This is a genomic window from Thermosynechococcus sp. HY213 (assembly GCF_031460975.1).
Lineage (GTDB): Bacteria > Cyanobacteriota > Cyanobacteriia > Thermosynechococcales > Thermosynechococcaceae > Thermosynechococcus.
On the sequence record NZ_JAVKVB010000015.1, the window covers coordinates 57,087 to 147,643 of the forward strand.

Here is a 90,557-nt window from a genome sequence, read left to right on the forward strand (position 1 = left end):
TAGCACCATGGTGAAAAATTACATCTGTCCCATTCTTGCCAAGCCAAACTGGCCATATTTGTTAGCCTACGAATTCGCTGCAATTATTCTAGGCAGTCGGAAATTTTGCTGATAATTAGTCTTGCATGTAGAAGCATTGTTATTCATCAAATCAATTAACACGACTGCTACATCCAAGATTCATTGATCAAAGCATTGAAAATAGTTGAAATCTAAAGAGTTGCTCACCCGATCGTAATTTTGAGGTCGTGGCGTTGTTCAACTCTGAGTGAGTACAGGATGTAGAGCTTCATCCCAACTGACTGTGTTCCCATGAAGCTACTTGAAACTAACAACCTATCCCCTAGGGTTTCTCAGCCATCGAGGCCGCCTACACCACAGGCACCTGCGCGATCGCGACGTATTAGCCCTGATCTGTGGCTTTTACTGTTGGGCAGTGGCGCATTTCTGGCCGTCCTGCTGAGTCAACTGGATTGGCAAAACTTTCTACCCAACTTAGTCGGTCTTTGGCACGAGGGGAAAGCGCTGCTGCGGGCTGACGGCACGACGCTTCAAGCACTCCTATTGCCCACACTAGTCTGGATTGCCATTACGTTCTTCCTGAAGGAGATTTCCCCCAAGCCCAATTTTTGGTCGCGTTTAATTGTGGGTTTGGGGCTGACCCTGTTGGCACTGCGGTATATCCTCTGGCGTTTTTTTAACAGCCTCAACTTGGATGATCCCCTCAATGGCACGATTTCGATTCTTTTATTTATTGCTGAACTACTGACCCTAACAAATACCATTTGCTTTTTTGCCCTGTGTATCTTTTCCAAAGACCGCAGCCCTGAGGCCGATCGCCTAAGCCAAGCCGTGATTCGGGGGGAGTATTTGCCTTGGGTGGATGTGATTCTGCCCACCTACAACGAAGGGGTGGACATTTTGCGGCGTTCAGTCATTGCCTGCCAAGCCATGGACTATCCCCACAAGCGCATCTACTTGCTGGACGATACCCGACGGCCGGCGGTGCGTGCCCTAGCAGCAGAACTGGGCTGTGAATATCGCGATCGCCCCGACAACCGCCATGCCAAAGCTGGCAACATTAACCATGCACTGCCCACGCTCACGGGGGAGTTGATTGCCGTCTTTGATGCCGACTTTGTGCCGAGTCGCAACTTTCTCACCCGCACGGTGGGTTTTTTCCAAGATGCGAAAACGGCAATGGTACAGACCCCCCAACACTTTTTCAATGAGGATCCAGTGACTGTGAATCTAGGGCTAGAGGGGATTCTCAACAACGAGCAGACGCTGTTTTTCCGCTTCATTCAGCCCAGCCGCGATTTCTTTAACGCCGTTGTGTGTTGTGGCACCTGTTTTGTGATTCGCCGCCGTGCCCTCGATGAAATTGGCGGTATCCCCACCGACAGTATCACCGAAGATTACCTCACCTCGCTCTATTTGCAGGGGCGTGGTTATCAGATCAAGTATCTGAATGAAGCCCTCTCAGCAGGAATGTCACCAGAAACCATCAGCGCCTATATTAACCAGCGATTGCGGTGGGGACAAGGTACCCTGCAAATACTGTTTCTCAAGGACAACTTTTTTACCATTCCTAACCTCAACTTCCTGCAGCGTTTTTACCATAGCCTTGGCGTGCTCTATTGGCTGCTGTCGATTCCCCGCCTGATTTTTCTCTTGTCACCTTTGGCCTTTTTGCTCTTTGGGCTGGCGCCGCTGCGCGCCACAATTAACGAGGTAGTGTACTTTTACTGTCCCTACTATTTGGGCAATATCATGGCCTTTTCTTGGCTCACCGAAGGCCGCCGCTCTGCCTTTTGGTCCGATGTTTATGAAACCATCATTGTCTTTCCCATGGCTATCACAGTGATCCGCACCCTGATCAGTCCTAGGGGCAAAACCTTCAAAGTCACGCCTAAGGGGATTGTGGATCCCCATCGCATCAATGTTAATTGGCCAGTCATTCGTCCCTTGTTAATCATTGCCGCTCTAATGATGTTTGGTCTCATTCGGCGGAGTTCGCCTTTGCAAGAGACGCTGGTCAATCCCGATAGTTTGGCCATTAACATGGTCTGGTCTAGCTACAACTTTCTCTTGATTTTGGTCTGTGCTCTGGTGGCCATTGATGTGCCGCAGCGACGACATCCGCGGTTCCTGCGTTCTGAACCCTGTGAACTCATCGTTGGGGACAACTGCTATGGCGGACAAACGGTTGACCTGTCTGAGGAGGGGGCACGAATACGTCTCAATAGGTTGCCGGCGGAGTTGTTAGATGACCCCCGAGGGGAACTGCACTTTCTAGCGCCGAGCCCTTTGGTCTACTTGCGCTTACCGATCCAACTGCGGTGGTCAAGAATGGTGGCGTTAGGAAAAAACGCCACGGCTCTAGAGATTGGTGTGCAGTTTCTTCCCTTTTCTTTGCCAAAGCAACGTCGCTTTATTCGTTATCTTTACTGTCAACCCGGCCAATGGGATGAAGTTCGTGTGCCTGAGATTAAAACCGCTTGGGCAATGATTCAAAGTGTCCTTCGCCTGCATCCCCTCGCCGAGAGCCGCTAACCATTGAGAAGGGTGAGGAGATTTTGAATCGCCATACTGGTAGCGCGAATAGCTGCATGGATATTGGCGTTTTTTGGCTCCACTTGTAGCAGATAGGCCAAGCTGGATTGGAGATACGTCAGCGCCATCTGAATGTTGGGATCAATGTGCTGGTAGGTTTGGGGCGGGTAGGGCTGACCATAACTGGGATGGGCATAGCCAACGGAGTGCTCGTAGTTGGCCGCTGGATACCCTTGGGAATAGTCATAGTTGGGGTGGGGATAGCCCACAGAATGCTCGTAGTTGGCCGCTGGATACCCTTGGGAATAGTCGTAGTTGGGGTGGGGATAACCCACGGAATGCTCGTAGCTGGCCGCTGGATACCCTTGGAAGTAGTCATAGTTGGGGTGAGAATAGCCGACGGCGTGCTCGTAGTTGGCCGCTGGATGGTCTTGGGTGGCTTCAACCGGTTGTGCAGGCTCAGAGGGGGTTGAAACTGTTGCTGCAACTGCAGGTACTGGTGGCGCTGACGGCAAAATGACGGCGTGATCTTCTTCCTTCTCCGGTTCGCCAGCAGGGGAGGCAATTGGCGTTGATGGGGTGCCACTGGCCTTGGCAGCCATAATTTCCGTAGCCTCAAGGATTTGGGTGGGGGCGCTGTCAATGTCTCCCATGCGTTCTCCCCGTTTGTAGGCACTGATCTGACTGGGACTCTCGGCGGTGTCTTTTTCCTCTTTTTTTAGCCATACCAGAAAGTCAGAGGCACTGTAGGTGGCTTCCCCGCCCAAGGTACGAATGGCAACAAAGCCATTGGCCGCATTGACGCTTTGAATGGGATACCAAGTGCCCCGATAGAGAATCATCGCATCCATCCCAAGGGAGTTACCCCCTGTCAGAGCGCCGCGTCGCTTACCCCGTGCCCAGCGGTCTTTCCACAGCACTCCCGCTTCGGTGTATTGGATCACATAGCCTTCGGGAACGGTGCGATGTTCGTAACGTAAAAATCCGGGGGTTTGAGCCACGCCGACTTGGAAGATCTTATAATCTACCATTACCTCTTGAATCAGAGGCCGATAGGGGGAAGTGTCCCGTACTTCAATGGCAAGGGTGGGGGCATCTGTTTTCACCCGAGCAACAATGCCATCTTTGTAGGAAATCAACTGAACTTCATCAAAGGTGGTTTCTACGCGCAGGTGCCGATTCGAGAGCATTCGCGAATTTTTCTGAATCAAGTCTTTAATAAATTGGTCTATTAATTCGCGATCGCCCATAGTTTTTGCTTTGAATCACGGCAAGAAGACTGCCACTGGGCCTAAGGGACGTGCCCCCTTCCTTTCATTATATTCCCTATGAACTTCTTTCTATGAAGGGCATTGCTGAATGCAACTTTGCGACGCTAGACCCGTTCTTGCATAGTGGCCACAGGTTGGTTGAGGAACACTATTGGCGTCAGTGTAGGACAAAAAGCTTGCTGCCAACAACCGTGAATCTACGGATGAAAGGTTTGCAAATACTCCCGCAGCCGCTGCAATGCCTGACCCCGATGACTGACCTGTTGCTTTTCAGTGGGACTCATCTCGGCAAAGGTACGCTGCTGACTGGGCACCCAAAAGATAGGATCGTAGCCAAACCCCCCCCGACCGCGGGGCGCCGTTAAAATCTCGCCTGCACACCGTCCTTCGGTCGTAACGGCAATCGTGCCATCGGGACGCGCGAGGGCAATAACGCAAATAAATTCAGCGGCGCGATCGCTGACACCGGCCATTTCCCGTAATAGACGCTCAATACGCTCAGCATCCGTCGCACCGTAGCGAGCCGAGTAGATCCCCGGTGCCCCCTCAAGGGCATGAACGGCTAGCCCCGAGTCGTCGGCGATCGCCCACGTTCCCAGCTCCTGAGCAGCAGTGGTGGCCTTCAAACAGGCGTTGCCCACAAAGGAATCCGCAGTTTCAGCAATCTCAAGCGTGGCTGGCAGGGGCAGCAACTCCCCAATCCATGGCTGTAACCAGCCTTGAAACTCTCTGACTTTACCGGCATTGTGACTGGCTAAGACCGCTTGGGCGAGAATGGGCATTGCCTAAGGACGACGCTGCAACTGAATATGATCTTGCCGCAAACTGACATCAAAGTGCTGGAGAAAATCCTGCCCCAATAGGCCAATGGTCATTTCAGGCCCAGCGACAGCAACGGGCACTTGCTTCCGATGAAAACCGCCGACGCTGATGGATTGGACATAGACCACTGGCAGCACCACTTGACCATTCGCGGTATGAAACAGGCGATTATCCACCACTTGAGCGGGGGTAATGCCTAAAGCGCGTGCCATCGATCGCGTAATCACTGTCATACTGGCGCCTGAATCCACTAGCATCTCAAACCGTAACCGTTGATTAAACATCACTGGGATAACGGGAATTCCTCCCTGCCGCCGCAGAATCGGTACGATGCCACTGGGCTGGGTGATCACTGTTGCCATGGGCGGAGCAGGGGTTCGGGGAAGTTGTTGCAGCCGCACCAATTCTTGACGATAGCTAGTAAGGGCTGGCGCCTGTTGGGGATGGGCACGAATGACCTGATCGAGAATTTGCACCGCTGTTGCCCAGTCTTGGCTGGCGATCGCCCGATAAAAACTTTCTGGCAGTGCCACCGCAGGCACCCCCTTGGCCGGGGCAATCAGGAGCATCATCCCCGCCAGCGTTGCCAGTGCCCAATATCCGTGTTGTTGGGTCATAATTTTCTTCGTACCCTAGGATCAATAGTAGCGAGATAAGCGTTGGCTATTCTAGACTGCCAATGAGCACGCAACCTTCGCCACAACTGAGTCCTGAAGACTATCTGCAACGGGAAACCCAAAGTGGGGTCAAGCACGAATACATCAACGGTCAGATCTACGCAATGGCAGGGGCAAGCGATGCCCATGTCACCTTAGCCTTAAATTTGGCAACTCTGCTACGACCAACGGTGCGCCAACGGGGCTGTCGTCTCTACATTTCAGATATGAAAGTGCGTCTGGAGCAGCGAAATTGCTTTTACTATCCGGATCTTTTTGTTACCTGCGATCCACGGGATCGGCAAACCTCTCTCTATAAATCTTTTCCTTGCTTGGTGATTGAGGTGCTCTCTCCTTCAACAGAGGCCTTTGATCGCGGCGATAAGTTCCTTGACTATCAAAGCCTTGAGACGCTAGAGGAATACGTGCTGGTCAATACTCGTCAGCAGCGGCTAGAGACCTTTCGTCGCAGTACCTCGGGCTTATGGGTTTGGCAGGCCTATTCCCCGCCACAAAATTCGGTTGAACTCAAGAGCATCGCTTGGCAAGGCCACTTGTCTGATATCTATCAAGACGTGACCCTTGAGGAGGAGTTGAGGAGTTGAATTAAAAGTTGGTGTGAATCGCCTCCATCGGGCACGCGGTCACACATTGCTCACAGACAATGCAACGGGAGCGGGTAAATTGGAGTTGAAACGTCTCTGGATGGAGCGTCAGCGCCTGAGTGGGGCATACCCCCGTACAGAGGCCACAGTGGACACAGGCCTGCTCATCAATCACAATTTCACGGCTGGCAAGGGAAACCTCAATATTCTGTTGCCGCAACCATTCTAGGGCGGCCTCCATTTGATCAATGTCCCCAGCCAACTCTAGAACCAGTTTGCCCACTTGGTTAGGTGCCACTTGGGCGCGAATGATATTGGCAGCAATGTTAAAGTCCTTGGCTAGGCGATAGGTGACGGGCATTTGAATCGTCCGTCGAGGGAATGTCAATGTGACTCGCTTTTTCACTGGTTGAAGCTTTGCATCGCAGTACAGCCCTTTCCACAAGTATCGCACACTCGCAACGCTGTGAAAGTTAGTGCACAGCCCTTTTCATAGGAATTGAAAATGAAAAACCACTAAATTTTGTTTACTAGTCTATAAACCTAAAAGCCATCTCCAAGGTGAAATTGTTACCCTGCTAGATAGGGATGAGATAGAGAATTTTTGTCAAAATTTAATAAATTATTAAAAATGAACATCGCAAAGAAAAACGAATCTCAAATCAAGCTAGAAGGTTCATCCGTTGCTGATGAAATGGCTCTTTTATGGATGCTTGCTGGCTTGATAATCATTTTCTTAAAATTATACTTTTCTTCCATCCTTTCAGTACAGTTGAGTTGTCAGCGCACTGAAACGAAAGATATGACCGCCACTGCCCAGTGCTGAGTTAAAGAATATTGGTTTTGGGGATTGTATAAACGAAATGAAATGTTAGTTGAATACGTCTCAGGGAGTAACATTGAAATCAAAGAGGAAATAGTTCGACGTGGTCACCGACGGAAATATTGCGCTTCTTGGAGCCTAGAGGATCATGGGAGTTCCCATTTTGGTGGATGGGGTGGGGGAAATTGTGGTGCGATGAAAGCGGCACAAGACTGATTATCAAGATTCCTGTAGTCTAATCGAGAAACCTAGACGTATACCTATAGAAACCGTGATTAGTTACCGAGTGCAATTATATCTATTTTGACTTTTCCTTTGACGGTTAACTTCTTAGCAGTCTCTTATCAGCGATTCTACTATCCTCGTATGTCAGAGTCGTTGAAATATAAGGAAACATTAATCATTGATCGATCTACAAGAAAGATTATATGGGAGAATCCGAAAACCAAATTTCGCAGAGAATATGACTTTCCCGATATAGAGGCAATGATTGTCCAAAAATATGTCGAAGTGATACAAGGCAGGCATGGCCGTTCTTGGGAACAGAATCATTTCAAGATTTACTTCACTCTTAATGTGCCGGGGCCTCCTCGCAGAGTGCCTCTTTATCAAGGGTGTAACGATGCCATAGCCGAATCCCTTATTACACAAATTCCTAAGTTTCTACCGGTCAAAATTGAGCACCAACAGTTGTCTCATCGACCAGAGGAAGACTAGGATTGGGAATCGGTGCTGACAATTTCACCGAGGCGTTCAATCTGCAAGGGAGTGTTGGGAAAGTCGGCTTGGGTTAAACGGCGAATCAGTTGCACACTGGCAAAGTTTTGATCAATGTGGGGAATCCCCTTGGCATCGAGGCGTACAGGAATGACTTTACCTTGAAGGAAGCGGCCAGAACCGTCGAGTTCAACATCTAGGATTAAGGACTTGCCAAGGGTGCCGTGACTGCTCAGGGTCTGATAGCCGACAAAGTTCCCTAGGGAATAGGCAATGAGGCGGCCTTTATACAATTCAAGGGCACGGGGGACATGGGGGCCATGACCTAAGATTAAATCGGCACCGTTATCAATCATGGTGCGGGCAAACTGAACCACATTGCCGCGGTCTTCGCCATAAAAGTACTCGGTGCGATCGCGGGTGTGAATTTGATCGCTGCCTTCGGCGCCACCATGGAAACTAACAACCACAATATCACCGTTTTGCTTGGCCTTCTGTACAAGAGCGGCACCGGCCTTGAGGTCTTGAATGCGATTTTGGCCGTAGTAGGTGGCAAAGCCAATAAATGCGGTTTTCAGGCCATTGACTTCGAGGTAGGTAATTTGATTGAGATCACCAATGGCGGTCATGCCAGCGGCGTTGATGTGGCGAATCGTATCGCGAAATCCCTGCTCATTAAAGTCGTAGCTGTGGTTGTTGGCAATGTTGAGGACATTGAAACCAGCTTGGCGCAACACCTGTGCATAACTGGGGGGTGAGCGAAAGGCAAAACTGCGACCACTACTGGTGTTTTTGAAGGGATGGGGATGATCGGTGAGGGTACTTTCATAATTGCCAAAGAGGAGATCTGCCCCCTGAAGATAGGGTTTCACTTGGGCAAAGAGCTTTTGTGGATCCGCAGGCAAGCGGTTACTCGGAAAATTGGTGCCAAGGACAATATCGCCAACGGCCTTAATCCGCAGCCGGCGATCGCTCGGGGCGGGTGGGGGGGGCACAAGGGGAACGTCGGGTTCAGGGGTTGTAATGGCTGGACTGGGTTCCGCACTCGGCGGGGCATCGACACTGAGTTGATTTTGCAGGGTAAGGGCAACGGCACTCGTGCCCGCGATCGCCAGTAAACTGAGGGCAAAAGCACTGACCGCTTGATGGGATGGCGTGGTGGCAGGTGTTGTTGGATTTGAGCTTGCCTGGACAGACGGCGCCGCTGGTAAGGTCTCCTGTAAGTCAACGGTCTGTGTCCATTCTGGCCATTCTTCGCCAAGGAGCCGAGCATGGAGCCGTACACGTAGAACGCCTTGGGGCGCCAATTGCTTGAGGCCTCGGCAAACAAACTGAACGCAGACTTGGGGAGGGAGCGATCGCGCCGCTTCAAACATAATTTGTAAACAGTCACCCCGTCGCCGAACGAGGGCACGCACTCCCTTGGCCTGAAGCGTGCGGTTCATCAAATGGGCAATGGCCTCTGCTTGACCCTGCCGTGCCTGCTGCCAAATCAAATCAAGGGAAGCGGTCATGATCAAAGAACCCTCAGGCGATCGCGAGCGAACCTGTGGTTATTCTATGGGAAGTCACCAATCTTGAAAGTTAGTGTCAGGCCAATTTGACAAACGTCACGCAGAAGTTTCTTGGGTATGCAGGGCGCGCAACAGATCATGACGGCTAATAATGCCGATCAATTCTCCTTGGGCATTCAAGACCGGCAGGCGACTAATGTGGTGATTCACCATGAGGCGAGCCGCTTCGGCAATGGGGGCATCCACCCCAATGGTGTGGGGGTTAGGGGTCATCACATCCTGCACCTGTTGGCCAAGGGTTTTCTTGAGGTGTTGATGAAAGGATTCTGGAGACTCAAAGTAAATGATGCTGCCGAGGAACGTAATGTACAACGGTGGCTCGAGAGGCGCTTCGCGCACGATCAGGTCAGCTTCAGACACCAAGCCCACCAATTTGCCTTTATCATCCACCACGGGGAGGCCGCGCACCTGTTTTTCTTCCATCAGGCGAACTGCCTCAGAAATCGGGGCATCGGCACGAATGGTAAAGGGGTTGGGGGTCATGTAGTCACGGACAAGAGCGGTCATAGTTAACCTAGGGAATGAGAGGACAGATGGAGGGGATGGTAGTCGCCGTGCATTGCCAGATCGGGACGGAGGCTCTGGGCATGGCGCAGGTAGGCATGGTAAATCGGTTGATCGGGGTTGGGGGTGTTGAAGTAAATCAAGCAGCGGATACAGCGGGGTAAGCCTCCCTCCACATGCATTTGTTGAACATCGAGGAGAGGAATGTTGCGCCAATGGGGACATTCCCGGGCGATCGCTGCCGGAAAGATTTGATCGAGGTCACGGGTCACAGAGAAGGTCACACTAATCACTTCCGAGAAATCGAGGGCATTGCGCCGCTCAATCTCGCCGAGGAGTTCCAAAACCGCCTCACGGATTGCTGGAATTGAATTTTCAGTGGCGGTAGTTGCTCCACGAATTGCTCGGACGCGCCAGCCCACAGTGTGCTCCTCCATCAAGATATCCGCAAGGGTACTGTATCCAGCTTAGGGGCGATAGAGCCATAGGGGAAGTCCATTGGTGGCCATTTCAAATTCCAACCAGTCGAGACCCGCTTGCCACGGAAAGGGGAATCGTTCCTGCTGACGCGGAAACAGCCGAGCCAAGGGCGACTTGGGTTCTTCAATGGTTTGCACCTTGGTTTTGTCGGGGTCAAGTCCTGCCAATTCCGCCAGCCAGCGACGGGCATCCTCCTCGGTTCCCAAGCGATCCACCAGTCCGAGAGCAAGGGCCTGTTCACCGGTAAAGACACGGCCATCGGCAAAACTGCGTACCGTTTCCACATCGAGGTTACGGCCTTCGGCCACGGTTTGGACAAATTGGTGATAGCTGGTGTCAATGAGGTCTTGGAGAATGCGGATTTCTTCCTCAGTGAGGTCGCGATCGAAAGCAAGAATGTCTTTGTAGGGGCCAGACTTGATCACTTTGAATGAGACCCCCACCTTGTCGAGGAGCCGTTGCAAATTGTTGCCCCGCAGGATGACGCCAATACTGCCTGTAATGGTGCCGGGGTTGGCCATGATGTGCTGTGCCCCCATACCGATATAGACCCCGCCAGAGGCAGAGATATTGCCAAAACTGGCAACGATTTTCATTTTCGACTGCAAACGCTTGAGGGCCGCATAGATTTCTTGGGAATCCCCCACGGTTCCGCCGGGACTGTCAATGCGCACCAGTAGTGCCGGATAGCTCCGCTCTTCAATGGTTTTCAGGGCTTTGAGGACACGACGGCGAGTACCCCCAGCGATCGCCCCCGTAATTTCGAGGCGGGCAATTTGACGATGGTAACCACGGGATAAGGGCCAAGGCATAGGCAGCAATCAGTTCCGCAAATCGTAACAATTGACTCGGATTTCTAATCTAGCAAGGTTCTAGGAGGCAGAGGGCGGTGCTTGCTTCACCATCGCTGCTGAGAGTCCCTCGGTCCCGTTGCCGATATACCACAGGGCTGCTGCGGCTTCGGCGCGGGTGACGGGTTTTTGGGGCTGGAGCAAGAGGGTTTCTCCCCAAACGCGGCGAATGTTTGAGAGATCCCCCGCGAGATAGTCAGCGGCCACGGCATTGATGGCGGGCGGAGCAATCCGTTGACTGTCCTTGAAGCCCCATGTTTGCTGAATGCGGTCAATCGTGCTGGGACTGAGCCGCCCCTGTTGATCGAGGGGCACTTTCCACTGCAACAGCGTTTCGCGAGTAAGGGGAGCATTGGGGCGAAAGAGGGTACTAGTATCGCCGGTGAGGGGGCTGGGCAAAAATCCTGCCATCGCCAGTCCCTGAATATAGGGAAAGTCGGGATGATCACGGGGCACATCTTGGAAAATGGGTGTGTCGTTGCGGCTGCCCAAGCGGATTTGGCGTGCGGGGCGATCGGCATAAAAGCGGTTGTAGGTGGTCACCAACCAACGCACAAACTGAGCACGACTGATGGGGGTATTGGGTTGCAGGCGATCGCCCGTGGTGCTGAGAACCCCCAGTTCTGCCAAGTCACGAATGGCCGGCTGTAGGGGGGCAGGGGCGTCCTCTAGATCAGCGAACGTTTGGGGGGAGGAATGGGTGGGCTGGGGAGACGGTGTGGCCGTGGTGCTATTGACGGCTGTGTAGGCCACGGTGAAGGTTGTCAGGTTATTTTCTGGCACCGTGTTGATGGTGACGCTCACTTCCAGTTCAGCACTGCGCCCCTTGAGGGTGATCGTATTGTCGGCTACCTGTTGCTCCACCAGTTGCCAGCCCGACTGTTGAAATTGTTGGCTATAGAATTGCTGGATGGCGATCGCCGGCGCGGGTGCTTGCCAGCGGGTTTCCGTCGTCTGGGGTGACCCCGCTTGGGGCTGATTGGCTACAAGCATCGCATTAGGAAACCGTAAATTCTCTGGTAGCGTTGTCGTCGGTTCTGGCGTGGGTGCCTTCCCTGCCCATTGATCAGCATTGGGGTCAGCAGCAAACCAACTTTGTAGCCCACTGCCCTCACAACTGCTGAGAAGCAGGGCACTCAAGAATAAGATCCATCCCAATTGGCGCGATCGCTTCAACGTTCTTCGACCCTCAGCTTGCTACCGTTTCACTCAGCACTGATTTCAACCGCCATAGGAGGAAAGTCTGCCCCAACTCTAGAGGCAGCGGTGTTACCCCCTCAATACAGGACTGTACCCAGCCCTCTCCCCACGACCATTCTTGCCAGCCCTCAATGGCCTGCCGCAGCACCAATACCAGTCGCTCTGCTGTGAGTAGTTCCACGCGATGTTCCAGTTTTAACCACAGGAATTCACTGGTGAAGGTATCCCCCACTTGCAGGCGATCGCCCGTCGTCTGAACCTGTAGGGGCCACAACCACTGCCGTAACTGTGCTGGCTGCGTCAAATACTCCCGCAGTTGGTCTGCGGTGGCCGGCACCTCAATGCGCAAATGGCTTGACTGAAATGTTCCCAGCATCGCTTTCCCTAAGAGGATAGATACGTATAGCTGCGCAAACTCCGCTCATAGTTTTCTAGCAGGTGCTGCGCTTCTGCCAATGTAATTTGCTGTTCTGCCAGCGCTGCCTCAGTGCGACGGCGAATTTTTTCTAACAGGGCATCTCCTTGGTACTGCACATAACCGAGGACTTCTTGCATTGTATCGCCCCGCACCAGGTGCTCAATTTCATAACCCTTGGGAGTTAGACGGATATGGACGGCATTCGTATCCCCAAAAAGATTGTGGAGATTGCCCATGATTTCCTGATAGGCACCGTTGAGAAAGAGACCAAGGTAGTAGGGTTCCCTTGGGCGAAAGGGATGCAGTTCCAAGACCGATTTCACATCCCGCAGGTCAATAAATTGGTCAATTTTGCCGTCGCTGTCGCAGGTCAGATCTGCAAGGATGCCCCGTTCTGTGGGTTCTTCATCGAGGCGGTGGATTGGCATGATTGGAAACAGTTGATCGATCGCCCAGCTATCAGGCACCGACTGAAACACCGACAGATTGATGTAGTAAATCGAAGCCATGATTTTCTCAAGATCTTCGAGATCGTCGGGCACATATTCCTGCTGGCGAGCAATGCCGAGGATTTTGGCACAACAGGCCCAAAAGAGACTTTCTGCCCGTGCCCGCTCTGGCAAACTCAAGTAGCCAAAGTTAAAGAGACTGATGGCCTCCCCCTTGAATTGCAGGGCGTCGTTGTAGGCCTCTTGGTAGTTGTTCTCATCAATCGTTTGGTAGGTGTCGTAGAGGTTGCGGATAATCAGGTGCTCGTCCTCCGTGGCGGGTTCGGGGGTAATTTTGGGCACTTCACTGACCCCCAAGACATTGAAAATCAATACCGATTGATGGGAGGCAATGGCGCGGCCACTCTCACTGATGAGAATGGGATCGGGAATGCCCCGCTGCCGACAGGCGTCCTTAATGCCGGCCACGACATCACTGGCGTAGTTTTGCATGCTGTAGTTTTTCGAGGCATGGAAATTGGTTTTGGAGCCGTCGTAGTCCACCCCCAAGCCGCCGCCCACATCGAGGTATTGCATATTGGCACCGAGGCGCACCAGCTCGCCATAAATTTGCCCCGCCTCGCGAATCGCATCCTTAATGACGCTAATGGCAGAAATTTGCGAGCCAATGTGAAAGTGCAACAGTTGCAGGGAATTGAGCATTCCTGCTTCTCGCAGTTGTTCGACTGCCGTTAAAATCTCTGGCACCGTCAGACCAAACTTGGCGCGATCGCCCGCAGAAGTGCCCCAACGCCCTACCCCCTGGGTGCTCAGTTTTGCCCGTACCCCCACAATGGGTTCAATGCCCAAAGCCTGACTGACAGCAATCACTTCCGCGACTTCTTCGGGCTGCTCAAGGACAATGATCGGGGTGTGGCCAAGGCGACGGGCGAGAATCGCCGTTTCAATGTAGCTGCGATCTTTGTAGCCATTGCAAATCAGCAGTGCCCCCGGTGTATTGAGCATGGCCAAGGCAATCAGCAATTCCGGTTTTGATCCTGCCTCTAGGCCAAACTGATGGGACTGGCCAAAGCGCACGAGGGCTTCAATGATGTGGCGTTGTTGATTGCACTTAACGGGAAAGACCCCCTTGTAGGCTCCCTGATAGCCATAGCGAGCAATGGCGCGGGCAAAGCAGGCATTCAGTCGCTCAATGCGATCCTCAAGGATATCGGAAAACCGCAGTAGCAGGGGGAGGCCAATGTTGCGCTGTTGGAGCGCCTGCACCAATTCATAGAGATCCAATGACCCACCGCGATCGCCCTTGGGAGAGACGGTGACATGACCCGCAGCATTAATCCCAAAGTAGGGTTCGCCCCAGCCCTGAATGCGGTAGAGCTGCTCGCTGTCTTCGATTGTCCAATTGCTGGTTTTCGTAACGGTCAAGGCCATCGTGGGTGACACAGCAGCCATAGTGCGCTCCCAAATAAAACCCTGCTGATCCTAACTTGTTTTTGCCAGTGGCACCAATGCAATTGCCGTCGCCTTTTCGGAAGCGTTGAGCTGGCATGGTAGCATTAGGGATCGCTTCCCCTACCGTTGACCGCCATGGCCTTTACGAAAATTTTGATTGCCAATCGTGGCGAAATTGCACTGCGGATTCTGCGTACCTGTGAGGAATTGGGCATTGCAACGGTTGCCGTCTATTCCACCGTAGATCGCCATGCCCTGCATGTGCAATTGGCCGATGAGGCGGTGTGCATTGGCGAAGCCCCCAGTAGCCGCAGCTATCTCAATATTCCCAACATTATTGCTGCTGCCCTCACCCGCCATGTCTCGGCGATTCACCCAGGCTATGGCTTTTTGGCGGAAAATGCCCGCTTTGCCGAGATCTGCGCCGACCACAAAATTACCTTTATTGGGCCGAGTCCCGCTGCCATGCGTGCCATGGGGGATAAATCCACCGCCAAAGCGACGATGCAACAGGTGGGGGTGCCGACAATTCCCGGCAGTGATGGACTGGTGCAGGATGAGGAAACTGCTCGGGCGATCGCCCGCAAAATTGGCTATCCCCTGATGATTAAAGCCACGGCTGGGGGGGGTGGCCGGGGGATGCGCTTGGTGCGCTCTGCTGAAGATTTAGGACGGGCCCTCAGTGCCGCCCAAGGGGAAGCGGAAGCCGCCTTTGGCAATGCCGGCGTCTATCTGGAGCGATTTATTGAAAATCCCCGCCACATTGAGTTCCAGATTCTGGCGGATAGCTATGGCAATGTCATTCACCTTGGGGAGCGCGATTGCTCTGTACAGCGGCGTCATCAAAAGCTCCTTGAGGAAGCGCCTAGCCCTGCCCTCACCCCCGAACTGCGTGCCAAGATGGGGGCTGCCGCCGTGACTGCGGCTAAGGCGATTAACTATGTGGGCGCTGGCACCATTGAATTTCTCCTCGACGGCCAAGACAACTTTTACTTCATGGAAATGAATACTCGCATTCAGGTGGAGCACACCGTCACAGAAATGATTACGGGGCTGGATCTGATTGCGGAGCAAATTCGCATTGCCCAAGGGGAACCCCTCAGCTTGACCCAAGAACAGGTGCTGTTGCGGGGACATGCCATTGAATGCCGCATCAATGCCGAGGATCCGGAGCGCAATTTCCGTCCCCATCCCGGTCGTATTAGTGGTTACTTGCCCCCCGGTGGCCCTGGGGTGCGCATGGACTCCCATGTTTATACCGACTATGAAATCCCCCCTTACTATGATTCGCTGATCGGTAAATTGGTGGTGTGGGGGAGCGATCGCCCCGCTGCCATTGCCCGCATGAAGCGTGCCCTAAGAGAATGTGCGATTATGGGGGTGCCGACCACCATTCCCTTTCATCAGCAGGTGATGGACACGCCAGAGTTTCGCAGCGGTATTGTCTATACCAACTTTGTCGATAAGCTCATGACCACATTGGGCTGGAATGTTTAATGCTTGGGCCAAGGAAACTACTGATTGCAGCGAGTGGTACTGGCGGGCATCTCTTTCCCGCACTAGCAGTAGCAGAAGAGTTACCTGAATATAACATCCATTGGTTGGGGGTGCGCGATCGCCTTGAACAGAAATTAATTCCGCCCCATTACCCCCTGCATACGATCAACTTCGCTGGTGTCCAAGGCAAGACCCCTTGGGCAAGGCTGCGCCCCCTCTGGCAATTTTGGGGAGCTTTTTGGCAAACGCGCCAGTTGTTAAAACAGGGACACTTCCAAGGGGTGTTTACCACCGGTGGCTACATTGCAGCGCCAGCTATTTTAGCGGCTCGCAGTTTGGGGCGTGTCGCCCTGCTCCATGAATCCAACGCCCTACCAGGCAAAGTCACCCGCTGGCTGGCGCCTTGGTGTACGCTGGTTGCCTTGGGTACCCCCGCGAGTTTAGCCTACCTCAAATCCAAACGGCTGAACCTACGGGTCACGGGCACCCCGGTGCGTCCCGATATTCTCCATCCCGGCGACTTGGAGTTGCCGATTCCCAAGGAGGTACCCCTGATTCTAGTGATGGGGGGGAGTCAAGGGGCAGTGGCCATCAATCGCCTTGTACGGGAAACGGTTCACCGCTGGCTCGAGGCGGGGGCTTGGGTGGTGCATCTCACGGGCAACAATGATCCCGATGCCCAAAGTGTTCAGCATCCCCACTATCTCGTCTTTCCCTTCTTTGAACCCATGGGATCCCTGCTGCACCGCGCGGATATCGTCATTAGTCGAGCTGGCGCCAGTGCCTTGGCGGAACTAACCCTCACAGGAACCCCAGCGCTGTTGATTCCCTATCCCTATGCGGCTGAAGATCACCAAACGGTGAATGCTGAAGTGCTGGTGAGTGCCGGCGCTGCTGAAATGATCCCGCAGTCGGCATTGACGGGCGATCGCCTCGGGCAGATCATTTTAGAATGGCTAGGGCAGCCGCAAAAATTACAAGCCATGGCCGAGAATGCCCGCCAATTGGCCATGCCCAACAGCAGTCAGCAGGTCGCTGATCTCATCCGTACGTTGATTCCCGCCCCCTAGGAAATGTCCTATGCCCATCCGTCTTCTTTTTGTTTGTCTTGGTAATATCTGTCGCTCCCCTGCCGCCGAAGGGATCATGCAAGATCTGATCAAAAAGGCAGGTTTAGAGTATGAGATTCAGTGTGACTCTGCCGGCACCAGCAACTTTCACGTTGGCGATCCACCGGATGCCCGCATGGTAATGACGGCACGGCAACGGGGACTGCACTTGACCCATCGAGCACGCCAATTTCATGCCGCCGACTTTGAGGAATTTGATCTGATTTTGGCGATGGATCGGGAAAACTACTATGATATCTTGCGCCTTGACCCCGAAGGGAAATACCGCGATAAAGTGCGGTTAATGTGTGATTTTTGCCGTCACCACGACGCGAGGGAAGTGCCCGACCCCTACTACGGTGGCCGTCAGGGGTTTGAGAAGGTGTTGGATCTGCTCACCGATGCCTGTGAAGGCCTCCTAGAGTATCTCAAGGCTCACTACCCCCAACTACAGGAGCAGCATTGATGGACTACCGCAGTGCCGGTGTAGATGTGGCCGCTGGCCGTGCCTTTGTCGAGCAGATTCGCCCCTTGGTGCAGCGCACCCAACGACCGGAAGTAGTGGGACGACTGGGAGGCTTTGCTGGGCTATGTCAAATTCCCAAGGGCTATCGTCAACCCCTTTTGGTGTCGGGAACTGATGGAGTGGGCACGAAGCTAAAACTGGCTCAAGCCCTCGATCGCCACGATACGGTTGGCATTGATCTGGTGGCCATGTGCGTCAATGATGTCCTCACCTGTGGTGCTGAGCCGCTCTTTTTCTTGGACTACATTGCCTGTGGTCGTCTGGCGCCAGAGATGATGACCGCTGTAGTGGCGGGTATTGCCCAAGGGTGTGAAGCGGCGGGTTGTGCCCTCTTGGGGGGGGAGACAGCGGAAATGCCGGGATTCTATGCCGAAGGGGTCTATGACCTTGCGGGGTTCTGTGTTGGTGTCGTTGAGCAGGATCAGGTGCTGGATGGCACCCAGGTGCAGGTGGGGGATGTGGTCTTGGGATTGGCCAGTTCTGGGCTGCACAGCAATGGCTTTAGTTTGGTGCGTAAAATTGTTAGCGATCGCCAGCTCAGTTGGCAGGATACCCCCCTTGGCTCCACCCCCCTTGGCGAGCTGTGCTTAGAACCGACGCGCCTCTATGTCCAACCCATTCGTGCTGCTTTGGCGCAAGGGATTCCCATCCACGGCATGGCTCACATCACCGGCGGTGGTCTGCCGGAAAATTTGCCCCGCTGCTTGGGTCAAGGGCAATCCGCACAACTGGATCCTCAGGCTTGGCCAATTCCGCCACTCTTCCACTGGCTAGGGGAAATGGGAGGGGTCAGTTTGGGCGAACTTTTCAACACTTTCAATATGGGGATTGGGTACACCGTGGTTTTACCGCCGTCAGCGGTTGCAGCGGCGCAGGCCTGCTTTGCCGAGTGGGGGGTTGAGAGTTGGCCAATTGGCACCGTTGTTGCGGGCACCAGTGAGGTACTGGGATTACCTCCTGCTTAGTTGATGCGCATGTACCATTCACCATTTCGCTGACGCCTAGAATAAAGGTGCTGGCTGCTATCACGGACGGTTGCGAAAAATGACGGCTCCTCTCCTCACCCTTGAAAGTGGCGATCGCCTGACCCGCGAGGAATTTGAATACCGCTATGAGCACTCTCCCCACATCAAAAAAGCGGAACTCATCAATGGAGTCGTGTTTGTGGCCTCCCCAATTAGAGTAAGAAAGCACGCTCAACCTCACGGACACATGGTTGTGTGGCTGGGTACCTATGCGACACTGATGCCCAGTTTGATGGTGTGTGACAATGCTACTGTACGGCTGGATGACAGCAATGAAGTGCAACCTGATGTGCTATTGCGCCTCGAAGAATCGGCGGGGGGACAATCACGCATTAGTGCCGATGACTACATCGAAGGGGCACCGGAGTTAGTGATTGAAATTGCCTCTAGCAGTGCCGCCTACGATCTCCACGACAAGAAAGACCTCTATTGCCGTTTTGGCGTCAAGGAATATCTGGTGTGGGTGGTCTCAGAACAGGCCTTCTACTGGTACTACCTAGAGCAGGGGAGCTATGTTCAACAACAGCCCGATCGCGAGGGAGTGCTGCGTAGTCAGGAATTTGCCGGCCTCTGGCTGAACTTGCCGGCCCTTTTACAAGGGGATATGAAAAAGGTGATGCTCACATTGCAACAGGGGTTGTCAACAAGAAGTGATCACCCCCTCAGTGAAGGATAGATCATGGAACGCTGGCAGTGGCGACTCAAGAGTTATAAAAAAGCGTTTCAGAGGCTTCAGGAAGGGGTGGAACTGTGCCGTACTCGCCCCTTGAGCAATATAGAAAAGCAGGGAGTGATTCAAGGATTTGAGTACACGTTTGAACTGGCGTGGAACCTGCTCAGGGACTATCTGCTTTATCAAGGAATTCTTGAGATTCGTGGTTCACGGGATGCCATTCGTGGGGCGGTTAAATACGGGTTAATTGATCAGGGAGAGCGATGGCTAGACATGCTGGAAACGAGAAACTTGACCAGCCACACCTATGAGGAGGACTTGGCAGAACTTGTTTTGAGCAGAATCACGACGGAGTTTTATCCGCATTTTGCGGAACTGCTGCGGATTTTTCAGGAGTTAGAAGTTGAGGATGCAGGAGCAAACCCTTGAAATAATTCTGGCCGTGATTCGCCGCTATCCAACGGTAAGAAAAGTTGTGCTCTTTGGGTCGCGGGCAAGGGGGGATGCACAGCGGGGGTCTGATATTGATCTGGCGATCGCTGCCCCTGACATGGACTTTGACGAATATCTACGCCTGCGGCGTGAACTGGCCGAGCTAAACATTCCCTATATGGTGGACTTACTCAAGCTGGAGTACATTTCTGACCAAGCGCTACAGGAAAACATCCGTAACGAAGGGCAAATTTTGTATGGCCATTTTGAAAGAGAGTGACATATTACAAAGAGCGATATAGCTATTCCAACAAAGAATGAGATATTATCCAGCACAATAACTGTGAATGCGTCAGGACACCTTTGTGAAGGTCAGCGTCAAGGCAAAACGTTTGAGAGCAGGATGGGACGATGACTATCTCGCTCATCTCCTTGCTACTGCCTGAGTATGCGTTTGCCCTGCGAGGATTTCGGATCAGCCTCACTGCTTGCCTGTAAGGCTTTGAGATCTAGCAAACTGACGATCGTCCCCGTCATCGGAATGGCAAGGAAAATACCGACAATTCCTGCGACTGTTGCCCCTACTAGGAGGGAAAAAAATAAAACCACTGGATTCAGGTTGACGGTGTTGCGCATGACACGGGGCATGAGAATATTTTCTTCCACCTGTTGCAGCAGAATACAGCTAATCAGCACTTGTACACTCAGGGCAATACTCTTGGGCAGCAGGATCAAGCAGATGAGGGAAATGCCCATCGTTGAGCCAATCCCTGGAATGAGATCCAAGCCACCGGCGATCGCCCCAAGGGCAAGGGCATAGGGGGCACGTAACACCAGCAAGACAAGGAATGTGGCGGTACCAAAGAAGAGAGAGAGAAGCAAACGGCCACTAAAGAAGCCCAAAAAGTTCCGCTCTAAGGCTTGGGGCACGCGATCGCGCCACGGATCAGGCAAAAAACTCAGTAGGTACTGCCATAGCCGCTCCCCCTCCAGCAGCATAAAGAAGGTAATCACAGCCAGAATAATGCCGCTGAGCAACAGCGCAAAGACAGACTGCAACTTGCCAAAACCAAACTGCAGACCCGCAAGGGCAAAGTTGCGTAATTCTGACTCCAGTTGCTGGAAATTGATGTCTAGATTCCATCGCGCCAGAAACTGCTGCATCCTCTCAAGGGAGTCAATCCACAGATCAATTTGGCTGGGCAAATTGGTGATCAAGTCCTGCAACTGGCCAATGATCGCCAACCCAAGGGTAATCCCCAAGCCGATTAGAATTGCCAATGTCCCGAGAAACACAATGGTAACCGCCAAACCATGGGGCAAGTAACGCTTGAGCCAGCCCACGGGATAGTTGAGTAAAAACGCCAGAATGGCTGCAAAAAGAAACATCAGTAAGACGTAGGCAAAGTAGTGCAAAAGTTGCACGCCAATCCAGCCAAGAGCAAAGAGCAGCAGCAGGCGCAGTAGACGGTGGTTTTCGAGGCGATCGAGCCAATTGAACATAGATTGATGTCGGATGCCCTCAACGCCTTGACTATAGCTCATAGGCTGCGTTTTGCGGCTCAGTTACATTACTTTACAAAGCGTCTGACCCTTTGGGATCATGGGATGGGGTTTTAATCGTACGGAGTAGATCGGCGTGGATCAGCACAGTTGGCAAACCAGTTCGCAGTGGATCATGGTGGGGTTATTGCTCTTGTTTGCGATCGCCCACAGTGGATTGGCAAGCTTACGTCCTTGGGCAGAAAAGCGCGTCGGTGCCCGCCTTTATCGCATTTTTTTTGCCTTAGTGAGTCTACCCTTAGCGACAATCTTGATTCTCTACTTTTTGGCCCATCGCTACGATGGCGTGCAACTGTGGCAACTCCAAGGGGTACCGGGGATGGGGGCGCTCGTGTGGGGGCTATCGGCGATCTCGTTTCTCTTTCTTTATCCGGCCACATTTAACTTGCTAGAGATTGCCGCTGTACAAAAGCCAGAAGTGCACCTCTACGAAACGGGCATTATTCGCATTACCCGCCACCCGCAGTTATGGGGACAGGTGATCTGGTGTGTGGCGCATACGCTGTGGTTGGGCACGTCCTTTACACTGCTGACCTCCCTTGGGCTGATTGCCCATCACTGCTTTGGAGTTTGGCATGGCGATCGCCGCTGGTACGCACGGCATGGAGAAGCGTTTACTGCCCTGAAAGCCCGCACCTCAATCATTCCCTTCAAAGCCATTTGGCAGGGCAAGCAACAACTGATGTGGCAAGAATTTTTGCGCCCCGCCTATGGGGGAGTAGCCATCTTTGTCGCCTTGCTGTGGTGGCTGCATCCCTACTTTTACCGTGTGACACCGCAACTCTTGCCCTTTTAGCGTCTCCCCTGGAAATTGCGCATAATTGCGCATAATTAAGTTAGAGCTATCCCGTTTCAGGCAAATTTTTTCCACCAGTGTCCTCCCTCTCCCCCCTTTTTGCTGCTGAATCTCGCCTCACTCGTCTTTTCAATCAATTGCAACCGCCCCCGGAAACCGTCGTACTGGTCTTGGCAGTACTCATTGGCGGCAGTGCCGGGCTAAGTGTGCTGCTGTTTCGTTACCTGATTGAGACAATTCATCACATGGCCCTTGAAGACTTGATGGGGCTTATTGGTCGATGGGGCGCTTGGACACTGGCCTGTGTTCCGGCCTTGGGGGGCTTGCTGGTGGGGATCATCCGCTGGTTTGTCCAAGAGTTTAGTCCCAACCTGATGTCATTGATGGGTGCTGTAGAAGCAGGCAAGGAAATTCCCTTCATTCGCCCCATTGCCAAAACCCTTGCGGCGGCGATTTCCCTTGGTACAGGTGCGTCCCTTGGTCCAGAAGGCCCCAGTGTGGAAGTGGGTGCCAACATCGGCATTCTCTTGGGTCAAGCGCTGAAGGTTTCCCGAGAACGGCAAAAGTTGCTCCTCGGTGCAGGGGCGGCGGCAGGGTTGGCAGCAGGCTTCAATGCCCCGATCGCTGGCGTGTTCTTTGCCCTAGAGGTGGTATTGGGCACCACGTTTGAAACAACGGCTGTGAGTGTGGTGCTTTTGGCTGCTGTGATTTCTGCCCTGATTACCCAAATTGGCTTGGGGGCACAACCCGCCTTTGATTTGCCCACCTATGAGGTGCGCAGTTCCCTTGAGTTGCCCTTGTATTTGGGCTTAGGACTGTTGGCCTACGGCGTTGCCATTGTCTATACCCAGTTACTTCAGTGGCTCCCCCAAGTCTTTCAGGGGAAAATTCCACCCATGCAGTTTTTAGGTCGTATTCCCCTAGCGCTGCGTCCCCTAGTGGGTGGCCTCTGCGTTGGCCTTGTGGCTTTGCATTTACCGCAAGTGCTGGGCATTGGCTATGAAACGGTGGAAGCAATTCTCAGGGATGTGAATTTTTCCCTCGGCTTGCTGTTGATCTTGCTACTGACCAAGATGGTCTTAACAGCAGTGAGTTTAGGCAGTGGTCTAGTGGGGGGCATCTTTGCACCGGCGCTCTTTTTGGGCGCGTCCCTTGGTGCCGCTTATGGTAAAGTGTTGCCCATCCTGCTACCCATGTTTGCCAACAGTATTGCTGCTCCTGCCGCCTACGCAACGGTGGGAATGGCCGCCGTCCTTGCCGCTAGCGTCAATGCCCCCTTAACCGCCATTTTGCTACTCTTTGAAATGACGCGGGACTATCGCATTATTTTGCCTCTGATGGCAGCGGTGGGCTTGAGTGTCTGGCTAGTGAATAGTTTGAGTGTTCAAAAACGGGGCGAACTGCCCGCATTGGCACCCAGCGCTCAGACCCAGAAGGAGGAGCAGGAGGAAAGTCCCCCCAATCTTTCTGTGGCGGAAGCCATGCAATCGGAGGTGCTGTTTCTTAGCGAAGCAATGCCTGTGGTTGAAGCTGGCTTGCAACTGATTGAAAAAAAAGCCTACTGCGCCTTTGTGACCGATAGTCAGCAGGACTTGATGGGGTTGGTCACCCTTGGGGATATTAATCGGGTGCTGACCCGTTGGGAAGCGGATCAGGAAACAACCGCCTATCAAACGCAAATGGTGGGGAGTGTCTGTACGCGAGACTTGTTACTGGCCTATGGGGATGAACCCCTGAAGGACGCCCTCGATCGCATGGCAGCGCGGGATTTAAGGCAGTTGCCCGTGGTCGATCGCCAGAACCCGCAACGGGTGTTAGGCCTACTCACCAGAGAGAATATCCGCCTTGCCTATTCTCTGGATCAAACGCGACGTAAGCTTTTGCCCTATTTGGAGCGGGCAATGCTGTCGGTGTCCCTAGAACCTGTTTCTTCAGACCTAGTGGAGACTTCCGATTAACTGGGAGCGCAGGTGAATGACCTCGCCAATGACAATCAAGGCAGGCGTTTGAATCTGTGCCTCGTCATAGGTGGCGATCGCTCGCTCTAGGGTTGTCACCACCACCCGTTGTTGCGGTGTTGTCCCTGATTCAATAAAGGCCAAGGGCGTCTGGGGCGATCGCCCCCCTGCCAGGAGTTGCGGCACAATTTCCCGCAGATGGTGGAGTCCCATGTAAATCACAATCGTATCCACCGCCGTAGCCAGAGCCGACCAATTGACGCGCGGTTGATAGCGACCAGCAGCCTCATGGCCCGTGACAAAAACCACCGAAGAACTAAAATCCCGATGGGTGAGGGGAATGTGCGCATAGGCAGGTGCAGCCACCCCACTGGTGACCCCCGGCACCACTTCGACAGTAATGCCAGCCTCGACAAGGGCAAGACACTCTTCACCCCCTCGGCCAAAGACAAAGGGATCACCCCCCTTGAGGCGCACAATCACCGCATGGCGCTGAGCCAAGTCAATCAACAGGCGGCAAATCTCCGCTTGGGAGAGGGTATGGTTGCCCCGCCGCTTGCCCACATGAATTTTTTCCGCTTCGGGGTTGATCAAGTTAAGAATTTCGGGGCTAATCAGCGCATCGTAGAGCACCACATCCGCCCACTCCAGTAGCGTCTTGGCACGCACCGTCAGTAGCCCCCCATCGCCGGGGCCTGCGCCCACTAAATATACTTTGCCAATTAATTGCGATGAACTCATTCTTGAATCAAACCTTGTATAACGGTTTCTATCTGCTGAAAAGCTGGAGTGGCTCACTCAACAGTCACCAGTTCTGCTGGTAGCGCTTCCCACCCTTGTCCCTTGCGTACCAGTAGCGGCGGCTCCACAGTGAGATCAAGGATACTCGACATTTGCTGTCCGGGGGGTTCGCCGGTATCAATCATTAAATCCACCCGTTTGTCAAAGGCATCGAAGAGATCTGCGGTATTCACGTAATACGTCTCGTCGTCGGGCAGTCGTGCTGAGGTGGAAATAATCGGATTCCCCAAGGCGGTCAATAGCGCTTGGCTCACAACGTGGTCAGGTACGCGAATCCCTGTGGTTTTGCGTTTGGGATTTTGGACAAGGCGGGGCACCAGTTTGGTAGCGGGGAGCAAAAAGGTGTAGGGGCCTGGGATCAGGCGACGCATGAGGCGATAAGCAGCATCGCTGACATAGGCATACTGGGCAATGTTGGAGAGGGAAGAGCACAAAAAAGTGACGGGTTTATCGTTGGAGAGTTGCTTGAGTTGGCGTACCCGTTGCACCGCTCCTTTGTGGTTCATGTCGCAGCCAATGGCATAGACGGTATCCGTGGGGTAGAGCATGACTGCCCCTTCCTTGAGAGCCTCAACAATTTGGGCGATCGTGCGGGGCTGGGGGTTAACCGGATGAAGCTCAAAAATCGCTGCCATTCAAAGATCCGCAAGGGCACTGCCGCTATAACGTAGTTTTAGTTTAACGGCAATAGCACGGGCGAATGCACCTCATCTAGTGTTTTGAGCTAAGTGTCCGTTTCGGGGAGCCAACTCTGGGTCAAAACCCTCTCTAGGGGATAAGGGCAGGTTTCAGGAAAGGTGCTCAGCGGTAAACCCGTTTGCTCTGCTGCTTGGCGGCGAGCGCGTTCATAGCTTATGGCAAGTTGGCTGGCCGGATAATCCCGCAAGCTCGGACTATCAGCTATGGTCAGCTCAATTTGAGTGCGGGCATCCGTGATCGAATCCAACCAACTATCGGATCGGCGCTGGGGTTGATATTGCCACTTTAAGAGGTGTAGCAGCAGACGAGTTAACTGGCTATTGATGGCGCGCCGTTCACTTTTGCCCAAGTCCTCTACCTCAGCAATGAGATGGGGCAGATCCAACTCTTGCCATCGTCCTTCTCGCAACAATGCCACTGTTTCTGCAATCCACGCACTGTAATCTTGGTCGTACTGCTGCTTCATTGTTCCTAGATAAGGCGTGCCAGCATGATTCTTAGATGCAATTTTCAGAATAGCGGAACTACAAGACGGTACTCGCGGTCTTTAGCTCTAGCACTATGTGGAGTACAGTACACTAGATTCGGTTAGTGGATGGTTCTCAATGAAAAACTCCTTGCGCTATCTCCTGTTTGGCTTGGGTGTGGGGCTGGCGATCGCCCTTGTGCCCCGTTTACCTGTTTTGCACTCTCCCGATATGGTCATGGCGCAGGGAACCAGTCAGACCATTTCCCCCCAAGGGCTGGCGAACCACCTCAAGAAAATCAATGCCAAGATGTACGGTGCCTACTGGTGTCCCGCTTGCATGAAGCAAAAAGAACTCTTTGGCAGCGCTTTCAAAAGTATCAACTATATTGAGTGCGATGCCCGCGGTACCAATGGCCAGCCAGAACTGTGCAAGCAGGCCAATATCCGTGCCTACCCCACATGGGAAATCAACGGTAAACGCTATGAGGGGGTCTATCCCCTAGAGGGTCTAGCTCAGCTTTCGGGGTATCAGGGGCGCTAATGCTCGCGAAGCCTAAAAACTCTTTATGAGGAGAAAACTTGGCACCAATTTTTATCGTCGGTTGTCAATTGATTGTCTTGTTGTTTATCATCAAAAAGTAGTAGGGCGTTTGCGCTAGTCAGCGATCAAAGGTACTTAAGTCATTCTTGTGATTAGGATCACGGGAAAAACGTGCTTTCGATCACCAGTTAACGATATGTTGCCTTCTATGATGCAGGTATGTTAGACCCTCTCAATTGTGCCCCTGAATTCCAGCACGGTCGGTAGCGGCGTGGCTTAGGAGCGCATTATCCCCTATGAATACTTGGATAAAGACAAACGACTACCAACTGATTTATGAACACTTGCTGGAATGCGTGCAGCACGAGAGTCCACAGCAAGTCATTGAGCGGTTTCGTGCCCTTTTTCTCATGGGCTATACCTATCCCGATCGCCAGATTCAAGAGGTGATGGATCGGATTGTGACGGGGGCACGGGTGGCAGATAATTTTCGTCCCTTTATGAACCGCTGCTGCCACATTTTGATTAACCGCTGGCAGTCGCGTCCTTTGCTCCAAGGGGCAGTTCCCGAATTTCTGGCTATGCTGCAAACGCCTGTGGCGATGCCGGCGGGGGGTCTGAGCCGGGCACCGATTGTGCGTAAGCTGCGGCTGCTCCTCAAGGATTATTTAGAGAGTGAAGCCTTTCAGAAGCTCCAGCGCATGGTGCAATTTCTGCAAGAAGATGCCCAAGACGTTTCACAGATTCAGCAAAATAGCGATCGCCCCCTTGCTACCTTAATTCGCCGCTATCCCTATCTCTATAACCACTGCTTGGTGGGCGATGACACGACACCCGAAGACCTGCGCTACATTCAAGACTTTCAGCAAAAGGCCACTCAGCAGTTTGAAATGAACCTGAGTCAATACCTCACGAGTGAGTTTCGCCGTGCTCAGGGGCATAACAATATCCCACTGGTGAAAAATCCTACGTTGCTCTCTGCTGAGGAAGTCAGAACCTCGATTCAACATTTTGTCGGTAAGGTGGATGGCCGCCACACCTATCGCGACTTGGCCAGTCAATTTGGACAGCGGCTGCAACGCCTGAAATCCACCCGCGACTTTCGGGATGCCTTCTTCCACTACTTGACGGACACCACAGCGGATGTGGGGCGGGGTCGCTTTCGCCAGCGCTTTTACCAGTATTTGGAAACGCTGCCCCTCTTTCAGCAGCCACAACCTCTGAATGAATTTACGATTGTGCGCACCTGTAGCCAGACCCTCAACTACTTAGTGGTGGATAGCGCCCAAAATCCTAACCATCTGGTTTTTGTTGACTTGCTCAATACCATCGGCACGGCGGCAACGATTGGCTTATTGCTCAAGGTTGTGCTCCTCAGCAAGAAAGTAAAACCCTACCTTGAAAAACGCTTTGCGATCCTGTTTAACCACTATCAGTCCTTTAGTCGCGGCAAGGTACGCTGGCTGGTGAATTGCCTAGAGCATTTTAATATCGCCCATGTCACCCACTTTGGTAAGTTGGATTTTTCCTTCTTTGCCCGCTGGTAGGTGACTCTATTCCAAGTCCTCAGCCAAGACCTTGGCGATCGCCACCTGAGATTGTTGGCGAAATTGACTGACATCCACTCGTTTCAGAAGCAAGACAGCGGTCAGCATTCCCAGCATCGGCAGACAAAAGACAAATCCATAGGCGAGGATCGGCACGCCAAACAGTTGACGCCCAATATCAAGGGCCGTTCCGCCGACAACAGTCGCTGATCCCCGGGCAATGGCCTGCGCTAAGCCCCAAGCGCCAATAAATGTCCCCGCTGTTTCCGCCGCCGTTAAGTCCAGCATGAGACTGAGGGCACCCGTTGTTGTCACCCCAGCGGCAATGCCAAAGAGAAAGAGTTGCAACTGAAAGAGCCACACCTGCTGCGTGACGCCTGAGATGATCAAGAGCAAGAACATCAAGGCCACCCCCCAACAGCCATAGGTGGTGGTGCGGATCTTGCCGAGGCGGGGCACAATCAAAAATCCGGTGAAACTTAGACCCACAAGGGTACCCATGCCCCAGTAGGCATTCAAGCGGGTGGTTTCGGCGATCGTCATGCCAAAAACTTCACCGCCAAAGGGTTCCAGAATCGGTTCCTGAATAAATAAACTCAGGGTCATCAGGACAAGGAAGAGAAAAAAGCGCCACGTTTGGGAGTTGGCCGTGAGAATTTTCAGGGCGCGACCAAGGGTAATGTTTTCCGGATTGTCACAGGCACGGCTGCGCACATGGTAGCGGGAATACTTGGCCTCAACTCCCCAGGTGCTGGCGATCGCGAGGGCAAAGACCACCGTCAAAACCACCAAAAAGAGGCGATTAACACTTTGTTGTAGCAGTTCAATGGGGGGGTCTAGCTCCAACTGACGCAGCAGCACACTACTGAGAATGGCACCCGCCACAATGCCCACGGTCAACATGGACCAGACAATGCCCACCAATTTGCCCCGATCTTCCTCTTCGGAGACATCCACGAGCAGGGCAGCAAAGGGGGTCGAGCTACTACTGACACAAATGCCATAGGCGGCAAAGAGCAATCCCAATAGGCCAATCCACCCTTGGGTGATGAGACTCCAGCCCGCTTGATCTAAACTCTGCCCCACCTGCCAGATCACTTGAACAATCGCGTAGGTGACCAACGTAAAGGCCAAAGCCCCACCCCAGACATACCCCGTGCGATGATAGCCGCCAATGGGATGGGCATCGGAGAGCTGACCAAACCACACGCGCACCGGTGAGACAAATTGATGCATGGCGATCGTCAGCGTCACCAATGTGGCCGGCACCGCCAGTTCTTTAATCAGGATGCGGTTGAGCACCCCCAACACCAGAATCGACATCATCCCCAGTGCCATCTGAAACAGACCCAAGCGAAACATGACCCACAGGGGCAGCGGCGGGGGTGCAGCGGCAGAACGAGTGGCCATACCTCACTCAACTCACATCACTGATAGAAGATGATAAATGATTTTCAGGGCAAATTTAGATTGCCATCAAGAAGGAAATCGTCAATGATACAACTAGGGCAATCAGTGTCAAAAAGAGCGATCGCTTCAAAGATTCCGTATAAGCAGACATGGGTGGCATCACCTCATCAGTAGGATGTTTTGGGCTGTGTCCAATCGATGGGAAAAGGACTGTATTGTGTTAAGTTGTAGTCTTTTATTGTACTGCCTTTTTCTGGGGGTCAAAACCGTACAGGGCAGGCATCCATCAGTTGAGGACGTATCACATCAATGGGGATCAACCTACGCTCACCATTATTCATTGTTTTACTCACAATTGTCATCGACCGTTTGGGTGAGAGTCTGATTTTCCCCATTTTGCCCTTCCTCGTGGAGCGATTTAACTTTGATGCGTTGAGCTTGACGCTGTTATTTTCTGCCTTTGCTGCTGCCCAATTCATTGCTGCTCCCCTTTTGGGTGCCCTCTCGGATCATTGGGGACGTCGCCCGGTGTTGCTGATTTGCATTGCCGGTACGGCCCTGTCCTACATTCTCTTTGCTGTGGCGACGGTTCCTTGGCTGCTCTTTGTCTCGCGGATTATTGATGGTCTCACGGGGGGCGTGGTTTCAACGGCTCAGGCCTATATTGCTGACACCTCTGCTCCAGCAGATCGGGCTAAGAACTTTGGTTTAACGGGGGCAGCCTTTGGCATTGGCTTCATTTTTGGGCCGGCCATTGGCGGCAGTCTAGCAGCCATTGATCTCAAGTTGCCGATTTGGTTTGCAGCGGGCTTGGCACTGGTGAATGTCATCTTGGCCTATTTCATCTTGCCAGAGTCATTGCCCGCAGCCCAGCGATCGCCCCTGACCCTAAAGAGCTTTGCCTTGCAGCAACAGTGGTTGGAGCTATTCAATCAACGCACCCTCCAAGCCTTACTCATGGCCTTCTTTATTTTCAACTTTGCCTTTGCTGGCTTTACCAGTATCTTCGTCCTCTTCTTGAAGCGGCAATTGAGTTGGGGACCTGCCCAAGCGGGGATCATTTTTGTGATTATTGGCGTGGTGAGTACGATTGTGCAGGCGGGCTTGATTCGCTCATTGATTCCTCGCTTTGGTGAGCAGCGCTTGAGCTTGGGGGGATTGCTCCTAGTGGCCTTGGCCTTGTTGGGGATTGCGGCGGTGCCCAGTGCGGGCGGCTTTAGTGCGCCCTTGCTTTATGGGTGTGTGGTGGGTTTGGCCTTTGGCGTGGGAATCATGTTGCCCTCGCTGCGAGGGGTGATCTCCAATCGGGTGCGAGATCAAGATCAGGGGAAAATTATTGGCGCTAGCCAATCACTCCAAAGTGTGGCGGGGATTGCTGGACCGGCATGGGCAGGGTGGGTCTTCGATCGCTGGGGTGGGGTGGCGCCCGCTTGGCAAAGCAGTGTGATGATGGCGATCGCCCTTGGCTTTTTGGCGCTGGGATTGGGCAAGCCCAAGGATGCGACCCCTAGCACTCTCTAAGCAAAATATGTCAAACTGCTAAGCAAAGACCTTTATTCGCCCATTTTTTCAACCTTTGAACCCTCTCGACGCTCACCTATGATGCGGTTGTCTTTTCCTCAGCCTTCTCGACAGCCCCGTTGGCTCCATGCTTGGCGACGATCGCTCCGCTATCACTATTTGCGCTTGATGCGCTCCCACAGTAGCACTGAGAGTATTGCCCGTGGCCTTGGGGCAGGGGTCTTTGCTGGCATGCTGCCCCTGTTTGGGGGGCAAATACTTATTGCCGTCACGGTGGCCCTCCTTGTGCGCGGCAACAAGCCCTTGGCTGCCCTTGCCACTTGGGTGAGCAACCCCTTCACCTATGTCCCCCTGTTTTGGTTTAACTTTCAGGTGGGTTGGTGGCTGATGGGGCAGCCTGCCCTATCTTTTGGTGAGTGGCAATCTTGGGAAAAGCTCCTCGAACAGGGGGGGCAAATGGCAACGATTCTGATTTTTGGCAGTGTTTGGGTGGGCGTGGTTGCCGGACTCCTCACCTACGCCCTGTGTTTGCGACTGCTACCCACCCTGCGACAACGCTTTCGGCGGCGTTCTGCTATGGCTGCTGTAAATTTTCTAAACCGGCCACAACCTTAGCGGATTGCAGGCGATCGCCCTGTTGGATCCTGTCCACCACGTCCATACCATCGGTGACATAGCCAAAGACGGCATAATTGCCATCCAGAAAATCCAGTTGATCAAGGGCAATATAAAACTGGGCTGAGGCCGAATCGGGGAGTTGCGATCGCGCCATGGCCACCGCACCGCGCGTATGATTGAGAACGGGTGAGACTTTGCCCGCTTGGCTATAGGTGGGGGTGTCACTGCCCTGACCAAGAATTTCTAGGGGAATGTAGCGGGGGCGATTGGTCGCGGGGTCAATGAATGAACCCGTGCCGTAGAGTTGCGGCGACACACTGGGGTCTTTGCTCTGGGGATCCCCGCCTTGAACCACAAAGGGTCGGGGTTCACGAACCACACGGTGAAAAATCGTGCCATCATAGATTCCCCGCTGCACTAAATCCACAAAATTGCCAGCGGTAATCGGGGCAGCATTCCCCTTCACTTGAATCGTAATCGGGCGATCGTTGACTGTCAGTACAACCGTTGCATCGCCATTGAGTCGAGGTAAATTGGCCATAGGGGTTGGGCTTTGTGCTCCTGGAATTGAACTGGTGTCAGCCACTGAGGAGAGTGACGCGCAACTCACCAGCAGAAGCACACCGAGCACCATCACCAACTGTGGCAGAAATCGGGGCAATCTTGTGCCGAACTTCAGGGGTTTCATTGACCAGCCACTCCAAGCTAACCGTTCTATTATGCCGTGCCCTTGCGCCCTAATGACTGCGGGGAAGGGGTTGCTGTGTTGGTTGTTGCCGCAGTTGCACCAAGGGTTCATCGGGGTTTACCAAGTCAATAAAGACCATTTGGCGGGGATCCAAGTACTGAGGTAACTGCTTGAGGCTGGCTAGGGCACTGAGTTGTTTCTTCAATGTGGGACTATGCCACTGCACCACCCCAAGATGAACCGGCGCGAGGGGGGTTTGGACAATTAGATTCTGTTCATTGCGCCAATCTAAACCCGTAATCGGTAAATCCTGCTGCTGGAGAATCTGGTGAATTTGCTGCCACTGCTGCTGGCGATCGCGATCGATGGCCATTGTCTGCGGGCGCGGTGCATCCTTAACGGGTACAAAATACCCCTGCAATTGGAGTGTGGGCATTGGCTTCACGGCACTGGCTTGATAGCTACTCAGCGGGGCAACAAATCCGAGGCCATCCACCAACCAGCGACTGGCAGACCCTTGCAGCTGCCCGCTTGCACTCATTACCCAGCATTGATTGCAGGTGGCGACTGCGACAGGCTTGCGTTCTTGGACTTCGACAATCAGTGTCGGCGGAAAGAGTTGGCGGGCGATCGTCACCCGTTGCAGAGGCAGCGTCGTTTCTAGGGCATGAATGATCTCCTGTGGCCGCAAACGCAGCAGTGACTCCGGATACTCAAGGGGCAATTGTGCCTGCAACGCTTCCGTTTTCAGCAGTTGATTGCCGCGAATCACCACTTGCTCCGGGCGGCGGATAACCCAGTCCGGCAGCGTCAGTCCCCAAACCAGTCCCCCTGTTAAGGTCAAGAGGACACTGGTACGCCAAAGCCCTGCCAGTTGCCGCCAGCGGCGTTTACTTTGCAATTGGCGGCGCCGTTCCCGAATGGCATCATGAGCCGTTGTCCCCTGAGGGGTGGGATTTACCATGGCCACGGCCTCAGTCTTGAGGAAAATTGGAACTTAGGATCCTGCACGGGCTGTCATTACTTGGTGGTAAGATACGCGATGTTGATTGTCCGCTTGACTGCCTCTATCTTAGTAAAGGCTTCGCACCATGCCCCTGAATACATTTGCTCACTGCTCAAGATCATCGCTGCTCCTCGGGGTGTTACTACTGGGGGTACTCCCGCGGGCGGTGTTTGCTCAGAATCAATCTTCTAGCCCCAATGTCCAGATTGTGAATCCCACACCCCCACCCAGCTCTTCAATCTATACCCTTGAGGGGGGCAAGCGCTTGATGGATGAGGCTGCCGCCGCAGTCAATAGCCAAAATTATGCCGTCGCCGCTCGCAAGCTCTTAGAAGCCCGTACGGTGATGAACCAACTCTCGAACTTTTACCAGTCCCTCAACTCTAGCTTTTTGGGGATTGATACTGCGGCTGCCGATAGCAACCGTCGCCGTGCCCTAGAAGCAGCACAACTGCGCGATCAAGCGACTTTTCAACTGGCTTTGGTCTATCGCGCTAATAACCAACCTGAGCTTGCCGTGCCCCTTTTGGTAGAAATTATCCGCAGCCAAAACCCCACCCGTGAACTGGGACAAAAGGCCTATCAGCAATTGCTAGAATTAGGTTTTGTGGATGTGCCCTTTCCGCGTACGGGGGCAATTCCTTCCGGAACGCCTGCGGCGAGTCCACCGCCAGCCACCTCTGCCAATCCCCAACCCCGTCAGTAACGCTTCATGAACGACTCTCTCCTCGGTAATGGCCACGCGCCTCGGTTGCGCCAAGCCACGGTCGATCGCCAGACGAAAGAAACCAAGGTTCACGTTGAACTCACCCTCGATGGCAATGGTCGAGCGGACAATCACACGGGGATTCCCTTTCTCGATCACATGCTGGATCAGCTTTGCTCCCACGGCCTTGTGGATTTGCGGGTGCAGGCCACAGGCGACACCCATATTGACGACCACCACACCAATGAGGATGTGGGCATTACCTTGGGGATGGCACTCGATCAAGCCTTGGGCGATCGCCGGGGGATTCATCGTTTTGGTCACTTTGTGGCTCCCCTTGATGAAAGTTTGGTGGAAGTTGCCCTAGACTTCTCGGGGCGTCCCCACCTTAGCTATGGGTTGCAGATTCCCACGCAGCGGGTGGGCACCTATGATACGCAACTGGTGCGGGAGTTTTTCGTTGCTTTGGTGAACCATAGCCGCATGACGCTGCATATTCGCCAATTGGATGGCATTAACTCCCACCACATTATTGAAGCGACATTCAAAGCCTTTGCCCGTGCCCTACGCATGGCGATCGCCATTGACCCGCGCCGCAGTCAGCACATTCCCAGTTCTAAGGGGGTGATCCAAGCTTAGGTGTGGACGTGCCCATCGGGCATAATCGCTCCCGTGAGGCGTGCCCCGGTCAGTTTCACTAGGAGGCGATTGCCTTGGCTCATCTTTGCTCCCCGTAAATCGGCACCCCGCAGATCAGCCCCACTCAAGTCAGCACCAATGAGATTAGCCTCTTGCAGGTCGGCATAGCTGAGATCTGCTTGCAGCAAATTGGCGCGAAAGAGATTGGCGTGGCGCAGGTTAGCACGGTGGAGAATCACGCGGTGCAAAAAGGCATCACTGAGATCGGCATAGCTGAGATTGGCATGGCTGAGATTGCGCCCCTCAAAGTCCTTTTCGCTCAGGTTGGCTCCCTGTAAATTCACCCCCGACATATCCTTGTGGGGAGGCGTCGTGCGGGGTGGTTCTGGGGGCGGGGGCGCGGCTGTGCGTTGGCGCTGATAGGTGCCGTAGGTGTGGTTGTGGTGTTGGCTATAGGTCTGGTGCGTCGTTTGCTGCGGCTCACGGGGCGCATGATAGCTGCGATAGGTGTAGGGATTGGATTGATAGCGTGGGGGTGGCGGCGAGGAACGATAGGTTTGCCGCTGGCTAGCAGTCCGCTGGGAGGTTTGGCTGCCGTGTCGGGCAATATGCTGCCGCAGTTGATCCCGCGCTTCATTAAACTGCTTAATTTTCTCTTGTGCCTTCTCGATTAGCCGTGTGTTGTCCTTCGGGATGCGATCGGGATGCCAAATAAACACCAAATCCCGATAAGCTCGGTTCACTTCCTCGAGGGTTGCCCCCGGCTCCAACTCCAGTACCCGGTAGCAGGTGTCTAAATCGAGCATTTTCTGACGGCTTATCATGGATATTGATGATCTTAACCACGGGACTGCTCACCTAGGGTTGCGAAAGAATGCGTTAGTATGAACTTATGTAAAGACTTTTCACTTTTCCTAGCGGAGGATGGCGATCGGTGAATAAACAATGGCGAAACGCAGGTTTATATGTTCTTCTTGCAATCGTGGTGCTGGCCTTGGCCACTGCCTTCTTTGATCGCCAACCCACGACCAAACAGACATGGCCCTACAGTGAGTTCATCCAACAGGTCGAAAATCAGCAAATCACCAAAGTCAGTATTACCCCCGACCGCTCGCAGGCGCAAGCGATTACCCAAGATGGCACGCGGGTGCTGGTCAATCTTCCCAACGATCCTGAACTGTTGGACATTCTCATTAGCAACAATGTGGACATCGCCGTCTTGCCCCAAAGCAACGATGGCTTCTGGTTCCGCGCCCTGAGCAGCTTACTGGTTCCCATTGGTTTGCTGGTACTGCTCTTTTTCCTGTTGCGGCGTGCCCAAGCAGGTCCTGGCAACCAAGCGATGAACTTTGGTAAGTCACGGGCACGGGTACAGATGGAACCCCAAACCCAAGTGACCTTTAATGATGTGGCTGGCATTGATCAGGCCAAGCTGGAACTGGGTGAAGTGGTGGAATTCCTCAAGTACGCCGATCGCTTTACCGAAGTGGGCGCCAAAATTCCCAAGGGGGTTCTCCTTGTCGGGCCTCCCGGAACGGGTAAAACCCTGCTTGCGCGGGCAGTGGCTGGTGAAGCGGGCGTTCCCTTCTTCTCAATTTCCGGTTCTGAGTTTGTGGAAATGTTCGTTGGGGTGGGTGCCTCACGGGTGCGCGACCTCTTTGAACAAGCCAAAGCCAATGCCCCTTGTATTGTCTTCATTGATGAGATTGATGCCGTCGGTCGCCAGCGCGGTGCTGGTCTGGGGGGGGGCAATGATGAACGGGAGCAAACCCTCAACCAACTGCTGACGGAAATGGATGGCTTTGAGGGGAATACGGGCATCATTATTATTGCTGCAACGAACCGTCCGGATGTTTTGGATGCAGCACTATTGCGTCCGGGGCGTTTTGACCGTCAAGTGGTGGTGGATCGTCCGGATTACAAAGGTCGCCTCGATATTCTCAAGGTTCATGCCCGTGGCAAAACCCTCGCTAAGGATGTGGATCTCGATAAAATTGCCCGCCGTACCCCTGGCTTTACCGGTGCGGATCTCTCGAACCTACTCAATGAAGCGGCCATTCTGGCGGCTCGCCGCAACCTGACTGAAATCTCCATGGATGAGATTAACGATGCCATCGATCGCGTCCTCGCTGGGCCTGAGAAAAAAGACCGTGTCATGAGCGATCGCCGCAAGAAGTTAGTCGCCTACCATGAGGCGGGTCATGCCCTTGTCGGTGCCCTGATGCCCGACTACGATCCCGTTCAAAAAGTGAGCATCATTCCCCGGGGGCGGGCAGGTGGTCTGACTTGGTTTACTCCCAACGAGGATCAGATGGATTCGGGTCTCTATAGCCGTGCCTACCTGCAAAACCAAATGGCCGTTGCCCTTGGGGGTCGCATTGCTGAAGAAATTGTCTTTGGTGAAGAGGAGGTGACAACCGGTGCCTCAAACGACCTGCAACAGGTGGCACGGGTGGCTCGCCAAATGGTTACCCGCTTTGGCATGAGCGATCGCCTAGGACCTGTGGCCTTGGGACGGCAAACCGGGAATGTCTTCCTTGGCCGCGACATTATGGCAGAACGGGACTTCTCCGAGGAAACGGCTGCCACCATTGATGACGAAGTGCGCAATCTCGTCGAGCAAGCCTATCGTCGTGCCAAAGAGGTCTTGGTGAACAACCGCCACGTCCTTGACCAAATTGCCCAAGTGCTGATTGAAAAAGAAACAATCGATGCGGAGGAACTCCAAAGCATCTTGGATCGCAACGATGTGAAGATGGCAACGATTCCCTAGGCTTGCCCTTTGCGATCGCCCAAAGGGTCGTGCTAATGTAGTATTCCTTGGGACTGCGGGCATGGTTTAATGGTAAAACCCTAGCCTTCCAAGCTAGAGACGCGGGTTCGATTCCCGCTGCCCGCTTAACACTCAACTCCTTGAAGAACCTGCATTTTGGCGTATTGCAAAGACTCTGGGATGCTCTTTCAAAGTCTCAAAATAGGCTCAAACTGGATTTAGCACCCTATTCTATTGGTGGCCTATGGCTCAGCCACTTCGGCTAGGATAGCGCTTCTGGATTGATGAATGATTCTCACTGAAAATCTCAATGTCCTCTGGGCGAGCGTCCTCTTTGAAACCCTCTATCGCTTAGGACTGCGGACAGTCGTTCTCTCGCCGGGATCACGTTCGGGACCATTGGCGATCGCGGCTGCTGCCCATCCCCATCTTGAGGCCCTGCCGATTCTTGACGAACGCTCGGCAGCTTTTTTTGCCCTTGGCCTTGTCCAACAGCAGGGACGACCCGTTGCCCTTGTCTGCACTTCAGGTACTGCTGCGGCCAATTTCTATCCCGCGATTATTGAAGCAAGCCTTAGTCATTTACCGTTAATTGTGCTGACCGCCGATCGCCCCCCCGAATTGCGCTTTTGCCAAGCGGGACAAGCCATTGATCAGGTGCATCTCTATGGTCATGCCGTACGTCACTATCGCGAACTAAGTCTGCCGGAACTTGCTTTGCTGCCCTACCTGCGGCAAACCCTCTGCCATAGCTGGCAAACTGCCCTCTGGCCAGATCCAGGCCCAGTACATTTGAATATTCCTCTACGGGATCCCCTTGACCTGCGCTCTGAGGCCAATTTTCATGGGGCACTTCCTGAAAACTTCTTTGATCAGGTGCAGCCCTTTGTGCCGCCTCGGGTTGTCACCGCTCTCCCTTGGCAAACATGGCAACAGATGCAGCGGGGGTTGATTATTGCGGGACCCAGTCATGGGGTGGAGCCTTTGGCGGAAGCGGACGCGATTGATCGCCTGAGTCGGTTTCTGCAGTGGCCAGTGCTTGCCGATGCCCTCTCCTGCGCACGGGGACTGCCCCACGGCATTACCCATTACGATCTGCTGCTGCGAAATGGCCACCTACGGGAATCCTTGCGTCCTGAAGCAGTGATTCAACTGGGACCGCTACCCACCAGTAAAGCCCTGCGGGAGTGGCTCAGTGCCTGCGATCCGCTGATCTGGTGCCTTGACCCCACGGGCGATAACAACAATCCCCTCCATGGCCGCTGTCAGACGCTGGCGATCGCCCCCCAAGATCTGGACTGTCCCCCCGACCCCCTACCCCCCAATCCCTACCTCAAGGACTGGCAAGACCACGATCAACGAGTACATGAGCAACTGAAGCGAACCTTGGAGGCCATTGATTGGTTCTGTGAGGCCAAGCTGATTTACCATCTGCCGCAGTGGTTGCCATCGCAAACGGCGATTTTTGTGGCCAGTAGTATGCCCGTGCGCGATGTTGAGAGTGTTTGGCGGGCGAGCGATCGCCACCATCGTTTTTACTTTAATCGAGGCGCCAACGGCATTGATGGCACATTATCTAGTGCCCTTGGGGTTGCCCATCGCGGTCAGCCCACCCTCTTGATCACGGGGGATTTGGCCTGCTTGCACGATACCAATGGCTGGCTGATCACGCCCCAGTTTCAAGGGTGTCTAACCGTACTGCTGATCAATAACAACGGCGGTGGTATTTTTGAGCATCTACCGATTCGGCGGTTTGATCCACCCTTTGAGAGCTTTTTTGCCACCCCCCAAGCGGTCAATTTTGCCCAGCTTGCAGCGGCCTACGGCATTCCCTATCACTGCTTACAGGACTGGGCGGATGTGAAAACCCAACTTTCCCTTGCCCCTTGGCCAAAGGTACGACTTTTGGAATTTAAGAGCGATCGCCAGCAAAACGCCCAATGGCGCCAGCAGGTACTGGCTCACCTCACAATTTAACTTGCGGTACCTCAGTGGCTATGGATGTGGTGGGAGAGCAACTGCTCCTCTAGCGCCGCAATCTGATTGTAGGCCGCCGTGAGTTGTGCCGTCAGCCGTTGAATTTGCACCTCTGGACTCAGGGGGCGATCGCCACTGAGGTTGCGTGTTTGGCTATAGTCATCATCCACCAGAATATCCTTGTGTTCTGGGGTACTCACCAAAGGACGCGGTTTGGGCAGAGGATTCTGCTCAGTAGGGGTTACAGGCAGAGGCTTGAGCCGCCCCTCCTCTAGAGCCTTAGAAACCTTTTGGTTGAGTTGTTCAACGATCTGGTAGAGGGCATCAATTTTGTTACTCAGAACCAGAATCTGCTTATGTAATAAATCCACAGGCCAAATCCTCTCGTGGTGGAATGCTGTAGTTGTCAACTCAACTGCCTCTAGGGAAAATAGCGGTGCGAGGCATCACCAACCCTAGGCACTAGAAATACACTTGATAGAGTAGGCATTTCCCCAAGCGTAGGATGCCTAGCGTCAGGAGCATCGAGTGCGGAGACCAAGCTTGCCGAGAAACAAGGGTATTACTATAGATCCAGCCTAGGGAAAGTCACTCGCCAATGGCAACTTTTTCAAAAAGACTTAAGACCAAGTAAACTTTTGTAAAAGTATGGATTGTTTTATCAATGCAGAACACCTGCCGACAAGCAATATTCTTCAGGAACTTCACACTTGGCTGAGCGAGGGTAGCTAGCTTCTGGTCTCTCACTTGTTGTTTGATATGGGTTGATCAACGTTCTATCAACTGCCCTAGCCTTTGGAGACAGACGGTGGAAATTCAGCGACTAACCCTAAAAAATTTTAAGACCCACCGCGATCGCACGTTTGAGTTTCTGCCCGGTGTGAATGTCATCTGTGGCGAGAATGGTGCGGGCAAAACCAGTATTTTTGAAGCCATTGCTTGGGTTCTCTTTGATGCCACCTCGGGCTATGGCAGTGGCTTTAATAAGGCGATTATTCGCAAGGGTGCTAAACGCGCCGAAGCCACAGTTCAGTTTATCTCGGCAGCAGATGGTCGCTCCTATGTGGTACGGCGCAATACGCAAATGGGGTACGCGATTTATGACCCCCAAGTGGGAGACCTCGGTCTTTCGTTGCGTGAAGATGTGCAGGTGTGGTTGCAGGAGCACCTTGGTATCCGCAGTGCCTTTCCGCTTCGGGATCTCTTTGAGCAGATCATTGGCATTCCCCAAGGGATGATCACGGCGGATTTTCTCAAGCCACCCGCCCAGCGGCGGCAAGTTTTTGAACCGATTTTGCAAGTCAGTGACTATCGCCAAGCCTTTGACAATGCCCTTGCCCTCGTGAATTTTTCCCAAGAGCGGGTGGTGTCCCTAGAGCGGCAGTTGGCTGTGCAAAAGCAGGAACTGGCCACGCGATCGCAATATGAACAACAGGCAACCGCCTTGGCAGCGGAGCTAGAGCGCGATCGCCAGCAGTGCGAGGAATTACACCAACAATGTCAGGCCTTAGCCACCGAAAAACAGCAATACGAAGCTGCCGTTGAAACGCTGAACCGTCTTGCGCAAACCTGTCAGCGCCTCGAAGCCCAACTGCGTCAGCAGGAGGAACTCTGTCGCGATCGCCAGCGCCAGTTGGCCGCAGCTCGCAATAGCCAAGCCCAGTGCCAGCAACTGCAATCCGACTATGATCGCTATCGGCAGCAAGAGAGCCGCTACCAAGAACTTGAGCAGCAACTACGGGGACGAGCTGCCCTTGAGCAGAACATTCGCAAGCTAGAGCAGCAGCAACAAAAGCTGGCCACCCAATTAGCTAGTATTGAAAGCCAACGCCAAGCGATCGCCACCATTGCCAGTCAACTTGCTGCCCTTGAACCCCAAATTGCTGCTGCCGACGCCCTCGATGCCGAAATTGCCCCCCTTGAGGCGCGCTACCAGCAAGCCCAGCAGGCGGATCAAGAACTGCGCCACCTCAAGCAACAAGCGGCAACGTTGCAAGCCCGCCTTGAGAAAATTGCGCAACAGGTGCAAGCCCTAGAGCAACAGCGTCCCATAGCCGCCACCTTGAGCGCTAAACAGGCAGAACGGGAGCGACTCCAAGCCCAACTCAGCCACGCCACCGCCGCCCATGCCTTTGCTGCTACCCTCGATCCCATTCTCAAGAGAGCGCAAACCCAAGCCACGGAAACGGATCCCCTTGTAGCGGCGGCGATCGCCGAACTCACTGCCGCTCAGCAATTTGCTCTAGTTCGCCCTGCCATTGAACAGGGGCTAACGGCACTCCAACAGCTGCAGGAGAACTACCATTGGCTTTTGGATCAACTCACGGCACTGCGACAAACCCTCACAGATCCTGCCGCTATTCCCGCCCTCAACCAAACGTTAAAACAGTTAGAAACTGACATTGCCCGTGCTGCCGCCGCAGAACGATCCCTCTTGCAAGCCCAAGCCCTTGAGGAGGAACGCAGCCGTTTGGCAGCAGAGCTTAAGCAGTTGAGCGATCGCCAGCAAACCGTAGAACCCCTAAGCAAAGAACTCACTGATTTAGAACGCCGCTTGAACGAGTTACGGGAAGAACGCGCCAACCTTGGCCAACCCCATGCCCAGCGCCAACTGTTACTGGAGCAGCAGGCAGCAGCCCCCCAACTGGAAGCCGACTACGCACGTTTGGGTACCGAACAGGCCACCCTACAAGCTCGCCTCACCCCCCTTTATGAGGAACGCCAACACTATGCCACCCTTGAGGAACAGCGGCAACAGCTTAGCGATGAGCTAGCTAGACTACGTCCCAGCTATGATACCTATCTCCAACACCAGCAGCAGGCCGCCCAAGTAGAAAGCTATGAAGCGGCCCTGAAAACAGCTATGCAAGCCGCCCATGAGTTGAAAGCTGCCCTTGCCAAAGCCCAAGCAGAGTACAACACCCAAGAGCAGCGGGTGGATTTAGCCGCTCTGGAAGCCGTGCGCGATCGCTACGAAAACCTACACCGCGAGTATCAACGGCTCCTTGGTGCGATTCCTGAAAAAGAAAAGCAGTACCAAAGCTGCCTTGCCACCCTCAAGCATCTTGATGAAGTCGCCACCGAACAGGAAAAGACACTGCAAAAGCTCGTAGCGGCACAAAAACACCACTCTCTGATTGAGACGGCCCGCGAGATTTTCAAAAAGAGTGGCCCCCGCGTTAGTGAAGCCTATCTGCACACCGTTTCCAGCGAAGCCGATCGCCTGCTGCGCGAACTTCTCAACCGTCCCGATGTGGCGCTCCAGTGGACATCGGACTATGAGATTCAGGTGAATGAAGGCGGCTACTGGCGACCCTTCAAAAGCCTCTCCGGCGGTGAGCAAATGTGTGCGGCTCTTGCGGTGCGCTTAGCCCTGCTGCGGGTACTGGTCAACACCGACATTGCCTTCTTTGATGAACCGACCACCAATATGGATCAGGTGCGCCGCCAACAACTGGCCGAGAGCCTAAGCAATCTCAGAAGTTTTCATCAACTTTTTGTGATTAGCCACGATGCAACCTTTGAAGCCCTCACCGAGCACACGATCCATCTGGAGCGATCGCTCCCTTAGGCGTAGGCCGTGTGGAGTGCCCACCAAATGAGTGCCGCAATAAAGCCAAGAATCAAAACGGCAGAAATCGCGATCATCGCTGGGCTGTCGGCACCATCAAACTTCATAATGCCGCGATTAAAATCCGTGGCCATAGGAATAAACTCCAAGCACCATTGAATCCACAGTAACCAAATTAATTTTAGGCTGCTTTTCTGGCAGTGGGGTTGAGGATAACGACTTGTTACGATTTGTGGCGCTCCCTAAAAACCCTCTTAAATGTGATCAATATCACAGCAGCCCTAGGTGAAACAGGCAAAGGTAGAAGTAAGCACACAGCCTAGACCACTTGTTGAAGTGTCACGTTTTGTAACGTTGCTCCTGCCCTAACTCAAGCTGAAGGCGGGGAGGATTCAGATTTGCAGAGGGGATGATTTCTTGAGGGCTGTTGAAATACGGGGGATAGAGGTAATGAATAGCCTGCAACAGGAACGTCACGTTTTAATTTTGAATACCGTGGGTGGCCGGCGGGCGATCGCCCTTGAGGCAGCGGCCTACTCCCTTGGGCGCGATGAGAGTAATGCCATTGTTATTGACTTTGAAACGGTTTCTCGCCAGCACGCTATTCTCCTGCGGGTACCTGTCCCCGGTACCACCAGCTACCGCTATCGTTTGGTGGATGGCAATGCCAATGGTAAGCCCAGTACCAACGGCACCTTTGTCAATGGCAAGCGCATCAGTAGCCATGAATTGCAGCACGGCGATGTGATTCTCTTTGGTCGTAAAGCCAAGGCTTCCTATCTCATGCTCTCGATGGCGGATACCGAGTTCAGCCAATATCTGCAATCCATTGCCTTCCAAAGCATTAAATCCGATCTGCGGGGTGCCAAGGAAACCCTTGTGGGTATGGAGCTAAGTGGCGAACTGCGGCGAACCCCGAGCCGTGAATTGGTGGCAGCGGCAGCCACGCAGTTACATCCTGAAGCCGAATCCGCAAAAGAGACCTTGGCCAGTGAGAGCGACAGGGAGCCGCAGGGGAACAACAAAGAAACCGTCCATGAAAAAGAGAGCCAAGGCTCAAAAACCAGCCTCGTGGGTCTAGGGGCGATCGCCCTTGTGGTTGTTGCCATTATCGCAGGAGCCGTCTGGCGATCGGGCTTCTCCCCCAGTCAACCGCAGGGTACACCACCTGCCACTCAAAACCGCAACTAGCTCAACCCAGATCCTGCATTGCTTTGATAAATAGTTTCAAAGTATAAACAATTCCGTATAACAGTCGTTCCCCTGAGTGCCTTTGCTAAAATGAAAGCAATATGGAATGCGTTCTACAACTGCCTGTGGGGTTGCGATCGCTCTAAAGTCATGAGTTAAGCGGACAAACAGACAGACATTTCAAAAGCCAGTTTTAGGAGAGCTTAAATGACAAAGCGGGATCATAGCAAAGTTTATAGTGTCACACTGGTCAATGAAGCAAGAGGCTTGAATAAAACCATTCGTGTTCATGCCGACGAGTATATTCTTGATGCTGCCGAAGCCCAGGGCATTGCTTTGCCCTACTCCTGCCGCGCCGGTGCCTGCGTCAACTGTGCTGGTCGGATCATCAAAGGGACGGTGGATCAGTCGGATCACTCCTTTTTAAAGCCCAAGGAGTTGGATGCTGGATTTGTGCTGCTGTGTGCGGCCTATCCCACATCCGATTGCGTGATCTCAACCCACGAAGAAGATAACTTACTGAACTTGACTTAATCTTCTTTTAGTTAATTTCGTCATTATTATCGCTCAAAAATTAAGTACCCCCTAGGAGCAGAACCACAAGTTTTTCTATGTGGTCTTTTATCTTTTATTAGTTATTGGCATTGCCGTCGGTGTAATACAAGGTTATTCAACGGTTACTGACTTGGCGAGGTTGCGGGGTTGATCGACATCTAAGCCACGGCGGGCAGCAATGTGATACGCCAACAGTTGCAGGGGGATCACCGTCAGGATGGGGGAGAGAAGCTCATCGACCTCGGGTACAGGTAAAAGGTTATCGAAGGTGTGCTGGGCTTCGACCCCGTCGAGGGGGGTGACACCAATGAGGCGGGCATCGCGGGCACGGGCTTCTTGGGCATTGGAGAGGACTTTCTCAAAGACACTGCCGGGCATGGCGATCGTGACCACCGGTACTTTGGCATCGAGGAGGGCGATCGGGCCATGTTTCATCTCACCCGCAGGATACCCCTCGGCATGGATATAGCTAATTTCCTTGAGTTTGAGGGCACCTTCGAGGGCAATGGGAAAGTTGATGCCGCGTCCCAAAAAGATAAAGTCTTGGGTCTCGGAAAAGTCATGGGAGAGAGCTTCAATATAGCGTTCTTGGCTTTCTAAAATTTGCTCCATCTGGGCAGGCAATTGGCGCAAGCCAGTGACGAGTTCCGCCAAGCGGGAGCGATCGCAAGACTGCCGCTGCCATGTCAATTCTAGGGTCAGCAGATAGAAGGCCATCAACTGGGCAACGAATGTTTTTGTGGCGGCTACGCCAATTTCAATACCGGCACGGGTATCAATAATGTGGGGCACCAGATGCCCAAGACTACTTTCTGGGCGATTGGTAATCCCCAGCAAACGAGGTTGGAGAGCGCCCGCGAGTCCTTGGCGGCGTTTTAGCTCCATCTCTAGAGCGGCAAGGGTATCGGCTGTTTCCCCAGACTGGGTGACACCAATGGTCAGGGTATGGGGTAGCAGGGGCGGCGGCGCGTAGCGAAACTCTGAGGCATATTGCACACTGGTGGGAATCTGGGCGATTTGCTCAAGAAGATATTTGCCCACAAGGCTGGCGTGCCAACTGGTGCCACAGGCAACAATTTGAATGTGCTGCAGATTTTCGAGGAGGCTGGGGTCTAGGTGCAATTGCACCGGGCTAAAGGAACTGTTCTCATCCCAATCGGCTCGCAAATAGTCCTCTAAACAGGTGCGCACCACCCCCGGCTGCTCATAGATTTCCTTGAGCATGTAGTGCTTAAAGCCCTGCTTTTCCACCATGACGGGGTTCCAGTTGAGGGTGCGAGGGGTTTTGCGTAGGCGATGTCCCGCAAAGTCATAGACTTCAACCCCTGTGGGCGTCAACCGAGCCAGTTCGCCATTTTCCAGCGGCAATACAGCACGGGTATAGGGAATGATCGCTGGGGTATCGGAGGCGCAGAAGAATTCCCCTTGGCCAAAACCAATCACAAGAGGAGCTTGCTGCCGGGCCACGATCAATTCATCGGGATAATCTGCACAGATAACGGCGATCGCAAACGCCCCTTCCAATTGATGCACAGCTTGACGCACTGCTTCTAGGAGGCCATTGGCGGTGGGGGCCTCAGGCAACGCTTCGGCAATCAGGTGGGGAATGACTTCTGTATCGGTTTCGGAGCGGAAAATGTGCCCCCGCGCTTGGAGTTGCTCCCGCAGTTCACGGTAGTTTTCAATGATGCCATTTTGCACCACGGCTAGGCGATCGCGGCTGTCGCGATGAGGGTGGGCATTGTGTTCCTCTGGTTTACCGTGGGTCGCCCAACGGGTGTGGCCAATGCCAACATGGGCAACAATGTCGAGCTGTTCAACTTTTTCGGCTAAGTTGTGGAGTTTGCCCTTGGCGCGCACACAGAGGAGTTCGCCCTCATTGAGGGTGGCAATGCCAGCGGAATCATAGCCCCGATATTCCAGCTTTTGCAGCCCCTGAAGCAGGACTTGGGTTGCTCGCTGTGGGCCAATATAACCAACAATGCCACACATAATTGATAGACCTCGTAAGCTGAGAGAAAGAGGAGTGCTCTAACGACGGCTGGCAAATTGCGGCAGTTCCACCTGTGACCGTTTGAGGGGGAGTCGCGAACGGGAGGCAAAGCGTTCTTTGGTGAATTCGGCTTGCCACGGTTGAATACCAATGGGTTGAATCGAACGCGGATGGGAAACTGCTGGCATGGTGATCGCGTCTAAGGGTTTCGAGGCGGTTCTGGAGGGAACCTGAACGCGGTGAATTGTCCTGTGCCAAGAGGTTTCAATCTGGCGGCGAGAATTGGCGATCGCTTGCCATTCTTGATCATCCATGTTCCAGTCTGTTTTGTGCCACTCACTCATCACCCAACACCCACACCTTAATGACATGTTATTATTCGGATTTTTATGAACTAGATTATCGGAATTTTAACAAAAGGCAAGCTTTGGGCAAAAATTGTCACAGGATGCTAGGGGGACAGCCTGTAACTCCCGTCACCTGCTGTGTTGAGCAATTACGCCAATCCGCTAGGGTCCATGCGCTTTCAGTGCAACTCAAGACACTTCACAAACTGGTACGTGCCTAGGCTGCATCTCCTCTCGCAGAATTCCTCATTCATACAGTGGGGTCGTTCATTGCCGTATCTTTTACAGCCAAGTGCCGTAGTGCCACAATACCCTAAACGGCCTATCACTGGAGATGCACAGCCATGAACCTACGGGAACTCCTGACGGCGGCAGAGATTACGCCGAGTTTTGAGCATCCTGCCCTCGATCAAGAGGTGAAGTCCCTGAGTACGAATTCTTGGGAGTGTCAGCGTGGCTCGTTGTTTATTGGCATGCCTGGCACGCGGGTGAATGGGGGCAATTTTTGGCCAAGTGCCTTGGCAGCTGGGGCGATCGCGGCTGTGGTGTCTCCGCAAGCCAAACCCCGTGAGGGAGATGCCTGTGTGATTGTGGCGCCCGATATTGAGCGTGCCTGTGGTCGGCTCGCGGCTGCTTTTTATCATTACCCCAGCCAGCATCTCAGCCTGCTAGGGGTTACGGGTACCAACGGCAAAACAACCACCACCCACTTGGTGGAACATCTCCTCAACAGTGTGGGCTATCCAACGGCACTCTTGGGAACGCTCTACAGTCGCTGGCCGGGACACTGTGAGATTGCCAGTCATACCACGCCCTTTGCGGTGACCCTTCAGGAACAATTAGCGGCAGCAGTCGCAGCGGGCTGTCGGTTTGGGGTGATGGAGGTGAGTTCCCATGCCTTGGCGCAGGATCGGGTGTGGGGCTGTCAGTTTGAGGTGGCGGCTTTTACCAACTTGACCCAAGATCATCTGGATTATCACCGCGATCTGGAGGACTATTTTGCCGCTAAGGCCAAGCTCTTTACTGCTGACTATCTCAAGGGTCGAGCAATTCTCAATGGCGATGATCCCTTTGGGCAGCGACTGGCTCAACAGTTGCCGCGCGATCGCTACTGGACCTATGGCCTCAGCGAAGATGCCGATTTTCGGGCTGAGCATCTCACCTATCGTGTCAATGGCGTGACGGGCACGGTTCATACCCCTATCGGTAGCGGCACCCTAGACTCGCCGTTGGTGGGACAGTTTAATGTGGCCAATGTGCTGGCGGCGATCGCCATGGGGGCAGCGGTAGGACTCCCCCTAGAATCGATGCTGAAGGCGATTCGTGACTTTGCGGGGGTACCGGGGCGGATGGAGCAGGTGCGCATTAGCCCAGACCAAGAGATTACGGTTCTTGTGGATTATGCCCATACCCCCGATAGCCTTGAGAACTTGTTAAAAGCTGCCCGTCCCTTTATTCCCGGTAAGCTAATCTGTGTCTTTGGTTGTGGGGGCGATCGCGATCGTACCAAGCGTCCCCAGATGGGAGCCATTGCCGCTCGCCTTGCGGATCAAGTGGTGGTGACATCCGATAACCCGCGCACCGAGGATCCCCGCCGCATTCTTGATGACATCCTTGCCGGTATCCCACCGCAAACGCCGCTGATCGTTGAGGCCGATCGCCGTCAAGCGATTCTGCAAGCCATTCTGAGGGCAGCGCCGGGTGATGGCGTGATCATTGCTGGCAAAGGTCATGAGGACTACCAAATTCTGGGCACTGAAAAAGTTCACTTCGACGATCGCGAGGAAGCCCGTACTGCCCTCGAACAGCGACGCAAACAACAACTGAATCAAGGCTAACGTGCCACAATAGGGGATTGTTGTTCCACAGCGAGCAGATTGTGATTGAGGCAGAGGTTCACCGCCAATTACGGGCATTTTTACGCAGCAGTGGCGATCGCCGGTGGCCTCACCATCTCACCTTGGCGCGGCTGGTTGCCCGTGCCCTACGGCTGCAGCGGGGGTGTTTACTTCAAGTCACTCAGCGGGCAGTGTTGCAACATCGCTATGGCCTGAGTTATCTGCTGCCGCTGCTGTTGTATCCTGAACCTGCCCTGCTCGTCGTCCCCCAAGAGCGACTGACACGACTACTGCACCAAGAAATTCCTGAACTCCTCACCTTCCTTGCGGTTGCGAAACCGATTCAGCATAGCCCGTACCCGCAGCCAGCCTTTGAGGGGGTGCTTGTAATGAGCCTCGAGGACTGGTGTCGCCACGCCACCGCCCATCCCAACGTTGTCACGATCATTGATGGCATTGAAGCCTTGCCCCAAATTGCCCAGCAGCAGATGACCTGCACCATTACCACCAGCGATTGGGAGCACCTGAAACTCGCGATTCCCAGCGCCGTTGGTGCGATTCGCCAAGTCTATGCCCAGTTGGTGCAGCACCTCTTTCAGCGGCCTCAGAATCCCTACGGCGACTATCTGCTCACCCCTACAGAACAGCAACCGCTCCTTGAACTCCTGCATCAATGGCCGCAGGCGCTGCCTCCCCAATGGTCGCAATTGCGGGACTACCTCAACCGCAGTGACACGGTGATTTGGGGACGGCGCCACCCCACGGTGGGGTACTTCAGCCTCCAAGGACACCCCCTCAGTTTCCGCGCCTATTTTAAGGATCTTTGGTCGCAAGCGCCTTTTGTCCTCATCGGCAGCGGCCCCGATACAGACTCCCCTCTAGCCTATGTGCAGCAGGAACTAGGGATTCCGCCCCAAACGACGATTAAATTTGCCAGCGATCGCCACAGTGAAGCGATTACCCTTGCGATCTCCGAAGACTTACCTCTCCCCAACACCCCGGAATTTGCCCCAGCCGTCCTGCGGCGTCTCTACGATCTTATTGGCACGATTGGCCATCGGCGGGCGGTGATCCTTGTGAGTGATGTGCCGCTGCGGGAACAGTTGGCCACCCAATTGGCTGCCCTCTACGGTTCACGGGTACAGGTGGAGACCCCCAACCTCGACACGAACACGATTTTAGTGACGGGGGAAGCCTTTTGGCTGCGTCATGGGGCGCAGTTGCCTTGCCCGGCGCTGTTTGTCTTGACCACACTGCCCTTGCCCTCGCCGGAAAAAGCGGTGGTAAGTGCCCGCATTGAATGGCACAAGCAGCAAAAACAGGATTGGTTTCGCCAGTATCTCTTGCCAGAGTGCTTGACGATATTGGATCGCGCCCTTGCCCCTGTGCGTCAGGATGAAACGCTGGTGGCGATTTTGGATCGGCGGCTCACGGAGCGCAGCTATGGTCGGGAAATTCTCCAGAGTCTCAGTCCCTACAACCGCGTTAGCGATCGCGCCCGATCACGGCGTTGAGCTTGCCACTGCGAAAGCCTTCCAGATCTAAGGTGACATAGGTAAACCCTAGCGCTTGAAAGTGGCTCACCAGCTTTTCAAGATCGATCATTGTCACAAAGTGGGCAATCTGCGCTTGGGGCACCTCAATGCGCGCCGTATCGCCATGACTGCGGACGCGGCACAGTTCCCAGCCCTGCTTGCGCAGGTAGTATTCGGCATGACCCACCCGTTGCAGCTTGGCAGGGGTAATTTCCTCACCGTAGGGAAAGCGCGAACTCAGGCAGGGTTGAGCAGGTTTATTCCACCACGGCAAACCCAAGGATTTGGCAATTTCGCGCACCTCGAGTTTGGTAATCCCCACCTCGGCAAGGGGCGATCGCACCCCCCGTTCCTTGGCTGCGGCAATACCGGGGCGATAGTCTTGGAGGTCATCAGCATTTACACCATCGAGAATGTAGTCATAGCCCCACGCCTGTGCCAGTTCCCGCAGGCGATCGTGGAGTTCACTTTTGCAGAAATAACAGCGATTCACCGGGTTCGTGGCGTAGTTGGGATTGTCCAGTTCATGGGTTTCAATGAGTTCATGGCGAATGCCGATGGCCGCCGCCTGAATGCGGGCATCCTCTAGATCCGCTGGAAAGAGCGAGGGGGACACCGCCGTGACTGCCACCGCGCGATCGCCCAAGACATCCTGAGCAACTTTGGCCACAAGCGTACTATCAATGCCGCCAGAGTAGGCAATCAAGGCTTGATCGAGTTCGCCAATGAGATCCCGTAAGGCCGCTAGTTTGTCCACGCCCATCACCGACCAATGTTCCGAGAATTCTGCTCCTACAGTGTAGCTTAGGGATAGACGCAGCAAGCTCAAGCGCCCATTAAGCAAATGCTGCGAGTGCTCCCCCCTGCTCTACAATAAAATCACGAACTAATAACCGCTGATTGCTCGGGAGAACCTATGGGAATTTTCAATGGCATTATTGAGTTTCTTAGCAATATCAACTTTGAAGTGATTGCCCAACTGACCATGATTGCCATGATTGGCATTGCAGGGCCGGCAATTATCTTCCTATTGGCTGTGCGGCGCGGCAATTTGTAGGCCATTGTTTTGCCAAGAATTAGGAAGTCTCCCACCTTTGCGCTAGCCGTGCCAAATCCTTAGCTTGCAGCTGATACCAGCGTTGCAATCGTGTTAGTTCTGCGGTAATGCTCAGGGTGGGAGCAAATCCTTCACAGCCATAGCCCAAATGGCGCAGGATCGCTACAAGCGTACAGGGAGCAATCCAATAGGTTTGACTCAAGGCTAAAAGATTCACCTTAGTCTGTTCTTTGAGGTCATTTTGAATTGAGAGGATGAGGGTTGTCAGCGGAGCGATCGCCGGTCGTTGGCACCCTACATAGACCATTTCTGGTTGGGCAATGGCCAAGAGCCAACGCAAGTGGGTGGCAGAGGGCGGCAGTGACCAGAGAATGAGGGTGCGACAGCGATCGCGGGGGCGATCGTAGTGAATGGCTGCTGTGGTTAAGTTCGGGGGAACCTCAGGGCGGCCATAGCCATAGAGCAAGACATTGTCCCGCAACTGCGGCAGGAGCGTTGTCAAAGGCGGTAGGGGTTGCCAATGGGGAAGCGGGTGACTGGGCGGATTAGGGACGTACCACGCCAGTGAGGGTTTGACCCCCTTGAGTTCGAGTTCCAACTGGGTTTCGCCATTCCAAGTGTGGGCTGTGAGGTGATAGGCAATATCGACCGTGGTGGGCAACGGAAAAAATTGTCCCCAGCGCCAAGCCTTAGCGGTCATCTGCCGCCCATTCTGCTCTAGGGTGAGTTGCAGATGTTCCCGCTGCTGACCCATGGGTGCTTGTTCGAGAATCTTGACCCCGCGACTACAGAAAATTGGCTGCGGATTCTCACTGCCAAAGGGTTGCAGTTGCTCTACTTGGGTATAGAAGTCCCACGTCAGCTGCTCAAAGGAGACTTCGGCATCAAGGGTAACAAGGGGACGCAGATCCTCTGGTTTGAGACAGGTTTGGGCAAAGGCTCGCAGGCGATCGCGCCAAGTCGCTAAATGCTCTGCCCGTAGGCTAAACCCCCCGGCTGCCCTATGACCGCCATATTTCAAGAGCAGATCCTTGGTCGCTTCAAGGGCCTCAAAGACATGGAATTCGGGAATGCTGCGAATTGAGCCGCGAATGGTTGTCTCATCTTCATAGGTGCCAATAAACACCGGTACGCCGTAGCGCTCCACGAGCCGCGAGGCAACAATGCCAATGACCCCATGGTGCCAGTCGGGCTGGACGATCACTAAGACCCACTCCTGTTGGGGATCAAAGCCCGTCTCTTCAAGGTGGGCGATCGCCTGTCTCTCAATCTCAGCACAGAGTTCCTGACGGCGACGGTTGGTTTCCTCACACAGGGCTGCCAGTTCCTGAGCACGCTGCGGATCCTCGGTGGTCAGCAGGTCAATCACCACTTGGGGATCACCAATGCGGCCAATGGCATTGATGCGTGGTCCCAGCCGAAACCCTACCGCTGTGGGCTTGAGGGCGGTATTCTGGGCTGGCAAACAACCCGCCATCTGCATCAGCGCTTGCACCCCCACAAGAGAAGAGGTGGGAATTGTTTGTAACCCCTGCTTGACCCAGCGGCGATTCACCCCCATCAAGGGCGCCAAATCCGCGATCGTGCCTAGGGTACACAGTTCCCGCAAAGGCCGCACCAGTTCCCGCCAGTTGCCCAGTCGCTGTGCTAGGGACAGAGCAAGGATATAGGCCATCCCCACCCCAGCGAGGGTATGGTAAGGGGATGTTGGCGGCACCAGTTTCGGATTGAGAATGGCATGGGCAGGGGGCAGTTGCTCCGGCACATCGTGGTGATCGGTCACAATCACCGTCAGCCCCAGTTCCCGTGCCTTGAGAATGGGCTGGTGGGCAGCAATGCCGTTGTCCACGGTGAGAATCAGTTTCACACCGCGCTCGTAGCAGTCTTGAACAATCCGCTCATTAATGCCGTAGCCTTCCTGCATGCGGGAGGGAATTTCATAGTCAATGTCGGCTCCCAAATGGCGCAGCGCACGCAACAGCAGAGCGGTACTGGTCATGCCATCAGCATCGTAATCGCCACAAATGGTCATTTTGTCACCGCGGGCGATCGCCTGCTGCAGGAGTTCCACTGCCAGATCAAGGTCGGGAAAGACCGTTTGCGGTGGCGGTAGCGCTAGAGTTTCCGGCTCGAGAAAGGCCTGTACCGCTTCTGGAGTCGTCAGACCCCGCCGCAGATAAATTTCCGCTAGTGATGCGGGGCAACCCAAGGCCTGCCTCAAGGCGTCACAAGACTCGAGATCAATGGGTGGCAAGAGCCAACGTTGCTGGGGAAGGGCACCCATAATGCGGCGGGGGGAGATAGGCAAAGCGATAACCCCAATGCTAACTTGAGCGTGGCTTCGGTTGACAGACCGAAAAAATAGAATAATAATCGTTACCATTCTCATTTAGCCTTGGTGAATTCCCGAGGCCGTGTCTTGGTGTGAGGTAAGGAGGTCAGTGATGGAAAAATCCCTAACAACGGTTATGGTGGCTGCCATTCACCTTGCACTACTCAGTCCAGCCGCTGTTGCTGAACCTAGGATGCCCGCTCCCGCCAGCATCGGACAGGTGACCTCTGTCTCCCAACTGTCTGACGTGCGCCCCACCGATTGGGCCTATCAAGCCCTTGCGTCCCTTGTGGAAAAGTACGGCTGTATTGCTGGCTATCCCGATGGCACCTTTCGGGGCAACCGTGCCCTGACGCGGTTTGAAATGGCGGCTGCTTTGAATGCCTGCTTGGATGTGATTAGCGATCGCTTTGCCACCAAGGAAGATTTAGCCACCTTGCAACGGCTTAGGGAGGAGTTTGCCGCCGAACTGGCCACCCTACGCGGACGGGTGGACAACCTCGAAGCCCGTACTGCTACTCTGGAGGCCACGCAATTTTCAACAACCACCAAGCTCTCTGTGGATGCCGTGATGGCCTTTCAAGCCGGTGGCAATACTCGCCAAGTCGTTGACCCCATCTCTGGGAATACGTTCACTGGGGGCAGCTACAATCCGACGGTGATTAGCAAGGTGGAGATTAACCTCAATACCAGTTTTCGCGGTACGGATTTACTGACCACGACCCTCGAAGTGGGTAACAACGGGTTAGATACGTTTGGGGCAACGGGGATTGGTACTGACGGCTTGATTGCCGGTGGCGCTGCCGATTACAGTGGCGTTGGCGCAAATGTGGAATTATCTCGACTGTTCTACAGCTTCAAGCCCACAGAGGATTTAACGATTGGTGTTGGGCCGCAATTTTATCCCAGTGATATTGTGGATACCAATAGCTATGCCAACGATTCTTTCACGGATTTTAGTTCCAATTTCTTTATCAACAACCCGCTGATTGTGCCCTACGCCGTCAATGATCCCGGTGGGGCGGGTGTCAGTATTGAATGGAATCCGGGAGGCGGATTCTTCACACTGCGCGGTGTTTATGTGGCCGCTGCAGTGGGAGCACCGACGGGTATCCCTACGGGAGGAGGTCTTTTTGGCGATCCCTATCAGGGAACCGTGGAACTGGAGTTTGCCCGTGCCTTTGGTGCCAATGAACGGAACAACTTTGCGGTGCGCCTGCAATATACCAACTCCTCAACCCTGAATATTTCCCAGAATGCCGGCGGTGTCAATGTGGAACTCACCCTCGGTAAGTTTGGCCTCTTTGGCCGCTATGCTTACTCCGATATGAAACTCTATGGCGATGGAGCAACGATTAATGGCTTGGGGCCATTTACTGTCCCTTTCCTTGGTGGCCAAGTGAACACCACCGCGCAAACATGGATGGCGGGTTTGGCCTATCGGGACTTGTTGGCGGAAGGATCATTGCTAGCAGCGGCGGTGGGTCAGCCCTTTATTAACTCGTTGGCATCAGCACCCGGAACCAATGATGCTACCCAAACCAACTATGAACTCTTTTTCCGCTATCCCCTCAGCGACAATATCTCAATTACGCCTGTGTTTATGGCAATCACCAATGCCAACAATAGCGCTACCAATAGCCCCATTTTCCAAGGGTTGATCCGCACCACGTTTAGTTTCTAAATCAGACACGCCCTAAAGGCTTGGCGGAGCTGGTGCTCATCAAGGTTACGGCCAATAAAGATGAGTTCATTGCGCTGATGGCCAAGGGGGCGATCGAGGGGACGACCATCAAAGAGCATATGCACCCCCTGAAAAACAAAGGGCTGGGGCTGCTCCGCGAGGTGCAAAATCCCCTTCATGCGGAAAATATCGGGGCCTTGGGTTTGCAGCAACTGGCTCAGCCACGTTTGCAGCTTAGCGCCATCCAATTTGCCCTCAGCAACAATGGCCACAGAACCCACAGATTCATCGTGTTCATGGTGATCTTCGCCAAGAAAGTCTGGGTCGAGTTCGAGGGCCCGCTCAAGGTCAAAGCCCCCCACATCGAGGATGTGCTCCATGGGGATGGCGGCCTGCTGGGTGCAATACACTTTGGCCAAGGGGTTCATGGCATGAATGCGATCGCGCAACTGGGCGAGGTCTGCTTCGCTCACCAAATCCGTCTTATTAAGCAAAATCACATCGGCAAAGGCAATTTGCTCTTGGGCTTCGTCCGCTTGCCAGTGGTAGTGAATGTGCTTGGCATCCACCACGGTAATCACGGCATCTAGGTGAGTTTGGCTGCGGATGTCCTCATCCATGAAGAAGGTTTGAATGACGGGTGCGGGATCGGCAAGCCCCGTGGTTTCAATAACAAGGTGATCAAACTTGTGCCGCCGCTTCATCAGGTTGCCAATGATACGGATCAAGTCGCCGCGCACCGTACAGCAAATGCAGCCATTATTCATCTCGAAAATTTCTTCATCGGTATTGACCACCAGTTGATGATCAATGCCCACTTCGCCAAACTCGTTGACAATCACAGCGACCTTCTTGCCGTGTTCGTGGGTGAGAATGCGATTGAGGAGTGTGGTTTTACCGGCACCCAAGTAGCCAGTGAGCACTGTAACGGGAACGGTCATAGGCTGGACAACAGCTAGAGACTCTTTGAGCCTATCAAATATCCGTTACAGTCGTTGTGAAAAGGGCTGTAGGATAAAAAAATGCACAACTACGGAAAGTTTCAAGTCTATGCTGCATCCGCGTTTAGCCGCTGCCTTTGAGCAGCGTTCTGTTCTCAAGATTATTAGTGGCCTCAACAATTTTGATCGCGATCGCGTGCGGGCGGTGGTGACTGCTGCCGATCAAGGGGGTGCCACTTTTGTGGATATTGCTGCCGATCCTGAGCTGGTGCGCCTTGCCAAGGAACTGACGACACTGCCGGTCTGTGTGTCTGCGGTGGAGCCATTACAACTGCTAAATGCCGTTGCTGCTGGTGCCGATCTGGTGGAAATCGGCAACTACGATAGCTTCTACGCCCAAGGGCGGGTGTTTAGCGCTGAGGAAGTGCTGGTATTGACGCGCCAAACGCGCGAGTTGCTGCCCCAAATCATGCTGTCGGTCACAGTGCCCCACACGCTGCCCTTGGATCAACAGGTTGCCCTCGCTGAGGCCTTGGTGGCCGCCGGCGCCGATGTCATTCAAACCGAAGGGGGAACCAGTAGCCAACCCCACCACAGTGGCACGTTGGGTCTCATTGAAAAAGCAGCCCCGACATTGGCGGCAACCTACGAAATTTCCCGCGCCGTTGCGGTGCCGGTGCTGTGTGCTTCGGGGCTTTCGACAGTGACGATTCCCTTGGCGATCGCTGCTGGGGCTGCGGGTGTCGGGGTCGGCTCTGCCGTCAACCAACTCAATAGTGAAGTGGCCATGGTGGCCAGTGTGCGTGCCCTCGCCGAAGCAGTCAAAGGTGCCATCGCCCTCCACCGCTAAGCCTGTGGTGAAGCTCTCCCGATTGGCTGTGGCCTGTGCTAACCGTCTCTTTGAGACTGCCGGCGATCGGGAGCGTTTTTTAGAGGCTCTCACCACTCCCCCGCCCTACCCTGCCACGGTGCTGTGGTGTCGCGAGCCAGCGTCTCCCTTACCCTTTGAGCCATTGCCGCCACTTTCTTGGCAGCCCCCTTGGGTGAGTCGCTTTGCCCCCGGCAGCCGTACCGGTCAACACCCTCTCCATGAGGCCGGGGCTTATTATTGCTTGGATAGCTCATCGGTGTTTGCGGCGGTTCCGCTGCTGACGCTGCCCCAAGAGCCGTCATTGGTGATTGATGTGTGTGCGGCGCCCGGCGGCAAGAGCCTCTTTGCGTGGCGATCGCTGCAACCCCGCTACCTCATCTGTAATGAAACCATTGGCAAACGGGTGGGGATGCTGATTAGCAATCTCAAACGCTGTCGAGTGCATCCAGTGGGCGTCACCGCTTGGGATAGTGAAGTGCTGGCTGCTGAGTTCCAAGGCGCTGCTGATGTGGTGATTGTGGATGCTCCCTGCTCTGGGCAATCGCTGCTGGCCAAGGGGCAAAAAGCTGAAGGGTGTTTCCATCCATTGACGATTCGCCACAACCAACGGCGGCAAAAACGCATTCTCGCAACTGCAACAGCCTTGGTGCGCCCGGGGGGATGGTTGCTCTATAGCACCTGCACCTTTAGTCAGGATGAAAATGAGGATGTGGCGGCTTGGCTGATGGCAAGGTTTCCGCAGTGGGTTCCTCAACCTGTGGCGGCACTAGCGGCCTATCAATCCCATCTAGCAGCCTTTCCCTGCTATCGGCTGTGGCCCCACCAAGGGGAAGGAGCGGGCGCCTTTACGATCCTCTGGCAGCATCAGGGGTCTGGGGAAGCCAATCCTTTACCGCAATTGGCTGAAGGTTGCGCCTTGGGCGATCGCTGGCGCTGGCAATCGAATTCCCAACCGGCATAGGTAATGGCAGCAACGGCATTTTGATCTAAACACCGCCCGAAAATGCGACTACCGGCGATCGCGTCCTGACCCATTAAGGTAGCTCCCAGCAGTTGTCCTTGGCGGTTGATCACCACTTGACCCAAGCTCTGACCCTCGGAACTAAACTGCTGAATCTCCCACAGTTGAACGGGTTCCCTGAGGCGTTGCTGGGCTTGCCGCGCATTCCAACCGACGCGGGCAATGGGAACAGGTAGGGCAATCCACCACGGTTGACGGTAGTAATCAAGGGGCAGGGATTTTCGCTGTAAAATCTGGCGGGCGATCGCAAAGGCTTCAAAGTAGGTCAGGGAGGGCAAATGGTACCCCCGCTGCCAACCGCCACAGGCATAGACTTGGGGATGACTGGTGCGCCCCTGGGAATTGATCCGCAGCCACCCTTGAGCATCTCGCTGGAGGCGGTGCAGGTTCAAAGGAGTTGGATCGGGGGCTTTGCGCCTTCCCAGTGGGGGAACCCCTAGACCGAGGCCACTCAGGGCAGCATGCAGGCGATCGTTGAACCACGCATCTTCTGTGGCCACAAGCGGCAGACCTTGTGCATCGGGATGCGAGGCTTTGCCAGACCAGTGGTGCCAACAGGCCAGCTCAATCCTGCTGAGGGCGTCCATATCCTGAGCATCCATTGCCGCAGGCGCATCAAGGAGGAAATAGCCTCGCGCATAGAGGCGATCGCCCCCCACCTGAAAATGACAGCGGGGCTGCCAGACAAATTCCCCCGCCCCTGTGATCACATCGACCCCCACCAATTCCAAGACCCTAGGGGCATAGCGGCGCTGTCCGTGGCTGAGGTGGGCTTGAAAGTGCTGCCACTGCTGAGTATCCAATCTTTGAGGGGGAAACTGCGACAGCCACCAGCGTTGCCACTGCCATTGCCACTGCGCATCAGCGGCTGGGATCACTAGGCCAATCCGCCCCAAGGCCGCACACCGATAGGCAATGTCCAATGCCAAAGGACTCGCCGCCACAATCAGCAAATCATACTCAAAGCGCATAGGAAATTAAGATAGAAACGACGACACTGGCAGCTCCTATGAAGCCCATCCGCACGTTTAACGTTCGTCCTCACCTGCCGCAACGTTTGGAACCCCTGCGGGAACTGGCCTACAACCTCTACTGGACGTGGAACACGGAGGCGATCGCCCTCTTTCGCCGTCTCGACCCAGAACTGTGGGAGCAAACCAACCACAATCCCGTCGCCCTGTTGGGACGTATTCGCCAAGATCGCCTCTTGGATGCGGCGGCCGACAACGGCTTTTTGGCACAGATGGAGCGGGTGATCAGCCAATTTCAAGAATATGCCCAGCCTGTGCAGACGTGGTACCAGCAAACGCGCACGGACGCGCCTCCCGGCGAGTGTATTGCCTATTTTTCCCTTGAATTTGGCTTGACAGAGTGCCTGCCGATCTATTCTGGGGGGTTGGGGGTGTTGGCAGGGGATCACCTCAAATCTGCTAGTGACTTGGGACTCCCTTTGGTGGGGGTGGGGCTGCTCTATCAAAAGGGCTACTTTTCGCAGTACCTCAGTGCCGATGGCTGGCAGCAGGAACGCTATCCCAGCAATGATTTTTATACCCTGCCCCTGAAACTCGTCACGACTCCCCAAGGCCAAGAACTCCGCATCCGGGTTGATTACCCCAATCGGGACGTGCAAGCACGGATCTGGCAAGTTCAGGTGGGTCGGGTTCCCCTTTATCTTTTAGACACAAACCTGCCAGAAAACAGCGCCTACGATCAGCAGATCACCGATTACCTCTATGGCGGCGATATGGATCTGCGCATCCATCAGGAGATGCTCCTAGGCATTGGGGGAGTACGCCTGCTCCACAGCTTGGGGTTGCGGCCAACGGTCTATCACATGAATGAGGGGCACTCGGCCTTTTTGTCCCTAGAGCGGATTCGTCAACTGATCACCGAAGAGCAGCTTACCTACGATGAAGCCTTGCAGGTGGTCAAGGCCAGCCAACTCTTTACCACCCATACCCCCGTGCCTGCGGGGATTGATCTGTTTCCTGCCGATAAGGTGACGTACTATGTCGGCCACTATGCGGAGGCCTTTAACCTTTCGCAGCAGGAGTTTCTCTCCCTTGGCCGTGTGAATCCGGGGGCTTTTCAAGAACCCTTTAGTATGGCGAACCTAGCCATTCATACCGCCAGTTTTGTCAATGGGGTGAGCGCGCTCCACGGTGAAGTCTCCCGCCAAATGTTCCAAGGCCTGTGGCCCAATCTGCCGCCGACGGAGGTGCCGATTACCTCGATTACCAATGGCGTCCATGCTCGCAGTCGGGTTTCTGAACCATTGCAATACCTGCTGGATATTTACCTTGGGCCGCAGTGGTCTGATGCGCCCTTGGCGGATCCCCTCTGGTCGCGGGTCAGCAGTATTCCCGATGAGGAGTTGTGGCGTATCCATGAGATTTGCCGCTATCAGTTGGTGATGTTTGTGCGATCGCGCCTACAACGGATGCTTGAAGAGCAGGGCGCCTCTAGTGCTGAATTGACGCAAGCGGCAGAAGTGCTGGATCCGACCGCCTTGACCATTGGCTTTGCCCGTCGCTTTGCTACCTATAAACGCGCCACTCTCTTTTTGCGGGATGTGGAACGGCTGCGGCGAATTTTATTGGGCTCAGTACCGGTGAAAACGGGGGCGAAGCAGCGGCGGCCGATTGTCCAGTTTGTGATTGCGGGCAAGGCGCACCCCAAGGATAACCCCGGCAAAGAACTGATTCAGGAAATTATTCACTTTACGCGCCAAGAGGGCATGGCCAACCACATTGCCTTTATCCCGGATTACGATATGCACGTAGCAAAAATGATGGTGGCAGGCTGTGATGTTTGGCTGAATACCCCTTTGCGGCCTCAGGAGGCCTCCGGCACCAGTGGCATGAAGGCGGCCATGAATGGTTTACCCAATCTGAGTACCTTGGACGGTTGGTGGGACGAGGCGGACTATGTGAAAACGGGTTGGGCGATTGGCCACGGCGAAACCTATGACGATCGCCACTATCAAGATCTGGTGGAAGCCAATGCGCTCTATGAACGGTTGGAGCGGGATGTCATTCCCCTGTTTTACGATCGCGATGAAAATGGGGTGCCGCGCGGCTGGGTGCAAAAAATGAAGGCAGCCCTTGCTCTCAATACGCCTCAGTTTAACACCGCGCGAATGGTGCGCGAGTATGCCCATCGGGGCTATTTCCCCGCCAGCGATCGCTACTTTACGCTCAAGGAAAATAACTATGCTGCAGCCAAGGAACTGGCACGCTGGAAAGCCCATATCTTTGAACACTGGTACTCAATTCAGATCATCAGTGTTGAAACCTCGGCTGAGCACAACCTCGAAGTCAATGAAATAGTTGAAGTCAAAGCTGTGATTGCCCTCGGTGCGCTCTCCCCCAATGACGTACAGGTGATTTTGTTCCAAGGGCGGGTGAATGACGCCGGTACCCTAGAGGAGGCTTGTCCTACCCTGATGACGTTTGTGGGTACCACCCCTGAAGGCTATAGCCTGTACACCGCCGAGATGAGCTACGACACGAGTGGCCACCAAGGCATTGCCCTCCAACTGCTACCGCGCCACGTCTATCTGAGTCATCCCTATGAAATGGGACTGGTCTTGTGGGCTTAGGAGAGAATCAGGTTGCGATTAACGGATCAGCAAGTGCAGCAAATTTGCCAGATAGTGGCGGCGCTGGTGGGTAGCGAGGCTGAGGTGTGGTTGTTTGGTTCGCGGGTGGACGATCGCCTGAAGGGCGGCGATGTGGATTTATTGATCCGGCTGTCTCACCCCGTTGAGAATCCTGCCCTTGTCAGTGCTCGACTCAGTGCCAAAATCAGCCGCGCCATGGCAGGTCGTAAAGTGGATATTCTCCTCTGGGCACCCAATCTCCAGCGGCAGCCGATTCACGATTGGGCCCAACAAACGGGAGTTCGCCTTCAATGTTGAGTCCTCAACTTCAGGAACGCCTACATCACCTCTGCCAACTGGTGGAGCGAGAAGTGGCACACCTACAGGTGACGGATCAACGCCTCTTTCAGGAGCCATTTACGGCACGGCGGGCAGCACAATTGGAGGAGGATATTGACCTAGCGGAGCGGGTGGATGCTTTTGTGGCACGCTTTGGTCGCCTTCAAGATACCCTAGGGAGCAAGCTGTTGCCCGCCTATCTGAGTGCCTTTGGCGAACCAGTGGCAACTTTTTTGGAAAACCTTGACCGTGCTGAGCGACTCGGCCTTGTGCCTGATGCAGACGCTTGGTTTACTATGCGGCAACTGCGCAATCAAATGGTTCACGACTACATTCGAGATGCAGCCATTTTAGCCACGAGTTTGCAAGCTGCCCACGAGTTTGTTCCTGTCCTGATTGAAACTGCAACTCGGTTTTGCCAACGAATAAAGCACAAATCGTCCGGCAACTCCTAGCTTTTCATCTTTATTTCATGTGCCTTTGCCAAAATCAGCCTTAGTAACACACTGTGGTAATGCTGAATCGAATTCTTGGGTGGTCAATTGTCCAACGTTGGTTGGTGGTGCTCGGGGCGATCGCCCTGACCATTTTCGGTATTTTTCAACTGCGGCAAATGCCCCTTGATGTACTGCCAGAGTTTGCGCCCCCCCCAGTGGAAATTCAAACGGAGGCACCGGGCCTAGCACGAGAGGAAGTGGAATCGCTGATTACGCTGCCCATTGAAAGTGTCGTCAATGGTACGGCAGGGGTTGAAACTGTGCGCTCTGCATCGTCTCTTGGCTTATCTGTTGTCAAGGTAGTTTTTAGTTGGCAAACGAATATCTATCAAGCACGGCAACTGATTACCGAGCGGTTGCAGGAGGTGCGCGATCGCCTACCACCTAATGCCTCACCCCAAATTTCACCGATTACCTCCCCCATTGCCACGATTTTGATGTATGCCCTTGCCCCCAAGGTGCCCACTGCCCCAGATGACACCTCCCTCATGGAACTGCGACAGCTTGTGGATCAAAAGGTGGTGAATCGCCTCTTGGCAGTGCCGGGGGTGTCCCAAGTGATTGCCTATGGTGGAGATGTGCCCCAGTATCAGGTGCTGGTTCATCCCGATCGCCTCGCCGCACAACAGGTCTCCTTGCAGGACGTGGTGGCGGGGGTGAGTGGCGCCAATGAAAATGCAGCGGGTGGGGTCATTGTCACTCCCGATCAGGAGTTAATTGTGCGGGGCATTGGTCGGGCAACATCAGTCGCTGATTTAGCGGTGGCGTTGGTGGCGCACCGCAATGGCCAACCAATTCGCGTGCAGGATGTGGCAACAGTCACGAAAGGGCCTGCCTTAGCGCGGGGAGATGGCAGTGTCAATGGACAGCGAGCAATTATCCTTATATTGACTTCTATATCCAAGAGGGGGAAGACCATATTCCCGTGGGTACTGCTACCGTTACTGCTGATATTGAAACGCCAACGGGCGATCGGGTCACTCTACCGATGACCTATACCCCTGAGGACAAACACTACACCGCACGGCTAGCCAATCCCGTGGCAGGAGACTATCGTATTGTTCTCCTTAGCACCATCAATGGTCAACCCATTAACAGTCGTTTTCGCTTTCGTTATGAACTCAATCAGGGAGGAAGACAAGAATGATGCTACCACGCTTTATCCAACCCACCCTCTTGGGACTGGCCATGCTCTTGAGTGGGGCGATCGCCACCCTTGGGATTGCCCAGCAACGGCAAATGCCTATGCTTCATGACCACCATCACCTGCACCACAGTCCCAACCATGAGCAGGCAGACGGCTCTGCTACGACCCATATGGAACTACTGAATGCGCCCGCACCTACACCTCAACAACCAACCACCTTTACGTTGGCGATTCGCACCCACACTGGTGAAGCAGTGACGCAGTTTGAGCGTTTTCAAGAGGCGCTAATGCACCTGATCATCGTCAGTGATGATTTTCAAGTGTTTCAGCACCTGCATCCCCGCTATCTGGGTGAAGGTCAGTTTCAAGTCACAACCCCATTGCCCCAAGGGGGAGGCTACACCCTCATTGCCGATTATAAACCCGCTGGCGCTGACGAAACGGTGGCGATGATCCCGATCGCGGCTGAAGGAACGCCGCCCGCATCGAGTACGCCAACCGCTCAAACCACCCAAGTGATTGGCACAACGGCAGTCGAACTAAAACTCCCTCAACCCCTCAAGGCTGGATCAGCGGTGGAAGTGGCCTTTCGCCTACGGGATGCTGCCACCCAGCAACCCCTTAGGGATCTGCGCCCCTACCTTGGCGAAGCAGGGCATCTGGTGATTTTGCGAGACACGACTCCCCTCGAACCTGCTGATTATCTCCATGCCCATGCCGTGGATCATCAACCTAAGGAGGTAATCCGTTTTATGACCCAGTTTCCTGTGCCCGGACGTTACAAGCTCTGGGGACAGTTCCAGCGGGGTGAGCAAATTGTTACTGCTCCCTTTTGGGTGACGGTGAATTAGGGGATTGCACGGATGAAGGTGTTGCTGCTTGAAGATGAACCGGATTTAGGAGCCGCCATTCAGCGCGTGTTGCAACGAGAAGGCTATGTGGTGGACTGGGCGCAGGAGGGGGAACTGGCTTGGGCCTATGTTGAGCAGTTGCAGGTGGACTACAGTGTTGCGATTTTGGATTGGATGGTCCCTCGGCTGTCGGGGTTGGAGGTTTGTCAGCGACTGCGTATCCACCACTACACGGTGCCCATTTTGTTGCTGACGGCACGGGATGGCCTCAGCGATCGCGTTCAGGGATTAGATGCGGGGGCAGATGACTATTTGATTAAGCCCTTTGCAATGGCTGAGTTGCTGGCGCGGCTGCGGGCTTTACTGCGGCGATCGCCCCAATTCCAACCCCAGCAATTGTGTCAAGGGGCATTAACGTTAGACTATGGTACCTTCACCCTGAGAAATAGGGCGGGTACTGAGGTGCAGTTAACCGCTAAGGAATTCCAGACCTTGGAATACCTCATGAAACGCCCCCAGCGGATTCTCAGTAGCGACCAACTGATGATGCAGCTTTGGGAAGTGGGCAGTGAACCCAGTAGTAATGTAGTGGCAGCACAAATTCGCCTGCTGCGCCGCAAACTCGCCCTCCTTGGTCAAGAGCACTGCATTGAAACCCTCCATGGGTTAGGCTATCGCTTTGTTGTCGATCATGGTTGATCATAAGCTCTTCCGCCACAGCCGCAGTCGTCTTGCCCTCTGGTATGCCCTCACCATGAGCGCTATTCTCAACGGTTGCTTACCCTACAGAAGCACAGCGAGCACAGGTGGCTGTGGGTCAAGCTCTAAATATCACTGTTGCAGGACTTCCCAATCGTGTTTTCCGCAGTCGTATTGAACTCATTGATAGTGTCGTTGATCCCGCCACGCAGCAAGTTGCGGTACGCGCCAGCTTGGCTAATTCCAGCCAAAAACTCAAACCTAGTAGCTTTGCGACTGTCCAAATTTTTGACGATCGCCAAACCCGCAATGCCGTGATGATTCCCCAGTCCGCGATCGTGGAGCCAGTCGATCAGCCCCCCCTTGTGTTTGTGCAGAATGGTACTGCCTTTGAAGCTGTCGAAGTGACCCTTGGCCAGCGAGTTGGCGATCAGGTAGAAGTGATTAGCGGTCTTTATGGGGGCGATCGTATTGTTACCCAAGGTACGATGCAACTCTATGCCCAATCTCTGTGGGGGGATACCTCAACCGCTACTTCAGACACAAAACCGGAAACAGACTCTCCACCGTGGATTTGGTTGGGGGCGGCTGTTGGGGCGATCGCTCTATTTGGGGCAGGTCTAGGTTGGCAAGCCTATCGAACACAACGGCTGAATTCCGCAGCGCATACCGAACCCTCTCAATCTTCTACCCCCACGAAGGTCAACCCTTAGAAATCGCAAAATGCCACTCGATCTTCTCCATTCTGAGGGGTTTGTGTGTCACGAGGACAGGGTGTCTGCCAAACTAGGCAAGATATTAGTTAGAGTTTTGAACACCTTGAACAGGCAGATAGTGATGCGATCGCCCCCCCCAAAAACGGTTGTTGATCTCCCCACCGTCACCCTCACCCTCGAAAGTCAGGGGAAAATGTTGACCTATTCCCTGACCCAACCGGAGCATCGCCTTGGACGCGATTACCAATGGGCGGATTTAGTAGTGCCCGATGAGCCACTCTGGTCAGTGATTTCCAACCGCCATGCCGTTTTTAAGCAACAGGGGGCAACCTACTACCTTTGGGATGGAGATGGCCATCAACGCCGCAGCACCAATGGCACGTTCTACCACCAACGCCGCATCGGCATTGAAGAGGGCTTTGCCCTTGGGGAAACCCTACGTCTAGAGATTGGCCAAAACCCCAGAAATAAGGTGCAACTACTGGTGCAGATCCAGTCTTTGGGAGCGGCGAGTCCACCTCCTTTGCCCCAGCAGCGCCGCCTTGTCCTCAAAGCCCTCAAGGAATGGCCGCTGACTTTAGGGCGCGAAACCAGCAACAGCTATCAGCATTGGCAACTGGCTGCCCCCACGGTCTCCCTACGCCATGCCAGTATTGATCGCACGGGTGCGGGTCTCTATATTTTGCGAGATTTGGGCAGTACCAATGGCACCTATGTGAATGATCAATTGCTGAGGGGACCCTACACGCTGCGCAATGGCGATCAAATTCGCATTGGCCCCTTTGTCCTGCTCTACCGCCACGAGACCTTGGAGATTACGGATCAGGGCAGCCACATTCGCATTGATGCTTGGGGATTGGAACGATGGGTGAAAACGGCTGCCGGCGATCGCCCCCTCTTAGCGGATGTCTGCTTTGTGGCGGAGCCGACGCAACTTGTGGGGATCGTTGGAGGCAGCGGCACTGGTAAATCCACACTGCTCAAGGTGTTAATGGGGCTTGCCCCTGTCCAAAAAGGCCAAGTACTGCTCAATGGTCTCAATCTGCATCGTAATATCGCTGCCTACCGCCACCAGATTGGCTATGTTCCCCAAGAGGATATTTTGCATTCTCGCCTAACCGTGGGCGAAGTCCTCAGCTATGCGGCGCAACTGCGCTTACCAGCGGATACCGATGCCCAAAACCGCAAAGCCGCCATTCAGCGAGTTCTTGAACAGGTGCAGTTAACGGGAACTGAAGATCAACTGGTGGCGAGTCTCAGTGGCGGTCAGCGCAAGCGGGTGAGTATTGCCGTTGAGCTATTGGCCAACCCCAAGCTCTTTTTCCTTGACGAACCCACCTCGGGTCTGGATCCGGGGCTAGACTTTTTGTTGATGCAGTTGCTGCGGCAATTGGCAGATGAAGAACGCACGATTGTCTTGGTGACCCATGCTACGAGTCATGTGCATTTGTGCGATCGCCTGCTGGTTCTAGGCTCGGGTGGGCGTCTTTGCTATTTTGGCTCTAGCGATCGCGCTTGTGAATTCTTTAGCCCTGATCGCCCCCTGAATTCCGTGGCTGAAATCTATGCCCTCTTAACCCCAGAAAACAGCGCCGCGTGGAGTCAAAAATTTCGCCAATCCACGGACTATCAACGCTACCTTGCCAGCCACCTCAGCATGGGGCAGCACTATGAGAGCACCAGTGTTTTGGGGGGCGAAAACCGTGCCAGTGCCGAATCCTCTCCCCAACAGCCAGCACCCCCTCACCTCTATCAATGGCGGGTGTTGTGTCAACGCCAGTGGCAACTCCTGTGGCGCGATCGCCTCAGCCTTGTCTTGAATCTGATCAGCGTCCCCATTGCCCTGCTGCTCACCCGCTTTGCTATTGATCGCTCCCCCTTTGTCCCCCAAGATCCCCCCGGCCTGCTGCAAGCGGCTCAAACCCTGCGCATTCTCTTTGTCTTTACCTGTGCCTGTCTTTGGGTGGGACTCTCCGGCTGGTCGCAAGCCTTGATTACAGAGGTAGCCATCTACCGCCGCGAACGTCTTGCCAATCTCAGTCTCTGGGCTTACATGGCAGCCAAACTCACCCTTGGTAAGGGGATGGCTTTGGTACAAACACTGCTCATTACCCTTGTGGCACTGTTGGCCTTTGGTCTGCCGCAGGGTACCCTCCTCCCTTGGCCGGTGGGGTTTGGCATCACCACCTTCCTGACCCTGGTGGCCAGTCTCGGCTTGGGACTCCTGATCTCTGCAGCTGTAAATAACAGTGATCAAGCCAGCAAGATTTTACCGCCATTGCTCCTGCCGCAAATTATTTTTGCCGGTGTCCTCTTTAAGCTCACGGGCGTTGCGACTGTCCTCTCTTGGCTGACGATTGGCCGTTGGACAATGGGTGCCTATGGTGCCTTGATTGACGTGAATGGCATGGTACCGCCGCCCCTCGATTTTGGCCTTTTTGAACCACCGCCTCAGCCCTTTGATCCAACACCTGTCTATGCTCCCACTTGGGGTAATCTGCTGCTAAATTGGGGACTGCTGATCCTCCACAGCCTCATTTACACGGGCGTGGCCACCTATTTGCAATGGCGCAAAGCGCCACCTTAAGGCCATCGGGGGTTGATCTTCCAACCAGAGGCAGGGTTCAACCGCATATTGACTCATTACAATTGTGCATATTTACTTATTGCAATTATGGCTGTCCTGCGAGATGATCTAACAAATGACCCAAAATTGTTCCTATTGAACATAGACTGCTGCCGCACCCATGGAGAGCGATGTTGTTTCCCTGTATGGGCGCGATTATATCCCCATTGTCGCCCCGCCCCCGCCGGCTACTAAAATTCGAACTCACCCGAAAACGGTTCCGGTGCTCAAGGACGACGATGTGCTGCTCATTTGTGATGAGTTGGGCAATATCTGTAATGACGAGCAGCAAACGGCTATTACAGGTTTATTTTGTCAGGATACCCGCTTCCTCAGTCAGGCGGAATTGCGCGTGGGGGGCGATCGCCCGATTCTGCTGAGTTTTCATTGTACAGGTAGCCATGCGCTCAAGGTGGTGTGCACCAATCCCAAGCAACCTTCTCTGCCCGCGGAGGCCTTAGCAATTGAACGATTCCTAGTGGTGCGGGGTGCCCTCTTTGAAACGATTCTCATCACCAATCATCAGGCGCAGCCGGCCAGCGTGGAGATTCGTTTAACCTTTGCGGCAGACTTTCAAGATTTATTTGAAATTCGCCAATACGGCGGTGGTCGTCCACAGCGGGGAAAAACGCTGCAACCTGTCAGTTGTGAATTGCGCCACACCAAAGGACGGGCGGATCTGTGCTTTGCCTACCAGGGGCTTGATGGCGCCCTTATGGAAACCCAAGTGCAGTTCTTGGGCACCCCTCCGGATCGTCTTGATGACACCACCGCCCTCTGGCGTCTCAAGCTAGAACCCCAAGGCTACCACAGCATTCACTATTGCATCCGCCCCTTTACCAATGGGGCACCCACAGCCCATGTCCCTGTGCCTTCATCCCTAGCGGCTGCCGATCAAGCGGCTCAACAGGAGCGGCAACAGTGGTGGTCAGACTGCACGGAGATTGTCACCTCAAATCCGCAGTGGAATCGCATCCTACGGCGGGGGATGGCAGATCTCTATATGCTCTTGCAGTCCTTTGGCCATGGCAAGGTGCTGACGGCTGGCATTCCTTGGTTTGCCACCCTGTTTGGCCGTGACTCGATCATCTCAGCCATGCAGACACTGATCCTCAATCCAGCGATCGCCCGTGATACGCTGCGCACCCTTGCCCATTACCAAGGGAAACAGGTCTGTCCTGAGCGCGATGAGCAGCCGGGGAAAATTCTCCATGAACTGCGCTTTGGCGAGATGGCGCGCAACCGCGAGATTCCCCATACCCCCTACTATGGTACGGTGGATGCCACCCCCCTGTGGCTGATGCTCTATGCCGACTACTACGCATGGACGGGCGATCGCACCACGGTCGAGGCGCTCTGGCCCCATGCCCTTGCGGCAATGAACTGGGTGGATCAACAAATGGCCGCCACGGGCTACCTCACCTACGATCGCCAAGCAGCCAAAGGCATTGACAACCAAGGCTGGAAAGATTCTGGCAATTGTATCGTCAACCGTCGCGGTCAACTGGCTCACAGTCCCATTGCCCTCTGTGAAGTTCAAGGCTACGTCTATGCCGCCAAAACCCGTCTGAGTGCCCTTGCTCGAGACTTTGGCTATGGCGAGTGGGGCGATCGCTGGCGGCAGCAAGCAACGGATCTCAAAGCTCGCTTTAACCGCGACTTTTGGCTTGAACCGGAGGGATTTTATGCCCTAGCCCTCGATGGCGAGGGTCGCCCCGTTGATAGCCTCACGTCCAATGCAGGTCAGTGCTTGATGACAGGAATCTGTGACCCCGAAAAAGCCCAACGGGTCGGACAACGTCTGCGGCTGCCGGATCTATTCAATGGTTGGGGCATTCGTACCCTCAGCAGCACCTCCCCTGCCTACAATCCCATTGGCTATCACTTGGGGTCGGTCTGGCCCCACGATACGGGTCTGATTGCCTTGGGGCTGCGCGCCATTGGTGATAGTGACTTTGCCCTGACCTTGGTGGATACCCTTTTTGATATGGCCTGTCGGCAGCCAGATTTGCGCCCACCAGAACTTTTCTGTGGCTTCGATCGCCAGACCTATCCCCAACCGGTGCAATATCCCGTAGCCTGCTCTCCCCAAGCTTGGGCAACGGGCAGTCTGTTTCAATTCATTCAGATCATGGCTTGGCCGCTGGTGGATGTGCCCCAAGGCAAGTTTTTGGTGCATCAGCCCCTGTTGCCCAACAGTATCGAGGAACTCCACCTCCGTAATTTGCGGGTCGGTGACACTCGCTTTCACCTGCGGCTTTGGCGCACGGGCGAGAAGGGCTGTGACTGGGAAGTACAGCCGGCGTAACGAATCGTAACTCGGAACGATCGCCCTCGCTAGAGTAGAGGTGGCTCAGTTCCCAACCTCTGTAACGCAAGCAACAGCATGACCCGAACCACCGCCTACGACATTTGGCGCGCCGGTCATCAACCCCTGCGCCCCCTCTTTGCCCCCAAAAGTGTTGCTGTCATCGGTGCCAGTGAAAAAGAAGGCAGTGTTGGCCGCACCCTTCTCTGGAATCTGATTCAAACCCCCTTTGGCGGAACGGTTTTTCCCGTCAACCCGCGCCGCAGTTCGGTGTTGGGCATCAAGGCCTATGCCCGTGTGACGGCGATCCCCGAAGCGGTTGATCTCGCAGTCATTGCCACCCCTGCGGCTACAGTACCAGCGGTGGTTGCCGAGTGTGCAGCAGCGGGTGTGAAGGGGGCAATTATTGTCTCGGCGGGATTTCGGGAAGTGGGGGCGGCGGGTCTTGCCCTCGAAGAAGAGATTTTAGCCATCGCCCGTCAGGCGCGGATGCGCATTATTGGTCCCAATTGTTTGGGAATAATGTGTCCGCCCACGGGGCTGAATGCTACCTTTGCCGCGACAATGGCGCGATCGGGTCATGTCGGCTTTCTCAGTCAAAGTGGCGCCCTGTGCACTTCGATTTTGGACTGGAGTTTGCAGGAGAATGTCGGCTTTAGTGCTTTTGTTTCCATTGGCACGATGCTGGATGTGGGCTGGGGCGACCTCATTTACTACCTAGGCGATGATCCGCAAACCCGCTGCATTGTTATTTACATGGAATCTCTGGGGGATGCGCGATCGTTCCTCTCCGCCGCGCGGGAAGTGGCCTATGTCAAGCCGATTATTGTCATCAAAGCAGGACGTACTGCCGCCGCCGCTCAGGCCGCCGCTTCCCATACCGGGGCATTGATGGGATCCGATGCAGTGGTGGATGCGGCCCTAGAACGCTGTGGGGTGCTGCGGGTGGAAACCATTGAAGATTTGTTTGACATGGCAGAGGTCTTAGACAAGCAATCGCGCCCCAAAGGCCCCCATCTGACGATTCTCACCAATGCCGGTGGACCTGGGGTCTTGGCCACTGATGCCCTGATTCGGGCGGGTGGTAAACTCAGTCCCCTCTCTGGGGATACCCTACAGGCACTGAATCAAGTGCTCCCCCCCGCTTGGAGCCACGGTAACCCCGTGGATATTTTGGGGGATGCCACTGCGGATCGCTATCTCAAAGCTCTGCAATACTGTGAAACTGATGCCAACAGTGATGGCCTACTGGTGGTGCTGACGCCCCAAGCTATGACCGATCCGCTGGCGATCGCCCAAGATCTCGCTACCTATGCCAAAAACCGTCCCAGTGGTGCCAAGCCGATTCTGGCCAGTTGGATGGGGGGCACAACGGTCAAAGGGGGAGAAGCGATTCTCAATCAGGCGGGCATTCCCACCTATGCCTATGCCGATACCGCTGCCCGCATCTTTAGTTATATGTGGCGCTATAGCGATCACCTGCAGGCGCTTTACCAAACTCCCTCGCTGCCCCTAACCACCACCCCCCCGGATCGGAATGCTGTCAGTCAACTCTTTGAGCACGTGCGCAGTGAGGGGCGTACCCTATTAACGGAGTGGGAAGCCAAGGCGGTTCTTGCTGCCTACGGCCTACCGGTGGTGGAAACCTGTATTGCCCGCAGTGAAGCAGAGGCAGTGGCTGCTGCCGATCGCCTAGGGTATCCTGTAGTTCTCAAGCTCTATTCGCCCACAATTACCCACAAAACGGATGTCGGGGGTGTTGCCCTCAATCTTCCCGATGCGGCTGCGGTCATTACCGCCTACCAACAGATTGAGAAAAATGTCACCACTGCTGCTGGCGCGGATCATTTTGCTGGTGTCACCGTGCAGCCGATGATCCCATGGAAGGGGTTTGAACTCATTTTGGGCAGTTCCACCGATGCTCAGTTTGGGCCGGTGATTCTCTTTGGTACGGGGGGACAGTTGGTGGAAGTCCTCGAAGACACCGCGATCGCCCTTCCCCCCCTGAACACCACCTTGGCACGCCGTCTGATTCAGCAAACGAAAATCTCCCGTGCCTTTGCCGGCGTGCGGGGCTGGCCAGCCGTCAACCTTGCCCTATTAGAAGATCTGCTGGTGCGCTTTAGCCTGCTGGTGGTGGAGCAGCCGTGGATTAAGGAAATTGACATCAACCCCCTCTTGGTGGCACCCCCGGATCGCCTGATGGCCTTGGATGCCCGCATTGTGCTCCACAAAGAGGAAAGCACCTTTGTCAAGCCTGCGATTCGTCCCTATCCCACCCAATACGTGAGTCCTTGGCAGTTGCGCGATGGTACCCCAGTGCTGATTCGACCGATTCGGCCAGAGGATGAACCCCTAATGCGGCAGTACCATGCCACCCTCTCGGAGCAGAGTGTCTATTTGCGCTATTTCCACCTGATGAAGTTGTCGCAGCGGGTTGCCCACGATCGCCTAGTGCGCATCTGTTTTGTGGACTACGATCGCGAGATGGCTCTGGTGGTGGAGCATCAAGGCGCCAGTGAACCGCAAATTATTGGTGCGGCTCGCCTCAGTAAGGATCACTTTAGCAATACAGCCGAGTTTTCGATGTTGATTAGCGATCGCTGGCAGCGGCAAGGCCTTGGCACTGAATTACTACACCGCTTGATTCAAATTGGCCGCGATGAAGGGCTAAGTGCCATCCACGCCTATGTTCTCAAGGATAACGAGGGGATGATGCGTATTTGCCGCAAATTGAACTTTGAGTTTGCTGCGGGTGATGATCCCAGCGTTTGGTTTGTGCAGCTTGCCCTCTAGGGGATACAAAGCATAGAACCCTAGGATCATTGGTGTAGGACAATAGGTTCCGTTGAGTCGATTAGAGGAAGCGTGAACAAAGTAACCAAGATTGGGGTGATTGGTGGTGGTCAGTTGGCTTGGATGTTGGGGCTGGCGGCCAAGGAAATGGGACTCTCGCTGTGGGTACAAACGTCTGCGGCAACGGATCCAGCCGTCGCGGTTGCTGCGGGGGTCTGCTATGGGGCGATCGCCGATGTGGCAACGACAGCGCAACTGGCTAAGCAGGTTGATGTGATTACCTTTGAGAATGAGTTTGTCGATCTCGAGGGGTTGCAGCGCCTTGAACAGCAGGGGATTTGTTTTTATCCCCGCCTTGCCTCCTTGGCTCCCCTCTTGAACAAGTACCAGCAGCGCCACTTTTTGCAACAACTGGGGATTCCTGTACCCGCCTTTGGCTATTTGGGCGATCGCCCGCCCAGCATTCCCTGTGTGATTAAAGCCTGTCGCCACGGCTATGACGGCCAAGGCACATTTGTCATCTCCGATGAGCAGGCATGGCAGCAGTTTCAGCAGCGTTGGCCAGAAATTCCGCCCCAAGGGTTTTTGGTGGAAGCCTTTGTGCCCTATGTCAAAGAACTGGCGATCATGGCAGCGCGATCGCCCCAAGGAGACATTGCCCTATACCCCGTGGTGGAAACGCAGCAGGTGGCTGCCATCTGTCGCTGGGTGATTGCCCCTGCCCCGGTTGACCCCCAAGTGAGTGAGCAAATTCAGCAGATTGCCCGCCAAATCCTAACGGCACTTGATGCTGTGGGTATTTTTGGCATTGAGTTTTTCCTCACAGCCACGGGTGAGGTACTCGTGAATGAAATTGCGCCCCGCACCCACAATTCTGGGCATTACACCATTGATGCCTGCGTCACGAGTCAATTTCAGCAGCACTTGCGCGCCATTAGTGGCCAGTCCTTGGGCAGTCCCGCCATGCAGGTACCGGCAGCGGTGATGGTAAATCTCTTGGGCTTAGCCGAACCGCAGGTTGACTATGGGGCAAAATGTCAGGTCTTGGCGGCTCTCCCCCACGCGAACCTTCACTGGTATGGTAAAAGTCAAACCTACGCGGGCCGCAAGTTGGGTCATCTTACAGTGCTGTTGGCAGAACCAGCGGCAGCCCTACCCATGATCCAGCACATTGAAGCCCTCTGGTATAGTACGCCTGTTGCTGTGTGACCGTTCCTGCTAATGCGTTCTCACTCCTTCCCTCAGCCCCTTGATCGCGCTGCTTTGAGTGTGTTCCTTGTGGCGCTGGTGCTGACCCTTTTGCTGTTGTGGGGGGGCGATCGCACCCAGGCCCAAGTGCGGGACTTTACGTGGCAAGACCGCGATGTGGGCGCCGACGATCGCGCCTTTATCCTCGCCTTTAATCGGCTGATGGATTGGTCATCGGTGGCGGCGCATCTCAAGATTGAGCCACCCCTTGAGGGCAAGGCCAGTTGGTCGGGGCGTCGTTTTGCCTACACGCTGACACAGCCGATTCCCTACGGTCAAACCTTCAAAGTCTCCCTCGAGGATGCCGTTTCTGTGCCCCAAGGGAAACCGATCAAACCCTTTCAGGGGCAGTTTCGTAGTCGTGATCGCGTGCTGGTCTATCTTGGCTCCGGGGTTGAAGAGGGGCGCCTCATCCTCTATAACCTGACGCTGCAACGGAAGATATTCCTTACACCTGCCAATCTACGGGTGTTTGACTTTCAGCCCTATCCTGCTGGCGATCGCATTCTCTTTAGTGCCGGCGAGCGCGGCGAGCAAATGGGTTTTGACCCCCAACTGTACACCGTGACTACCGGGCTATACTTCAATGCCCCTGAAACCCCCCGCCGGCAACCTCGACCCGTGGGCGAAATTTCCCTGATCCTTGACAATAGCGAGTATCAAAACCTGCGCTTTCAGTTGGCCAATGATGGCAGCAAAATCGTGGTTCAGCGGGTAAATCGTCTCCAGCCTGCGGATAGCTCCCTGTGGCTCCTCGATGAAAATTTTCAGCCTCGGCGGCTCAACCAAGCGGCTGCCGGTGATTTTCGCATTGCCCCCGACAACCAGCATTTAATCATTGCCCAAGGGCAGGGGTTAGCGATTGTGCCCCTAGAAGCCGGCAATGGTGAGAGTGACTTTGACTTTTTGCCCCAGTATGGCATGGTGCTGGACTTTAGCCGCGATGGCCGGCAAGTGGCAGCGGTGAAGTTTAACCCCAATTTCTCGCGATCGCTCTATGTGGTGGACATCTTTGGCGAGCATAGGGAACTGCTAACCATCAATGGCTCAATCATTGCCGGCCAATTTGACCCCAAGGGGGAATTTCTCTATGCCATCCTCACCCGCATTGAAGGGGAAGGCTCTTACCGCGAAGTTCCCTATCTTGCCCTCTTTGATCTGAAAACTAAGGAACTGTTCAAGCTCAAAGATTTTGACCCGCAGCAGGAACTCTACCTCAGCTTGGCACCCGATGGCCGTACATTGGCCGTTGACTCTGTTGAGGGACGGGAAATGCCCGATGTGGTGGATAATAGCGATCTGTATAGCGAGACTGCCCCTGTCAACCCCAGTCCCAGTGATCTGGCAGAACTGCCCACTGACCCCCAAGCACCCCCCCCGCCACCGCGTCAACTTTCCCCCCAACAACATCAAATTTGGCTTTTCCCCCTAGAATTAAATCAAGATAAAATTGCTGTTGGGATGCCAGAACCTTTGGCACCCGGCTTGCACGCACGGTGGTTACCCTAACATGGCAGCAGGAACGGGTCGGGTCGTCCTCAATCACTCCACTCACATTGAAGGTCTCATTCCCGTCTTGGAAAAATTGGCCAAGGTGGCAGGCATTAGTACCCTCACGCCCGGTGTCATTGCTCCCGTCAAAGGGAAATCCCCCCATCTGCATCTACGGGTGTCGGTACCGATCAAGGGCGGATTTAAGCTGATTGCGCGGCGAGGCAAAACGGTGCAGGAGGTGTTTGTCATTACCCAACTGAGTGAAGCAGAACTCAAGGCTGCTATTGATGCCGTGCTGGCCTCTAAATAAGCCATGGGTAAATCCACTGGTCAAGGTCTTGGGAATGAAACGAGCCGCCTGATTTTGCAGCGCTTGGGGGAAGCCCTGATCACGCTGCTGTTGGCCTCGGCGTTAAGTTTTGCCATTATGCAGTTGGCACCGGGCAACTATCTGGACAATCTCAAGGCGGATCCCCAAATTTCTTTGGAACGCCTGCAGGAATTGGAGCGGCAATTTGGTCTTGACAAGTCGCCCGTGGAGCAATACTTGCACTGGCTGTGGCAGATTATTCGCTATGGCAACTTTGGCACTAGTTTTGTCTACCAGCGATCGGTGGCCTCCCTATTGTGGGAGCGGGTACCCGCCACCCTCCTGTTGTCCGTAAGTTCCATTCTGCTCACCTGGGGATTAGCCATTCCCTTAGGTATTTGGGCAGCGGTGACGCAAGATCGTTGGAGCGATCGCCTGCTGCGGGTCATTAGTTACATTGGCCAAGGCTTTCCCAGTTTTATTACGGCTCTGTTACTCTTGTTTCTGGCGCAAAGTACGCCTTTGTTTCCCGTAGGGGGCATGACCAGTTTGTTTTACGACGACCTCCCTTGGTGGGGCAAAGTTCTGGATATTGCTTGGCACCTGATTTTACCGACTATCGCCCTCACCCTCACCAGTTTTGCGGGTTTACAACGGTTGATGCGGGGTAATTTACTAGATGTGCTGCGGCAAAACTACATTCAAACGGCACGAGCCAAGGGACTCCCAGAATCGCGGGTGATCTACGTCCATGCCCTACGCAATGCGGTGAACCCCCTCATTACCCTGTTGGGTTTTGAATTTGCCAGCCTCCTCAGTGGTGCTTTTATTGCCGAGTTTTTCTTTAACTGGCCGGGTCTGGGGCGCTTAATTTTACAGGCGGTAACTGCCCAAGATATTTACGTGGTCATGGCCAGCCTGATGATGGGGGCAGTGATGCTGATTATTGGCAACCTCCTTGCAGATTTACTCCTGAAATGGGCTGATCCCCGCATTCGGTAACCCCGCAGAACCCAATTTTTACAAAAATCTATAGAGAGGCAACAGCTGAGCAAGGCGCTGGCTGGGCTTTGAGGCAGTAGCACCAATGGAACCATGTACAATGGGGCAAAGAGCAGTTTGAGGCTAGTCAGCCATGGGTCTAAACGTGGTTCATCTAGTGGGTCGTGTCGGCAGTGATCCCGACGTTCGCTATTTTGAGTCGGGGAGTGTGAAGTGTCGGCTGACCTTAGCCGTGAATCGCCCCACCAAGGAGGATCAGCCCGATTGGTTTAACTTGGAAATTTGGGGAAAAACCGCTCAGGTGGCTGCTGATTATGTGCGCAAAGGAACGCTGTTGGGTATCAAGGGCAGTCTCAAGTTCGATCGCTGGCAAGACCGCAACACGGGGGCCGAGCGCTCCTCGCCGGTCATTTTAGTTGACCGAATGGATATTCTCAGTTCCAAGCGGGATACGGATCCCAGTGCTGTGCCAGCGGGCTATGTGCCAGAAATGTAGGGATACAATTAGGTTGTCAGTGCGTCCAATATCATTGTCCCTATAGCTGCTGCCATGCCCAATCCTGCCCGCGATCTTTGGCAGTCCATGACTCAAACCGTCACCCAAGCGGTACAGACGGTACACTCTCGCTTTGATTGGCAACAGGTCTCCCTGCGGGAAAATGCCCGCACGCCCGAACTATGGGTGGAGTTCAAAGGTCAACGCCAAGTCTTTCCCTTGGTGGGCGATCGCTACATTCTTGGCCGCAGTCAGAGCCGCGCCGATATTATTGTCGATGCCGAAATTGTCAGTGGCACCCATGCCCGCCTCAAACGCCTCACCCCCACAGGGGTCTTTCAAATTCAGGATTTGGACTCCACCAATGGCATCTATCGCCAACGTAAGCGACTGCAAACGGCTGAGCTACACCATGGCGATGTGATCACCCTTGGACCACCGGAGGTGAAAGGCGCCGTTACCCTCCACTTCCACAATCCGCCCCCGCTATGGGTTGCGGTTCTCACCTACAGCATTTGGGGAATTATGGGCATCAGTGCCCTTGGGATTGGCTTGCTGAGTGTGGAAGCCAACAAAGTGGCGGTGCGTCCCCTGCCACCCCTTGAGCAAGGCCCGATTATTCTCCTTGATCGCCAAGGGGAACTGATCAATCCAGTCGAAGATCGCCCCCACCGCGAACTCAAACGGCTCAATGAGTTTTCCCCTTACTTAGTCCATGGGGTCTTGGCCTCTGAGGATGTGCGCTACTACTGGCACTTTGGTGTTGATCCTCTGGGCATGGCGCGAGCGGTAGTTACCAACCTATTAACCCGCCAAACACGCGAAGGAGCAAGTACCCTATCCCAGCAGTTGGCACGTACACTCTTTCGTTCCCATGTGGGGATGGATGAGAGCCTCGGCCGCAAGTGGCGCGAAATGGCGGTTGCCCTCAAGTTGGAATTTTTCTACAGCAAAGATGAGTTGCTCTTGGCCTACCTCAACCGTGTCTATCTGGGTATGGGCAATCGTGGCTTTGAGGATGCGGCGCAATTCTACTTTGATAAGCCTGCCAAAGACTTGACACTCAATGAGGCCGCCACCCTAGTGGGGATTCTGCCGGCACCGAACCGCTTTAACCCGGTGCGCGACTACGATGCGGCGGTGGATTATCGCAATCGGGTCATTTTGCGCATGGTGCAGCAGGGCTACATCAGCAAAGAAGAGGGCGATCGCGCCCGTCGCTCCCGCATTGAAATTAGCCCAAAGGCGCGAGAATGGCTCAGCACCCAGCGCTTTCCCTACTACACCGACCATGTCTATCAAGAACTGGCTCAACTCCTTGGCGATGAACTCGCCCAAGAGGGCAACCTGATTGTGGAGACAGGCCTAGACCCCCGCTGGCAAGAACTGGCCGAAACCAGTCTGCGCAATTTTATCACCAGCACTGGCAGCGCCTATGGGGTTCATCAGGGGGGACTGATTACCCTGCGGCCGAGGGATGGTCTGATTCTTGCCCTCGTGGGTGGCGTGGATTACCAAAAAAGCCAGTTTAACCGTGCCACCCTTGCCCTGCGTCAACCGGGCTCCACATTCAAGGTGTTTGTCTATACCGAAGCCCTCCTGCAAGGCCATAGGGCTGGTGAAACCTTTTCCTGCGCGCCCGTCTTCTGGCAGGGGCAACAGTTCGAGGGCTGCCGTGGGGGGGGTGGTGCCATGGATTTAGCCACCGCCTTAGCCCTTTCGGAAAATCCGATTGCTTTACGTCTTGCCCAAGCCGTTGGTTTGGAGGCCACCATTCGATTGGCCAGAGCAATGGGGATTACGACGCCTCTGCAAGCGGTGCCCGGCCTTGTTCTCGGTCAAAGTGAGACGACCCTCCTTGAAATGAGTGGTGCCTTTGCCGTAATCGCCAATGAAGGACAGCGCATTCCCCCCCATGCCATTGTTTCGGTGCGCGATGGCGGTGATTGTAAAAGTACAAACGACTGGCAGACCTGTCGCCTGATCTATGCCGCGAGTGATGAAAGGCCTCAACGGGTGCTCGATCCAGCGATCGCCAATGAAATGACGCATTTGCTGACAGCTGTTGTCAGCCGGGGAACGGGTCGTGCCGCTGCCATTGGTCGTCCAGTCGCTGGCAAAACCGGCACTACCAATGATGGTCGCGATCTTTGGTTTATTGGCTATGTGCCCACTGCCGATGTTCTCACCGGAATTTGGCTGGGCAATGATGATAATAGTCCCAGCCAAGGCAGTAGTGGGTTGGCTGCTGCTCTTTGGGGCGAATATATGGGGCGTGCCCTAAATTAGAGTTCCTTGGGAAAGAAACGCACCGCTTGCGCGGCCACTTTCACAGGGGTACCAACGGGTAAATTCACAGCAAGGGGCTGGCGGGCATGGAAATCTTGACCGGAGGGCAGTTGAATGCAGTAGCGATACTCGCGACCAAGGAACTGGCGATCGCGAATCACAAAGCAGCTGGTTGCCGCAGTGTCTGGCTGCAATTGCACATCCTCTTCCCGAATCATCACCTCCCCTTCCCGCTTGGGGAGTGCTTCCGGCAGGGGAAACACGCCAACATCCGTGAGCACTTGAGAACCTTCAGCACAGGCGGGCAAAAAGTTGGCTTGGCTAATAAACCCAGCCACAAATCGCGAGGCCGGGCAGCAATAAATCTCCTCCGGCGTGCCCACCTGTTCAATTTTTCCTTCGCCCATGACGGCTAAGCGATCCGACAGACTCAGGGCTTCCTCCTGATCATGGGTCACAAAAATTGCCGTTGTCCCTGTGCCCTTGAGAATTCGGCGTAACTCTTCCCGCAGTTGCAGCCGCACTTGGGCATCCAGATTACTCAGGGGTTCATCCAGAAGAATCACCGCTGGTTGGGGGGCGATCGCCCGCGCCAAGGCAACTCGTTGCTGTTGGCCACCCGACAATTCATGGGGATAGCGCTTTTTCAGATCCGCCAGCTGCACTAGAGCCAAAACTGCTGCCACCCGCTCCTGAATTTGCTGCTTGTTCAGGCCTTGTTGTTGCAAACCAAAGGCAATATTCTCCGCCACTGTCAAATGGGGAAACAGGGCAAAGTCCTGAAAGACCATGCCCAAAGACCGTTGCTCAGGGGGCACAAAGACATTGGCCGCGGCCACACAGCGATCGCCTACCCTAATTTCCCCGGCATCGGGCGTGTCCAGACCCGCAATTAAGCGCAGTAAGGTTGTCTTGCCACAGCCTGAGGGTCCTAATAGACCCAGAATTTCCCCCTCCTGAACCCAGAGGCTGACATCGCGAATCGCAGCAAAGCGGCCAAAGGATTTATGTAAGTGCTCAACTTGGACGGCTGTTTGAAGCGTTGGCATCAGGGGAAGTGTGGTCATGATCACCCAGAAAGCGAACTGTCTGCAATCAGTAAAGCGAAGGAGCACCCACTGCATTAGGAATTATTTGCAGTACAGCCCTTTTCTGAAATATCGGGTACGTCAGGTAAGTGAAATGCTGACCCACACGTGCTTTCGCAGTGCTAAGCATATTCATCCCTGTGAAAAGGGCTGTAATTAGTGCTCCTCATATTCTGGCACAAAAGTCCTCGCTTGTTGCAGAGATTTTGCAATTGCTACACTCGCTGCCTAGGTTGCCATCCGCATCTAACTAGCATTGAGAATGCGTTGCACAATTTGCAGACCCGTCACCGCCTGCCAACCAAAGAGGATCACCAGAAACAGGTTGAGGGTCATGTGCAGGGCTCGAGCCGTCTCACTGCCCTTTTGCATAAAGGGAACTAAGCTAGCGGAAAGGGCAATCAGAGCCGTCATGGTCAGACCCACAATCAAGTGGGGCCCGACAAAGAGCTTGCCATTATTGATATAGGTCACAGCCATACCGCCAATCGTGCCCATCACCATTAGGGCGAGTAAGATGGCGCCAACTTGGTGGTGTTTGACGTTCACCTTGGCTTGGATCAGCGCTTTCTTTTCCTCGCCACTGAGGGAGCGCAGGCGACGGGTTTGAATCCCTAAATACATGGCATAAAGTGTGAGCGCAAAAAGAATCCACATCAGCACCGGGTGGGCAAAGGTAATCACCGGCTTAAGAGGCTCAGGAATTTCAATCATTGTTTTCGTGAACAGAACTCGGCAGGCAAAGCATTCATCGAAAGTTTGCTTTTCATATCGTAATACAGCCCTTTTCTAAAATATGGCCTACACCAAGGGGGCGCGAGGCTTCCGTAATTTTGACTGCTGCCAGCGTGTTCCATCCCCGCGAAAAGGGCTGTAGGGTTTACCCATCTGTTCTAAAGATGACAAAACGTTAGACTGAGAGCAGGACCTCTCCTTCGGTGTGTCAATCCTTGGGAACACGATTTATGATGAAAACTTTTTGGCAACGTCTCAAATCTGTCACCGCCATTGTGGCAGTGGGGGTATTGATTGCCCATCTTATCCTTGATAGTGGTGCCGCATGGGCCGCCCGCAGTGGTGGACGTGTCGGGGGTGGCTCCTTTAGTCGTCCGGCGCCCACCCGTTCCTACGGTGCCCCCCGCAGTGATTACGGCGGCTATGCTCAGCCCGTTCCAGTCTATGGCGGTGGTTTTGGCTTTCCCTTCCTGATTCCCTTCTTTGGTTTTGGCGGTGGCTTTGGCGGCCTATTCACGATCATTATGATTGGTGTGCTGGCCAATATCTTGATCTCCACCTTCCGCAACTTCCGCAATAGCAGTGATGAGTCAGAAATCTACCAAGACAACCCCGTGGTCTCGCTACATACGCTGCAGGTAGGGCTTCTGGCTCAAGCTCGCGAACTCCAAGAGGAACTCAATCAACTAGCCCTCACTGCCGATACCGCAACGCCCGAAGGTCTGACCAAAGTGCTGCAAGAGGCAACCCTTGCCCTGCTGCGCCATCCCCAATACTGGGTCTATGCCCATGCCAGTAGCCAAGAAACCAAGCTGTTGCAAGCAGAAACCGCCTTTAACCAACTGGCACTTGCGGAGCGCAGTAAGCTGAGCGCTGAAACCCTCTCCAACTACCGCCGTGACATTAAGCAAACAGCGATCGCCCCCATTGTCAGCAATGATGTGGGTGAATATATTGTTGTAACTTTGGTGGTGGCTGCCACGGGTCGCTTGAAACTGCCCGCAGTCAATAATGACCTAGAGCTACGGCAAGCGCTGCAACAGTTGGGAGGCATTGGTAGCGATCGCCTACTGGCGGTCGAATTGCTCTGGCAACCCCAAGCGATTGGTGACACCCTCACTGCCGATGAGTTGCTAATGGCCTATCCACAACTGAAGCACCTCTAACCCCTAGGCCCCCTGAGCGGCTAAATGTACCGCGCCCCGCAATCCCACCTCTGGATTCGTAATCACTGCAACGTACAACTGCTCCATCAGGGGGCGAAATCGTCCCTTACTCACAAACCCTTGGCGAAACGTGCCATCGGTCATTTTCGGCAGAATTTTGGGGGCAATCCCTCCGGCAATCAGCACCCCACCCAAGGGCAAACTTTTCAGGGCAAGGTTGCCAGCCTCTGCCCCATAGGCATCCACAAACATCCGTAAGGCTTCTGCACACAGAGGATCCCCCTCAAGGCCGTATTGACTGATCACGGCGGCGCGATCCTCCACCTCTGCCATGGCTGCTGCAACCACTGCTGATTCGGGAGCAAAGTGGACACTCTTGAGATACTCGTAAATTGCCACTAGCCCCGCGCCAGAAACCACCCGTTCCACAGAAACTCGCTCGTAGGTTTGCCACAAATAGCGCAATAGACCCATTTCCTGTTCATTGCGGGGTGGAAAGTCGGTGTGGCCACCCTCTAGGGGCATCACTTGGTAGCGATCGCCCTGCCAAATCATCAGTGCTTCCCCCAAGCCAGTACCCGCTCCCAATAGGGCAATAGGCGCTTGGGGACGCCGCGGCCGCTCCTGAAGGACAACAAAATCCGTCGGCGGTAATACTAATGCACCATAGGCTACGGCTGCAAAATCATTCAGCAGCGTCACGCAAGGGATCTGCAATGCCGTTTCTAATTCGGCACCACTGACCCGCCAGCCCAAATTGGTGACCTGAGCCACTTGGTCAATCACAGGCCCCGGAATCCCCAGACAAGCCCGCTGTGGATGGGCAGGACTCTCCTTGAGGAACGTTTGCAAAAGAGTTGTCAAGTCAGGGAAATCGCGGCTGGCGTATTTCGCCCTGTGAAGCAAATGCCAATCACTGCCCACCACATCCCATAATTCGATGAGAGTTTTTGTGCCACCCACATCGGCGCCAAGTACAACGGTCATTGCCCACCCCTTGCTAACTCACGCTATGGGCTAACACTCGCTGCATCACGAGGGCGTAGGCATCCTCAATGGCGCCCAAATCTTGGCGAAAACGATCTTTATCGAGAATGCGCTTTTTAGGATCACTTTCATCTTGATTCCAGAGGCGGCAACTGTCGGGGCTAATTTCATCCGCTAAAAGAATCTCCCCCGTCGGACTGCGGCCAAACTCCAGCTTAAAGTCCACCAAGGTAATGCCACACTCCGCAAAAAAGCGACTGAGATGGGTATTGACGGCCAAGGCCATTTCCTTGATCGTTGCAACTTCCTCATCTGTAGCAATCTGCAATAGGCGCAGGCGATCGCCTGTAAGGAGCGGGTCACCAAGATCATCATTCTTGAGGTAAAACTCCACCAAGGGGGGATTGAGTTCTAATCCCAAGGGCAATCCCGTCTGCCGACAAAGGCTTCCCGCTGCCCGATTGCGCACCACCACCTCAAGGGGAATAATCTCTACTCGCCGAATGTGCATCTTGTTTGGCGCCACTTGGGCAATAAAATGGTTGGGGATGCCCTGAGCCGCTAGATACTGAAACAAATGGCTGGCGATCGCGCAGTTCATCACTCCCTTGTTTTGGATCGAGCCACGCTTCTGGGCATTAAAGGCGGTGGCCTCATCCTTGAACTCCGCCAGCAAGATGTCTGGATCCGCTGTGGCATAAATAATCTTTGCCTTGCCTTCGTACAAGGGAGAGAACTGAGTCATAAAAAGAGGTGCGTCTAAAAGCCAGATCTAGCCTAGCAAAGGCAGTCCCCCAATCCACAGCAGCTTGCTATAGGATAATCCCAATGGCTAAACCCCTCTTCGGCAAATTGGCATAGACTGACGGCAGGAGATAGATAGCGATGCCTCACTTCAGTAATCAACAGGCAAAAAAACTGGCAGAAATTGGTGCCTTCCTCCGCGAAAAGCGAGGGGAAGTGGGTCTAAGTCTTGAGGAGGTGGCCGCCAAAACGTTGGTGCGCCAGTCAATCCTTGCAGCCATTGAAAATGCCAACCTTGAGGAGTTGCCCGAACCCGTCTATACCCAAGGATTTATTCGCCGTTTTGCCGATGCCCTTGGCCTTGATGGCAAAAGTATTGCCGCCAATTTTCCAACAGTGGCTGACCCTGTGGAGCGCCCCGATAAACCCAGTCTTCCCAGGGGCGATATAGGTTGGCAGTTGCGCCCAATTCACCTCTACCTAATGTACTTTGCCCTCGTGGCAGCAGCAGTGGCTGGGTTGGCCTATCTCTTTCGTCCTCAAGCCCAAAGCATCACCGATTTAGCCCCCGCACCGACCCCTACCGCGTCCCCCAGCCCCACACCCACCCCCACAGCAGCGGCAACACCGACGCCCAGCCCCACGACCCCTGAAACGGTTGAGGTCAAGTTGTCCCTCTCCGATGCCTCGTGGCTCGAGGTGGAAGCCGATGGTCGAGTTGTCTATGCCGGTATTTTGGCGTCGGGAACAGAGCGCAGTTGGCAAGCCAAGGAACGTTTAATTGTCCGCACGGGGAATGCTGGCGCTGTCAAGGTGAGTGTCAATAATGGTCCGTCCCAACCGATGGGGCAACTGGGAGAAGTGACAGAAAAAGAATTTCTTGCTAGTCAGGCCACTTCAGAGAGGGCAACCACGTCAACAGCACCGGAGCGTACCGTTTCCAACTAGGTCACCCTCAATGGATGCAGCAACCACCTATCAAGTGGGGGGCAGTTTACCGACCACATCGGCAGTCTATGTCCGACGGCAAGCGGATGCGGATCTGTTGGCTGCCCTGACCGCTGGTGAGTTTTGCTATATTCTCAATTCGCGGCAAATGGGCAAATCCAGCTTGCGGGTGCAAGTAACACAGCAATTGATCACAATGGGGTACCGCTGTGCTGCCCTCGACATTACCAAAATTGGCAGCCAAAATATTCAACCCGAGCAGTGGTATGCCAGCTTTGTGGGTGCCCTCATTCAGGGATTTCAGTTAACTGATGTGGTCTCCTTGCGCGCTTGGTGGCGCGATCGCCAGCTGGTGTCACCCATTCAGCGCCTCAGTGATTTCGTAGAAACAGTGCTGCTTGCCCACACCCGTGAACCCCTTGTCATTTTTATTGATGAAATTGATAGTTTGTTGAGTCTGCCCTTTTCCACCGATGATTTTTTTGCTTGGATCCGCGCTTGTTACAACCAACGGGCAGATTATCCCGAATATCAGCGCTTAACCTTTGCTCTCTTTGGCGTGGCCACCCCCGATCAACTGATTCAAGATAAGCAACGCACCCCCTTTAACATTGGTTGTGCCATTGATTTACAGGGATTTACCCTTGCGGAAGCCACCCCCCTACTCAAGGGCATTGCCCATCTTAGCGACAACCCCGATCAACTCTTGGCGGAAATTCTCAATTGGACGGGTGGCCAACCCTTCTTGACCCAAAAGCTCTGTCGCCTGCTGCAACACCACGGGTCATTTATGCCGGCGTCAACCCTCTCCCATGAGTTAGCCCAGTTTGTCCAAGAGCATATCCTTCAGGATTGGGAGCGGCAAGATGAACCCGAACACCTCAAGACCATTCGCAATCGCTTGCTGGCCGATGAACAGCGCATCGGTCGTCTCTTGGGTCTCTATCAGCGGGTTTTAGAAACGGGGGGTATTCCCCTTGATGGCAGTAGTGAGCAGCGAGCCCTCGCTCTAACGGGATTGGTGTGCCAGCGCCAAGGCAAATTGCAGGTGTTTAACCCCATCTATGCCCAAGTTTTTGATGCCCAGTGGGTTGAGCAACAGTTGGCACAACTGCGCCCCTACAGTGAGGAGTTCCAAGCATGGCTGCGCTCTGGGGGCAGTGATAGCTCCCGTCTCCTGCGGGGACAAGCCCTTGAGGAAGCGTTGATCTGGGCCAGTGGCAAAAGCCTCAGTGATCTGGATTATCAGTATCTTTCTGCCAGTCAGGAGGCCAACCAGAAAGCGATTCAAGACACGTTACTGCTCGAGCGCCAAGAAAAGGAGACGATCAGTGCTGCCAACCGCATTCTCGAGGCAGCTCGCCAAAAAGCCAGTCGTCTGACCCGCCGCGCCCTCATGGCTCTTGGTATTGTTTCTGTGATTTCTCTGGGGGTAGCGGCAATTTTGGCAAAAACCTATGCAGATCTGCAAGCCTCCCAAGAAAGTCTAGCCCTTGAGCAAACCAGTAATGATCTTCTGGAACAGTTTCAAGCCCAAGAGTTACCCGCCCTTTTAGCAGGTATTGAGGCAGGACGCCACTTAAAACGACTGGTGGGCGATCGCCCCCTGAGTCAATACCCTACGACGCGCCCCCTCTTTGTGCTTAATTTTCTCCTCGATCACATTCAAGCCCGCAACCAATGGCAGAGTGACAATACCCCCCTGATGGCGGCCTTTTTGACGGCTGATGGTCAGCAGTTCAGCATTAGTGAAAGCGGCGTTGTCGAATTTTGGCGAGTGAACGGCGAGCGACTGAGTGCCCAGTCTTTGGAGATTGGCAATGTCAAACTGGCACGGATCAGCCCTAGGGGCGATCGCGTGGGTCTGCTCAATAATAAGGGCGAAATTTCCCTGTGGCGTGTCGAACTGCAAAAACTTATCTTTGAACGGCGTTTGCCTGCCTTACCGATCAATAACTTTCGCTTTAGTCCAGAGGGGCAGGAGTTGGCGGCCACCACAACTACAGGGGATATGCTGCGTTGGAGCCTTGAAGGGGAATTACTGGCCACTATTCCCACCCCTAGCCAGAGTATCAATAGCTTGAGTTATGCCATCAGGGGCGATCGCTTGGCCACTGCCGATGAAGAAGGCTGGATTCGGGTTTGGTCTCGTCAGGGGGAACTGCTCCAAGCATGGCAAGTCCAAGCCGATCTTCCCGTTCCCCAAACCAGTTTGACCTATCTCAGCAATGGCCAACTGGCGACGGTAGGCAAAGATGGCACCCTCCGCCTTTGGAACACCAAGGGGCAACAAATCAATCAATGGCGTGTCAGTGCAGCCCCAGTGTATTTTGTGGGTACGTCTCCTGTGGGCTATCGTCTATTGACCCTGAGCACAGATAACACGATGCGTCTGTGGCAGCCAACGGGTGAACTGATTGCTGAGTTGGGGAGTCATGAACGCCTGATCAATACTGTCAGCTTTAATGCAACGGGTTCAGTGCTCCTCAGTAGCGATCGCGGGGGGCAAATGACGTTATGGTTCCTCGATCATCACCGTACGGAACACTGGTTTGCCGATCAAGAAAGTATTTGGACAGTGGCCTTAGATTCCCAAGCAGCCACAGTGGTCACGGGGGGCAAAGATGGTCGTGTCAAGTACTGGCGACGGGATGGCACGCTCCTTGCCACAACCCCAGTTCTCGATCCTCAAGGCATCAACCAAGTGCTCTTTAGTCCCAGCGGCCAACGGGTGGCGATCGCCACCAAAGGGGGAAAATTAGTGATCTGGAACCTTGCGGATCGCTCCCAGCAAATCTGGCAACTGCCCATCGAGGCTACCCTCTACACCGTGTCCATGGATCCCCAACGACGGTACTTAGCCGCAGGCGATGAAAAAGGCACCATTTATCTTGTTGACCTCCAGCGGCCAGAGAACATTCAAAAGCGCAAAAGTGAAGGGGAAATTTGGAGCCTCAGCTTCCATCCGACACTCCCCCTGCTGGCGAGTACGGGGTCTGCGGGCACAATTGAGGTCTGGAATTTTGAGGGCGATCGCCTTGCCTATCGCCTGAACCCTGATGCAGGATGGCTGGCTAGCCTTGAATTTAGTGCCAACGGCCAATTCCTAGCGGCGGCTGGCGAAAGTGGCTCCGTCTATTTGTGGTCAATTCACGGCAAGAATGCCCCCAGCAACCCCCGTGTGTTTCGTGCTCACCAGCGCAGTATTGTCAGTCTCGGTCTTAGCCCCAATGGTGAAATGATTGCCACCGCCTCCCCCGATCGCAGTGTGCGGGTTTGGAACCAAAGAGGCCAGCTCATTACACTGATTGATCGTATTTCTGCCATTCCCTACAGCGTTGATGTGAGTGGCCAAGACGAACTTTATGTGGCGATTGGTACCGAGGATGACGAGGTCTTGATTAGCCCGCTGGCCACCCTAGGACAGTTATTAACCAGCGCCTGTGACTGGCTCAAGGACTACCGTCAACAAAATCCCGATGTTGCTCAAGCCTGTCCCTAAACGCTTGCAAGGGAAGCAAGGGGATTCGGAACCTCCTCGCTGGTGAATTGCCCCATCAGCACATACTCCAAGCGCAGCTTCAGCCACTGAATAAATTGCTGGTTGGTGGAGATAATGGCTGCGGCGGGCTGTGGACAACGCGCCTTCTGTTCAGCAAACTGGGGCTGCTCTAAAAACGCCGGCTCGGGCACCAGCCAAAAATCAATCTCTTTGCCTTGCTCCCGATAGTGACGCTGTCGCTCGCGAAACACTTCCTCAAGGGGTTCTTCCTCAGTCAAAAACTTTTTGCTTGCGAGAATGTAATAGTACGTCGCCATAGGGATCTATGCAAAACCACAACATATTCTATACAGTCCTCAGCTTAGCATAGGGGGAACCCCTGCCTCCATAACACTCTAGTTCTGAAGTTTTCTGAGGTTTCTGGTCGGAGCGATCGCTCTTCCTAGCCCATGCACCGCGACTCCCTCTTTTACCAACTGTTTGCCCAGCTGCCCCAGACCCTCTTTGACCTCTTGGGCAGAGACACGCCTCAGGGGTATCGTTTTGAGTCCGTGGAGCTGAAGCAAACGGCCTTTCGCATAGATGGCGTCTTCGTGCCCCCTGACCCCTCAGGAACCGTCTATTTCTGTGAGGTGCAGTTTCAGCGGGACAACACCTTCTACGAACGCTTCTTTGCGGAA

Annotated in this window: 81 protein-coding genes and 1 tRNA gene; 50 read left to right on the forward strand and 32 right to left on the reverse strand. The window is 54.2% G+C overall.

The genetic code is table 11. From position 1 onward, the window contains the following. Positions 1–312: 312 nt before the first annotated feature. The gene (locus tag RHK62_RS09130; protein ID WP_310453616.1) at positions 313–2,556 is read left to right on the forward strand and encodes a glycosyltransferase; all 2,244 of its coding nucleotides are present in this window, start codon (positions 313–315) and stop codon (positions 2,554–2,556) included. Here RHK62_RS09130 and RHK62_RS09135 read toward each other — a convergent pair. The 3 genes from RHK62_RS09135 to RHK62_RS09145 form a co-directional block, all read right to left on the reverse strand. Then, positions 2,553–3,806 carry a hypothetical protein gene (locus tag RHK62_RS09135; protein ID WP_310453617.1) on the reverse strand — a complete coding sequence of 418 codons (1,254 nt, stop codon included), beginning with the start codon at positions 3,804–3,806 and terminating at the stop codon, positions 2,553–2,555. The genes RHK62_RS09130 and RHK62_RS09135 overlap by 4 nt on opposite strands. A gap of 218 nt (positions 3,807–4,024) precedes the next feature. After that, positions 4,025–4,609 carry an RdgB/HAM1 family non-canonical purine NTP pyrophosphatase gene (gene rdgB, locus RHK62_RS09140; RefSeq protein ID WP_206200288.1) on the reverse strand — a complete coding sequence of 195 codons (585 nt, stop codon included), beginning with the start codon at positions 4,607–4,609 and terminating at the stop codon, positions 4,025–4,027. 3 nt (positions 4,610–4,612) lie between these two features. Then, positions 4,613–5,266, reverse strand: a complete 654-nt coding sequence (locus tag RHK62_RS09145) for a retropepsin-like aspartic protease (protein WP_310453618.1) — start codon at positions 5,264–5,266, stop codon at positions 4,613–4,615. A 62-nt stretch (positions 5,267–5,328) separates the two neighbouring features. On the opposite strand from RHK62_RS09145, the gene RHK62_RS09150 reads away from it, so the two are divergent. Continuing rightward, positions 5,329–5,910 (forward strand): Uma2 family endonuclease, encoded by a 582-nt coding sequence (locus tag RHK62_RS09150; RefSeq protein ID WP_206200290.1) that lies wholly within the window; start codon positions 5,329–5,331, stop codon positions 5,908–5,910. A gap of 1 nt (position 5,911) precedes the next feature. On the opposite strand, the gene RHK62_RS09155 is transcribed toward RHK62_RS09150, so the two are convergent. From RHK62_RS09155 to speA, 8 genes are all read right to left on the reverse strand, one after another. Beyond that, positions 5,912–6,316 (reverse strand): NIL domain-containing protein, encoded by a 405-nt coding sequence (locus RHK62_RS09155; RefSeq protein ID WP_206200291.1) that lies wholly within the window; start codon positions 6,314–6,316, stop codon positions 5,912–5,914. Positions 6,317–7,446: 1,130 nt separating this feature from the next. Next, complete coding sequence (locus RHK62_RS09160; RefSeq protein WP_310453619.1) at positions 7,447–8,964, reverse strand: CapA family protein; 1,518 nt, start codon at positions 8,962–8,964, stop codon at positions 7,447–7,449. Positions 8,965–9,060: 96 nt separating this feature from the next. After that, the gene (locus tag RHK62_RS09165) at positions 9,061–9,531 is read right to left on the reverse strand and encodes a CBS domain-containing protein (protein ID WP_302678358.1); all 471 of its coding nucleotides are present in this window, start codon (positions 9,529–9,531) and stop codon (positions 9,061–9,063) included. A 2-nt stretch (positions 9,532–9,533) separates the two neighbouring features. Further along, positions 9,534–9,965 (reverse strand): chorismate mutase, encoded by a 432-nt coding sequence (gene aroH, locus RHK62_RS09170; RefSeq protein ID WP_149819637.1) that lies wholly within the window; start codon positions 9,963–9,965, stop codon positions 9,534–9,536. Between the two features lie 30 nt (positions 9,966–9,995). Continuing rightward, complete coding sequence (gene sppA / locus RHK62_RS09175) at positions 9,996–10,820, reverse strand: signal peptide peptidase SppA (RefSeq protein WP_206200295.1); 825 nt, start codon at positions 10,818–10,820, stop codon at positions 9,996–9,998. Positions 10,821–10,880: 60 nt separating this feature from the next. Beyond that, positions 10,881–11,999, reverse strand: a complete 1,119-nt coding sequence (locus RHK62_RS09180; protein WP_302677483.1) for an S-layer homology domain-containing protein — start codon at positions 11,997–11,999, stop codon at positions 10,881–10,883. Positions 12,000–12,048: 49 nt separating this feature from the next. Next, positions 12,049–12,435: a hypothetical protein gene (locus tag RHK62_RS09185; protein ID WP_302678360.1), complete on the reverse strand. Its 387-nt coding sequence runs from the start codon at positions 12,433–12,435 to the stop codon at positions 12,049–12,051. An 8-nt stretch (positions 12,436–12,443) separates the two neighbouring features. Next, complete coding sequence (speA, locus tag RHK62_RS09190) at positions 12,444–14,357, reverse strand: biosynthetic arginine decarboxylase (protein WP_302679169.1); 1,914 nt, start codon at positions 14,355–14,357, stop codon at positions 12,444–12,446. A 156-nt stretch (positions 14,358–14,513) separates the two neighbouring features. Between speA and accC the strand changes: the two genes are divergently transcribed. From accC to RHK62_RS09225, 7 genes are all read left to right on the forward strand, one after another. Further along, positions 14,514–15,875: an acetyl-CoA carboxylase biotin carboxylase subunit gene (gene accC, locus RHK62_RS09195; RefSeq protein ID WP_206200298.1), complete on the forward strand. Its 1,362-nt coding sequence runs from the start codon at positions 14,514–14,516 to the stop codon at positions 15,873–15,875. Then, a complete protein-coding gene (murG, locus tag RHK62_RS09200) occupies positions 15,875–16,945 on the forward strand; it encodes an undecaprenyldiphospho-muramoylpentapeptide beta-N-acetylglucosaminyltransferase (protein WP_302678361.1) in 1,071 nt (356 codons plus the stop codon). Before accC ends, murG begins: the two co-directional genes overlap by 1 nt. Before the next feature lie 10 nt (positions 16,946–16,955). Beyond that, a complete protein-coding gene (locus tag RHK62_RS09205; protein ID WP_206200300.1) occupies positions 16,956–17,450 on the forward strand; it encodes a low molecular weight protein-tyrosine-phosphatase in 495 nt (164 codons plus the stop codon). Beyond that, positions 17,450–18,475 (forward strand): phosphoribosylformylglycinamidine cyclo-ligase, encoded by a 1,026-nt coding sequence (gene purM, locus RHK62_RS09210; RefSeq protein ID WP_302678362.1) that lies wholly within the window; start codon positions 17,450–17,452, stop codon positions 18,473–18,475. Before RHK62_RS09205 ends, purM begins: the two co-directional genes overlap by 1 nt. A 79-nt stretch (positions 18,476–18,554) precedes the next feature. Then, the gene (locus tag RHK62_RS09215; RefSeq protein ID WP_310453620.1) at positions 18,555–19,211 is read left to right on the forward strand and encodes a Uma2 family endonuclease; all 657 of its coding nucleotides are present in this window, start codon (positions 18,555–18,557) and stop codon (positions 19,209–19,211) included. 3 nt (positions 19,212–19,214) lie between these two features. After that, positions 19,215–19,637, forward strand: a complete 423-nt coding sequence (locus RHK62_RS09220) for a nucleotidyltransferase substrate binding protein (protein ID WP_310438561.1) — start codon at positions 19,215–19,217, stop codon at positions 19,635–19,637. Next, entirely contained in the window at positions 19,618–19,920 is a 303-nt protein-coding gene (locus tag RHK62_RS09225; protein ID WP_310438562.1) for a type VII toxin-antitoxin system MntA family adenylyltransferase antitoxin, read from the forward strand. Before RHK62_RS09220 ends, RHK62_RS09225 begins: the two co-directional genes overlap by 20 nt. A 155-nt stretch (positions 19,921–20,075) precedes the next feature. On the opposite strand, the gene RHK62_RS09230 is transcribed toward RHK62_RS09225, so the two are convergent. Next, positions 20,076–21,143, reverse strand: a complete 1,068-nt coding sequence (locus tag RHK62_RS09230; protein ID WP_310438563.1) for an AI-2E family transporter — start codon at positions 21,141–21,143, stop codon at positions 20,076–20,078. A gap of 175 nt (positions 21,144–21,318) precedes the next feature. Between RHK62_RS09230 and RHK62_RS09235 the strand changes: the two genes are divergently transcribed. Together RHK62_RS09235 and RHK62_RS09240 are read left to right on the forward strand one after the other, a co-directional pair. Further along, the gene (locus tag RHK62_RS09235) at positions 21,319–21,999 is read left to right on the forward strand and encodes an NnrU family protein (protein WP_399375820.1); all 681 of its coding nucleotides are present in this window, start codon (positions 21,319–21,321) and stop codon (positions 21,997–21,999) included. 77 nt (positions 22,000–22,076) lie between these two features. After that, positions 22,077–23,957: a chloride channel protein gene (locus tag RHK62_RS09240; protein ID WP_302678366.1), complete on the forward strand. Its 1,881-nt coding sequence runs from the start codon at positions 22,077–22,079 to the stop codon at positions 23,955–23,957. Here RHK62_RS09240 and cobA read toward each other — a convergent pair. The 3 genes from cobA to RHK62_RS09255 all read right to left on the reverse strand — a co-directional run bounded on the left by cobA (position 23,937) and on the right by RHK62_RS09255 (position 25,923). After that, positions 23,937–24,698 (reverse strand): uroporphyrinogen-III C-methyltransferase, encoded by a 762-nt coding sequence (gene cobA, locus RHK62_RS09245; protein WP_310438564.1) that lies wholly within the window; start codon positions 24,696–24,698, stop codon positions 23,937–23,939. The two genes, RHK62_RS09240 and cobA, sit on opposite strands and share 21 nt — an antisense overlap. Before the next feature lie 53 nt (positions 24,699–24,751). Next, positions 24,752–25,393, reverse strand: coding sequence for an L-threonylcarbamoyladenylate synthase (locus RHK62_RS09250; protein WP_302677473.1), 642 nt, complete (start codon positions 25,391–25,393; stop codon positions 24,752–24,754). Positions 25,394–25,482: 89 nt separating this feature from the next. Further along, positions 25,483–25,923 (reverse strand): DUF29 domain-containing protein, encoded by a 441-nt coding sequence (locus RHK62_RS09255; protein ID WP_302677472.1) that lies wholly within the window; start codon positions 25,921–25,923, stop codon positions 25,483–25,485. 139 nt (positions 25,924–26,062) lie between these two features. On the opposite strand from RHK62_RS09255, the gene RHK62_RS09260 reads away from it, so the two are divergent. Then, positions 26,063–26,467 carry a hypothetical protein gene (locus tag RHK62_RS09260; RefSeq protein ID WP_149819669.1) on the forward strand — a complete coding sequence of 135 codons (405 nt, stop codon included), beginning with the start codon at positions 26,063–26,065 and terminating at the stop codon, positions 26,465–26,467. A 296-nt stretch (positions 26,468–26,763) separates the two neighbouring features. Next, complete coding sequence (locus RHK62_RS09265; protein WP_302678368.1) at positions 26,764–28,014, forward strand: hypothetical protein; 1,251 nt, start codon at positions 26,764–26,766, stop codon at positions 28,012–28,014. A 6-nt stretch (positions 28,015–28,020) separates the two neighbouring features. On the opposite strand, the gene RHK62_RS09270 is transcribed toward RHK62_RS09265, so the two are convergent. Further along, complete coding sequence (locus tag RHK62_RS09270) at positions 28,021–29,424, reverse strand: BCD family MFS transporter (protein ID WP_310453621.1); 1,404 nt, start codon at positions 29,422–29,424, stop codon at positions 28,021–28,023. 309 nt (positions 29,425–29,733) lie between these two features. Between RHK62_RS09270 and RHK62_RS09275 the strand changes: the two genes are divergently transcribed. Together RHK62_RS09275 and RHK62_RS09280 are read left to right on the forward strand one after the other, a co-directional pair. Next, a complete protein-coding gene (locus tag RHK62_RS09275) occupies positions 29,734–30,945 on the forward strand; it encodes an MFS transporter (protein ID WP_206200311.1) in 1,212 nt (403 codons plus the stop codon). Positions 30,946–31,023: 78 nt separating this feature from the next. Then, positions 31,024–31,560, forward strand: coding sequence for a DUF2062 domain-containing protein (locus RHK62_RS09280; RefSeq protein ID WP_206200312.1), 537 nt, complete (start codon positions 31,024–31,026; stop codon positions 31,558–31,560). On the opposite strand, the gene RHK62_RS09285 is transcribed toward RHK62_RS09280, so the two are convergent. Both RHK62_RS09285 and RHK62_RS09290 read right to left on the reverse strand, forming a co-directional pair. Then, positions 31,520–32,251 (reverse strand): peptidylprolyl isomerase, encoded by a 732-nt coding sequence (locus RHK62_RS09285; RefSeq protein WP_310453622.1) that lies wholly within the window; start codon positions 32,249–32,251, stop codon positions 31,520–31,522. The two genes, RHK62_RS09280 and RHK62_RS09285, sit on opposite strands and share 41 nt — an antisense overlap. A gap of 49 nt (positions 32,252–32,300) precedes the next feature. Then, positions 32,301–33,215: an FtsQ-type POTRA domain-containing protein gene (locus RHK62_RS09290; RefSeq protein ID WP_310453623.1), complete on the reverse strand. Its 915-nt coding sequence runs from the start codon at positions 33,213–33,215 to the stop codon at positions 32,301–32,303. 127 nt (positions 33,216–33,342) lie between these two features. Here RHK62_RS09290 and RHK62_RS09295 point away from each other — a divergent pair, with 127 nt between their 5' ends. After that, positions 33,343–33,963: a hypothetical protein gene (locus RHK62_RS09295; RefSeq protein WP_206200315.1), complete on the forward strand. Its 621-nt coding sequence runs from the start codon at positions 33,343–33,345 to the stop codon at positions 33,961–33,963. 6 nt (positions 33,964–33,969) lie between these two features. Beyond that, positions 33,970–34,602 (forward strand): imidazoleglycerol-phosphate dehydratase HisB, encoded by a 633-nt coding sequence (hisB, locus tag RHK62_RS09300; protein WP_310453624.1) that lies wholly within the window; start codon positions 33,970–33,972, stop codon positions 34,600–34,602. Here the strand turns inward: hisB and RHK62_RS09305 are convergent. Next, positions 34,599–35,426 carry a pentapeptide repeat-containing protein gene (locus RHK62_RS09305; protein WP_206200317.1) on the reverse strand — a complete coding sequence of 276 codons (828 nt, stop codon included), beginning with the start codon at positions 35,424–35,426 and terminating at the stop codon, positions 34,599–34,601. The genes hisB and RHK62_RS09305 overlap by 4 nt on opposite strands. 110 nt (positions 35,427–35,536) lie before the next feature. Between RHK62_RS09305 and ftsH3 the strand changes: the two genes are divergently transcribed. From ftsH3 to menD, 3 genes are all read left to right on the forward strand, one after another. Beyond that, positions 35,537–37,375, forward strand: coding sequence for an ATP-dependent zinc metalloprotease FtsH3 (gene ftsH3, locus RHK62_RS09310; RefSeq protein WP_302677465.1), 1,839 nt, complete (start codon positions 35,537–35,539; stop codon positions 37,373–37,375). A 55-nt stretch (positions 37,376–37,430) separates the two neighbouring features. Beyond that, positions 37,431–37,501: transfer RNA gene (locus RHK62_RS09315), tRNA-Gly, on the forward strand. A 162-nt stretch (positions 37,502–37,663) separates the two neighbouring features. Then, entirely contained in the window at positions 37,664–39,352 is a 1,689-nt protein-coding gene (menD, locus tag RHK62_RS09320) for a 2-succinyl-5-enolpyruvyl-6-hydroxy-3-cyclohexene-1-carboxylic-acid synthase (protein WP_310453625.1), read from the forward strand. 11 nt (positions 39,353–39,363) lie between these two features. Here the strand turns inward: menD and RHK62_RS09325 are convergent, their stop codons facing one another. Continuing rightward, entirely contained in the window at positions 39,364–39,723 is a 360-nt protein-coding gene (locus RHK62_RS09325) for a hypothetical protein (protein ID WP_206200320.1), read from the reverse strand. A gap of 437 nt (positions 39,724–40,160) precedes the next feature. Between RHK62_RS09325 and RHK62_RS09330 the strand changes: the two genes are divergently transcribed. Further along, positions 40,161–42,923 carry an SMC family ATPase gene (locus tag RHK62_RS09330; RefSeq protein WP_310453626.1) on the forward strand — a complete coding sequence of 921 codons (2,763 nt, stop codon included), beginning with the start codon at positions 40,161–40,163 and terminating at the stop codon, positions 42,921–42,923. On the opposite strand, the gene RHK62_RS09335 is transcribed toward RHK62_RS09330, so the two are convergent. Then, positions 42,920–43,057: a hypothetical protein gene (locus RHK62_RS09335; RefSeq protein WP_024125599.1), complete on the reverse strand. Its 138-nt coding sequence runs from the start codon at positions 43,055–43,057 to the stop codon at positions 42,920–42,922. The two genes, RHK62_RS09330 and RHK62_RS09335, sit on opposite strands and share 4 nt — an antisense overlap. Before the next feature lie 316 nt (positions 43,058–43,373). Between RHK62_RS09335 and RHK62_RS09340 the strand changes: the two genes are divergently transcribed. Both RHK62_RS09340 and RHK62_RS09345 read left to right on the forward strand, forming a co-directional pair. Then, positions 43,374–44,114 (forward strand): FHA domain-containing protein, encoded by a 741-nt coding sequence (locus RHK62_RS09340; RefSeq protein WP_310438568.1) that lies wholly within the window; start codon positions 43,374–43,376, stop codon positions 44,112–44,114. Positions 44,115–44,321: 207 nt separating this feature from the next. Further along, positions 44,322–44,648 carry a 2Fe-2S iron-sulfur cluster-binding protein gene (locus RHK62_RS09345; RefSeq protein WP_206200323.1) on the forward strand — a complete coding sequence of 109 codons (327 nt, stop codon included), beginning with the start codon at positions 44,322–44,324 and terminating at the stop codon, positions 44,646–44,648. A gap of 132 nt (positions 44,649–44,780) precedes the next feature. Here RHK62_RS09345 and glmS read toward each other — a convergent pair whose 3' ends face one another. Next, positions 44,781–46,661 (reverse strand): glutamine--fructose-6-phosphate transaminase (isomerizing), encoded by a 1,881-nt coding sequence (gene glmS / locus RHK62_RS09350; RefSeq protein WP_310453627.1) that lies wholly within the window; start codon positions 46,659–46,661, stop codon positions 44,781–44,783. A 39-nt stretch (positions 46,662–46,700) separates the two neighbouring features. Then, the gene (locus tag RHK62_RS09355; protein ID WP_302678374.1) at positions 46,701–47,006 is read right to left on the reverse strand and encodes a hypothetical protein; all 306 of its coding nucleotides are present in this window, start codon (positions 47,004–47,006) and stop codon (positions 46,701–46,703) included. Positions 47,007–47,353: 347 nt separating this feature from the next. Between RHK62_RS09355 and RHK62_RS09360 the strand changes: the two genes are divergently transcribed. Further along, positions 47,354–48,847 (forward strand): UDP-N-acetylmuramoyl-L-alanyl-D-glutamate--2,6-diaminopimelate ligase, encoded by a 1,494-nt coding sequence (locus RHK62_RS09360; RefSeq protein WP_302678375.1) that lies wholly within the window; start codon positions 47,354–47,356, stop codon positions 48,845–48,847. Between the two features lie 41 nt (positions 48,848–48,888). Beyond that, complete coding sequence (locus RHK62_RS09365; RefSeq protein ID WP_310453628.1) at positions 48,889–50,361, forward strand: helicase C-terminal domain-containing protein; 1,473 nt, start codon at positions 48,889–48,891, stop codon at positions 50,359–50,361. On the opposite strand, the gene larE is transcribed toward RHK62_RS09365, so the two are convergent. Further along, positions 50,333–51,145 (reverse strand): ATP-dependent sacrificial sulfur transferase LarE, encoded by an 813-nt coding sequence (larE, locus tag RHK62_RS09370; RefSeq protein ID WP_310453641.1) that lies wholly within the window; start codon positions 51,143–51,145, stop codon positions 50,333–50,335. The two genes, RHK62_RS09365 and larE, sit on opposite strands and share 29 nt — an antisense overlap. Before the next feature lie 153 nt (positions 51,146–51,298). On the opposite strand from larE, the gene psb30 reads away from it, so the two are divergent. Then, the gene (gene psb30 / locus RHK62_RS09375) at positions 51,299–51,439 is read left to right on the forward strand and encodes a photosystem II reaction center protein Ycf12/Psb30 (protein WP_149819710.1); all 141 of its coding nucleotides are present in this window, start codon (positions 51,299–51,301) and stop codon (positions 51,437–51,439) included. Positions 51,440–51,458: 19 nt separating this feature from the next. On the opposite strand, the gene recJ is transcribed toward psb30, so the two are convergent. Then, positions 51,459–53,747: a single-stranded-DNA-specific exonuclease RecJ gene (gene recJ / locus RHK62_RS09380; RefSeq protein ID WP_310453629.1), complete on the reverse strand. Its 2,289-nt coding sequence runs from the start codon at positions 53,745–53,747 to the stop codon at positions 51,459–51,461. A 136-nt stretch (positions 53,748–53,883) separates the two neighbouring features. On the opposite strand from recJ, the gene RHK62_RS09385 reads away from it, so the two are divergent. Beyond that, entirely contained in the window at positions 53,884–55,455 is a 1,572-nt protein-coding gene (locus RHK62_RS09385; RefSeq protein WP_310453630.1) for an iron uptake porin, read from the forward strand. Here RHK62_RS09385 and RHK62_RS09390 read toward each other — a convergent pair. Then, on the reverse strand, positions 55,452–56,396 hold the full coding sequence (locus RHK62_RS09390) for a GTP-binding protein (RefSeq protein ID WP_206200329.1): 945 nt from the start codon (positions 56,394–56,396) through the stop codon (positions 55,452–55,454). The two genes, RHK62_RS09385 and RHK62_RS09390, sit on opposite strands and share 4 nt — an antisense overlap. A 109-nt stretch (positions 56,397–56,505) precedes the next feature. Between RHK62_RS09390 and RHK62_RS09395 the strand changes: the two genes are divergently transcribed. Further along, entirely contained in the window at positions 56,506–57,246 is a 741-nt protein-coding gene (locus RHK62_RS09395; RefSeq protein ID WP_206200330.1) for a DUF561 domain-containing protein, read from the forward strand. Next, positions 57,224–58,228, forward strand: coding sequence for an RsmB/NOP family class I SAM-dependent RNA methyltransferase (locus RHK62_RS09400; RefSeq protein ID WP_302678380.1), 1,005 nt, complete (start codon positions 57,224–57,226; stop codon positions 58,226–58,228). Before RHK62_RS09395 ends, RHK62_RS09400 begins: the two co-directional genes overlap by 23 nt. Here RHK62_RS09400 and RHK62_RS09405 read toward each other — a convergent pair. Next, positions 58,132–59,259: a hypothetical protein gene (locus tag RHK62_RS09405; protein ID WP_302678381.1), complete on the reverse strand. Its 1,128-nt coding sequence runs from the start codon at positions 59,257–59,259 to the stop codon at positions 58,132–58,134. The genes RHK62_RS09400 and RHK62_RS09405 overlap by 97 nt on opposite strands. Positions 59,260–59,297: 38 nt before the next feature. Between RHK62_RS09405 and glgP the strand changes: the two genes are divergently transcribed. The 17 genes from glgP to RHK62_RS09490 all read left to right on the forward strand — a co-directional run bounded on the left by glgP (position 59,298) and on the right by RHK62_RS09490 (position 80,707). Continuing rightward, complete coding sequence (glgP, locus tag RHK62_RS09410) at positions 59,298–61,889, forward strand: alpha-glucan family phosphorylase (protein WP_302677450.1); 2,592 nt, start codon at positions 59,298–59,300, stop codon at positions 61,887–61,889. A gap of 12 nt (positions 61,890–61,901) precedes the next feature. Further along, complete coding sequence (locus RHK62_RS09415) at positions 61,902–62,207, forward strand: nucleotidyltransferase domain-containing protein (protein WP_206200334.1); 306 nt, start codon at positions 61,902–61,904, stop codon at positions 62,205–62,207. Next, positions 62,201–62,683 (forward strand): hypothetical protein, encoded by a 483-nt coding sequence (locus tag RHK62_RS09420; RefSeq protein ID WP_302677449.1) that lies wholly within the window; start codon positions 62,201–62,203, stop codon positions 62,681–62,683. The genes RHK62_RS09415 and RHK62_RS09420 overlap by 7 nt, the downstream gene beginning before the upstream one ends. Before the next feature lie 59 nt (positions 62,684–62,742). Then, positions 62,743–63,717, forward strand: a complete 975-nt coding sequence (locus tag RHK62_RS09425; RefSeq protein WP_310453631.1) for an efflux RND transporter permease subunit — start codon at positions 62,743–62,745, stop codon at positions 63,715–63,717. After that, positions 63,651–63,872, forward strand: a complete 222-nt coding sequence (locus RHK62_RS09430; protein WP_310438575.1) for a hypothetical protein — start codon at positions 63,651–63,653, stop codon at positions 63,870–63,872. The genes RHK62_RS09425 and RHK62_RS09430 overlap by 67 nt, the downstream gene beginning before the upstream one ends. Further along, on the forward strand, positions 63,869–64,723 hold the full coding sequence (locus RHK62_RS09435) for a hypothetical protein (RefSeq protein WP_302678384.1): 855 nt from the start codon (positions 63,869–63,871) through the stop codon (positions 64,721–64,723). The genes RHK62_RS09430 and RHK62_RS09435 overlap by 4 nt, the downstream gene beginning before the upstream one ends. Before the next feature lie 12 nt (positions 64,724–64,735). Beyond that, positions 64,736–65,422, forward strand: coding sequence for a two-component system response regulator RppA (gene rppA, locus RHK62_RS09440; protein WP_310453632.1), 687 nt, complete (start codon positions 64,736–64,738; stop codon positions 65,420–65,422). A 113-nt stretch (positions 65,423–65,535) separates the two neighbouring features. Then, positions 65,536–66,135, forward strand: coding sequence for an efflux RND transporter periplasmic adaptor subunit (locus RHK62_RS09445; RefSeq protein ID WP_302678386.1), 600 nt, complete (start codon positions 65,536–65,538; stop codon positions 66,133–66,135). Positions 66,136–66,259: 124 nt separating this feature from the next. Beyond that, positions 66,260–68,725, forward strand: a complete 2,466-nt coding sequence (locus RHK62_RS09450; protein ID WP_310453633.1) for an ATP-binding cassette domain-containing protein — start codon at positions 66,260–66,262, stop codon at positions 68,723–68,725. 160 nt (positions 68,726–68,885) lie between these two features. Next, on the forward strand, positions 68,886–71,072 hold the full coding sequence (locus RHK62_RS09455) for an amylo-alpha-1,6-glucosidase (protein ID WP_206200341.1): 2,187 nt from the start codon (positions 68,886–68,888) through the stop codon (positions 71,070–71,072). Positions 71,073–71,150: 78 nt separating this feature from the next. Beyond that, on the forward strand, positions 71,151–73,868 hold the full coding sequence (locus RHK62_RS09460) for a bifunctional acetate--CoA ligase family protein/GNAT family N-acetyltransferase (RefSeq protein ID WP_310453634.1): 2,718 nt from the start codon (positions 71,151–71,153) through the stop codon (positions 73,866–73,868). A 72-nt stretch (positions 73,869–73,940) separates the two neighbouring features. Beyond that, positions 73,941–75,077, forward strand: a complete 1,137-nt coding sequence (locus RHK62_RS09465; protein ID WP_302678390.1) for a 5-(carboxyamino)imidazole ribonucleotide synthase — start codon at positions 73,941–73,943, stop codon at positions 75,075–75,077. A gap of 12 nt (positions 75,078–75,089) precedes the next feature. Beyond that, the gene (locus RHK62_RS09470) at positions 75,090–76,625 is read left to right on the forward strand and encodes a hypothetical protein (protein WP_310453635.1); all 1,536 of its coding nucleotides are present in this window, start codon (positions 75,090–75,092) and stop codon (positions 76,623–76,625) included. A gap of 1 nt (position 76,626) precedes the next feature. Continuing rightward, a complete protein-coding gene (locus tag RHK62_RS09475) occupies positions 76,627–76,920 on the forward strand; it encodes a DUF2103 domain-containing protein (protein ID WP_302678392.1) in 294 nt (97 codons plus the stop codon). A gap of 3 nt (positions 76,921–76,923) precedes the next feature. Further along, positions 76,924–77,922 carry an ABC transporter permease gene (locus RHK62_RS09480; RefSeq protein ID WP_310453636.1) on the forward strand — a complete coding sequence of 333 codons (999 nt, stop codon included), beginning with the start codon at positions 76,924–76,926 and terminating at the stop codon, positions 77,920–77,922. A gap of 133 nt (positions 77,923–78,055) precedes the next feature. Next, the gene (locus RHK62_RS09485; protein ID WP_302678394.1) at positions 78,056–78,418 is read left to right on the forward strand and encodes a single-stranded DNA-binding protein; all 363 of its coding nucleotides are present in this window, start codon (positions 78,056–78,058) and stop codon (positions 78,416–78,418) included. 54 nt (positions 78,419–78,472) lie between these two features. Continuing rightward, positions 78,473–80,707, forward strand: coding sequence for a transglycosylase domain-containing protein (locus tag RHK62_RS09490; protein ID WP_206200348.1), 2,235 nt, complete (start codon positions 78,473–78,475; stop codon positions 80,705–80,707). Here the strand turns inward: RHK62_RS09490 and RHK62_RS09495 are convergent. Both RHK62_RS09495 and RHK62_RS09500 read right to left on the reverse strand, forming a co-directional pair. After that, on the reverse strand, positions 80,704–81,774 hold the full coding sequence (locus tag RHK62_RS09495; protein WP_302678396.1) for an ABC transporter ATP-binding protein: 1,071 nt from the start codon (positions 81,772–81,774) through the stop codon (positions 80,704–80,706). The two genes, RHK62_RS09490 and RHK62_RS09495, sit on opposite strands and share 4 nt — an antisense overlap. A gap of 267 nt (positions 81,775–82,041) precedes the next feature. Next, complete coding sequence (locus RHK62_RS09500; RefSeq protein WP_206200350.1) at positions 82,042–82,509, reverse strand: DUF4079 domain-containing protein; 468 nt, start codon at positions 82,507–82,509, stop codon at positions 82,042–82,044. Positions 82,510–82,760: 251 nt separating this feature from the next. On the opposite strand from RHK62_RS09500, the gene RHK62_RS09505 reads away from it, so the two are divergent. Next, complete coding sequence (locus RHK62_RS09505) at positions 82,761–83,696, forward strand: DUF1517 domain-containing protein (protein ID WP_310453637.1); 936 nt, start codon at positions 82,761–82,763, stop codon at positions 83,694–83,696. A gap of 3 nt (positions 83,697–83,699) precedes the next feature. Here the strand turns inward: RHK62_RS09505 and RHK62_RS09510 are convergent, their stop codons facing one another. Together RHK62_RS09510 and purC are read right to left on the reverse strand one after the other, a co-directional pair. Continuing rightward, positions 83,700–84,683, reverse strand: coding sequence for a glucokinase (locus tag RHK62_RS09510; RefSeq protein ID WP_206200352.1), 984 nt, complete (start codon positions 84,681–84,683; stop codon positions 83,700–83,702). 13 nt (positions 84,684–84,696) lie between these two features. Beyond that, positions 84,697–85,428, reverse strand: coding sequence for a phosphoribosylaminoimidazolesuccinocarboxamide synthase (gene purC, locus RHK62_RS09515; RefSeq protein ID WP_302677432.1), 732 nt, complete (start codon positions 85,426–85,428; stop codon positions 84,697–84,699). A gap of 140 nt (positions 85,429–85,568) precedes the next feature. Here purC and RHK62_RS09520 point away from each other — a divergent pair, with 140 nt between their 5' ends. Then, positions 85,569–86,375: a helix-turn-helix domain-containing protein gene (locus RHK62_RS09520; protein WP_310453638.1), complete on the forward strand. Its 807-nt coding sequence runs from the start codon at positions 85,569–85,571 to the stop codon at positions 86,373–86,375. 10 nt (positions 86,376–86,385) lie between these two features. Further along, positions 86,386–89,877, forward strand: a complete 3,492-nt coding sequence (locus RHK62_RS09525) for an AAA-like domain-containing protein (RefSeq protein WP_310453639.1) — start codon at positions 86,386–86,388, stop codon at positions 89,875–89,877. On the opposite strand, the gene RHK62_RS09530 is transcribed toward RHK62_RS09525, so the two are convergent. Next, positions 89,874–90,194, reverse strand: coding sequence for an MgPME-cyclase complex family protein (locus tag RHK62_RS09530; protein ID WP_011057339.1), 321 nt, complete (start codon positions 90,192–90,194; stop codon positions 89,874–89,876). The genes RHK62_RS09525 and RHK62_RS09530 overlap by 4 nt on opposite strands. 132 nt (positions 90,195–90,326) lie before the next feature. Between RHK62_RS09530 and RHK62_RS09535 the strand changes: the two genes are divergently transcribed. Next, positions 90,327–90,557 (forward strand): DUF2887 domain-containing protein (locus tag RHK62_RS09535; protein ID WP_310453640.1); only part of this gene is annotated, 231 nt, incomplete at its 3' end.

Excerpts from the sequence above, each read along its gene's own strand:
- RHK62_RS09130 (WP_310453616.1), top strand. The coding sequence starts at position 313 with ATGAAGCTACTTGAAACTAACAACCTATCCCCTAGGGTTTCTCAGCCA.
- RHK62_RS09135 (WP_310453617.1), bottom strand. The coding sequence starts at position 3,806 with ATGGGCGATCGCGAATTAATAGACCAATTTATTAAAGACTTGATTCAG.
- rdgB (WP_206200288.1), bottom strand. The coding sequence starts at position 4,609 with ATGCCCATTCTCGCCCAAGCGGTCTTAGCCAGTCACAATGCCGGTAAA.
- RHK62_RS09145 (WP_310453618.1), bottom strand. The coding sequence starts at position 5,266 with ATGACCCAACAACACGGATATTGGGCACTGGCAACGCTGGCGGGGATG.
- RHK62_RS09150 (WP_206200290.1), top strand. The coding sequence starts at position 5,329 with ATGAGCACGCAACCTTCGCCACAACTGAGTCCTGAAGACTATCTGCAA.
- RHK62_RS09160 (WP_310453619.1), bottom strand. The coding sequence starts at position 8,964 with ATGACCGCTTCCCTTGATTTGATTTGGCAGCAGGCACGGCAGGGTCAA.
- RHK62_RS09165 (WP_302678358.1), bottom strand. The coding sequence starts at position 9,531 with ATGACCGCTCTTGTCCGTGACTACATGACCCCCAACCCCTTTACCATT.
- aroH (WP_149819637.1), bottom strand. The coding sequence starts at position 9,965 with ATGGAGGAGCACACTGTGGGCTGGCGCGTCCGAGCAATTCGTGGAGCA.
- sppA (WP_206200295.1), bottom strand. The coding sequence starts at position 10,820 with ATGCCTTGGCCCTTATCCCGTGGTTACCATCGTCAAATTGCCCGCCTC.
- RHK62_RS09185 (WP_302678360.1), bottom strand. The coding sequence starts at position 12,435 with ATGCTGGGAACATTTCAGTCAAGCCATTTGCGCATTGAGGTGCCGGCC.
- speA (WP_302679169.1), bottom strand. The coding sequence starts at position 14,357 with ATGGCCTTGACCGTTACGAAAACCAGCAATTGGACAATCGAAGACAGC.
- accC (WP_206200298.1), top strand. The coding sequence starts at position 14,514 with ATGGCCTTTACGAAAATTTTGATTGCCAATCGTGGCGAAATTGCACTG.
- murG (WP_302678361.1), top strand. The coding sequence starts at position 15,875 with ATGCTTGGGCCAAGGAAACTACTGATTGCAGCGAGTGGTACTGGCGGG.
- RHK62_RS09205 (WP_206200300.1), top strand. The coding sequence starts at position 16,956 with ATGCCCATCCGTCTTCTTTTTGTTTGTCTTGGTAATATCTGTCGCTCC.
- purM (WP_302678362.1), top strand. The coding sequence starts at position 17,450 with ATGGACTACCGCAGTGCCGGTGTAGATGTGGCCGCTGGCCGTGCCTTT.
- RHK62_RS09215 (WP_310453620.1), top strand. The coding sequence starts at position 18,555 with ATGACGGCTCCTCTCCTCACCCTTGAAAGTGGCGATCGCCTGACCCGC.
- RHK62_RS09220 (WP_310438561.1), top strand. The coding sequence starts at position 19,215 with ATGGAACGCTGGCAGTGGCGACTCAAGAGTTATAAAAAAGCGTTTCAG.
- RHK62_RS09225 (WP_310438562.1), top strand. The coding sequence starts at position 19,618 with ATGCAGGAGCAAACCCTTGAAATAATTCTGGCCGTGATTCGCCGCTAT.
- RHK62_RS09230 (WP_310438563.1), bottom strand. The coding sequence starts at position 21,143 with ATGTTCAATTGGCTCGATCGCCTCGAAAACCACCGTCTACTGCGCCTG.
- RHK62_RS09235 (WP_399375820.1), top strand. The coding sequence starts at position 21,319 with ATGGTGGGGTTATTGCTCTTGTTTGCGATCGCCCACAGTGGATTGGCA.
- cobA (WP_310438564.1), bottom strand. The coding sequence starts at position 24,698 with ATGAGTTCATCGCAATTAATTGGCAAAGTATATTTAGTGGGCGCAGGC.
- RHK62_RS09250 (WP_302677473.1), bottom strand. The coding sequence starts at position 25,393 with ATGGCAGCGATTTTTGAGCTTCATCCGGTTAACCCCCAGCCCCGCACG.
- RHK62_RS09255 (WP_302677472.1), bottom strand. The coding sequence starts at position 25,923 with ATGAAGCAGCAGTACGACCAAGATTACAGTGCGTGGATTGCAGAAACA.
- RHK62_RS09260 (WP_149819669.1), top strand. The coding sequence starts at position 26,063 with ATGAAAAACTCCTTGCGCTATCTCCTGTTTGGCTTGGGTGTGGGGCTG.
- RHK62_RS09265 (WP_302678368.1), top strand. The coding sequence starts at position 26,764 with ATGAATACTTGGATAAAGACAAACGACTACCAACTGATTTATGAACAC.
- RHK62_RS09270 (WP_310453621.1), bottom strand. The coding sequence starts at position 29,424 with ATGGCCACTCGTTCTGCCGCTGCACCCCCGCCGCTGCCCCTGTGGGTC.
- RHK62_RS09275 (WP_206200311.1), top strand. The coding sequence starts at position 29,734 with ATGGGGATCAACCTACGCTCACCATTATTCATTGTTTTACTCACAATT.
- RHK62_RS09280 (WP_206200312.1), top strand. The coding sequence starts at position 31,024 with ATGATGCGGTTGTCTTTTCCTCAGCCTTCTCGACAGCCCCGTTGGCTC.
- RHK62_RS09285 (WP_310453622.1), bottom strand. The coding sequence starts at position 32,251 with ATGAAACCCCTGAAGTTCGGCACAAGATTGCCCCGATTTCTGCCACAG.
- RHK62_RS09290 (WP_310453623.1), bottom strand. The coding sequence starts at position 33,215 with ATGGTAAATCCCACCCCTCAGGGGACAACGGCTCATGATGCCATTCGG.
- RHK62_RS09295 (WP_206200315.1), top strand. The coding sequence starts at position 33,343 with ATGCCCCTGAATACATTTGCTCACTGCTCAAGATCATCGCTGCTCCTC.
- hisB (WP_310453624.1), top strand. The coding sequence starts at position 33,970 with ATGAACGACTCTCTCCTCGGTAATGGCCACGCGCCTCGGTTGCGCCAA.
- RHK62_RS09305 (WP_206200317.1), bottom strand. The coding sequence starts at position 35,426 with ATGATAAGCCGTCAGAAAATGCTCGATTTAGACACCTGCTACCGGGTA.
- menD (WP_310453625.1), top strand. The coding sequence starts at position 37,664 with ATGATTCTCACTGAAAATCTCAATGTCCTCTGGGCGAGCGTCCTCTTT.
- RHK62_RS09335 (WP_024125599.1), bottom strand. The coding sequence starts at position 43,057 with ATGGCCACGGATTTTAATCGCGGCATTATGAAGTTTGATGGTGCCGAC.
- RHK62_RS09340 (WP_310438568.1), top strand. The coding sequence starts at position 43,374 with ATGAATAGCCTGCAACAGGAACGTCACGTTTTAATTTTGAATACCGTG.
- RHK62_RS09345 (WP_206200323.1), top strand. The coding sequence starts at position 44,322 with ATGACAAAGCGGGATCATAGCAAAGTTTATAGTGTCACACTGGTCAAT.
- glmS (WP_310453627.1), bottom strand. The coding sequence starts at position 46,661 with ATGTGTGGCATTGTTGGTTATATTGGCCCACAGCGAGCAACCCAAGTC.
- RHK62_RS09355 (WP_302678374.1), bottom strand. The coding sequence starts at position 47,006 with ATGAGTGAGTGGCACAAAACAGACTGGAACATGGATGATCAAGAATGG.
- RHK62_RS09360 (WP_302678375.1), top strand. The coding sequence starts at position 47,354 with ATGAACCTACGGGAACTCCTGACGGCGGCAGAGATTACGCCGAGTTTT.
- larE (WP_310453641.1), bottom strand. The coding sequence starts at position 51,145 with ATGGGCGTGGACAAACTAGCGGCCTTACGGGATCTCATTGGCGAACTC.
- psb30 (WP_149819710.1), top strand. The coding sequence starts at position 51,299 with ATGGGAATTTTCAATGGCATTATTGAGTTTCTTAGCAATATCAACTTT.
- RHK62_RS09385 (WP_310453630.1), top strand. The coding sequence starts at position 53,884 with ATGGAAAAATCCCTAACAACGGTTATGGTGGCTGCCATTCACCTTGCA.
- RHK62_RS09390 (WP_206200329.1), bottom strand. The coding sequence starts at position 56,396 with ATGACCGTTCCCGTTACAGTGCTCACTGGCTACTTGGGTGCCGGTAAA.
- RHK62_RS09395 (WP_206200330.1), top strand. The coding sequence starts at position 56,506 with ATGCTGCATCCGCGTTTAGCCGCTGCCTTTGAGCAGCGTTCTGTTCTC.
- RHK62_RS09405 (WP_302678381.1), bottom strand. The coding sequence starts at position 59,259 with ATGCGCTTTGAGTATGATTTGCTGATTGTGGCGGCGAGTCCTTTGGCA.
- glgP (WP_302677450.1), top strand. The coding sequence starts at position 59,298 with ATGAAGCCCATCCGCACGTTTAACGTTCGTCCTCACCTGCCGCAACGT.
- RHK62_RS09420 (WP_302677449.1), top strand. The coding sequence starts at position 62,201 with ATGTTGAGTCCTCAACTTCAGGAACGCCTACATCACCTCTGCCAACTG.
- RHK62_RS09425 (WP_310453631.1), top strand. The coding sequence starts at position 62,743 with ATGCTGAATCGAATTCTTGGGTGGTCAATTGTCCAACGTTGGTTGGTG.
- RHK62_RS09435 (WP_302678384.1), top strand. The coding sequence starts at position 63,869 with ATGATGCTACCACGCTTTATCCAACCCACCCTCTTGGGACTGGCCATG.
- rppA (WP_310453632.1), top strand. The coding sequence starts at position 64,736 with ATGAAGGTGTTGCTGCTTGAAGATGAACCGGATTTAGGAGCCGCCATT.
- RHK62_RS09450 (WP_310453633.1), top strand. The coding sequence starts at position 66,260 with ATGCGATCGCCCCCCCCAAAAACGGTTGTTGATCTCCCCACCGTCACC.
- RHK62_RS09455 (WP_206200341.1), top strand. The coding sequence starts at position 68,886 with ATGGAGAGCGATGTTGTTTCCCTGTATGGGCGCGATTATATCCCCATT.
- RHK62_RS09460 (WP_310453634.1), top strand. The coding sequence starts at position 71,151 with ATGACCCGAACCACCGCCTACGACATTTGGCGCGCCGGTCATCAACCC.
- RHK62_RS09470 (WP_310453635.1), top strand. The coding sequence starts at position 75,090 with ATGCGTTCTCACTCCTTCCCTCAGCCCCTTGATCGCGCTGCTTTGAGT.
- RHK62_RS09475 (WP_302678392.1), top strand. The coding sequence starts at position 76,627 with ATGGCAGCAGGAACGGGTCGGGTCGTCCTCAATCACTCCACTCACATT.
- RHK62_RS09480 (WP_310453636.1), top strand. The coding sequence starts at position 76,924 with ATGGGTAAATCCACTGGTCAAGGTCTTGGGAATGAAACGAGCCGCCTG.
- RHK62_RS09485 (WP_302678394.1), top strand. The coding sequence starts at position 78,056 with ATGGGTCTAAACGTGGTTCATCTAGTGGGTCGTGTCGGCAGTGATCCC.
- RHK62_RS09490 (WP_206200348.1), top strand. The coding sequence starts at position 78,473 with ATGCCCAATCCTGCCCGCGATCTTTGGCAGTCCATGACTCAAACCGTC.
- RHK62_RS09495 (WP_302678396.1), bottom strand. The coding sequence starts at position 81,774 with ATGACCACACTTCCCCTGATGCCAACGCTTCAAACAGCCGTCCAAGTT.
- RHK62_RS09500 (WP_206200350.1), bottom strand. The coding sequence starts at position 82,509 with ATGATTGAAATTCCTGAGCCTCTTAAGCCGGTGATTACCTTTGCCCAC.
- RHK62_RS09505 (WP_310453637.1), top strand. The coding sequence starts at position 82,761 with ATGATGAAAACTTTTTGGCAACGTCTCAAATCTGTCACCGCCATTGTG.
- RHK62_RS09510 (WP_206200352.1), bottom strand. The coding sequence starts at position 84,683 with ATGACCGTTGTACTTGGCGCCGATGTGGGTGGCACAAAAACTCTCATC.
- purC (WP_302677432.1), bottom strand. The coding sequence starts at position 85,428 with ATGACTCAGTTCTCTCCCTTGTACGAAGGCAAGGCAAAGATTATTTAT.
- RHK62_RS09520 (WP_310453638.1), top strand. The coding sequence starts at position 85,569 with ATGCCTCACTTCAGTAATCAACAGGCAAAAAAACTGGCAGAAATTGGT.
- RHK62_RS09525 (WP_310453639.1), top strand. The coding sequence starts at position 86,386 with ATGGATGCAGCAACCACCTATCAAGTGGGGGGCAGTTTACCGACCACA.
- RHK62_RS09530 (WP_011057339.1), bottom strand. The coding sequence starts at position 90,194 with ATGGCGACGTACTATTACATTCTCGCAAGCAAAAAGTTTTTGACTGAG.